The organism is Roseibacillus ishigakijimensis (assembly GCF_016595415.1).
Classification (GTDB): Bacteria; Verrucomicrobiota; Verrucomicrobiia; order Verrucomicrobiales; family Akkermansiaceae; genus Roseibacillus; species Roseibacillus ishigakijimensis.
The window spans coordinates 1-86,924 of record NZ_JAENIO010000014.1 but is presented as its reverse complement, the minus strand read 5'-3'; the positions used below and the strand labels follow the sequence as shown (position 1 = coordinate 86,924).

At 60.0% G+C, this 86,924-nt stretch carries 70 protein-coding genes; 42 read left to right on the top strand and 28 right to left on the bottom strand.

The genetic code is table 11. The features are described from left to right. Nucleotides 1-287 precede the first annotated feature (287 nt). Nucleotides 288-1,070, bottom strand: coding sequence for a class I SAM-dependent methyltransferase (locus JIN78_RS07455; protein WP_200391321.1), 783 nt, complete (start codon nt 1,068-1,070; stop codon nt 288-290). Nucleotides 1,071-1,115: 45 nt separating this feature from the next. Continuing rightward, nucleotides 1,116-2,861, bottom strand: coding sequence for an ABC transporter ATP-binding protein (locus JIN78_RS07450; protein ID WP_200391320.1), 1,746 nt, complete (start codon nt 2,859-2,861; stop codon nt 1,116-1,118). Nucleotides 2,862-3,012: 151 nt separating this feature from the next. Between JIN78_RS07450 and JIN78_RS07445 the strand changes: the two genes are divergently transcribed. Together JIN78_RS07445 and JIN78_RS07440 are read left to right on the top strand one after the other, a co-directional pair. Beyond that, nucleotides 3,013-3,780 (top strand): hypothetical protein, encoded by a 768-nt coding sequence (locus tag JIN78_RS07445; RefSeq protein WP_200391319.1) that lies wholly within the window; start codon nt 3,013-3,015, stop codon nt 3,778-3,780. A gap of 37 nt (nt 3,781-3,817) precedes the next feature. Then, entirely contained in the window at nt 3,818-4,645 is an 828-nt protein-coding gene (locus JIN78_RS07440; protein ID WP_200391318.1) for a hypothetical protein, read from the top strand. Nucleotides 4,646-4,703: 58 nt separating this feature from the next. On the opposite strand, the gene JIN78_RS07435 is transcribed toward JIN78_RS07440, so the two are convergent. Beyond that, nucleotides 4,704-5,372 (bottom strand): HAD-IA family hydrolase, encoded by a 669-nt coding sequence (locus JIN78_RS07435; protein WP_200391317.1) that lies wholly within the window; start codon nt 5,370-5,372, stop codon nt 4,704-4,706. Between the two features lie 166 nt (nt 5,373-5,538). Here JIN78_RS07435 and nusA point away from each other — a divergent pair, with 166 nt between their 5' ends. The 7 genes from nusA to JIN78_RS07400 all read left to right on the top strand — a co-directional run bounded on the left by nusA (nt 5,539) and on the right by JIN78_RS07400 (nt 14,080). After that, nucleotides 5,539-6,897: a transcription termination factor NusA gene (gene nusA / locus JIN78_RS07430; RefSeq protein WP_200391316.1), complete on the top strand. Its 1,359-nt coding sequence runs from the start codon at nt 5,539-5,541 to the stop codon at nt 6,895-6,897. A gap of 39 nt (nt 6,898-6,936) precedes the next feature. Then, nucleotides 6,937-9,084 (top strand): translation initiation factor IF-2, encoded by a 2,148-nt coding sequence (infB, locus tag JIN78_RS07425; RefSeq protein WP_200391315.1) that lies wholly within the window; start codon nt 6,937-6,939, stop codon nt 9,082-9,084. 49 nt (nt 9,085-9,133) lie between these two features. Next, nucleotides 9,134-9,496, top strand: coding sequence for a 30S ribosome-binding factor RbfA (gene rbfA, locus JIN78_RS07420; protein WP_200391314.1), 363 nt, complete (start codon nt 9,134-9,136; stop codon nt 9,494-9,496). A 6-nt stretch (nt 9,497-9,502) separates the two neighbouring features. After that, nucleotides 9,503-10,018, top strand: a complete 516-nt coding sequence (locus tag JIN78_RS07415; protein ID WP_200391313.1) for a GYF domain-containing protein — start codon at nt 9,503-9,505, stop codon at nt 10,016-10,018. A gap of 84 nt (nt 10,019-10,102) precedes the next feature. Continuing rightward, a complete protein-coding gene (locus JIN78_RS07410) occupies nt 10,103-11,260 on the top strand; it encodes a 3-dehydroquinate synthase (protein WP_200391312.1) in 1,158 nt (385 codons plus the stop codon). Continuing rightward, on the top strand, nt 11,260-12,615 hold the full coding sequence (locus tag JIN78_RS07405) for an alkaline phosphatase family protein (protein WP_200391311.1): 1,356 nt from the start codon (nt 11,260-11,262) through the stop codon (nt 12,613-12,615). The genes JIN78_RS07410 and JIN78_RS07405 overlap by 1 nt, the downstream gene beginning before the upstream one ends. Before the next feature lie 175 nt (nt 12,616-12,790). Continuing rightward, nucleotides 12,791-14,080, top strand: a complete 1,290-nt coding sequence (locus JIN78_RS07400; RefSeq protein WP_200391310.1) for a PEP-CTERM sorting domain-containing protein — start codon at nt 12,791-12,793, stop codon at nt 14,078-14,080. Here the strand turns inward: JIN78_RS07400 and JIN78_RS07395 are convergent. From JIN78_RS07395 to JIN78_RS07370, 6 genes are all read right to left on the bottom strand, one after another. After that, nucleotides 14,077-15,399, bottom strand: coding sequence for a CCA tRNA nucleotidyltransferase (locus tag JIN78_RS07395; protein ID WP_200391309.1), 1,323 nt, complete (start codon nt 15,397-15,399; stop codon nt 14,077-14,079). The genes JIN78_RS07400 and JIN78_RS07395 overlap by 4 nt on opposite strands. A gap of 22 nt (nt 15,400-15,421) precedes the next feature. After that, entirely contained in the window at nt 15,422-16,147 is a 726-nt protein-coding gene (locus JIN78_RS07390) for a type III pantothenate kinase (protein ID WP_307832986.1), read from the bottom strand. Between the two features lie 110 nt (nt 16,148-16,257). Continuing rightward, nucleotides 16,258-17,559: an ammonium transporter gene (locus JIN78_RS07385; protein ID WP_234037859.1), complete on the bottom strand. Its 1,302-nt coding sequence runs from the start codon at nt 17,557-17,559 to the stop codon at nt 16,258-16,260. A gap of 265 nt (nt 17,560-17,824) precedes the next feature. Continuing rightward, entirely contained in the window at nt 17,825-18,283 is a 459-nt protein-coding gene (locus JIN78_RS07380) for a superoxide dismutase [Ni] (protein ID WP_200391308.1), read from the bottom strand. A 79-nt stretch (nt 18,284-18,362) separates the two neighbouring features. Then, nucleotides 18,363-19,202 carry a DNRLRE domain-containing protein gene (locus JIN78_RS07375; protein ID WP_200391307.1) on the bottom strand — a complete coding sequence of 280 codons (840 nt, stop codon included), beginning with the start codon at nt 19,200-19,202 and terminating at the stop codon, nt 18,363-18,365. Nucleotides 19,203-19,207: 5 nt separating this feature from the next. Further along, nucleotides 19,208-21,523: a TonB-dependent hemoglobin/transferrin/lactoferrin family receptor gene (locus JIN78_RS07370; protein ID WP_200391306.1), complete on the bottom strand. Its 2,316-nt coding sequence runs from the start codon at nt 21,521-21,523 to the stop codon at nt 19,208-19,210. Between the two features lie 263 nt (nt 21,524-21,786). On the opposite strand from JIN78_RS07370, the gene JIN78_RS07365 reads away from it, so the two are divergent. Further along, entirely contained in the window at nt 21,787-23,121 is a 1,335-nt protein-coding gene (locus tag JIN78_RS07365) for an NAD(P)/FAD-dependent oxidoreductase (protein WP_200391305.1), read from the top strand. Between the two features lie 168 nt (nt 23,122-23,289). On the opposite strand, the gene JIN78_RS07360 is transcribed toward JIN78_RS07365, so the two are convergent. Then, nucleotides 23,290-23,661 (bottom strand): hypothetical protein, encoded by a 372-nt coding sequence (locus JIN78_RS07360; RefSeq protein ID WP_200391304.1) that lies wholly within the window; start codon nt 23,659-23,661, stop codon nt 23,290-23,292. Between the two features lie 186 nt (nt 23,662-23,847). Here JIN78_RS07360 and JIN78_RS07355 point away from each other — a divergent pair, with 186 nt between their 5' ends. Together JIN78_RS07355 and JIN78_RS07350 are read left to right on the top strand one after the other, a co-directional pair. Then, a complete protein-coding gene (locus JIN78_RS07355) occupies nt 23,848-27,375 on the top strand; it encodes a DEAD/DEAH box helicase (RefSeq protein WP_200391303.1) in 3,528 nt (1,175 codons plus the stop codon). After that, a complete protein-coding gene (locus JIN78_RS07350; RefSeq protein WP_200391302.1) occupies nt 27,375-27,728 on the top strand; it encodes an arsenate reductase family protein in 354 nt (117 codons plus the stop codon). The genes JIN78_RS07355 and JIN78_RS07350 overlap by 1 nt, the downstream gene beginning before the upstream one ends. A 39-nt stretch (nt 27,729-27,767) precedes the next feature. On the opposite strand, the gene JIN78_RS07345 is transcribed toward JIN78_RS07350, so the two are convergent. Beyond that, complete coding sequence (locus JIN78_RS07345; RefSeq protein WP_200391301.1) at nt 27,768-28,373, bottom strand: hypothetical protein; 606 nt, start codon at nt 28,371-28,373, stop codon at nt 27,768-27,770. A gap of 130 nt (nt 28,374-28,503) precedes the next feature. On the opposite strand from JIN78_RS07345, the gene JIN78_RS07340 reads away from it, so the two are divergent. Then, nucleotides 28,504-29,136, top strand: a complete 633-nt coding sequence (locus JIN78_RS07340) for a L,D-transpeptidase (RefSeq protein WP_200391300.1) — start codon at nt 28,504-28,506, stop codon at nt 29,134-29,136. Nucleotides 29,137-29,198: 62 nt separating this feature from the next. Here the strand turns inward: JIN78_RS07340 and yihA are convergent, their stop codons facing one another. Together yihA and JIN78_RS07330 are read right to left on the bottom strand one after the other, a co-directional pair. Beyond that, on the bottom strand, nt 29,199-29,801 hold the full coding sequence (gene yihA / locus JIN78_RS07335; RefSeq protein WP_200391299.1) for a ribosome biogenesis GTP-binding protein YihA/YsxC: 603 nt from the start codon (nt 29,799-29,801) through the stop codon (nt 29,199-29,201). A gap of 43 nt (nt 29,802-29,844) precedes the next feature. Continuing rightward, nucleotides 29,845-32,148, bottom strand: coding sequence for an FdhF/YdeP family oxidoreductase (locus JIN78_RS07330; RefSeq protein WP_200391298.1), 2,304 nt, complete (start codon nt 32,146-32,148; stop codon nt 29,845-29,847). Between the two features lie 148 nt (nt 32,149-32,296). On the opposite strand from JIN78_RS07330, the gene cmk reads away from it, so the two are divergent. The 4 genes from cmk (at nt 32,297) to JIN78_RS07310 (ending at nt 37,979) form a co-directional block, all read left to right on the top strand. Then, the gene (cmk, locus tag JIN78_RS07325) at nt 32,297-32,947 is read left to right on the top strand and encodes a (d)CMP kinase (protein ID WP_200391297.1); all 651 of its coding nucleotides are present in this window, start codon (nt 32,297-32,299) and stop codon (nt 32,945-32,947) included. Beyond that, a complete protein-coding gene (locus JIN78_RS07320) occupies nt 32,944-33,582 on the top strand; it encodes a lysophospholipid acyltransferase family protein (protein ID WP_234037858.1) in 639 nt (212 codons plus the stop codon). The genes cmk and JIN78_RS07320 overlap by 4 nt, the downstream gene beginning before the upstream one ends. Before the next feature lie 257 nt (nt 33,583-33,839). After that, nucleotides 33,840-36,890, top strand: a complete 3,051-nt coding sequence (locus JIN78_RS07315) for a choice-of-anchor D domain-containing protein (RefSeq protein ID WP_200391296.1) — start codon at nt 33,840-33,842, stop codon at nt 36,888-36,890. Nucleotides 36,891-37,100: 210 nt separating this feature from the next. Further along, nucleotides 37,101-37,979 carry a PEP-CTERM sorting domain-containing protein gene (locus JIN78_RS07310; RefSeq protein WP_200391295.1) on the top strand — a complete coding sequence of 293 codons (879 nt, stop codon included), beginning with the start codon at nt 37,101-37,103 and terminating at the stop codon, nt 37,977-37,979. 111 nt (nt 37,980-38,090) lie between these two features. Here JIN78_RS07310 and JIN78_RS07305 read toward each other — a convergent pair whose 3' ends face one another. Continuing rightward, the gene (locus JIN78_RS07305) at nt 38,091-41,477 is read right to left on the bottom strand and encodes a sulfatase-like hydrolase/transferase (RefSeq protein WP_200391294.1); all 3,387 of its coding nucleotides are present in this window, start codon (nt 41,475-41,477) and stop codon (nt 38,091-38,093) included. Nucleotides 41,478-41,664: 187 nt separating this feature from the next. Between JIN78_RS07305 and JIN78_RS07300 the strand changes: the two genes are divergently transcribed. Next, nucleotides 41,665-42,522 (top strand): 50S ribosomal protein L11 methyltransferase, encoded by an 858-nt coding sequence (locus tag JIN78_RS07300; RefSeq protein ID WP_234037857.1) that lies wholly within the window; start codon nt 41,665-41,667, stop codon nt 42,520-42,522. Between the two features lie 30 nt (nt 42,523-42,552). On the opposite strand, the gene JIN78_RS07295 is transcribed toward JIN78_RS07300, so the two are convergent. The 3 genes from JIN78_RS07295 to JIN78_RS07285 all read right to left on the bottom strand — a co-directional run bounded on the left by JIN78_RS07295 (nt 42,553) and on the right by JIN78_RS07285 (nt 44,840). Continuing rightward, complete coding sequence (locus tag JIN78_RS07295) at nt 42,553-43,551, bottom strand: AAA family ATPase (protein WP_200391293.1); 999 nt, start codon at nt 43,549-43,551, stop codon at nt 42,553-42,555. Nucleotides 43,552-43,635: 84 nt separating this feature from the next. Beyond that, entirely contained in the window at nt 43,636-44,349 is a 714-nt protein-coding gene (locus JIN78_RS07290; RefSeq protein WP_200391292.1) for a L,D-transpeptidase, read from the bottom strand. A 41-nt stretch (nt 44,350-44,390) separates the two neighbouring features. Beyond that, nucleotides 44,391-44,840: a hypothetical protein gene (locus JIN78_RS07285; RefSeq protein ID WP_200391291.1), complete on the bottom strand. Its 450-nt coding sequence runs from the start codon at nt 44,838-44,840 to the stop codon at nt 44,391-44,393. A gap of 127 nt (nt 44,841-44,967) precedes the next feature. On the opposite strand from JIN78_RS07285, the gene JIN78_RS07280 reads away from it, so the two are divergent. After that, nucleotides 44,968-45,258 (top strand): 4a-hydroxytetrahydrobiopterin dehydratase, encoded by a 291-nt coding sequence (locus tag JIN78_RS07280; protein WP_200391290.1) that lies wholly within the window; start codon nt 44,968-44,970, stop codon nt 45,256-45,258. Between the two features lie 233 nt (nt 45,259-45,491). Next, on the top strand, nt 45,492-46,907 hold the full coding sequence (locus tag JIN78_RS07275) for an alkaline phosphatase (RefSeq protein ID WP_200391289.1): 1,416 nt from the start codon (nt 45,492-45,494) through the stop codon (nt 46,905-46,907). A 90-nt stretch (nt 46,908-46,997) separates the two neighbouring features. Here the strand turns inward: JIN78_RS07275 and JIN78_RS07270 are convergent, their stop codons facing one another. Both JIN78_RS07270 and JIN78_RS07265 read right to left on the bottom strand, forming a co-directional pair. Next, nucleotides 46,998-47,855: a metallophosphoesterase family protein gene (locus JIN78_RS07270; protein ID WP_200391288.1), complete on the bottom strand. Its 858-nt coding sequence runs from the start codon at nt 47,853-47,855 to the stop codon at nt 46,998-47,000. Beyond that, nucleotides 47,852-48,742 (bottom strand): diacylglycerol/lipid kinase family protein, encoded by an 891-nt coding sequence (locus JIN78_RS07265; RefSeq protein WP_200391287.1) that lies wholly within the window; start codon nt 48,740-48,742, stop codon nt 47,852-47,854. The genes JIN78_RS07270 and JIN78_RS07265 overlap by 4 nt, the downstream gene beginning before the upstream one ends. Before the next feature lie 248 nt (nt 48,743-48,990). On the opposite strand from JIN78_RS07265, the gene JIN78_RS07260 reads away from it, so the two are divergent. The 11 genes from JIN78_RS07260 (at nt 48,991) to rnr (ending at nt 59,970) form a co-directional block, all read left to right on the top strand. After that, a complete protein-coding gene (locus tag JIN78_RS07260) occupies nt 48,991-50,028 on the top strand; it encodes a sodium:calcium antiporter (protein ID WP_200391286.1) in 1,038 nt (345 codons plus the stop codon). Then, nucleotides 50,029-51,189 (top strand): hypothetical protein, encoded by a 1,161-nt coding sequence (locus JIN78_RS07255; protein WP_200391285.1) that lies wholly within the window; start codon nt 50,029-50,031, stop codon nt 51,187-51,189. It abuts the gene before it with no gap. A 59-nt stretch (nt 51,190-51,248) separates the two neighbouring features. Next, nucleotides 51,249-53,021: an urease subunit alpha gene (ureC, locus tag JIN78_RS07250; protein WP_200391284.1), complete on the top strand. Its 1,773-nt coding sequence runs from the start codon at nt 51,249-51,251 to the stop codon at nt 53,019-53,021. Nucleotides 53,022-53,023: 2 nt separating this feature from the next. Continuing rightward, the gene (locus JIN78_RS07245; protein WP_200391283.1) at nt 53,024-53,461 is read left to right on the top strand and encodes an urease accessory protein UreE; all 438 of its coding nucleotides are present in this window, start codon (nt 53,024-53,026) and stop codon (nt 53,459-53,461) included. Further along, on the top strand, nt 53,462-54,166 hold the full coding sequence (locus JIN78_RS07240; protein ID WP_200391282.1) for an urease accessory protein UreF: 705 nt from the start codon (nt 53,462-53,464) through the stop codon (nt 54,164-54,166). Then, nucleotides 54,163-54,780: an urease accessory protein UreG gene (gene ureG / locus JIN78_RS07235; protein WP_200391281.1), complete on the top strand. Its 618-nt coding sequence runs from the start codon at nt 54,163-54,165 to the stop codon at nt 54,778-54,780. Before JIN78_RS07240 ends, ureG begins: the two co-directional genes overlap by 4 nt. Then, the gene (locus tag JIN78_RS07230; RefSeq protein WP_200391280.1) at nt 54,770-55,588 is read left to right on the top strand and encodes an urease accessory protein UreD; all 819 of its coding nucleotides are present in this window, start codon (nt 54,770-54,772) and stop codon (nt 55,586-55,588) included. Before ureG ends, JIN78_RS07230 begins: the two co-directional genes overlap by 11 nt. Before the next feature lie 13 nt (nt 55,589-55,601). Then, nucleotides 55,602-55,835 carry a hypothetical protein gene (locus tag JIN78_RS07225; RefSeq protein ID WP_200391279.1) on the top strand — a complete coding sequence of 78 codons (234 nt, stop codon included), beginning with the start codon at nt 55,602-55,604 and terminating at the stop codon, nt 55,833-55,835. Nucleotides 55,836-55,904: 69 nt separating this feature from the next. Then, the gene (locus JIN78_RS07220) at nt 55,905-56,393 is read left to right on the top strand and encodes a hypothetical protein (protein ID WP_200391278.1); all 489 of its coding nucleotides are present in this window, start codon (nt 55,905-55,907) and stop codon (nt 56,391-56,393) included. Next, nucleotides 56,393-57,424: a M23 family metallopeptidase gene (locus tag JIN78_RS07215; protein WP_200391277.1), complete on the top strand. Its 1,032-nt coding sequence runs from the start codon at nt 56,393-56,395 to the stop codon at nt 57,422-57,424. Before JIN78_RS07220 ends, JIN78_RS07215 begins: the two co-directional genes overlap by 1 nt. A gap of 134 nt (nt 57,425-57,558) precedes the next feature. Further along, nucleotides 57,559-59,970, top strand: a complete 2,412-nt coding sequence (gene rnr / locus JIN78_RS07210; protein ID WP_200391276.1) for a ribonuclease R — start codon at nt 57,559-57,561, stop codon at nt 59,968-59,970. Nucleotides 59,971-60,003: 33 nt separating this feature from the next. Here rnr and JIN78_RS07205 read toward each other — a convergent pair whose 3' ends face one another. Continuing rightward, on the bottom strand, nt 60,004-61,107 hold the full coding sequence (locus JIN78_RS07205) for an NHL repeat-containing protein (RefSeq protein WP_200391275.1): 1,104 nt from the start codon (nt 61,105-61,107) through the stop codon (nt 60,004-60,006). Between the two features lie 156 nt (nt 61,108-61,263). Here JIN78_RS07205 and JIN78_RS07200 point away from each other — a divergent pair, with 156 nt between their 5' ends. Next, entirely contained in the window at nt 61,264-63,063 is a 1,800-nt protein-coding gene (locus tag JIN78_RS07200) for a POT family MFS transporter (RefSeq protein ID WP_200391274.1), read from the top strand. An 80-nt stretch (nt 63,064-63,143) separates the two neighbouring features. Here JIN78_RS07200 and JIN78_RS07195 read toward each other — a convergent pair whose 3' ends face one another. After that, entirely contained in the window at nt 63,144-64,013 is an 870-nt protein-coding gene (locus tag JIN78_RS07195) for a LysR family transcriptional regulator (protein ID WP_200391273.1), read from the bottom strand. A gap of 88 nt (nt 64,014-64,101) precedes the next feature. Between JIN78_RS07195 and JIN78_RS07190 the strand changes: the two genes are divergently transcribed. Continuing rightward, the gene (locus JIN78_RS07190) at nt 64,102-65,088 is read left to right on the top strand and encodes a zinc-dependent alcohol dehydrogenase family protein (protein ID WP_200391272.1); all 987 of its coding nucleotides are present in this window, start codon (nt 64,102-64,104) and stop codon (nt 65,086-65,088) included. 54 nt (nt 65,089-65,142) lie between these two features. Continuing rightward, nucleotides 65,143-66,030, top strand: coding sequence for a DUF4437 domain-containing protein (locus JIN78_RS07185; protein ID WP_200391271.1), 888 nt, complete (start codon nt 65,143-65,145; stop codon nt 66,028-66,030). A gap of 39 nt (nt 66,031-66,069) precedes the next feature. Here the strand turns inward: JIN78_RS07185 and ppnP are convergent, their stop codons facing one another. After that, the gene (gene ppnP, locus JIN78_RS07180) at nt 66,070-66,477 is read right to left on the bottom strand and encodes a pyrimidine/purine nucleoside phosphorylase (protein ID WP_234037856.1); all 408 of its coding nucleotides are present in this window, start codon (nt 66,475-66,477) and stop codon (nt 66,070-66,072) included. 38 nt (nt 66,478-66,515) lie between these two features. Beyond that, nucleotides 66,516-67,532, bottom strand: coding sequence for a choice-of-anchor A family protein (locus JIN78_RS07175; protein ID WP_200391270.1), 1,017 nt, complete (start codon nt 67,530-67,532; stop codon nt 66,516-66,518). Nucleotides 67,533-67,883: 351 nt separating this feature from the next. Here JIN78_RS07175 and JIN78_RS07170 point away from each other — a divergent pair, with 351 nt between their 5' ends. Continuing rightward, nucleotides 67,884-69,689, top strand: coding sequence for a sulfatase-like hydrolase/transferase (locus tag JIN78_RS07170; protein ID WP_200391269.1), 1,806 nt, complete (start codon nt 67,884-67,886; stop codon nt 69,687-69,689). Nucleotides 69,690-69,699: 10 nt separating this feature from the next. Here JIN78_RS07170 and JIN78_RS07165 read toward each other — a convergent pair whose 3' ends face one another. The 5 genes from JIN78_RS07165 to JIN78_RS07145 form a co-directional block, all read right to left on the bottom strand. Next, a complete protein-coding gene (locus JIN78_RS07165; RefSeq protein WP_200391268.1) occupies nt 69,700-70,383 on the bottom strand; it encodes a hypothetical protein in 684 nt (227 codons plus the stop codon). A gap of 46 nt (nt 70,384-70,429) precedes the next feature. Beyond that, nucleotides 70,430-71,767 (bottom strand): LptF/LptG family permease, encoded by a 1,338-nt coding sequence (locus JIN78_RS07160; RefSeq protein ID WP_200391267.1) that lies wholly within the window; start codon nt 71,765-71,767, stop codon nt 70,430-70,432. 141 nt (nt 71,768-71,908) lie between these two features. Continuing rightward, nucleotides 71,909-72,931 (bottom strand): chorismate-binding protein, encoded by a 1,023-nt coding sequence (locus JIN78_RS07155; RefSeq protein ID WP_200391266.1) that lies wholly within the window; start codon nt 72,929-72,931, stop codon nt 71,909-71,911. A gap of 28 nt (nt 72,932-72,959) precedes the next feature. Beyond that, nucleotides 72,960-73,733, bottom strand: coding sequence for a triose-phosphate isomerase (tpiA, locus tag JIN78_RS07150; RefSeq protein WP_200391265.1), 774 nt, complete (start codon nt 73,731-73,733; stop codon nt 72,960-72,962). 142 nt (nt 73,734-73,875) lie between these two features. After that, on the bottom strand, nt 73,876-76,878 hold the full coding sequence (locus JIN78_RS07145; RefSeq protein WP_200391264.1) for a S8 family serine peptidase: 3,003 nt from the start codon (nt 76,876-76,878) through the stop codon (nt 73,876-73,878). A gap of 210 nt (nt 76,879-77,088) precedes the next feature. Here JIN78_RS07145 and JIN78_RS07140 point away from each other — a divergent pair, with 210 nt between their 5' ends. From JIN78_RS07140 to JIN78_RS07110, 7 genes are all read left to right on the top strand, one after another. Continuing rightward, nucleotides 77,089-78,819: a ShlB/FhaC/HecB family hemolysin secretion/activation protein gene (locus tag JIN78_RS07140; RefSeq protein WP_200391263.1), complete on the top strand. Its 1,731-nt coding sequence runs from the start codon at nt 77,089-77,091 to the stop codon at nt 78,817-78,819. A 195-nt stretch (nt 78,820-79,014) separates the two neighbouring features. After that, nucleotides 79,015-80,121, top strand: a complete 1,107-nt coding sequence (locus JIN78_RS07135; protein ID WP_200391262.1) for an acyl-CoA desaturase — start codon at nt 79,015-79,017, stop codon at nt 80,119-80,121. Between the two features lie 276 nt (nt 80,122-80,397). After that, entirely contained in the window at nt 80,398-80,712 is a 315-nt protein-coding gene (locus JIN78_RS07130) for an RNA recognition motif domain-containing protein (protein WP_200391261.1), read from the top strand. 228 nt (nt 80,713-80,940) lie between these two features. Further along, nucleotides 80,941-81,480, top strand: a complete 540-nt coding sequence (locus JIN78_RS07125; RefSeq protein WP_200391260.1) for a sigma-70 family RNA polymerase sigma factor — start codon at nt 80,941-80,943, stop codon at nt 81,478-81,480. Next, nucleotides 81,477-82,865 (top strand): FecR domain-containing protein, encoded by a 1,389-nt coding sequence (locus JIN78_RS07120; RefSeq protein ID WP_200391259.1) that lies wholly within the window; start codon nt 81,477-81,479, stop codon nt 82,863-82,865. The genes JIN78_RS07125 and JIN78_RS07120 overlap by 4 nt, the downstream gene beginning before the upstream one ends. A 19-nt stretch (nt 82,866-82,884) precedes the next feature. Continuing rightward, nucleotides 82,885-85,149, top strand: coding sequence for a PSD1 and planctomycete cytochrome C domain-containing protein (locus JIN78_RS07115; protein WP_200391258.1), 2,265 nt, complete (start codon nt 82,885-82,887; stop codon nt 85,147-85,149). Between the two features lie 13 nt (nt 85,150-85,162). Then, nucleotides 85,163-86,593 carry a DUF1501 domain-containing protein gene (locus JIN78_RS07110; protein WP_200391257.1) on the top strand — a complete coding sequence of 477 codons (1,431 nt, stop codon included), beginning with the start codon at nt 85,163-85,165 and terminating at the stop codon, nt 86,591-86,593. The last annotated feature ends 331 nt before the right edge of the window (nt 86,594-86,924 follow it).

Below are 86,924 nucleotides of genomic sequence, written 5' to 3'. Positions count from 1 at the left end.
AGGAGAATGAATGTGAGGCGTCGGTGGGTAAAGTCTTTAGCACACCGAGCTTGCCGGCGACCTCGCCTAGTCAAGGAAAAAGCGAGTTGTTTTCTATTTATTTTGCTCGTTTTCAATGAATTGCAGCTTAAGTTGACGCGAATGGCCTGTTAGGGTCAAGATTGGAGTCACGGATTGGACGGGGGCGGTCTCAGATAGTTTTGCGGAAGAGGATCGCTTGCGTGAGGAGACCCATTTTCAGTCCCGATGGTGATTTTCTCGGAGTGCCGGGAGGTCGCTCCAGGAGTTCATGGGGCTTTTTTCTCGAAAATCATCAAGTGTTGCCAGGGGAGATGGCGGAGGGTCTTTTGGTGGTGAAAGCCGGCTGCGGAGAGTTCGCGGATGGCTTGCTCTTCTGACATTTTGTGGAGGGGCTTGATGGGCACGTTCTCATCCTCGGCCCGGTATTCGAGCAGGAAGATGCGGCCCCCGGGGCGCAGGGTGCGGTAGATGGAGGCCAGCATTTCCACCGGGTGGGAGAACTCATGGTAGACATCGACCATGAGGGCGACATCCACCGAGGCAGGGGGAAGCTCCAATGAGTCGATGGTGCTGAGGTGAGGCTGCACGTTGCGCACCCCCGAGCCTTGGGCCCGGTGGGTGAGGAAGTCGATCATCTCGGGTTGGATGTCGACGGCGATGACGCGCCCCTCGGGCACGAGAGGGGCGAGGCGGAAGGTGTAGTAGCCCGAGCCCGCCCCGATATCGGCAATGACGTGGTCAGGCTCGATGCCCAGGGAATCGATGGCTTCTGAGGGAGCCTCCTCCTCTTCGCGATTGTCGCGCTCCAGCCAGCCGATGCCCTCGTGCCCCATCACGCGGGCGATCTCGCGCCCAAGATAGAATTTTCCGATGCCATCGGGGGAGGCCGGGGCAAAGGTGTAGGCCTCCGGGCGGAGGGGCGCGCTTTGGGAGGATTTGTCCTCAGTCGATGAAGACGAGCTGGGCTCCAGCTGGAAAAACAAGGTGCCTGCCAGAGCGAGCACGAGGACGAGTCCGGCGATGAGGACTCCGGTGAAAGCGGGTTTCATGCCTCTCACCCTGCCAAGTTCCCAAGCGGGGGACCACCCTTATCTTCAGGCGGGCTCTTCATCGAGAAAGGACTTTTTAGAAAGCTCGCTGTAAAGACCTCCTAGGGCGAGAAGTTCTTCGTGGGTGCCCTTTTCGACGACACGACCTTGATCGAGGACGTAGATGCGGTCGGCGTTCTTGATGGTGGAGAGGCGGTGGGCGATCACGAACACGGTGCGGTTCTCCATCAGCCGGTCGAGAGCCTTCTGGATGAGGTGCTCGGTCTCGGTGTCCACACTGGCGGTGGCTTCGTCGAGGAGAAGGATGGGTGGGTCTTTGAGGAGGGCGCGCGCGATGGAGAGCCGTTGTTTCTCGCCGCCCGAGAGCTTGACCCCGCGCTCACCCACATTGGTATCCAGGCCTTGGGGGAGGGCTTCCACAAAGGACTTGCAACAAGCGTGATCGAGGGCGGTCCAGAGTTGTTCATCGCTGGCCTCGCGGCGAGCGAGGAGGAGGTTTTGCCGCACCGTGCCGTTGAAGAGAAAGGCTTCTTGGGTCACGTAGCCGATTTTCTCGCGCAGGGAGGACTTGTCGAGGTCCTTCAGTTCATGGCCGTCAATGAGGATGCTTCCCTTCTGGTAATGGTAGAAGCGCGGCAGAAGATTCACGATGGTCGACTTGCCCGCTCCCGTGGGGCCCACCAGCGCTACGGTTTCGCCGGGAAGAGCTTGCAAATTGAGGTCCGTTAGAGTGGGGCTGTCGGCGTCGCCCGCTTCGTAAGCGAAGGAAAGATCGCGGAATTCCACCCGCGCGGCAAAGTCGTCCGGCAAACGGGGGGCACCCTTCTTATTGGGCTCATCTTCGGAATCGAGAATATCGAAGACCCGGTCCGCCGCTGCCCGCGAGGAGAGGAAGAGCTGGTTGAGTTGGCGCAGATTGCTGATGGGATCGTAGAAAAGAGAAAGGAGGAGGAAGTAAGTGACCAGGTCGCCGACGTCCATTGTGCCGGCCAGCACCGCCCGGCCCCCGAAGTAGAGGACCAGGGAGTAGCCGAGCATTTGCACGAAGGACATGGAGGGGTTGTAGACCGCCCACCAGCGCATCAGGCGCAGGGTGGCTTGGCGCACTTTTTCTGACAAAGAGTTGAAGTTCTCGTGCTCGTCGGCCTCTGCGGCGTAGGACTTGATTTGCCGGATGCCGGAAATGTTGTCGTGCAGGAGGGAGTTGAGGTCCGAGGTGGCATCGCGCTGGGCCCGGTGGCGGTGGCGGGCGTCCTTGGAATAGATCCAGGCTCCTAGAATGAGGAAGGGAATGGGCAGGCTGGCCCAGAGTCCCACTTGCCAATTGATCACATACATCACCGTGCCCACGGCCAGAAGCTGGATGGTGGAGACCAGGCCCAACTCAATGCCGTCGATGAGCACCCGCTCCATGGAGGTCACGTCCTCCGCCACCCGGGTCATGATGTCCCCGGTGCGACGGGAATCGAACCAGCGCAAGGGCAGATTCTGAATCTTGCGATAGAGATCGGAGCGAATGTCGTAGATCACATTTTGTTCGAAGTGATTGTTGACCAAAATGCGGCCGCAATTGAGGAGGTCCTTGAGAAAGAAGCCTCCCAACCCTAGGAGGACCCAGAAGAGGAGCTCATCGTGGCGAGCGGGGTCGGGGAGAATGGTATCGGTGACGAAGCCCGCGATGGAGGGGAAAACGATGACTGAGAGGGCCATCACCGACGCGCAAAACAGTTGCGCCGCCGCAAGGCCCGGATAGCGTTTGAGGTAAGAAAAGACGCGGAGGACGGAGTTCATGAACGGCGGGACCTAGGCGCAGGATCTGGCTTTTGTAAAGACGCGTGATCTTTCAGGACATTTTTCTATTGTCGAGTGGGGGGGATTCTCCCTAGAGTGGCTAAATCACGGGCGATTGATAATCGATCATCCGAAAACGCACACACACGTTATGGCAAACGCTTTTGGAATTATTGCAGCATTGGTCTTGGCAGTAGCCGCTTTTTTCGGCTTCAAGAACAAGAGTGCTCTTGAGAATCAGCGCGACATGCTGAGTAATGAAGAGCTGACATTGGAACGAAACAAAAACACCTTCGAAGAACGGAAGACGGAGCTTGCAGGCCTGCAGGACGACACCACTGCCGCCAACGAGGAAAATGCGTCTCTTTCCACCGAGTTGGAAACTCAGCTGGCGACCAACAAGAAGCTGGAGTCTGACATCGAAGACAAGCAGAGCGTGGTCGAGACCAAGAAGGCTGAAGTGGAAGAAGGGGAAGAAAAACTGCAGCGTTTCGGTAATCTCGATGACCTCAAGGACAAGCTCGAAAAACTGGGCACCGACTTGGCGACCTTGAAGGGAGAAGTTCTTCTCAAAGACACCGAGATTGAAACCCGCACGGCTCTCAATGGCTCCTTGAGCACTCAGAATGCCGCTCTTTCCGAAGTGCTCAAGCGTTATTCGGAAAAGCAATCCGACCCGAACTTGAGTGCACGGGTGACCCGCGTGGTGACCGACCTTGGTTTCGTGATTCTCTCCGGGGGTGACAATGCAGGTATCGTGCGCGATTCCGAACTCTCCGTGGTGCGGGATGGCTCCGTCATTGGCAAGCTGCGGGTGACTGGCACCGAGCCTTCCACCGCTGCCGCGAGCATCATTCCCGATTCTTTCGAGGGAACTACCGTCCGCGTGGGCGACCAAGTGAAAGCCGCTTCCAACTAAATCGAATTTTTCCAAGCTTTAACCTGCACACACAACCATGATTAAGAACGTTTTTTACGCGCTCACCATTCTCCTTGCTGGAGCGGCCGCTTTCTTTGGTTTCTCGACCAAAGGCAAGCTGGAGACTGCCAAGAATGAGACCATCGAGCTCTTCTCTCAGAACAACACTCTTTCGGATAATATTGACGAAAAGGGTGAGGAAATCGAAGTCGCCAAAGACGAGAAGAAAGTCGCCGTCGACGCTCGCAACGAAACCTCGGCCAGCTTGGAGAACGAAGCTTCCAAAGAAAACGGCCTCAAATCTTCCCTTGGCAAGCTGGAAGCCGAAATCGAAGGCTATGATGCTGACTTGGCCAAAATCCGGGGTGCCATCAACGAAGCCGAAGTGTTGATCCGTGAAATGGTGCCCGGAGCGGGTTCCAATCTTAACGTCGACGCCGTGGTCGGTTACATCGAGGATTTGGAAAACCAGCGCAAGCAATTGGAAGAAGAACTGGATGAGAAGACCCGTTTGGCCGCGCAAGCTGGCGAGGCTGTCAACCAAGCTTCCAGCCGCAAGGAGAACTTGCAGGAGCGCCTGGGTAAGGTGAAGGAGCGTATCGCCAACAATGGAGTGTCCGCTTCCGTCTCTGCTGTTTCCAATGAGTATGGTTTTGTCATCGTCAATCGGGGCGCCAACAATTCCAACATCGAGGAAACCAGCCAGCTCCTCGTGAGCCGTGGCAATACTTTGGTGGCTCGCCTCAAGGTTCACGCCATTGAGCCCACCCAAACTATCTGCAACATCGTGCAAGACAGTCTCAAGCCGGGTCAGCGGGTTCGCACCGGGGACCGGGTGACTTTGGAGACTCCTGCTTCCAACTGAGTTTTCCCGATAGCAATTTTAAGAAGACGGCAGGTGACCCCTGCCGTCTTTTTTGTGCTTAGTCTTCTGCGATGAGACGCGCCCAATGGGTATTGAGGGATTCTCCCTCCTGCCGGGAAAGAAGGCCACTGGCGAGACCTGCCAACCGGGCTCCCTGGAAGTCGGCTTGATGAGAATCCCCGAGGTGGAAGACTTGATTGGCCTTGAGATTCATCGCGCTCAGCGCGTGTTGGAAGATTTTTTGATTGGGCTTGCGCGCCCGTGCCTCGGCGGAGGTGATCACGCACTCGAAGTAAGGGGTGAGTGCCAACTCTTGCAGAATGGTGTGCAGTCTGCGGTCGAAATTGGAAACCACTGCTAGCCGGAAGCGCCCGCGGGCTCGGCTGAGAAAGTCAACCGTTTCGGGAAAGAGGCGCCAGGCCTCGGCCCGCTCGTAGTTTGCGAAGAGAGTGTTAAAATAATTTTCAAAGGTCTGGTTATCAGGGAGCCCGGTGACGGTGAGGACGAGGTCCCGCCACCAGGCGGTTTCGCTGGCGTGGCCATCCCATTGGTCGTGGTAACGGGGCTCGGGCAAGGAGCGGAAGGCCTGGGCGAAGTTATCCCGCAGCTGGGTTTGGCAGAGGGTGAGGCCCCATTGGCGGCCCACTCGGGCGTAGGTTTCCTCCACAGGTTCGGCAAGGTCGAAAAGGGTGCCGGCGGCATCGAGAAAGAGGGCTTCCAGAGGCATGAATTCAGCTTGTCCATTTTTTCCGGGAAGGGCCAGAGGGGATTTCGCACTTGCTTTGCGGGGTTGGCACCCGTAAGACTTCGCCCGAAGACATCTCTTGAAGTGGCCAAGGGTGGGTTCTACGGACCCGCTCTTTTCTGTCTCAAGAGGTCAACCTCGAGACCTTATGACCAACGACATCGTTGCCCTCATCGATTTTTACGAACGGGAAAAAGCCATCACTCGCGAGCGAGTGGTCGAGGCTTTGGAATATGCTTTCACCTCGGCCTACCGTCGCATGGTGCCGGGCGCGGATGCTATTGAAACCCTTCGTGCCGAGATCGATACCAAGAAAGGGGAGACGAAAATTTTCGCCGATCTGCTGGTCGTGGAAGACGAAGAGCATGAGGATAAATTCAACGAGGTGCCCCTCAGCTTGGCTCGTAAACGTAAGCCGGATGCAGAGCCCGGAGACCGGATGGAGTTCAATGTCACGCCCAAGAACTTCGGGCGCATTGCGGTGCAAACCGCCAAACAGACCATGATGCAGCGTCTCCGCTTGGCCGAGAAGGAGATGATGTATGACGAGTTCAAGGACCGGGCCGGTGATATCGTGAGTGGTTCGGTGCGTCGTTTTGAGAAAAACGATGTGATGATTGATTTGGGCAAGTTCGAGGCCCGCATGCCTTCCCGGGAACGGGTTTCCACCGAGGATTACAACGTGGGTGACCGCATCCGCTGCTATGTGGTGGCGGTCGACAACGACTCGCGTGGTCCTGAAATCATTCTCTCCCGCAGCCATCCAGCCTTTGTGCGGCGATTGTTCGAGGCCGAGGTGGCGGAGATTTCCGACCGCACGGTCGAGCTCAAGGCCATCGCCCGCGAGGCTGGCTACCGCACCAAGGTGGCGGTGGGAACCAACGACGAGAACGTGGACCCAGTGGGTGCCTGCGTGGGTCTGCGGGGTGCGCGGGTGAAGAATATCGTGCGGGAATTGAACAACGAGAAGGTCGACATCATTCGCTGGAGTGACAATCTGCAGGAATTCGTTGCCGATGCTCTCAAGCCCGCCGTCATTCGCAGCTTTCAGGTGGATGAGGAGAACAAAGTCATCCATCTGACCGTGGACGAGGAAGATTTGAGCAAAGCCATCGGGCGGCGGGGACAGAATGCCCGCCTGACCTCCAAATTGGTGGGGTGGGATGTGCAGGTGCGCAAGGATGAGTCCCAGCACGAGAAATTCGAGGCTCGGGTCGCTGGTGCGGCTTTGACTTTGGCTGAGGATTTGGGGGTCGATCCGGTGGCTGCTGACAAGCTCTTCCGCGCCGGGGGAGCGACCGTGGAACTGGTCACCCAGATGCCCGTGGAGTATCTCGAAGCCGCTTTGGATGGCGACCGTGCTTTGGCCGAGGAAATCCTTGGCAAAGCTCAGAACAAGCTCGGACAAGGCCAGGATTCTACTCCGGACTCTGTGGCCACCGAGGAAAATAGTGGCGAAACCGCTTCTTCGGAGGAGGAAAAAGACGCGTCAAGCGACGCGGAGTGAACCCCCGGGAACGAGCGGTGAAAACGAAAGAATTATTGCATGGCAGACGACGGAAAATCGAAAGAAACGAAAAAGAAGAAAGTGCTGAGCCTCTTGGAAGAGGATCAGGCTCCCAAGAAATCACGCCGCGAACGGCAGCGTGAGAAGCAAGCTGCAGCCGAGGCCGCCGAGCCGACCGTGGAGCAGCAGAAGAAAGGTGCTCTCGACCTGGGCATTGGCGATGACGATGCTCCCAAGTCTGCGATCAAGAAAACCCGCAAGTCGGGGAAGGATATCCTCGCTCCCATTTCAAAGATTAAAGCGGATGCCGAGCTGACTCCCACTGAGAAGGCGGCCCGCGAGGAAGTCAAAGAGGAGGAAGCGGCGGTGCCAGTGGAGGCCGCAGGGGAAGAGTCCCCCGCTGCTGATGACAAGCGCATCACCCTCAAACCTCCCATCATTGTGGAGGAGCTGGCCGAGCGCATGGGCTTGAAGGGCTTTGAGATCATGAAGGATCTCATCGCCCTGGAAGTTTTTGTCAGCCCCAAGCAAGCCATCGAGCCCGAGATCGCGGAGAAGGTTTGTGAGGCGCACGGCTTTGTCTTCGAGCGGGAGAAGCGGGAAAAAGGAGGCGGTGTCCACAAGGTGGAAGAAGTCATCGAAGAGCCCGAGCCCGAAGAAGAGGAGCCCGAGGACAAGATGGTCCTGCGCGCTCCCATCATCACCTTCATGGGACACGTCGACCACGGCAAAACGTCTCTCCTCGATTACCTGCGTCAATCGCGGGTGACTTCCGGTGAGGCGGGTGGCATCACCCAGCACGTGGGAGCTTATCAGGTCGACCACGGGGATCGTTCCGTCACTTTCATCGATACTCCCGGCCACGCTGTTTTCTCGTCCATGCGGGCGCGGGGCGCGGATGTGACCGACATTATCGTGCTCGTTATCGCGGCTGACGATGGCATCATGCCTCAGACCCGCGAGGCGATCAGTCACGCCAAGGCGGCCGACAAAACCATCATTGTCGCGATCAACAAGTGTGATCTGCCGGCGGCGGACCCGACCCGGGTCAAGACCCAGCTCATGGAGCACGAATTGACTCCGGTGGACTTCGGGGGTGATATCGATTGCCTAGAAGTTTCGGCTTCTACGGGGCAAGGAATGGATGAACTGCTTGAGCTGATGGCTCTGCAGGCGGAAGTGCTCGAGCTCAAGGCCAATCCCCGCGCCAACGCCCGTGCCATCGTGATCGAATCTCAGATCCAAGCGGGTAAAGGGGCCACCGCCACCGTGATTGTCGAGAATGGCACTCTCAAGGTGGGCCAGCCCTTCATCTGTGGTCCCTATTCGGGCAAGGTGAAATCCCTCATCAACGACCGCGGCGAGCAGGTGCAGGAAGTCTTGCCCGGTTGTCCGGTCGAGGTTCTCGGCTTCTCGGAAGCACCCCACGTGGGAGATGAGCTGGTCGAGATGGAGTCCGAGCGCGCGGCTAAGAAGCTCAGCGACGAGCGCCTCCATGAACGCCGCCAGGAGCGTTTGGTTCGTCCCAAGAAGAGCCGCATGGAGGACATGTTGTCCTTCGTGCAGACCGGGGAAAAGACCACTCTCAATCTCATTCTTCGGGCCGACGTGCAGGGCTCGGTGCAGGCCATCCAGCAAGCGGTGGAGGAAATCGAGTCCGATAAAGTGAACGTGAAGTTCCTGCATGCCGCCACTGGCGCCATCAGCGAGTCCGACATCCTTCTGGCCAGCTCCTCCGATGCGGTGGTGCTCGGCTTCAATACCAAGGTGGAGAGCAAGGCGGTCAAAGTGGCGAAGGCCGAGGATGTGCAGATCAAGCTCTACTCCGTTATTTACGAGCTGCTCGATCAGGTCCGGGAGGCCATGCTGGGCTTGCTGGTCCCCGAGACCCGCGAAAAGATTCTTGGTCACGCCGAGGTCAAGCAGGTCTTCAAGGTCAAGCGTGGCCGCGCAGCCGGCTGTCTGGTGACCAATGGCAAAGTGACCCGCACCGCCCACGCCCGGGTGATGCGCGATCGCACCCCGGTCTACGATGGCAAGATGTCGACCTTGCGTCGCTTCACCGACGAAGTGGAGGAAGTCAAGCAGGGCATCGAGTGCGGTATTCGCCTCGGCTCCTTCAACGAATACGAAGAAGGAGATATCATCGAGTGCTACAACATCGAGACTCTTCCGGTCGAACTCTAGGAAATGACTTCCGCATTGCGCCCGTCGCGAGACGGGCTATTCTCAGATCATGTCCCAACGTCTGCAACGTGTCGATGAACTCCTCAAGCGGGAGATTTCAGCCGTCGTCCAAAAGGATTTCGAGTGGAAAGGTCAGTTGGTCTCCATCAATGCGGTGGAAGTGACCAAAGACCTCCGCGAGGCGAAAGTTTGGGTCGGCATTTTGGGCGGGGATCCGGAACCCGTCTTGGAAAAGTTGGCTCGCAAACACGGTCTTATTCAAAGCAAAGTCATGAAACGGGTGAAGCTGCGCAACACCCCCGTGCTTTCCTTCCGTCACGATGCTTCGGCCGAGCGGGGAGTGGACATCGTCAATCTCCTGGAGGAAGTCGATCGCTTGCCCACCGCCGGGGAATCACCCGAGCAAAAGTAGAAGCCAATGTGGTATTACGAGAAGAATGGCACCCAGCAGGGTCCCATCGAGGCCGCCCGGCTGGCTGAGCTTCGGGAAGTCGGCGAGGTCTCGGCCACGACCTTGGTTTGGCGGCAGGGGATGGCGGATTGGACGCCTTTGGGCCAAGTAGCGGAATTTGCGAGTGGCCCCGGACAGGGCGGGCCTGGCAATCCCTATCAGGTCTCTTCTCCTTCCATCGCTCCCTCGCCGGGCGCTCCCGGAGTGGGGGTGGCGCCGCAAAATGGCATGGCCCTGGCCAGTCTCATTCTGGGAATTTCCGGAATCCTGGCTTTGCTGATGTGTTTTGGCTTTGTGCTGGCGGTGCCCGCCGTGATATGCGGCCATTTGGCTCGAACGCAGATTCGCGATTCGTCTTATCCGCAGAGTGGCGATGGTCTCGCCCTGGCTGGGCTTATCCTCGGCTACACCACCCTCGTTCTGAATTTCGCCCCCATCCTCTTCGGGCTTATCGCAGTGGGGGTGGGTGCTTGGAACGCCTAGGACAGTCACTCGCAAAAGAGGTGCCTTTTCCCACAAGAACCAGTGGTCAGAGCGCGTAAGAGGCGTTAAATTGTCCGACACGAAATGAGGTATGACTTTGATATTCCCCTGACTTTCCGCCATCGAATTCTTTTCGAGCGGGATGTTTTCGGGCTTGGAAGCACGGTATTGGCGGAACTGCTGCGGGAGCCCGGAGGGCGCGTGAGCCGGGTTTTTGTTTTTGTGGAAGAAGACCTGGCACCGGTTTTTCCGGATTTGGCACAGCGGGTGGCGGATAAGATTGCTTCCATCCCGTGTCTGGACTTCCGGGGCTTGCGGCAATTGCCCGGAGGCGAGGTCTGCAAAGTGGATGATCGGGTCTACCAAACGGCCTGTGATGCCATTGCGGAGGCGGGGATCGACCGCCATTCCTACGTTTTTGCGATCGGAGGAGGGGCCTTTCTTGATGCCATTGGCTTTGCTGCCGCCACCGTCCACCGGGGCGTTCGCTTGGTCCGTTTTCCCACCACCACTCTTTCCCAGGATGACAGCGGGGTGGGGGTGAAGTCCGGGATCAACAAATACGGCAAAAAGAATTTCATGGGCGCCTTCGCCGTGCCCTACGCGGTGGTCAACGATTTCGACTTTCTCCACACCCAGCCTGCCGAGGTGCGGAGCGATGGCTTGGTCGAGGCGGTGAAGGTGGCCTTGGTCAAAGATGGCGAGTTCTTTTGCTGGCTCAAGGATCATGCCGAGGCCCTGGCTTCCCTGGACCCGGCCACTCTTGAGCGGGCGGTGGAGCGGTCGGCCGTGCTGCACGCCAGCCACATTGCGCAGGGGGGAGACCCTTTCGAGTCGGGCAGTAGTCGTCCGCTGGATTTCGGTCACTGGGCCGCCCATAAACTGGAGCAGATAAGTGATTTTGAACTGAGCCATGCCCGCGCGGTGGCGATCGGGCTGGCCTTGGATTGCCTCTATTCGGTGAAAAAGGGCTACCTGGCGGCCGAGGAGGGTGAGAGCATTCTCACTCTTCTGGAGACTCTCAATCTCCCTTTGTGGAGTGACTTCTACGAGGCTCGCAATGCGGCGGGAGAGCGGGAGGTCTTTGCCGGACTGGAGGAGTTTCGCGAGCATCTGGGCGGACAGCTGACTATTTTGCTCCTGCGGGCCCCGGGGGAGGGAATCGAGGTCCACGAGATGGATGAGGATATCCTCGAGCGCTGTCTCCAGGAGTTGCAAGAGCGAGCCTGTGCCTGTGTGTGATGAGTCAGCGATTAGCCGTTCTCAATGTCGTCGGCCTCTGTGAGCGCGAGCTGCAGGGGATGCCTTTTTTGAAGAGCTGGGCCGGGAAGCGTGACCGCGTTTCCTTCCCCCCAGCTTTTCCTGCCGTCACTTGCACCGCGCAGTCCTCTTACCTGACGGGAAAGCCGGTCGCCGAGCATGGCATCGTGGGCAACGGCTGGTATGACCGCGAAGCGGCGGAGGTGAAGTTCTGGAAACAGAGCAATCACCTCGTGAAGGGCGAAAAGCTCTGGGAAGCCTTGCGTCGCGAGCGCCCCGGCTTCCGCTGCGCGAAATGGTTCTGGTGGTATAACATGTATTCCAGCGCGGAGTTCTCCATGACGCCGCGGCCGATGTATCCCGCCGATGGGCGCAAGGTCTTCGACGTTTACGCTCATCCGCTCGCCTTGCGTGATGAAGTGAAAAAAAAGCTGGGGGATTTCCCCTTTCCTTCCTTCTGGGGACCCCGGGCGGGAATTCCTTCTTCTCGCTGGATCGCCGATTCGGCCAAGTGGATTGAGGAGCGCGAAGAGCCTGAACTCAATCTCGTTTACTTGCCCCATCTCGACTACAGTTTGCAGAAATACGGTCCCGGAGCCCCAGAGACCGAGCCAGAGATCGAGGCCATCGATGAGGTTTTGGCGGATTTGATTCCTTTCCTAGAAGGACGCGGCATCGAGGTGGTCGTACTCTCTGAATACGGGATCTCGGCAGTGGACCAACCCATTCACCTCAATCGGCTTTTTCGGGAAAAAGGCTGGCTCACCATCAAGGATGAGCTCGGCCTGGAGCAGCTTGATTGTGGGGCGAGCCGGGTCTTTGCGGTCGCGGATCACCAGGTAGCCCATATTTATCTCAATGATCCCGCTCTCAAGGAAGAGGTGCGCGAGCTGGTGGCCTCCACGGCGGGAGTGGAAGAAGTGCGTGAAAATTGGAGCGGAGTGGGCGGCGAGCGCGGGGGTGATTTGGTGGCGGTGGCGACGGAGAAGGCTTGGTTCACTTACTACTATTGGCTGGATGATGCGGTGGCGCCGGACTTCGCGCGCACCATCGATATTCATCGCAAGCCGGGCTATGATCCGGCGGAGCTCTTCATTGATCCAGAGCTCAAGTTTCCCCAGCTGAAAGTGGCCGCCTTTTTGGCCAAGAAGAAACTTGGTCTGCGGGGCCTCCTCGATGTCATCCCGCTCGATGCCACCCTGGTGAGAGGTTCCCACGGCCGCGATCGGGTGGGGGCGGCGGAGCAGCCCGTGCTCATTGGGACGGGGTGTGGAGACGTGAAGCAGGCCGAGGACGTTTTTTCCTATCTGCAGGGGCGCTGTCTGGCGGCGGAGTAGGCGGGTGCCCGGCTGGCAAGATTTGTTAGAGGATTGAAACGTTGACAGACGATGAAATCTGTTAGCAGATGACATAGTGAATACTATCCGTGTCGCTGTTTTTTTCTCTAGCTCGCTTCTTTTCACAGTCCCGGCTGTCGCGCAATTGGGGGTGGCGGCTAAGAATGACATTGGCTTGAGTTCCCTCGAGTCCCTCTTGGGCGGGGCTTTGCCAACGGGTTCGGGGATTTCCGTGACGCAAGTGGAAGCACCCACTGGCTCTGGAGATTATAGCCCGAATACGGGTGCCTTTACGGGAAAGGATTTTGTCTTTCCCAATGGCAGTCCGGCCGTGAGCTCACATGCCACCACGGTGGGTCGTTACGCCTACGGGCCGGATTCTCTGGCGCCGCAAGCGGGGACCTCCGCCAGTGGGAGCGAGATTGTGGCCTACGAGGTCAATCATTGGCTGGGAGGGGGAGGGCTCAATTTTGGTGTGATCGGGAATCCTGTTCCCGAGGTGGAAACTAGTGCGGTGCAGAACCACAGCTGGGTCGGGCAATCGGAAACCAGCAGTAGCAATGTGGAGATTCTCCGGAGGGCCGATTACGCCATTTCGCGGGACGACTATGTCATGGTGGTGGGGGTGAATAATGGAGCGGACCGCCATTTGATGAGTTCCGCCTACAACGGAATTTCGGTGGGGGTTTCCGATGGCAGCCATGCCACGGGAGCGACGAGCATTGATGGGGCCGGTCGGGCGCGGCCTCATCTAGTCACACCGGCCTCGCAGACCAGTTGGGCGACCGGGACCGTCTCTGGAGCGGCCGCGCTGTTGCTGGAAGCAGCCGATGGGGCAGGCCATGGCAACGCGCTCAATCATGAAGTGATCAAGGCCCTGCTGCTCAATGGAGCAACCAAGGACGAAGCGGATTTTTCTGCGACATGGAGTCGCACTCCCACCCAGCCATTGGATCCGGTCTATGGCGCGGGGGAGCTCAATATCGAGCGATCCTACCTCAATCTCATGGCGGGGGAAGAAGCGGCGAGCGCTTCCTCCCTGGTTGCTGCCGATGGCTGGGACTTTGCGGAGGCCTCGGCCAGCGAATCCCGGGTTTATCACTTTGAAGTTCCGGCCGATGTGGTCTCGACCTTGACCGCGACCTTGACCTGGGACCGTGAGGTGGAGGAATTTTTGGGAACCTACTCCTCAACGCTGGCGAATTTGGATGTGCAGCTTTTCACCACTACTGGATTCGCCCTTGGCTCGCTGCTTGATGAGAGTGTGAGCACTGTTGACAACGTGGAACATCTTTTCTCCGAAGGTTTGAGTGAAGGGACTTATGCCCTCGTCATCAGCTCCGATACGGGGGGGCAGGATTACGGTTTTGCTTGGAGCAACGACTTCGTTTCCATCATTCCCGAACCTTCGGTTGCCTTGTTGACTCTGTTGGGTGGCGTGTTCCTGGGCCGTCGTCGCCGTTAGGCGGAGGGAAGGAGTTGTTGCAGCAGGCGCAGGCCTTCCTCGCGGGTTTTGAGCTCGCCCTCCAGTTGCCGGGTCTGGATTTCTTCCAAAATGGTGCCGAATTCGGGGCCTGGCTGCAGTCCCCGGGCGATGAGGTCGCGGCCGGTGACGAGGGGCTTGGGGATGATGGGCTCGTTGGCGAATTCTTCCTGCTTTTTCCGCAAAAACTCGTAGTTGTCGCTGAAGCCGTTGGAGGATTCGCAGTCAACCTTGTGGAGCTGGAGCTCGAGCGGAAAGGTGGGGCGGGCCATGAAGCGCTTGAGCTTGGCGGTGCGCATTTCCTGCACGTGCATGAAGTGCATGTGGCGGGCGACCATCTCGCGCACCCGGGCGATGGTCTCGTTGGAGTAGCGGAGACGGCGCAGGATTTCCTCGCTCATCTCCGCGCCCACGGCGTCGTGGCCGGAGAAGCGGATGCGCTGGTCTTTCTCATCCCAACTGTAAGTGGGCGGCTTGCCGATATCGTGAAGGAGGACGCCCAGACAAAGTTCCAGCGGGGCGTCGTCGGGGAGGAGGTCGAGAGCGATTTTGGTGTGATTGTAGACGTCGCCCTCGGGATGCCATTGCGGCGGTTGCTCGCAACCGACGAGGGGAAGCGCTTCGGGGAGGAAGTGCCCGAGGAGACCGGAGTCGAGCAGGAGCTGGAGCCCGTGGGCGCGATGGCAGTCAGTGAGGATGCGGGAAAATTCGTCCCGGATGCGCTCGGGAGAGATACGCGCCAGGAGGGGGGCGTGCTCCTGCATCGCTTGCCAGGTGACTTCCTCGATGGTGAAGCCGGTGCGCACGGCGAAGCGCACCGCGCGCAGAAGGCGGAGAGCGTCTTCTTGAAAGCGTTGCGCGGGATCCCCAATGGCGCGGAGGACCTTTTTTTCCAAATCTTCTTGCCCGCCCACGTAGTCTTCGATGGCCCCGGTGAGGGGGTGCTGGAAGAGTCCGTTGATGGTGAAATCTCGCCGCCGGGCATCCTCGCGGGCATTGGTGAAGGTGACGGAATCCGGGCGGCGGCCGTCGCGGTAGGAGCCGTCGTGGCGGAAGGTAGCGACCTCGAGGTGATGGCCCTTTTCCTTGACCAGGATGACGCCGAAGTGAGCGCCAATGGCATTGGTGTTTTTGAAAAGGGCCTGCACCTCGTCGGGGGTGGCGCTGGTGGCGAGGTCGTAATCCTTGGGTTCTTGCCCGAGGAGCTGGTCGCGCACGCAACCACCGGCGAAGTAGGTTTCGTGTCCGGCCTCGAGGAGGCGGTGGGCCACTCGCCGGGCGGTCTGTTTGAGGTCGGCCATGGACGGCTATTACGCCGGGGGCTTAGGAGTTGAGCAAGCCGATTTTGAGGATGCCTTCGAGAGTGAGCTGCTCGTTGACCTGGCTGATTTCCGGCATCTTGGCGGCGATGAGGGCGGCGTCTCCTCCCGTGGCATGGATTTCAGCCTCCTCGGCGAGCTCGGCCTTGAGGGCTTGCAGAATTTCGCGGATCAGGCCCCGGTAGCCGATGACGGCACCTACTTGCATGGCGTGCTCGGTGGACTTGCCGATGGCGCTGGGAGGCTCGCTGAGGTCGACGCGGGGGAGGAGGGCGGTGCGTTGGTGGAGGTCGTTGCGCAGGGCGCCTAGGCCGGGGGCGATGACGCCGCCGAGGTAGGTGCCTTCGTCTTGTTGGGAAATGACGTCAAAGGTCACGGCGGTGCCGAAGTCGATGACGATGGCGGGGCGGGTGAGCGGGGCAACGGCCGCGGCATTGGCCAGCCGATCGGCACCAATCTGGCGGGGATGGGGATAGTCGATGGCGATGGGCAGCTGGCTCTGGGAGCTGACCTGATGACAGGGAAGACCCTGTTGGCGGAGGGTTTCCGCCAACAGGCGGCCTTTGGCGGGCACCACCGAGCAGATGGTGACCTGGTGGAGGGTCTCTGTGGGAAGGGCGGCGAGGATGCTGGCGGGACTGAGATCCGCCGTGGGCACCATGGCTCGCCAGGGAAGGAGGGTGGAGCCGTCCGCGAGGGCGAACTTGGTGCGGGTGTTGGAATTGTCGATGAGGAGGTGGATGACGGAGGGATAGGGGGAAAGAGCCTGGGGAGCAAAAAGAAAAAAGCGGCCGGTTGCCCGGCCGCTTTTACAAGCAACAAGTAGGAAAAGGTCGGTGCTTACTCGGTGTAAGCGGGAGCTCCGTGCTCGGCGACATCGAGGCCAGCCACTTCTTCCTCTTCGTCTACCCGCACACCCATGATGAGCTTGATGATGAAGAAGAGAGCGAAGGAGAAGACGAAGGCGAAAGCGTAGACGCCCACCACTCCAATCAGCTGGGAGACGATGCTGAACTCGGTGTTGAAGAAGGCCAGCGAGATGGTTCCCCAGATACCGCAGACACCGTGAACCGAGATGGCTCCCACCGGGTCGTCGATTTTGATTTTGTCGAAGAAGATGATGGAGAAGACCACCAGGATACCACCAACGGCACCCATGATGACTGCCTGCCAGGGGCCGACCACGTCAGCACCAGCGGTGATGCTCACCAAACCGGCGAGGATACCGTTGAGAGCCATGGAGAGGTCAGGCTTCTTGAGGACAATCATGGCGGTGAAGATGGAGGTCAAGGCGCCGGCAGCAGCCGCAAGAGCCGTGGTCACGAAGACGAGACCAAGAGGACCGGGAGCTGCGGAGAGAACGGAACCGCCGTTGAAGCCGAACCAACCGAAGAAGAGGAGGAAGACTCCGATTGCCGCGAGGGGCAGGTTGTGGGGAAGGATGGGCTTCACGCCCGCAGCAGTGAACTTGCCGCGACGTGGTCCGAGGATGAGAACGGCAGCGAGAGCAGCCGCACCACCGAAGCCGTGCACCACGGTGGAACCGGCGAAGTCTTTGAAGGGAGTGGAAAGGGAGGAGAGCCAGCCGCCACCCCAGTGCCAGGAACCGGCCACGGTGTATCCGACAGCCACCAGAATGGTGGAGTAGATCATGAAGGAAGTCAGTTTGACCCGCTCGGCAACGGCGCCGGAGACGATGGTTGCCGCCGTAGCCGCAAACATGGCTTGGAAGATGAAGTCACCGTAAGCAGTCATGGCCAAGGCGGTGCCGCCGTAGGCGAAGGTGTCGTTCTCGCCACCACCTAAGGCTCCGCTGATGGGGCCATTGATACCCAGAATGCCAGGAATCTGCCAGCTGTCGACCGGGTAATGGGTGTTGAATCCCATCAGGGCATAGGTGAGGAGGCCGATGCTGATGATCCAGACGTTTTTGAACAGGATGTTGACGGTGTTCTTCCGCTGCGTCAGGCCAGCCTCCAAAGTGGCGAAGCCCAAGTGCATGATGAAGACCATTGCCGCAGCAATACAGGTCCAAAGCATGGAGGTGGTGAAGAAGTCAAAGGCGTAGGCGGCATCACCTTGCGCTTCGACCATCGACACGTAGTCGGCATCTTGTTCCTGCCCAAAGGCTGTGCCCATCATTGCCAAAGGAGCAACGAGCCACGGGAGTTTTGTTTTTAGGGATATCATGGTGTTAGTTCGACTGGTTTTTTGAGTCGATTCCGAGAAAAGCAGCAGGCGTGCCAGAATCCTATTTCTGTTTTATGACGTTTTTCATGAGTGATTTAGGGTTTCTTCGCGGTCGTTTTTCGGGTGGAAGGAAGAGGAGGGGAGCGCTCGTGGGCCAAAAAAAGACCCCTCCCGGAACCGGGAAGGGTTTAGGCGAAAGTGTTTAATAAGTGAGAAGTTATTCGCTTTTTTCTGCGAAGAGTTGCTCGAATTTGTGAAGCTCTTTGTGGAGGGATTCCACCGCTTCGGCGTCGGTGCTTTGCTTGCACTTCATGGCGGCGACGATCACTGCGTGGCAAGTTTGCAGCTTTTCGTTGTATTCCTTCATGCCGGCTTCATCGGTGGCGGGCTTGAGGCGTTGGGCGAGGAAGTAGTTGAGCACTTTTTCCTGAATGGACTGGGCATGGGACTCCTTGTTCATGATCCAGCGGGTTAGCTGGTGGGCGTTCTCGGAAGGATCGGCCTGCAACTCCAGAATGGTCTTGCTCGCTTTCTCAATGGTGACGAAGTCGGTGTGCATGGACTGGAGCACGTTGTTGTCGTCGTAAATGCCACAGGGGATCTGGCAGTGGGCCCCGGCGGGGTTGGCGGCGAGGAAGGAGAGGGCAGCGAGGGAGCTAAAGAGTACGTTTTTCATAGCGTGGGTATCCTAGTGCGGACCTCTTTCCTTGCAAGGGAGGAGAGTGAAAAACACTCCTTCCCCTTTCCTGCGGGAGCTAGCTTTGGGGATCGTCCGGGGTGGCGGGAGCTTGCAAGCGGTAGAAGCGGGTGCCGTCCGGGCGGGGAAGGGTGAGTTCGTGTCGATCCCCATTGGTCGTGGGGGTGGCCTCCACCGTTTGCCAGGAGAGGGGAGAGAGGTCGGGGCTTGTCTGCAGGGTCCAGGGAGAGTCTGCAGGCCAGAACAGGGTGAGGGTGTCTCCAGTGGGCTGCAGGGTCAGCTGCGGGGGCTCGGGGGCGGCTGCCTCGATCACGAGCTGGGGGGCGTAGCCGGGGACTTCGCGGGAAAGGAAGGTCAGATTGAGGGAGGCCTCGGTCGCGGAGGGGCCTTCGAGGTCTTTGGCCCGCAATTGCAGGCCGTGATTCGCGCTTTCCCCACTGACCCAGACTTTGACCAAGGAGGTGAGATCGAACTCGACCCAGCTGTCGGCCTGTTCCGCGGCCACGTAGAAGCTGCCATGGGACTCGACTGCATCGAGGTGGGGCCAGGTGAGGCCGCTTTCGGTCCAGGCGGTATTTTGGCGGAGGATTTCCACTACGCCGGGGAGGAGGGTCCCGCGTTCCGGGTCGGGCTCGGTGAGGTAGAGGCGCAGGGTTGCGCGGCCGACTTCTGCTCCTCTCAGGAAGAGGTCTGTGAAGTCGAATTGGAGGAGGCTCCGTTGGGAGTGGGGCTCGCCGGGGCCGCTGTTGCTGACCCCCAGGGTGGTGAGGCTGCTGGTCGGTCGGCCGGTGAAGCCATAGACATCGCTGTCCTGACTGGCGATGAGGACGAGAGGCTCGGCGGCGAGGGGGAGGGTGAGGAAGCTGCCGAGGATGAAAGAAGGGTGGGATGCTTTCATTTTTCTTAAAACGTCAAAGTGGCGGAGAGGCTGAAGTTTCGCCCCGGAGCGGTGGTCCGATCGGTGATGTGGTTGCCGCCGAGGTGACCTCCGCCGCGTCGCACCGAGCCCCAGGCCCAGTATTTTTCGTCAAAGAGATTGTGCACCCCGGCATGGAGGGTGAGGTTCTCGCTGGCTTGCCACCAGAGGCCTAGGTCGACGGTGGTCCAGGAGGGAGGGCGAAAGAACTCTCCCTGGCCGGTGGTGTCATCCACCCGGCGGACTTGATCCGTCCAGGTGCCGGTCAGGCGCAGGCCAAAGCGCTCGGCGGGGTCTTCGTAGCCGAGGTAGCCGATCACTTGCAGGGGGTCGACGGAGTTGAGGGGTTCGTCCTTGCGCTCATTGCGCCCCCGCACCAGACCGGCCGCGCCTCCCAAGGTCCAGCCCTCGGCTGCGGGGGAAAGGGCTCCCAGCTCGAGGACTCCGTTGAGTTCCAGCCCGTAGATGGTGGCTTCACCCACATTCTCGGCGGTGTAGATGTTTTTCCCCTCGCTGTTTTGGCCCACGAAGAAATTGCGGTCCACGAAGTCGTCGTAGGCGGTGTAGAAGGTGGCGAGATGGACCCGGCCGAGCTCACCCTCGCCCTTGAGGCCCCACTCGAAGGAGTGGCTTTTTTCCTCCTCCAGGTCCGGATTGGGCACGGTTTGGCTGCCAGTGGAGTCGCCCGAGACGTCGGGATGGTCGAAGATCATGGAGAGCTCTTCCGCCGAGGGATTGCGCACGCCATGGGAGTAGCTGAGGTAGCTTTGCCAATAATCGTTGGGGCGCCAGGAGAGGGTGAGGCGGGGCGCGAGGGAAAAATTGTCGTAGTCGGCGGGGCCCTCATACTCGGTATTGATGAGATCGGCGAGCCGATCGTTGTAAGCGCGGTCGGCCTGATAGGAGATGGAGTGCCAGTCGAGACGGAGCCCCGGGGTGAGGGAAAAGGCTCCCAGCTCGATCTCATCTTGGAAAAAGAGACCCACGCGGGTGGTGTCGGCAGGGGCCATGGAGATGCGGTCGGAGGCAAGAGGGGTGCCAGTGCCTACCTGGTCGCGGCGTTGAAAGACATTCTCGCCTGTTTCCAAGGAATAGCTTAGACCTGTGGTGAAAGAGTGTTCACTGTTCCAGGGGCCGCTCCAGTGCTGTCGGGCGGTGGTGGAGGCTCCCAGGATGCGGGTGTCGAAGATGATGGTCTGGTCGCGGCGCAGTTCCGTGCCCGGGAGCGGATTTCCGCCGACCATCACGGGGCGAGAGCGCATTTGGCTATCGCTTTGCGAGCCCGCCTCTTGCCAGTAGAGGTGACTCTCCAGTGAGTCCAGGAGAGGCAGCTGGGGATCGTAATTCCACCGCACGCCCACCCGCTGTCGATCGAGGAGCTGGGTGTTGTGGACATAGTCATTGTAGATCGGGGAGAAAGAGGATTCCGCTGCGCTGCGGGCATTGATAAAGGTCTCGCGCTGGTAGGATTCCCAGGTAAAGCGCAGGGAGTGGTCGGCGAAGTCGTGCTCCAGTTTGACCAAGCCGGCATGGGATTCCAGGTCGCCGGGATTGGGCGCGAGCCTGCCGTTGTTCTCCGTTTCCTCTCCCCAGCGGCCGCCATAAAGGACCAGCGCTGTCGAGTTCCGGTGGCGCAGAGCTCCCCCAATCTGGGTGGCGCGGCCTTCATTGCGGGAGAAATATTGGCTGCGGACAAGGCTGCCCCAGTCTTTTCCCTGCAAGAAATGCTCGGCATCGGGGGTGCGCAGGGAGACCACCCCGCCCAGGGCATCGCTGCCGTAGAGCGCACTGCCACCGCCCTTGAGAACTTCGATCATTTCGAACATGGCCGGATCGAAGTAATCGCGGCCCACCCCACCGGCTCCTTCGTCGGAGTTGGGATCGAAGGACGTGGAAAGGTATTGCGGAGGCTGGCGCACGCCGTCCAGTTCGATGGTGATGCGGTTGCCTTCCATCCCGCGGATGTTGATGGAGCCGTAACCCGACTGCCCATAGGCATAGGCGCCATCACCGCTGGCAAAGTCGAAGGGCAGGTTCACGGTGGGATCGTAGGTCGCCAGGCCTGCCAGATCGCTGGCTCCCATCCGCACCAGGTCCCGGGCCGAGGTCTGACCCACCGAGCCGGGGGCGGCGAGCCAGGCCGTCTCGCGGAGGTTGCTGGCGGTGACCACGGAATCCGCCAGTTCCCGCACTTCCTCCTTCTCTGGAGCGGCTTCTGCCTGGGCGTGTAGGGGCGCAATGGCGAAGCCTGGGAGACAGTAGGCCACGGGGGCGAGGAGGAGGAAAGGAGCGGAGAAGCGCATGGAGTGGGTTTGGATTGAGGGGACGGGCTCCCCGGACCGGCGAACGGTGGCCGCGGGGGGCCGTCTCCAGAAGGAGCAGGTGGTGGCTAGTCTGTCTGCGGAGGCAGGGAGGGGGCTAGCGATCGATTGCCAAGGATCGGCGTGGATTTGTCATCGGGCAGGGAAATGCCTCTGCTGCGGGAGACCGCTTGGGGCAGGCGGTGATCTTTCCGACTTGAGGCTTTACCCGCTCTCGAATCGGGGGCAGAAGCGGCTTTCTGCTCATGAGCTCGGATCCCGTTAAACACGTTGTTGTCATTGGAGGTGGTTTTGGAGGACTCGCTTGTGCCCGCCGTTTGGCCAAGCGAGACAAGTTCCGGGTGACCTTGCTTGACCGACGCAATCATCATCTCTTCCAACCCCTGCTCTACCAGGTGGCGACCACCACCCTGACGGGACCGGATATCGCCCGCTCCTTGCGGGGGATGTTCACCGGGAGCGACTGGATCGATGTGCGCTACGACGAGGCTACTGGAGTGGATCTGGAGAAGAAGCAGGTCTTCCTCGGCTCGGGAGTGACCCTCGACTACGATGCCGTCGTGATGGCTCCCGGAGCCCGCACTTCTTTTTTCGGCAACGATCACTGGGCCGAGCACGTCCATCAGCTCAAGAGCCTTTCCGATGCCATTGGCATTCGCAAAGCGGTCCTGCGCAATCTGGAATTCGCCGACCAGACCGAAGGGGAACAGCAGGAAATTCTATCTACGGTCATCATCGTAGGTGGTGGTCCCACCGGAGTCGAGCTGGCGGGCGCCTTCTGCGATCTGGTGCGACGGAACCTCAAGCGGCATTACCGGCGTTTCGACACCAGTCAGCAGCGTATCATTCTCATCGAGGGACAAGATCGCCTCTTGGCGCCATTCAGTCCCGAGCAGAGCCGCTACACCGCCGAGCACTTGGAAAAGCTGGGGGTTGAGGTTCGCACCCAGGCCTTTGTCTCCGACATTCGTTCCCAGACCGTGGTGCTCAAAGGGGGCGAGGAACTCAAGGCGGCTACCATCATCTGGGCTGCCGGGGTGCAGGCTGCCGACCTGACCCGCCAGATCGAGCCGCAGCCCGAGCTGACTCGTGGCGGCCTTGTGAAGGTCGCCCCTGATCTTTCTATTCCCGGTTATCCCTCCGCCTTCGTGGTGGGTGATTGTGCCTATCTGGAGCAGGAAAATGGCAAGCCCATCCCCGGGCAAGCCCCTGCCGCGATGCAAGAAGGCGAGCATGTGGCCTCCCTCATCACCACCACGCCGCTCGACAAACCGCGCCCCACTTATCCCTTCCGCTACACCGACAAGGGGCAAATGGCGATCGTGAGTAAAGGTTCCGCCGTCGTGGAGGTGAAAGATTGGAAGCCGCGCGGCTGGTTGGGCTGGCTCATCTGGCTCTTCGTCCACGTTCTCTTCCTCGTCGACTTCCGCAACAAGGTGGGGGTCCTCATGAGCTGGTTCTGGGCTTACGTCAAGAATGTGCCCGGAGCCCGGGTCTTCACCGATGCCAGCTCGGAGAACAATCTACTGACCAAGGGCCTCATCGAGCCTCACCCGGAAGATCGGGCCGGAAAGCAGTAAGGGCACCTCCGGGTTTGCGAGAGGCGAGGGAGCGCGGACATTCTTGTCCGCAGTAAAACTCTGTCGGTCGGAGCGATGGTCGGAGCGATCAATCGGCCCAAGCGAAAAGCTTGGGCCCACGAAAGCCCGCACTGGAAGTTCAGGCCGCCCTCGTCGGCCGGGCTGGTCTTAGCCTTGCTTGGCTCGTCGCGCAGCCTTGAAGGACTGGATGCAGAGGAAGAGAAAGAAGCCGCAAATCACGAGCATGGCCAGCATGATGGCCGTGGCGAGATTGAAGACGAATTCGCCCTTGATAGCGGTGGGGATGAGGCGGCCCAGGGGGGCGAGGAAACCCAACAGGGCAAACACCGCCGCGCCATGCATGCCATGCTTTAAGAGGTGATCCTTGCGGGCGACCAGCGAGCAGAGAAGGATGGGAAGACCGGCTATGGCCGGGATAAGGGCGGTCCAGCTGGCCATTCCACTGGCAAAGTAACCGATGAGGGCCACGGCGATGAGAATGGATCCGGTGAGGATTCCTTTTTGGGGCATGTCGTTCATGTCCGGTTACGGGACTTGGGAACTCGTCCCTTGGCAAGGAGAATTGGCCCCGGGAGGCGGGAAAAATGAGGGCTTTTTCACCTTTGCGGGTGGGATCTCGTTCTATCGCTTGCCTTTTTTCGGAGGAAGGTGCTAGTCTTCGCGGCCCTCAGCCGTTCCTCCGGCTGGGAAACGCTGTTCTCTATTATGTCCGAATCCCTGATGTCCTCGCTCAACCCCGATCGGGCCACGTTGAATTTCCTCAACAGCTTTCCAGAAGCTGTCCAGAAACGTGGTGAAAAGCTTCAACAGGAGGGAGGGGTCTCCCAGATCTTCGGTAACCACCTCTTCATCCAAGGCCGGGTTGACGAAAAAGGGAATACCCATCGCACGACCCTTCGCCTGCAGGGGAATCGCTGGTTCGGAAGCTGCACCGCGGAGGACGAGAAAGCCTCGGGTGCCGCGCAATATGCCACCATGTTGGAGCGTCTGCAGCGGGGAGAGGATCTGCCGGAATCGCCCAACGAATTCGACGATGCCCCCATCCTGGACCTGATTGAGGAAAAATTGGACCGGGAGCTGGATGACAAGGAGGCCGACTTCGTCTCCAAAGTAGAGAAACGTTACCGGCGCTATGCCATCGAGGGGGAAATCCACGACCACGATATGGTCCGGCTGAGCCCCCGGTGGGAAATCCAGACCTATGAGCCCCTGGAGCTCTGGCCCGTGCCTCCGGGCGATATCCTCGAGTTCTGGAACTACATCGCCTACGCCTTTTACAAGAAGAAGCTCCCTTACCCGGAGTTTATGAACTGCATCACCGATCTGGCGGAAGTGCAGAAGAAGATGAGCGAATGGGAGCAGGAGCGCGAGATTGCGGCTTGGTATGAACGCATCGAGAGCGTGAATGAGCGGCCGCCGCAGGAGCAGCCGGTCAATCTCTCGCTGCGCATTGTGGCCACCATGAACGAAGCCCGCCTGCAGGCGCGCGAGGAAGAAGGCGAATGGTATCCCGTCTCCGAGAAGCCTGAAATCGAGCGTCTCAGGAGTCTTTACGCGGATTCCGCCCTCCGCATGGATGCTTCCAGCCAGATTTTGTGGGAAGAGTTCATCTCCTACCTCGAGCGCACCAACGATGCCAAACTGGATTTGGATGATGAAGAGGCGTGTTCCATCATGAACCGCCTTTTCCGCCAGAAGGCGCTCAAGGGTTATATGGTGAACCTCGATGAGCGGCACTTCAAAGTGGTGAAGGATGCCTTGCGCTGGCAGTGCGAGGATGTTCCCGGCAATAAGGAGGTTTTTGCGCTCCAGCTGGTGACCAAAGCGGGCAATCCGGTCTCGCACTCGGTGCGTCTTCTCCCCGGTCGGGAGGAACTCTACCAGTCTGACGAAACCGTCTTCCCCGGGCCGCCCCGTTGGTTGGACGATACCGAGGTCATGCCCCGCTACGACATTCCCTTCGGGGTGATTGACTCCTTGGAAGGAGTGGAGTTCCTGCGCAAGATTGGGGCCACTCTGCCCAAGTCCATGAAGCGCCGGGTGGTCGATCTGGACCTCTACCCGCGCTTCAAGATGCGCATCGAGCAAGGTTTGACGGCGGCGGAAACCGAGCACTTGGTGATGGACGTCACCGCCTTGGAGAAGCGTGGTCGCCGCACCGAGAAGCTCATTCGCGGGGGATGGGATGTCGTGGAGCAAAAGCCCGTCCGGGGCAACCAGTTGCTCCGCTTTGCCCGTGAGAAACTTTACCCCGTGCCCGATTTGTTGAGCGAAATGGGGCTCACCTACGATGAGAAACTGGGTGAATTCAAGTCCCGGGTGACCAAGCAGTTCCCGGAAAAATTCGCTGAATGGGTGGAGGCCATGCCTCCCTTCGTGGAAGTCGAGATGGATGGCAAACTGAAGACCATTCTGGCCGACCCGGTTTCGGCCGCCATCCGCTTCGAAGTGGTCAACCAAGAGATCGACTGGTTCGATCTCCGCGTGGTCATCGATGTGGAAGGGGTCAATCTTTCCAAAACCCAGATTCGCCAGCTTGTCGCGGCGCGGGGTGGCTACGTCCGCATGGACGATGGCACCTGGATGCGTCTGGAAATCAAGCTGGATGATGATCAGCGGGATGCGGTGACCCGTCTCGGGCTCGATCCCTTCGATCTTTCCGGCGAGACCCACCGCATGCACGCCATGCAATTGGCCGACCCCAAGGCGGCCGAGGTTTTCGATCCCAAGGCTTGGAAGCGCATCAAGGACCGGGCGAAGGATATCCAGCTGGAGTCCAATGCCGAGGTGCCCAAGAGCCTCAATGCCGAGTTGCGGCCCTACCAGGCCGAAGGCTTCCGATTCCTGGCCTACTTGGCAACCAATGGCTTCGGTGGTATCCTGGCCGACGATATGGGCTTGGGCAAGACGGTGCAGAGTATCTCCTACATCCTCTGGTTGCGCGAGCAAGCGGAGGCCGAGGGACGTCGCATCCCCGCGCTGGTGGTCTGTCCCAAGTCCGTCCTCGACGTCTGGGCCATGGAGACCGCCAAGTTCGCTCCCAAGCTCAATGTGCAGGTGCTGCGCAGTCGCGATGAGTTCGACAAAGACCAAATTCTCAACTCCATCGACGTGCTCGTGCTCAACTATGCCCAATTGCGGGTCTGCGAGGAAGAGCTCAAGTCGGTCCGTTGGCTGGTGGTGGTCCTCGATGAAGGGCAGCAGATTAAGAACCCCGACTCGAAGGCGGCCAAGGGGGCCCGCGATCTGGAGGCAGAGAATCGTCTCGTGTTGACCGGAACTCCCATTGAGAACCGCCTGATGGACATGTGGTCCCTGATGGCCTTCGCCATGCCCGGGGTTCTGGGTAGCCGGGCTTACTTCAAAAAGCGCTTCGACAAGCGCAAGGATCCGCTTTCTCAAAACCGCCTCGCCGCCCGGCTGCGCCCCTTCCTGCTGCGCCGCACCAAGCTGCAGGTGGCCAAGGACCTTCCCCCCCGGACGGAGGAAGAGGTTTACTCCAAGATGGAGGGCATCCAGCTGGAAATGTATAAGGCCGAGCTCAAGCGCATCCAAAAGGCGCTCCTCGGTCTCGACTCCGATGAGGCGGTGAAAAAGAATTCCTTCGCGATTCTGCAGGGCCTCATGCGCCTTCGTCAGATTTGCTGTCACCCGGGGCTGATCGATCCCAAGTATCTCAAGGAAGAAAGCTCCAAGCTGACCTCCCTCTTCTACCTTCTCGACCAGTTGCGTGAAGAAGGACACAAGGTGCTCGTCTTCTCCCAGTTCGTTTCCATGCTGGAAATCATCAAAGCCCAGCTCGAAGTGGATAGCCGGCCCTTCAATTACCTGACGGGGCAGACCAAGGATCGCCGCGGCGAGATTGAGAAATTCCAGACGACCAAGGATCCATCGGTCTTCCTCTTGTCGCTCAAAGCGGGTGGAGCGGGCCTCAACCTCACCTCCGCCTCCTACGTCATCCTCTACGATCCCTGGTGGAACCCGGCGGTGGAAAACCAGGCCATCGACCGGACTCACCGCATCGGTCAGAAGAACAAGGTGATCGCCTATCGCCTTCTGACCCGGGACTCGGTGGAGGAGAAGATTCGCGTGCTCCAGCACCAGAAGACAGCGTTGGTGACCAACGTCCTCGGGGACGAAGGTTTTGCCAGCAATCTGGGCATCGATGACCTGCAGTTCATCCTGAGCCATGGCGGCGAGATGGATGATGAAGACGATTTGGGAGACGACTGATGATCCGGGTCTACGCCTACGACAAGTGCTCCACCTGCCGCAAAGCCCTGCAATGGTTGCAGGCGCGCGGCATTGAGCATGAGGTCCGGGCCATTAAAGAGACGCCGCCCGGGGATGAAGACCTGGCGGCGATGTTGGCGGGCAAGGGAGGAGAATTGCGCAAGCTTTTCAACACCTCTGGAATGGATTATCGCAAGCTGAACCTGAAGGAACGCGTGCCGACCTTGACGGAGCAGGAGGCCTTCGCGCTTTTGCAAAGCAATGGCATGTTGGTGAAGCGTCCCTTCTTCATCGGGGAGGGAAAGGCTCTCACGGGTTTTCGCGAAAAGGAGTGGGAAGACGCATTCGCCTGATTGCGGCGGTGGTCCTGCCCGCAGTCGGGTTTGAGTCCGTTAGGGCAGCAGTTCGCTGGGAATCCGGGCGGGATCGAAGCTTCGGGTCCGGTTCTTGCGGAACCATTTCCAAGCAAGGGGCACGAACACGGCCAGGGCCACGAGCTTGCAGAGGGCGATTGGCAAGTAGGCGAAGCCGATGGTGAGGAGGAGCGCGATGAGCCCGCCAAAGACCACGAGATTGAGAGCGAGGTAGAACCACCAGAGAAGAGGGTGGCAGCCCGTGATCAGCTGGCAATGGGGAGCGTGGTAGGCGGTCTCGCGAATGAGAAGGCGCACCCAGTGGCGGTAATCCTCCGACTGGTCCTCGAAATCGCCGAATCCCCGGTAGCGCTCGTTGCTCAGGGTGTAGCGGAGACCGTGGCGGAAAGTGATTTCGCAAAGATAGCGATTGGGTTGCACCCGGGTGGGCTCAAAGCGGAGCCGGAGCCGGCTGGCTTCGCTGAGAGGGGTGACCTTAGGAGCTTGGTCGGGAAGAAGGAGAGCCAATTGCCCGGCGCGCAGGCGGTAGCTGCGCTCGTTCTCGGTCGCGCTCCGGCGGGCGGGGTAGCAATCCCCGGTGGGGAGTTCCGGCGGGCCGGAAGAGAGGGGCATCTCGAAGTTCATCAGGAAAACAAAGGGGCCAGCTTGCGCCGGGAAGGGGCTTTCTGCCGAGGAGAAAGCCAGCCATCACGTCCTAACGGGTTGCTTGCAGGCTCATTTTATGAAAGTTTCCATCGTTCCCACGAACCAAACTATGAAATTGATCCCGCAATTCCTCGCCGTAGCCGCACTGGCGGCTGGCTCCTTCCTGATGACCTCCTGCGGAGGGGGGGCTCCGACCGCGAATACGACTCCCGCCAATTCCTTCAAGTTCGACCCGCCGGTGACCCAGCCGAGCAACCCGAATAACGTCAAAATCGCGATCAGCACCACTGCCCAGCGCCTTTACGTGGTGGAGGGAGACAAGGTGCTCATGGCCACTCCGGCTGCCGTGGGCAAGGCTTCTTCGCCGACTCCCAAAGGCACTCACCGCATTCTTTCCAAGACCAAGTTCCGCCGTCGCCAGAGCCAACCGGGTCGGGGTTATCCCATGACTTACTGGATGTCCTTTTATGGTCCGGCCTATGGCATGCACTGGGGTTTTGTGAAGCCCTATCCCTGCACTGCCGGTTGTGTGCGCATGCCGCTCAACTCCGCTCGCAAGGCCTTCAATCTCGCTCGCGTGGGCACTCCGGTGCACGTCGCCAGCAGCCAGCCTTGGGATGCCACCATCGGGGCCAAGTTGCCCAATCTGGACGACTCGCCCCTTCCGGATCCACCGAATTCCTACATGCAGAGCCAGCAGGTCTTCACTGATGCCGAGCAGGGCAAGATGTGGAATTTCTAAGCCGTTTCGACTTTCTTTCTGGAGAAACCGGTCGCGTGAGAGCGCGACCGGTTTTTTTCGGTCTACTTGCCAGTGGCAAAGGCTTCGCGAATGACGGCGAGGATTTCGCTTTTGCCGGTTCCTTTTTTGGAGGAGGTCACGATCATTTCCGGCAGGGGATTGTAGTGCTCGCCCAATGCCGCAGCGAAGCGCTCGGTATTTTTCTGCAAGGGAGTCTTCTTCAAGCGATCGGTCTTGGTGAAGAGAATGGTGTGGGGGCGGCCCAGATCGGCCAGCCAGAGGATGAAGTCCAGATCGAGAGCCTGGGGCGGAATCATGGCGTCGACGAGCACGAAGACGTGCTGCAATTGCGGTCGATCGGCGATGTAGTCGGCGATCAGAGTGGCAAAAAGCTCGCGCCGTTCCTTGGATTTACGCGCGTAGCCGTAGCCGGGAAGGTCGACGAGATGGCCGGCCTTGGGTGGAATGGCGAAGTAGTTGATGAGCTCGGTTTTGCCGGGTCGGGAGGAGGTCTTGGCCAACTCCTTGCGGTTGGTGAGCATGTTCAGGAGCGAGGATTTGCCCACATTGGAGCGCCCGATGAAGGCGACCTCGGGCAGAGGGGTTTCGGGGCATTCCGCCAGCTCGGGCGCGGAGGTCAGGAAGGTGGCTTGGCCGATATTCATGGCCCTGTTCTAACCTTCTTTCCCTCCGCTGACAAACGCGGGCTTAGTCGCGTTTGTGCAAAGTGATGATGACCGATTTGGAGGTCGGAGTCTGGCTCGTGGCGGCGGTGGAATTGATGGGCACCAAGACGTTGGCCTCGGGGTAGTAGGCCGCCGCCGTGCCCCGGGGGGTCTCGTAGGGAATGGCTAGAAAGAGCTTCGCAGTGCGGCTCTCGCCCTCGAAGTGACTGGTGATGTCCACCGCTTCCTCGGCTTCGAGTCCGCGCTCTTTCATGTCTTCGGGATTTAGGAAGATCACGCGGCGCTCGTTTTTGATACCCCGGTAGCGGTCGTCCAGGCCGTAGACCGTGGTGTTGAACTGGTCATGGCTGCGGAAGGTTTGCAGGAGGAGCTGGCCGTCTTCCAGAGCAAGGGGGCGGAGGGGATTAACGGTGAAGTTGGCCTTGCCGGTGGCAGTGTTGAAAACGCGCTTTTTGACCGCATTGGGCAGATAGAAGCCGCCCGGTTGGCGCAGCTTGTTGTTGAAATCCTCGAAACCGGGGATGACGCGGGCGATGCGCTCGCGGATCTGGTCGTAGTCCTTCTCGAAGGCTTGCCAAGGAACTTGCGAGCGCTCGCCCAAGGTGGCGGCAGCCAGGCGGCAAATGATGGCGGGCTCGCTGAGGAGGTGGGGCGAGGCCGGCTCGAGGGCACCACGCGAGCTGGAAACCACGCCCATGGAATTCTCCACCGAGACCATTTGCGGGCCCGTGGCCTGGTGGTCGATCTCGCTGCGTCCGAGGCAGGGAAGGATGAGGGCCCGCTTGCCGGTGACGAGGTGGCTGCGATTGAGCTTGGTCGAGACGTGGGCGGTGAGCTGGCAACGGCGCAGGGCGCACGCGGTGTAGTGGGTATCGGGTGCGGCAGAAAGGAAGTTTCCGCCCAGGGCAAAAAAGACCCGGCCTTCCCCGGCGTGCATGGCGCGGATGGCCTCCACGGTGTCGTAGCCATGCTTGCGCGGAGAGGTGAAGGCGAACTCCTGATCGAGACGAGCTAGAAAGCTCTCCGGCGATTTTTCCCAAATGCCCATCGTGCGGTCGCCCTGCACGTTACTGTGCCCACGCACGGGGCAGAGCCCGCTTTTGGGGCGGCCAATCTTTCCGGTGAGGAGGTGCAGATTGACCACTTCGCGAATGATTTCCACCGAGTTGTGGTGCTGGGTGAGCCCCATCGCCCAGCAGGTGATGGCGTTTTCGGCCTGGAGAAAAATGGCGGCCGCCTGGCGAATCTGCTCTTCGCTGAGACCGGATTGGTCGACGAGTTCCGCCCATTCCACTTTCTCGGCGGCGGCCTGGAATTCTTCGAATCCTGCGCTGTGAGTGCGCACGAAGTTTTCGTCGACCACGGTGCCGGGATTTTTGGCCTCGGCCTCAAAGGCGCACTTGATGAGGCCCTTGAAAAGAGCGAGATCGCCGTTGAGTTTGACCGGGAGGTGGAGGGAGGAAAGAGGGGTTGCTTTGCCCAGCATGCCGGAGACTTTTTGGGGATGGGCAAAGGCGCGCAGCCCCGTTTCCCGCAGGGGGTTGACGGAGATGATCTGGCCCCCGTTTTTGACCGTTTGCTCGAGGGAGGTCAGCATGCGGGGATGATTGGTGCCGGGGTTTTGTCCCACTACCAGCACGCAATCGGTGGTTTCGAGGTCTTCCAGGGTGACGGTGCCTTTTCCAATGCCAATGGTCTCGCTCAGGGCCGAACCACTGGACTCGTGGCACATGTTCGAACAATCGGGAAGGTTGTTGGTCCCGAATTGGCGCACAAAGAGTTGGTAGACAAAGGCGGCTTCGTTGCTGGCTCGCCCGGAGGTGTAGAAGATGGCTTCGTCGGGGTGCTCGCAGGCATTGAGCTCCTCGGCGAGGACGGCGAAGGCCTCTTCCCAGCTCACCGGGCGATAGTGGCTGGCTCCCTCGTCGAGGAGAAAGGGCTCGGTGATGCGGCCGGCGTCATTGAGCCAGTAGTCGCTTTTTTTGCCCAAATCGAGTAAGGAGTGAGTGGCGAAAAACTCCCGATCCACGCGGCGATTAGTGATCTCAGTGGCCACGGCCTTGGCGCCGTTTTCACAGAATTCGGCCATGGAGCGCTTGCCGTCCGGGTCTGCCCAGGCGCAGCTGGGGCAGTCGAACCCGTCCTTTTGGTTGAGCTTGGTGAGGGCCTTGGTGCCGCGCACAGGATCGGTATGGGCATGGATCTGGGCCAGACTGGAAATCACGGCTGCCGAGCCGACGGCATGGGCCTTGGGCTCGCTGCGATGAAGATCAGAGAGCTCGCGGGGCGGTTCGGCATCGGGAAGGGTCTCGGGCGCGGATTTCATCTCGTTAGAATAAAGGGGAGAGGCTGGGGACTGCAAGCGAATGCTGCAGAAGTGGGGTCACCCTGGTGTGAAACGCAAAATCGGGTGGCGACAGGGAGGGGGGTTGCTTTTCTGGGCCTGATGGGGGCAGGATTTCGCCAACACGACCATGACCACTTTTCGCGCAATCGCCATTGATGGCCCGGCCGCTTCGGGAAAAAGCACCGTCGCCCGACGGTTGGCAGAAGATTGGGGGCTGACCATGGTCAACTCCGGGGCGATGTATCGCGCGGTGACTTGGGAGGTTCTGCGCCGCGACATCGCCCCCGAGGCTAGTGCGGAAATCGTCGCGCTCTTGCCCCAGGTGCAATGGGGCTGTGTGATTCGCGACGGGCAGACGGTGATGAAAGTCGATGAGGTCGAGCCCACTCTCGAGCAGTTGAAAAGTGATGAGGTCAACGCCGCCGTCTCCCACATTGCCGCCATTCCGGAAGTGCGCGAACTCCTGGTCGCCAAGCAGCGGGAGTTCCTCGCCTTGGGCGATCTCGTCATGGAAGGACGCGACATTGGCACCGTGGTCTTTCCCGATACCCCCTACAAAGTGTTCGTCACCGCCAGCGAGGAAGTGCGGAGCCAGAGGCGCGCGGCCGAGGGGGCTGACGATGCGGTCAGCGAACGGGATAAACGCGATTCCGAGCGCAAGACTTCTCCCTTGCGAGTGGCCGATGGAGCCATTCTTGTCGACAGCTCGGACCTCGCCATCGAGGAAGTGGTGGCAAAAGTGAAGGAAGAATTAACTCATCTGGGATGGAACGCATGAAGCTGATACAGAATATGAACTGGACTTATTGGGCGGGCTGGAGCTGGTTCCGCGGGGTGGCCAAGGCTTCTTTCAACTACGAAGTGGTTGGCCGCGAGCGCCTCATCGAAGAAGGTGGGGCCCTCGTCGTTTCCAATCACGTGAGCTTTCTCGACCCCCCCTTGGTGGGCATCGCCCATCGCAAGGGTGTCTTCTACCTGGCCCGCAAGACTCTCTTCAAGGGCTTTACGGCCTGGCTTTATCCGCGCTGGAATTCCATCCCCATCGACCAGGAAAATCCCGACATGAGCAGTCTGAAGAATATCATCAAATTGCTCAAATCAGGCGAGCGGGTGGTCATGTTTCCGGAGGGGGAACGCTCTTGGGATGGGCAGCTTTTGCCCGCTAAAGCCGGGGTTGGTCTCATCGTTTCCAAGGCCCGGGTGCCGGTCTTGCCAGTGCGGCTTTTCGGGGCTCACGAGGCCCTGCCCCGGGGCGCTTCTTTTTGGAAAAACCGCCAGGTGACCCTAGTGGTGGGGGAGCCCATTGAGTTTACGGAAGAGGAGCTCAAGGGCAAAGGACGGGAGGCCTACCAGGCGATCGCGGACAAGGTGATAGCGGCCATTGCTGCCATCGAGCTCCCGGAGCGTCGCTAGCTCACCTTCGGGCCGTTTTCGGCCTTCGCTCCTATCACAAGAGCGCTGCCAATATCGGCAGCAATTTGACATCCAATGGGACAGCCCCTGTCCAATGGGCGGAGCAAATTTGCGTGACAGTTCACGCTGTTGACAATTTTGTGTCTAACTAGTGGACAATTTGGAATGGAATGTGCAGGTATAGTGTCCACGACAGTGTGATATCTATGAAAAAAACTGCTCTAATTTCAGCCCTTCTGCTAGCGGCAGTGGGCCAAATGTCGGCGCGTTCCTACTTTTTCGGCTTCGTTGACGATGAATTCAACAACGCCGCAAACTGGTCTCGAGGCCTTCTCTTTACCGGGAACAACGGATTCTTGATGCGAGACGCCGAGATGTCAGGCAACTACAACACCGCAACGGGAATTGGTTATCACCTTTATCTTAATGCTGAGCTGCGAACCGGCAGTTTCGAGTTGCAGCATCGTTCTGGAAACAACGGCACGGACCTTCACATCGCGAATGGATTTGGTACGGTCGGGCGCTTGATTGTGGAAGAAGGAGGGCGACTTGATGTGGCTGGAACCGGGGCGGACGTTTTTGTCGGAACCAACTACGGGGAAGGTCATCTCGTCTTCGAATCCGGTTCGACTTTTCAGATCAGCAAAACTTTGGAGGTCCATCATGGCTCCGTCACCATGGGGTCGGGAGCGATTGCGGATGGCAATTTTCAGGATGAGCTGGTCATCGATAAGGCGACCTTGGCCTTCGAAATCAGCAAGAACGACGAAGGGGGTTTCGACAACTTCACCTTCACCGGACAGTCTTTGCAGGTGGAATTGGGATTGGGTTCCACTCTGGAGCTGACTTTCGATAGTCCTCCCGAGTTGGGGACCACCTTTGACCTCATTACGGGAGTGAGCGGATTTGTCGGCGTCACCGGTCGTTCGGGCGACGGCACTTTTGGCCAGGTCGTGGCCAATGGTTTGGCGGAAGGAACCGCTGTTGAGGTCGTTTACGGCGCGAATGCTTTGCAGGCGACCATTGTCGCCGAGACTGCTCCGGCCAATGATTTGATTGCCCCGCTATTTGTGCGTGAACTTTTGCAGGCTGAAACCCAGTCCTACACCGTGACGGTGGCTAATGGGGGCACGAGCTCAGCCATTGCCATTTCTGATCTCCAGATCACGGGCGGCGATGCCGCCGACGTGAGCAATCTTTCTTACCCGGATAGCATTCCGGTGGGGGGAAGCGCGGATATCACCTTCGATTTCACGCCTTCCGTGGCCTCTGCCCGGCATCATTTTGCCCTCGAGATTTATGGCGAAGGTGAGGTGCTGCTTGATGCGGTGCCGGTGGAACTCCAGTTGCTTGGGGCTGTCGGGACGACCAATACCGACCTGATTAATTTCGGTGAGGTGGTGCCTGGTTCGGGGATTCAAACCTACACTCTGACGGTTACTAACAATGGAGAAAATGATGCGTTGGAATTTCCCGCCGATGAGGAGGGGGTTTCTGATTCGGTGATTCTCCAAAACCGCAGCGGCTTTTCCTTTGGTGAGATGCCGGAGGCCATTGCACCGGGAGAAAGCGCTGAAATCGAGGTCTACTTCGACGCCGGGACGGAAACGGGAGATTTCATTGGAGCCTTGGAATTGAACACGACGGCCTATCCCAGTGCGGTGGTTCGGGTGGGCTTGCAGGCCACGGTTGCCAATTACAGCCCGCAGTTGGAAGCGACGGAGGCCGTGACCCTGGCCCAGAACTCCGCGAGTCAGACGTTCTCGATCATCGTTGAAAACGCTGCTGGCGATGAGACCACCCCATTGGCTCTTTCCGGGGTGACGGTGAGCGGTGCTGATGCCGGCCTTGTTTCCAATCTGGTCTTTCCGACCACGATCGCAGCAGGCGTGCGGGAGGTGGTGAACTTCGACTTCACCCCCACTCGCAGCGGGGCTCACACCTTCGAGATGGAGATTGCCTCCAACGACCTCTCCCAACCGTCGCCCCGGGTGGTTTCCATCACTATCAATGTGGCCGGTCCCCAGCTTTCGTCGGTGGGCTCCTTCGATTTTGGAGCGATTGCCTATTCCGATGACGCGCGCGTGATTGGCTCGGTCCCGGTGACCAACAATGGAGCGGTGGGCAATCTCGTATTTGATGAGACGAATTCTTACGCTTTTGATGAAAACGATTTTGAAATTGTTTCCTTCCCCGAGCCCTTGGCTCCCGGGGCTTCTGGAGTGGTGGAGGTCGCCTTTTTCCCCTTCTATAGCGGATTCTACGAGGATGACCTCATTTTGACCCTCGATGGGGAGGAAGGCTCTCTGACCATTCCCATGACCGGTTTTATGATGGCGTCGGGGAATAGCGTGGGCTTTGACTTCGGAACGGCGGATTCCCCCGTGGCGGAAGGCTACCGTCCTTTCGTGGTCTCCGAAGGCGCGACCACGAATGGGAGTGGCATCAGCTTGGCTATCCAGTCCCGCGATGGTGACCTTGTTGCTGGCACCGATGCGGAAGGCGGGGATGATTTGTCAATTGATGGGGCGGAAACCACTTATAATGGAAGTGCGGGCAATTACATCAGTGTTCTCATCAGTGGTCAGCAGACTGGTGAACTTGCCTTCTACAGTCACTTCAATATGAGCGGAACCTCTTTTGGGGTGCCCTTGGAAGTCACCTTCGGCGAGGTTGGCAGCGAGGAGGCTCCGATTTACGTCGGGCCAGTTCTGCGCACCGGGAAGCTTGGCGATGTCTTTGACGTGGAGAGCGGAAAAACCTACGAGCTGCGTATCACTGAGAATGCCAATTTGAATTCAGCTTATATCAGTAGCCTTCTCCTCTCCGGTTCGGCGGTGCCTGATGACGTTCCCTCTGCTTACCTTGCTTTTGCAAGTGCGGCGGGGCTGGATCCTGCGACCACGGGAGCCATTGAGGAGGATGCCGATGGCGATTCCCTGCCGAATGGGCTGGAATGGGTTGTCGGTGGTGCTGTTGCGGATACGGAAAGCTCGGACCTTGATAAATTGCCCACCGCGCTGATGACCTCAGCGGATCCCGATGGCGATGAGGAGATGGGTGATTATTTCGTCTATCGCTTCCCCCGCTCGTCTGCTGCTGGTGGCGATGCCCGCACCTCCATAGCGGTGCAGTATGGTTCCGATCTTTCAGGCTGGGACACCGCGGTTGACGGGAACGCCGGAGTGGTCGTGGTCGAAACCGTCGATGGCGTGGAAAGCGGTGTCGATTTGGTGGAATACTACCTGCCTGCTTCCTTGGCCGTCGAAGGCTCACTCTTCGTCCGCCTTTCGGTTCAGGTTTTCTAAGACCATTCATAATTAGAAAGTTTTAATCCTTTTGGACCAAGGCCGCCCTCGCCGGGCGGCCTTTTTATTTTGAGAGAGATGGAACGTTTTCTGCTATTTTCTCGCTCATTATCCCCTATCGTTTCGGGTTTCAATTGGGTGGTTTTGTGAATTATGCTTTCCAGAGTCACCCGGGCGATGAGGGGATGAGCAACCAAATCCAATAATTAGATGAAACAAACACACACACTCATCGGACTGGCTTTGTTCACTGCGGGATCGCTTTCGCTACCTGCGGCGACGACCTTTGTCAGCACAACCAGTTCGGACTTCAACGACGCGGGCAATTGGGACAATGGTCTCCCTGATACCGTGGCTGCTGCCGGGGATGATGACGAAGGGATCATTCCGGCTGGAGCCAATGTGATCATGTCCGCCGACTATCAGACCGAGACCGGGCGGCGTTTCTACATGACCATCAATGGCAGCCTCACCGTGGGTTCGCACGAGCTCCAGCTGCGGGCCGGAAGCAGTGGTTCAAGCTCAAGAGGCTATGGCGATGTCATCGTGGATGGCGGCTCTCTTCTCATCGGCAGCGGGGGCACGCTGGACTTGGCTGGGGTGGGGGCGGATTTGTTCGTGGAAGGAGGGGGCTCGGTGAGTTTCGCTTCGGGAGCGAATTTCCAAGCCTCCAAGGCCATTTCCGTTAATGGGGGCACGCTCTCTTTTGGGGCGACCACCGTTCATGTGGGCAACACCCAGGATGAATTGATGGTGCAGAATGGCACCGTGTCCTTTGACTTCGACGCTTCTTTCCAGCACTTCAGCTTGACCGGGCAATCTCTCGTTCTCTTGCTGGGCGGGGGATCTGGGATCGATTTGAATTTCGCCACTGCTCCCAGCCTGGGCAGCAGTTTTGAGCTGATCAATGGCATCACGACTTATGTGGGCGAGTTTTCCACGGTCACCGCCAGCGGGTTGGATGCCGGGCAGAGCATCGAAATGCTCTATGAGGGAGGAACTTTGACCGCAACGGTTGTTCCCGAGCCTTCCAGTGTTCTTCTGCTCATGGGGGCCCTGCCTTTCGCGCTGGCCCGCCGCAAGAAGTGAGCTTCTTTGGGTTCCTGACGAGAGTTGAGGCTGCTTCTCTTGTCAGCCAATAAAAAAAGCCGTCCCTTAGGCAGGGACGGCTTTTTCCATGGATCCCAATACGCGGAAAGCTCAAGGAGTGACCTGCAGGCGGAGAAAGAGGGGTTCGTCTTCGATCAGAGTTTCGGGAAAGAAGAAGCGGATTTCGTCAATGTCCGGGCCGTAGTGGTCGGGCGAAACTTCCCGGCTCACTCCATTTTCACCGGCCACGGCTTCATGCCAGCTGAGGAGGTCGGAGCTGTGTTGCACGATTTCCGGCAGTGGCTGGGCCTTACGATAGCGGTAAATGAGGCGCCCTCCCTCGTTTTCCCGGTCGACCAGGGGGAGAAAGTCGGTCAGAGGAGTGAAGGGGTGGGGGGCACCGAGGAAGAATGCGATGCCATTGGGCACTCCGTCACCGCTGGCATCGGCGGAGAAGTCGGCGAGGGCCTCGCTGACCCCCGCTTCCTGGATCCAAGTTTCGTAGGGTGAATTGCTCACCGCGACCAGAGCGACGACCGGAGCGTCGTTCGCGGTTTGGTAGGCGTAGTTCAGCTCATAACCTGCTGGCAGGCCTTCCACGGATTGGAATTCTCCAGAAAGGGAGCCGTAGGCGATCAGGGGGTAGGCGGCTTCGGTGAATCCTTGGCCCAAGTCGCTCAGGACGAGTTTGCTTTGAGCGAGGTCGAGGGTGCCTGTGACTTGCAGGAGGTCGCTATCCGCCCCGTCAACTTCCAGCAACAAGCGCCCCGGAGCGAGATCGTTGGCCACGGTCAGAGTCCCGATGGATGCGCCTGGCGAAAGGGTCCCGTTGCCAGAAAGGGCACTGCTGATGGTCCCGCCGCCGCCGAGAGTGGCTCCTTCTTCCACGTGAATCTTGGAATGCTCCCAGTTCACTCCGTCGGCCACGAGGAGGGTGCCGCCCGCCAGGGTGGTGGTGCCGGTCAATTGTGGGGCCGTCTCCACAGTGAGGGTGGCCGAGCCTTCCTTGCGCAGACCCCTCAGAGGTTCGAACTCGGTGACGGCTCCCGCCAAAGTGAATTGCGCGTCGCCATCACCGGTGATCAAGAGGTCGCCATAGACTTCGAGGGGCAGTTCCAGGCGGGCCTCGAAGTCGGCCCCGGTGGTCGTCAGCCCGATGGTGGGGGGCTGATTGGTGAGGTCGTTGACGAGAAAGAGGGGGGCTCCGTTCACACGCAAGGATTGCGGCGTGTCGCCCGCAAACTCACCCGACAAATCGATGCGGTTGACCATGGCAGGAAGCCCGGTGAGACGGGTGAGATTGTTCTGGGCTGCATAGGAGAAGGATTCCCGGGCGGGAAAGTCGAGAACGCAGTTGGCAAAGAAGTCGCTGGTCAGGAGCGTGTCGGGAGCATTGGTGTCCGGATCCATCCAGGCACCTGGTTTGTTCCAGAGAGTGGTCGCTTCGGTAAGGTCGGCCTCCACCGAGCCGCGCTCGAGCACGAAATTATCCAGTCGGGCAAAGCCGGAACCCAGTTGCGCGGAGTCGATGAGCACGAAGAGGCGCTTCCCGGCTGCGGAAGCAGGAATGGGGGAAAAAAGGGCGCTCTCTTCCTGATAATCGCTGTTGCTGCGGGAGAGCTGGGAATCCAGGCCTTGAATCAGGGTTCGTTCGCCCGTCGCGGTGTCGTCGGAGGTGGTGAAGAGGGAGACCCGGATGCGGTCCAGGTTGTCACTCCAGTTGGAGGCATCCGCCCACACATATTGGACCCGGAAGTTCTCTCCTCCCTCCAGGGTGTGGCCGGTGTCGAGGCCAAAGCCCCGGCCCGGGCTCTCCGCGATGACCGCATTGCGGGAGCCGTCGAAGGTGAGATCCGTTCGCGTGGCGACGGTGGTCTGACTGGTGCTCTCGGCATTGAACCACTCCGGCGTGTCTTCGAAGCTTTTCGTACTGAGACCGCTGCTGGCATTGAAGTCGCCATTGCGCAGGCTGCCTCCCACTAAGGTCTCTTCGGAGGTGAAGATGAGGTCGTTGCTGGGTTGGGGGGCAAACACGAAACGATCATTGAGGTTGATGGAATCGGGTTCGTCGCTCAAGCCGGCATGGCGCGGTTTGTCGTTCTTTGCCTCGAAGGCGGTGAGGTGTCTGATCAAGGAGGAGGCGATTTCGGGCTCCTCATTGATGAGGTTGTTGGCCTCTCTGATGTCATGGGCAAGGTTGTAGAGGGCGAAGTTGGAGCTCGCACTGGCCTTGACGAGTTTCCAATCGCCGTGCCGGAGACTGGCCTTTTCCCCGGAGCGAATGGTGATCGTCTCATGAGGAGCGGAGGTGCGCTCGCCCCGGAAGTAGGGCAGCAGATTCACTCCGTCCATGCCTCCGGGCAAAGGAGCCTCGGCCGCCCCCAGGCAGGTGGGCAGAATGTCGATGGAATGGATGGGATGGTGAAAGGTCGACTGGGCGGGAATTCCCGGACCGGCCATCAGGAAGGGCACCCGGGTGCCGCCCTCGTAGACCGAGCCCTTCCAGCCATTCAAGGGAGTATTGACCGTGCCGATTCCCGAGGCTCCCCCGTTGTCGTTGATGAAGATGAAGTAGGTTTCCTCGCTCAAGTCCACGGAGCCATCCCCGGCCGGATCCGCGATTTTATCCATGAGAAGGCCGATTTCCTTATCCATGGTGAGCACCATGGAAGCGTAGTTCTTGCGGGTGCCGCTGAGCCCGGCCAAGCGCGGATCGTCGATATCCGGCGAGGCCCCAATGGGCGAGTGGGGCGCGGTGAAGGCTACGTAGAGAAAGAAGGGGTCCTCATCCTCGTAGTGGCGGTCGATGAACTGGAGTGCTCCTTCCCCAAAGCCATTGGTGATGTAGGCGTTGAGGTCCGGACGGGCGGAGGAAGAGGGATTCGCATCCACATTCCACGGGGCGGAGGTTTCCAAGACCGTGTCCGAGAAGGGCTCGCGAATGGTGGAACGCAGGGCCCGGGTCACCGTCTCGGCTCCGACTTCGTAGTTCCGGGAGCCGCGCCAGATTCCATGGAATTCATCCACTCCCTTGTATTCGGGTCGGTTGCCGAGTCCGGCGGAATCGTCGCGGGCACCCAGGTGCCATTTGCCAATCGCTCCCGTGGTGTAGCCCGCCTCCTTCATCCGGTCAAAGATGGTGACCGCCTCCGGAACCAGTCCGTCTTGCGCGGTGGGGCTGGTCAAATTGTTGATGTTGAACTCGTAGCCGATGCGATTCTGGTAGGAGCCAGTCACGATGGCCGCGCGCGAGGGGGAGCACACTGGAGCGGTGTAGGCATTGGTGCAGAGCACTCCCCGGGCCCGCAAGGCGTCCAGATTGGGCGTGGGGACGGGCGACGGTGCCTGTCCGGGATTGAGGGTCTGCAGGTAGTCATCCATAAATCCCCAGTCCGCATATCCGGCATCGTCGGAGATGAGGACGATGACGTTGGGCTTCTCTGCAACGGCGCTCACCAGGCTTGTTAGGTAGCTAGCGGCAATTAGGAATACTCTCATTTCTTTTGTCTGTAACGATTATCGTTTGGTTTGGAAAGCCCGAAGCTTCGTAAAAAGAGTTCTTTCTAGCTCAAAGCGTGCACAATTCTGGAGAAATTTCGTCTGGGGGAGGGCGGCGCGGCGGGATTCCCGGGGCTGGCTCCATTTTGCAGTCGTTCTCGCGGTGGTCTTTCCCTAGAGTCAGGCAATGATTTGGGTCTGGTCAAAGTTGTCAGCGGTCAAGTGGATGGATGCCTGGGAAGAGCGCTTCTACGGCAATCAAAATGCGGTCATTACCTTGCTGAAGGGCGGAGCAAACTTGCGAATTGAGGTTTACAACGAAAGCGAGGAAGAAGCGGAGACCCTCCGTGACTACTGGGGTGGCTCGGTGCGCAAGATCGTTAAAGAGGACTGGGTGGCCAAGTCGGCGGTGGTGAAGCCGCCCTTGAAGATTCGGAACGAGCTCGTGGTCACGATGGAAGGGGATGGTCCGGCCTTGGAGAAGCTGCGCGAGGAGTATGGGGACCGCCATGTCATCTCAGTGCCGCCCGAGATGGCCTTCGGGACCGGGGATCACCCGACGACGGCGACTTGTCTGCGTCTACTGGTGGACGAGGCCCGCCAGCGCCGGGGCACTTCCTGGGATTTTCTCGACTTGGGCAGTGGCTCGGGCTTGCTGGCCATTGCGGCCCGGCACCTGGGGGCGGAGCGGATTGCGGCCATGGACTATGATGAGACTGCGGTGGGGGTGGCCCGGCGGAACTGTGAACGGAATGGCCTGTCGCTAGAGGATGGGCGCGCGGTCATGGAGGTGGGCGACATCTTCGAGTGGGAGCCGGCGGGACGCTTTGAGGTGGCCGTGGCCAATGTCTTTTCCGATGTGCTCATTGCCGCCATGCCCCGGATGGTGCCGTGGGTGAAGCCCCAGGGAGTCTTGATCGTCTCGGGGATTCTCAATGAGCAGTGGCCTGCGGTGCGGGAGGCGGGAGAGCGGGAAGGGCTTGTCTTTGCCGAGCCCTTGCCGCGGGGGAAGTGGACCACCGCGCGCGGGGTGCGCGTGGGGTAGCGGCCTCTTCCACTCAGCCGCCAAGCCTCTTCAGGGCACCGGCACTTTGGAGAGAAGGCGGCTGATGAGGGTATCGGTGGAGATGTTTTCGGCCTCTGCTTCGTAGGAAAGGAGGATGCGGTGGCGCAGGACCTCGGGGGCGAGGGACTTGACGTCCTGCGGGGTGACGTAGGCCCGGGAGTTCATGAAGGCGTGGGCCCGGGCGGTGAGGGCGAGGTTGATGGTGGCCCGGGGGGAGGCCCCGGCGCGGATGAGCGGGACCAAACCCTGGTCATACTTCAAGGGAGAACGGGTGGCGTGAACCAGATCCACGATGTATTCGCGCACCGCCGGGTCGATGTAGATGCGGTTGAGGAGCTGGCGGCTGGCAGCCAGTTGCGCGGGCTCGGCCACCGGGTTCACGGCCGGGGGCTTGCTGGTGTTGGCCATCAGATCGAGGACTTTCATTTCCTCTTCCTTGCTGGGATAGTCCACGAGCACTTTGAGCAAGAAGCGGTCGAGCTGGGCTTCGGGCAGGGTGTAAGTGCCCTCTTGATCGATGGGGTTCTGGGTCGCCAGGACGAGGAAAGGCTCGGGCAAAGGGTAAGTGGTGTCGCCCAGGGTGACCTGGCGCTCTTGCATCGCTTCCAGGAGCGCGGCCTGCACCTTGGCGGGGGAGCGGTTGACCTCGTCGGCAAGCACGAGATTGGCAAAGATGGGCCCCAACTTGGGGTCGAATTTTTGCTGCTGGGGATTATAGATTAGGGTGCCCAGTAAATCGGCCGGAAGTAGGTCGGGAGTGAACTGAATGCGGGAGAATTGGAGCTGGAAGCAGGAAGAAAGGGTGTTGACGGCGAGCGTCTTGGCCAAGCCGGGGAGGCCTTCCAGTAGGATGTGGCCGTTGCACAAAAGACCGAGTAAAAGGCGGTCTACAAGCTGGTTCTGGCCGATGAGGACGCGGGACATTTCCTGTCGCACGTCGCTGATCCAGCGGGAGGACCCGGCAATTTCGTCCGAGAGTTTCTGGGTGTCGGTAGTTGTGTCAGCCATTTCGGAGGGAATCTCTACAGGGAATCAACGATGGGGTGAACCGGTAATGTTTGAAAAATTTGCGGGGACCAGCAGGCGGAGGGCTCAGCGCAGCCAACCGGAGTGGAAAGTGGGGGCTTGGTGGCGGGTGAAGTAATCATCGCTGATGTAGAGAGCCGGGGAGTAGTCATCGAGGTGCTCGCCATAAGGGGGGCGGCGCACCTTGCGGCCGAGGCGGGCGTCCTCGGGTTGGCTCTCCGCGATGCTCACCGGGGTGCCGTTGGAGACGAGGCGGTAGAATTTGGGAGCGATATTCTCGTGCAGGCGCAGACAGCCCCGGGTGCAAGGCTCCGCCTTCAACCAGCCGGTGTGGAAGCCCAGGCCGGGGGCGAACTCACACCAGTAGGGCAGGGGATGACCGGTGAATTTCCAACCACCCGGTTGGGCGCCGGCTTCGCTTTCCTGCACATATCCCGCCGCGCTGTAGGCCCACCCGTGGCGGGGAGAGCGGTGCCGGGTCAGCTTGCGCAAAATGGTGAAGTTCCCCTGGGGAGTGGGGGTGCTCCGGGCTCCAATGGAGACGGGCATGATGAGTAGGGGCTTGCCGTCTTCCAAGACGTAGGCCGCTTGCTTGCGAAGGGAGACTTTCACCTCCACTGCCGACCGGTTCTCGGGCAGTTTGGCTTCGGCGTCAAAGTTCTGGTAGGCTGCGAGGCGGGGATTGCGCGCGTTGCTCGTCGAGGTCGTCGCGCCACAGCCGGAAAGGAGAAAGCAGCTCGCGAGGATGACGGCGGAGCTGCTGAAGGTCAGGAATCGCATGTTTGGGTCCGGGAAAAGAGAGGGGTGAAGGTGTGAGGAGATTAACGGCGGACCCGCTCCCAAGATTTCACCACATTGTTCTCGAACCAGACCGTGCCGGAGCGGGCCGGCACATATTCAATGGTCGGGGCATAGCCGAAGCCGTGATAACCCCGGTGGCCATAGCGGCCATAGCGTCCGTAGCCGGAGCCCCAGTAGCCGTAGACATGGTTGTGATAGACCGGGTAGAGGCTGGTGTAGTCCCATCGCATGGTGTGGACCCCATCGGCCTCGCCCTCCAACTGGCGGTCGGGCGAGCCCAGGGCAAGGTAGACGGCGTGGGGAGACATTCCTTTTTCAATCCGCCCTTGGGAGACGAGCTCCTGCTCAGCCAGGGAGAGTTGATTGTAAAGGTGGGGGTTCTTCTCGATGCGGCTGGTGGGGTTGGAGGTTCCGCAACTGGAGAAGAGGAGGGCCGTGGCGAGGGCCAGGATGGGGAGGAGGATTTTCATGGCGGTAACTTAGACCCGATCGCCACCCTGAAAAGTCAGAAAAATCGGGGGATGGGGGCGGAAAGAAACTTGCCAAAGGGGGAGGGAAGGGCGCACTTTGCGGAGCGAACCCCAAATCAGATCAACAATGTCAGACGTGCTTAGAGACGAAGAGCTGGCCCAGGCTCTCAAAAAACATCCGGAATGGGAAATCAGTGACAGCGGCAAGGAAATCTACCGCGTCGTGGAATTTGAAGAGTTCACTGAAGCGATTGATTGCGTGAATGATATTGCGGAGATAGCCGAGGAGGCCCAGCATCATCCGGATATTGATATCCGTTATTCCAAGGTGACCTTCCGCCTGACCACCCACGATGAAGGCGGAGTGACTCCGGCCGATATCGAGATGGCCCAGCGCATCGACAATCTCATCGATTGAGTGCTCCCTCCTTCCCTAGCCTTGCCCGAGGAGATTTGCCCTCCTTGCGGTCAGGATTGCGGGGCCATTCTTCTTCGGTGACAGCTCTGTCACGCAATCGGAATTGCGCCCTCCTGAAACGAGACGAAATGGTGTCTCTTCTCTGCCCGTAAGGAAGGTGCCAGCGTGCCAAGTCCTTTCCCAAGAGCACCCGGTCTTGGGCGGACAATGGCCCCGGGCCCACACACACCACTATGAAATCGTCGAACTTTTCACTCAATCGTCGCCATCTTCTGCAAGCCAGCCTCTCTGCCGGAGTCGGGAGTTTCCTCTTTTCTGGTTCCGCGCGCGCTGAGGAAAAAATGAAGAAGGGCCAGCGGCCCACCGGGATTGTCTTCATGGTGTCCGATGGCATGAGTCAAGGGGTGCTTCCCATGGCGGAGGCGTTTTCCCAGCAGATTCGCCAAAAGGGAACCGCTTGGTGGCAGCTGCTGAGTCACCCCACTGCGGCCCACGGCTTGATGGATACCCCTTCCTTCAATTCTCTGGTCACGGACTCGGCGGCGGCATCGAGCGCCTGGAGCTCGGGCCAGCGCGTGCCCAATGGACAAATTTGTGTCGATGCCAAGGGAGCCAACCTTGAGCCCATTGGGCTGACCTTGAGCAAGGAGAAGGCGCGTCTCGGCCTAGTCACCACTTCGCGGGTGACCCATGCCACCCCGGCTGGCTTTGCCACCAATTCGCCCAGTCGCGATGATGAGGATTTCATTGCCCCCCAGTTCCTTGATCGGGCTGAGATTCTGCTCGGAGGAGGCACGCGCCACTTCAAGGCTGGCGACCGCAAGGACGGCAGAGACCTTTTCGCGGACTACGAGAAAGCCGGTTATCAGGTTGTGGGGAGCCGGGATGAACTCTTCCGGGCGGGTCGCGGCAAGTTGCTGGGCACTTTTTGGGACAGTCACCTGCCCTATTCCTTGGACCGTAATCAGAGTGCAGCTTTGCAAAAGCAGGTGCCCACCCTGGCGGAAATGACTTCGGTGGCGCTGCGGCGTTTTCTCTCCGGGCGAGCGCCCTTTCTCCTCCAGGTGGAGGGTGCCCGGGTGGACCACGCCGCGCACGGCAACGATATCGGCGGTCTGCTCCACGATCAGCTGGCCTTCGACGATGCGGTGGCCAAGGTGCTGGAAATGGTCTCGGACCGCGACGACATCCTGGTGGTGGTGACCAGCGATCACGGCAATGCCAATCCCGCTCTCAACGGCACCGGAGCCCGCTACACCCAGACCAACCAGCACTTCGAGCATGTTGCCAAGCTGAAGGCTTCCCACGAGGAACTCTTGGCCCGGTGGAAGAAGAAAGAAGGGGGCGTGAAGGATTGGCAAAAGCTGGTGGAGAATACTTGCGGCTTCCAGCCCACCCAAGCCGAGTCGGAGGCGGTGCTCGATTCAATCAGCGGTCGGGAAGTGATCGAATGGAGTCACCAGCTGAACAATCCGGCGGGACTGCTGGGGCAGATGGTGGGGAATCACACTGGCACCGGTTGGACCGGGGTGAGTCACACCGCCGATCCCACCCAGCTGAGCGCTCTCGGAGCAGGCTCGGAGCAATTTTCCGGGCTGATCCGCAATGACAGTGTGCGTGACCGCATTCTGGGCCTATTGCTTGGTTAAGATCGGTTGTTTCACGGTCAGGATTCCCGGTCCGGAGCGCGCTTTCTTCCGCCTCGGACGGGAAATCTTGGAGCGCGCTTCTCTGCTTTGCTAGCACCTCTCATCGGGGGAAGAGCCGCTTGGCCGGGCGGGGAGGTCTTCCTGCCAGCCTTCGGCGGTGCGGGAAAAACGGTGCGCGCTTTGGCGGAGGAATTTTTTGCCCTCCCATTGGAAGAGCTCGCCACAGATTTTCCCGGGGCTGAGGTGGAGGAGGTGGAAGCCATTGGGCTCTCCCTTGCGCCGGGTGGAGCAAATGGATGGCGCTTGCGAGACTACTATTTTTCGCTCGGAATTCTTGGCGGGAAAGAGGGCGAGAGAGGATTGGTGGAAGTGCCCGGTCAGGGCCAGGTCGATAGCGTTGTCCGTCAGCATTTTGCTGACGAGCGGGAGGGGGGCGACCAAGGCCCGTTCCTTGTCTTTGGCGGCCAGCAGGGGGTGGTGAAGAGTGAGGAGACGCAAGCGCTCGGCAGGCACCCCGAGGAGCTCGCGATGGATGCGCTGGGCTTGCATGGGATTGAGAAATCCGTGGGACCAGTCCCGGTGCCAGCCAAAGGGGAGGTTGGAGTTGGCGGAGACCAGTTTTCCCACTCCGGGGAGGTCGCGCGAGGGCTCCAGGGAGGGATGGATAAAGTGTTTGTAGCGCTTGAAGGGGGCGAAAAAGCGTTGCCAGAGATTGTTGAGGGCGGGGACATCATGATTGCCCGGGATGACGAGGCGGGGGGCGGGCAAGCGGCTCAACCACTCGCGGGCGGCTTGAAATTCCCGGCGGCGGCCTTTCATGGCAAAGTCCCCGGAAATCACCAGCAGGTCGGGCTCGAGTTCGTGGGCAATCTGAACCGCGGCTTTGGAGATTTCGGCCACGGAAGCCCCGAAGTGGGGGTCGGAGTAGTGCAGGAGAGTGAAACTCATGGTCGCAGAACGGAGAGAGCTTGAGGACGGAGTTGAATGTCGAGAGGAGTGCGCAGGGTGAGGATCTCGCCATCGATCATGAGAGGAAGTTCGTCGCTCCCGGGGGTGGCGATGGTCATCTCGGTCGCGGTGACCATTTCCAGATTTTCGGTGGTGCTCAATTGCCCGGAGATGAAGTGGAGGGAGGCAGCGAGCAACTCCTTACGGGAAAGATGGGAAGAGACGTAGGCATGGATGAGGCCTGAAGAAAGCTGGTCCCGCTTGGGAATGAGGCCGAACTCTTCCGCGTAGGGCCCGGGGGAGATGGCGGTCATGCGGCTCTCGCGCTCGATCAGGCCTTGTGGGGTTTGCAGCTGGAGGTGGAGCGCGGGGGTCTCGGTGGCCAGGACGGAGGTTTCGTAAAAGGTGCGCAGCGACTTCTGCCACCAGGCCTTGCCGTGATACTCTTCGCGCATTTCCGCCAGAGCGGGGTAAAAGCCCAGAATGAGGGCGCAGAGGCAGATGTGGTCATTGACCATGAGGTAGTCGATGCGTTCCCGGCCTGCGGTGGCCAGCTGGGCGGCTGCTTCCATCGGGTCGAGGGAAACTCCGAGATCGCGCGCTTCCAGATTGAAGGTGCCCAGGGGAATGACACCCAGGGTTTTGTCTGCTTCCGCCACCAATTGGGCGGTGGAGGTGAGGGAGCCATCGCCACCGCCAACGATGATGGTGTCGTAAGGACCGGCGAGGGCTTCCTGGATGGTCTGCTGAAAACTCTCCGGCCCCACCGCCCGCAGCTCGGCCCCGGAATGATGGTGACGAAAAAGGGCGAGGATTTCTTCTTGCTTGCTCCTCTCGGCAAATTCCCCCGAGCCGGAAGAGGTGTTGATGACGATGATCGGGTGCATGGACGTTCTAGCGCCTCCGTTGAGAGAGGCTGCCAATTGCTGAGAAGAGAGCGTGCCATTCCGGAAAGGCTGGCCTCAGCAAGGGAACAGGGGCGGGGGAGCCCTGCCCGGCGTGCAAATTGTCGTTGGAGATCGTGCGAAATGCGCGAATTCTTCCTCCATGAGGCCCGTGAGTCCCGGTCCTCCGTTGGTATGGGGTTTGCGATCGTTACCCGGCCTCGAGCCATAGATCCTCGAGCCATAGATCGATGCAAGACCTTCTCAGTTCCCTCCCTTTCATTTATCACATCCTGATCTTTGTGGTCAGCGTGGTGATCATTTTCTTCGCGGGCCAGCGCCTGGCCAAGGTGGCCGAGACCATTGCCGACCGCTCGGGCTTGGGCCAGGCCATCACGGGCGGGCTGTTCCTCGGGGCGGCCACGTCTTTGCCCGGGCTGGTGGCTTCGGTGACGGCGGCCTGGCAGGGCTATGTGGAGATGGCGGTTTCCAACGCCATCGGAGGCATCGCGGCCCAGACCGCCTTTTTGGGTATTGCCGATATCAGCCTCCGGCGGGGCAATCTTGAGCACGCGGCGGCTTCTCTCGCCAACCTCATGCAGGCGGGGCTGCTCATCGCGCTGCTCACTCTCCCGCTGCTGGCCTTCACGCTGCCGGAGTGGACTTTTTGGGAGATTCATCCCGTCACCGTGTTGATGGTTGCGGCCTACTGCTACGGCATGCGCCTCAGCTCCCGCACCAAGGCCGACCCGATGTGGCATCCCCACCGGACGGAGGTGACCCAAGAGGATGAGGGGGAGGCGGAGAAAACCCGCCAAAGCTGGACGGCGGCCCTCACGAGCTTCGTCTTGCTGGCCCTGCTCACTGCGGTGGCGGGCTGGCTGACGGCGGAGACCGGCATCGGGGCCATCAAGCGCATGGGCTTGAGCGAGTCCCTCGTGGGCGGACTCTTCACCGCCGTTTCCTCTTCCTTGCCCGAGCTGGTTACTTCCATCGCGGCGGTGCGCAATGGGGCCTATACTCTCGCGGTCGGTGGCATCATCGGGGGGAATGCCTTTGACAGTCTCTTCATGGCTGCCTCCGACGTCGCTTACCGGGATGGCTCCATCTACCACGCTATCACCAATCAGCAGCTCTTTCTCATCGCTCTCGCCATTCTTATGACGGCGGTGCTGACCATGGGCCTCGTCGGTCGCGAGCGCCGGGGAATCGCCAACATCGGCTTCGAGAGTTTCACGATTTTATCCCTCTACGGCGTTGCTTTGCTCACCCTTTTCCTAGCCCAATAGATGACCCCTCACCTCCTCGACAACGAAACCCGCGAAATCGTCATCGGTTGGGTCATCCAGCCGGTGGGTGGTGGCGAAGACGATGAGCTGGTGGCCCTCACTCGCAAGGCGGCCGTCATTCTCAACGAGCAATTGGCCCGGCAATTTCCCCAGTTCGAGTGGCGGGCGGAGTTTCGGGAGAGAAACACCCGTCCCAGCGATGGTTCGCGGCTCGATCCGCTGGAGCTGCTGGCCTTGGGTTGCCACGAAAAGCTGGTGCGCCATTGGGACTTTGCTTTCGTGGTGACGCAAGCGGATTTGCGGGCCCGCACGCGTCCTTTCACCCTCGGCACGCCTTCTTCCGCGCTGGAGACGGCGGTGCTCTCCACCCATCGCTACCCGCCGGAGGAGAAGGACTGTTCGCTGCGTCTGATGGTGGTGGCGCAATATCTCTTCGGGCATCTCCTCGGGCTCGAACCCCATGAACCCGGGGCCATGAAGCGCCCGCTGGAAAGCGAGGAGGCTCTGGTGGCAGCCTTCTCGTCCGGCGATCAGGAACTCATGGGAAAGCGCCTGGCCGAGGTCGCCGATCTTCGCTTGGAGGAGGCCGGGCAACGACCGGGCCTGCTTTTTCGTCTGCGCGCCCTCATCGCCGACCCCAGGGGAATTTTGTCCGATGTCATCGGCTATGAGCCTTGGAAGCAGCCCTTCCGCTTGGGTCGGCTCACCGCTGCCGCCTTTGTCAGTATGCTTTTTCTTTATCTGGGAGCCGAGCCCTGGGAATTGGGAATGGCCATTCGGGGGGAAGTGCTTTCCGGTGCCGCAATCCTAGCCGTGCTTGTGGGCACGGGGGCGCTTTACCATGGGCAAAACATCCCTGAGCTGACCCGCCAACCCAGGGCCAGTGAGCAGCTCGAGCGCACCCGCGTGGTGCTGCAGCTCACGCTTTTCGCGGGCATGTTCTCGCTCGGGCTTTACCTTTTTCTTCTCTCCCTGCTGATCACCTTCGCTTTCCCCCGCGAACTCATCGTGGGCTGGGTGGGCGAGCCCGTCACGGGCGCGGATCTGCTCCGGTTCGCGGTCTTTTCCTCCACCCTGGGCACTCTCGCCGGGGCTCTGGGCGGCAACCTGGAGGACGAAGGTGCTTTCCAGTCCAAACTCCTCATTGATGAAGAAACTTGAGCCTGCGGGCGAGAAGGGAGTTCTCATCTGGCGTTGAATCTGCTTGGCTCCCTGTGAGTATGGCATTGGAGATTCCGCGGCAGGTTTACGCCGAGCACTACGGGCCCACGGTGGGCGATCGCATCCGCTTGGGTGACACCGAGTTGTTTATCGAGGTGGAGCGGGATTTGATTGCGGAAAATGGCGGCTACGGGAATGAGGTGAAGTTCGGGGGCGGCAAGGTCATTCGCGATGGTATGGGCCAATCCTCGACCGCTCTGGATGGCGAAGCCCTCGATCTGGTCATCACCAATGCCACCATTCTCGATGCCGAGGTGGGGATCATCAAAGCCGACATCGGCATCCGCGACGGGCGCATCGTGGGCATCGGCCATGCCGGAAACCCGGGGATTCAGGACGGCATCGGTTCCTGCTTCGCCGATCCGGCCACGGGTGAGTTTGACAAGATGATCATCGGGGCCAGCACCGAGGCCATTGCGGGCGAGGGCTCGATCGTCACGGCGGGAGGCATTGATGCCCACATTCACTTCATTTGTCCCCAGCAGATTGAGGAAGCGCTTTCCAGCGGGGTCACCACCATGCTGGGCGGGGGCACGGGGCCCGCTACCGGCACCAATGCCACCACCTGCACTCCGGGCAAGTGGAACCTCCACCGCATGATCGAGGCGGCCGACGAGTTCGCCATGAATCTTGGTTTTCTGGGAAAAGGCAACTGCGCGACCCCCGAGCCGCTCCGCGAGCAAATCCGCGCCGGGGCCATCGGCCTGAAGCTGCACGAGGACTGGGGCACCACCCCCGCCGCCATTGATGTCTGTCTCTCGGTGGCTGACGAGATGGACGTGCAGGTAGCCATCCACACCGACACTCTCAATGAGGCCGGCTTTGTAGAAGACACCATCGCGGCCATCGCCGGACGCACCATCCACACCTATCACTCCGAAGGCGCGGGTGGCGGCCATGCCCCGGACATCATGAAGATTTGCTCCTTCTCCCATGTCCTGCCCTCTTCTACCAATCCCACCCGGCCCTTCACCGTCAATACCCTCGACGAACACCTCGACATGCTGATGGTCTGCCATCACCTGGATTCGAAGATTCCCGAGGACGTCGCCTTTGCCGAGTCCCGCATTCGTCCCCAGACCATTGCGGCCGAGGACCTCCTGCACGACCGAGGGGCCATTTCCATGATTGCTTCCGACAGCCAGGCCATGGGGCGGGTGGGGGAAGTGATCTCCCGCACTTGGCAGACCGCGCACAAGATGAAGGTGCAACGCGGCCCTCTCCCCGACAGCTCGGGGGCTCATCCGGCGGCGGACAACTTCCGCGCCCTGCGCTATGTGGCCAAATACACCATCAATCCCGCCCTCACCCACGGCATGGCCCACGAGGTGGGTTCGCTGATGGTGGGCAAGCTGGCCGATTTGGTCCTCTGGAAGCCTGCTTTCTTCGGGGTGAAGCCCGAGCTCATTCTGAAGGGAGGCTTCATCGCGATGGCCAATATGGGCGATCCCAACGCCTCCATTCCCACCCCGCAGCCGACTTTTTACCGTCCCATGTTCGCCGCTCTGGGCAAGGCCAAGCGCCGCACTTCGGTGACCTTTGTCAGTCAAGATTCCCTCGAGGCCGGGCTGGCGGAAGAAGTGCAAGTGGAGAAGCGCCTCGTCGCGGTCAAGGGCACTCGCTCGGTGAGAAAGGAGGATCTTCTTTTCAACGAGAGCTGTCCCGAGATTGAGATCGATCCCGAGAGCTACACCGTGACGGCGGATGGTGAAGAGCTGACCTGCGAGCCCCTTTCCGAGGTTCCTTTGGCGCAACGCTACTTTCTCTTCTGAGCATGGCGGGGGAAAAAAGAGCCCTGTTGCTCAACGAAGTCCTCTCCGAACCGGTGGCCAAAGCCGTGGAGCTACCGGTCGCGCGCATCGATCTCTGGTCGCGGCGCTGGCGGGGGGAAGCTGCCGATGGCACCCCGGTGGCGGTGAGTTTGGAGAAAGCGGCCCGCAATGGCGATTGCCTGCGCGGGGGAGAGCGGGTTTTCCGGATTTGTCAGCGGCCGGAGGATGTTCTGGTCATTCCCATGCCCGCCGAGTCCTCCCTGGCGGCCAAGATTGGCTGGTATCTGGGCAATCGCCATCTGCCCATCGAGGTGCGGGAGGAGGAAATTTTACTGGAGCTCTTTCCCACTCTCACCGACTCCCTCGACCGTATCGGCATCGCTTACCAGATTCGCCATGAGGTGCTCAATTGCCGTCCTCATTCCGAGCATACCCACTAGATGATGAGCGAACCCGAGGCAGTCCCTTCCGCTTCCAGCTGGCTCAGCTGGGTCCTGGCCTTTGCGGACAGTTCCGCGCCGGTGGGGAGCTATGCCCACTCCTATGGCCTGGAGGGTATGGTGCATGAGGGTCACCTCACCGGGCGGGCGGAGTTGGCCCGCTTCCTCCAGCGCGACGTGATGGAATCGTTACTCCGGGTGGATCTCCCCCTCTTGCTGGCGGCGCGGGAAGCGGCCGAAGCCGGTGATGCCGCCGCGCTGGTCACGCTGGATGAGCAAGCCTGGGCCCTGCGCCCCACCGCGAAGTTGCGCGAGGCCGCCAGTCAAGTCGGGCGTCAGCAGTGGCGGCTTTTTCGCAAGACCTGGGGGCGGGAGGCTGCGCTCGCGGAGTTTTCCTTTCCCCATCACCAGGCTCCCGTGGTGGCCGGGGTGATGACTTTTCTGCAAAACGTGCCTCCTGCGGCCGCTGCCCGCGTGCTGGGCTACCAGACCTTTTCCGCCCTCTTGCAGGCCTCTCTCAAGCTCCTTCCCGTCGGTCCCCAGGCTGTGCAAGAGCTGCTCCACGAGGTGCTCCAGGCGTGGGAGAGCCATTGCCGGGAGGGGGCTGGGCAGCTCCCGGAGGAGGAGTGGGGCACCTTCAACCCCCTCTGGGACATCGCGGCCAGTCGCCACGAGCGCGCGTCGGCGAGACTATTTCTATCATGAGCAAAGCAGCAATCAAAGTCGGCATCGGCGGGCCCGTGGGCTCGGGAAAGTCCACCCTCTGCATCGAGATCTGCCGTCACTACGCCCGGTCGCGCGATATGGCCGTGATCACCAACGACATTTACACCAGTGAGGATGCCAAGATGCTTGTGCGCGAGGGGGCCCTGCCGCCCGACCGCATCATCGGGGTGGAGACCGGGGGCTGTCCGCATACCGCCATTCGCGATGATATTTCCATGAATCTCGATGCCGTGGAGACGCTCGCAGAGCGCTTTCCCGAACTGGAGCTGGTTCTCATCGAGAGCGGAGGGGACAATCTCACTGCCACCTTCTCGCCCGAGTTGGTCGATGTTTTCATCTACGTCATCGACGTCACCGAGGGCGACGACATTCCGCGCAAGGGTGGACCCGCCATTGCCGGTGCGGACCTTTTGCTGGTGAATAAAGTGTCTCTCGCGCCCTACGTCGGCTCGGACGTGGAGCGCATGAAGGCCGATTGCGCGGCCCAGCGGGGAGGAAGACCGTTTATTTTCACGGATTGGAAGAAGGACCTCGGCCGCGAGGAGTTCTTTGCTTGGTTTGACCGGGAGGTGCTTTTTACCGATGTCGGGTAGTCTCCACAGTGAGTCGCGCTTGCGCTTCGGCTTTGATTCGCAGCGGGGAGAGACCGTGTTGCGGGAGCGCCGGGCGGGCGGGCTTTGTCACTTTGGCAAACCCTATCGCGAGGGCGGGCTGCTGGCCCTGCAGATCGTCAATCCCACCGCCGGGATCTTCGCCGGGGACCACTGGCGGCTAGCGGTGGAGCTGGAGAAAAAGGCCCGCGTGCGTCTGAGCAATCCCAGCGCCAATCGCTTCCACACCATGAAGGGCGGTTCCGCGACCCTCGACCAGGACATCGCGGTGGGCGCGGGAGGCTGGCTCGATTTCCAGCCCCAGTGGATCATTCCCCAGCGGGGCAGCGCGGTCACCCAGACCACCCGGCTGCAAGTCGCGGAGGGAGCGAGCCTGGTCTATGGCGAGTGGCTGGCCCCCGGTCGCGTGGCCCATGGCGAGGAGCACCGCTTCCGCCGTCTCACCACCCGGCTCCAGCTTACCGTCGGTGAGCGCCTGGTGGCTCGCGAGCAGATGATTCTCGAACCCGCCCAGGGCCCCTGGCCTCTGACCGTGCCCGATTGGGAGCACTGCTTCTATGGGGCCTTCTGGGTGGTGGGGGCGCACGACGGCGAGCACCTCGCCCGGGCCGTCCATGGCTTGCCAAGCGAGGGCCTGCGGGCGGGCTATAGCGAGCTGCAGCCCGGGGTGGGCGTGGTGCGTCTCCTTGCGGCACGGAGTTTGCTTCTCAAAGGGGCCTCACGCGCAGTGCGGGAGAGCTTGGAGCCTTTTTTTCCATTGCTAGCAGGGGGAAATCGGCTGATAGTCTAAGCCAGTAATGACAATGATTTCGCAAAAAGCAGTAAAAGCCGGACTTCTTGTGCAAGCGGGACTGATCACCGTTGCCTCCGCCCACCCGGGCCCTCCCGGTCACACCCATGGTGATGACTGGCCCTTCGCTCCCATCGCGGTGGGCTTTCTCCTCGCCCTTTCCTGCACCGGGCTGGCAGCGCGGTGGGTGAGCAATCGTCCTGCCCGCCAGCTCCAGGCTCAGCCAGTGCGCGTGAAACGACGCTAAGGCCTTCCGAACGAATTAGGGCGGGTTGGGACTTTGACCTCGCCCCTTTTTTCCGCTAAGAGGAAGGGGATGAGAGTTTCTATTCTAGCCGTTTGGCTTTTCTGCTGCCTGAGCCTGATGGCGGGAAGCAAGAAGGATGAAAAGTTGGTCGTGCAGTTCAATCTGCAGGGATCCGAGGTCGACGGCCCCAAGTTATCCGTTCCCCAGGAAGTGGTCGGCACGCGGGTCTTCTTCCGAATCTCTCCCGAGATTTCCACTCGCGACATCGAGTCCTTCCGTCCCTTTCCCGCTTCCGACGGCTATTCCTACGGTGTCATGCTCAAGCTCAATCGCGCGGGAGCCCAGCGGCTGGCGGCGGTGACCAATGCCAATCGTGGCAAGCTCCTGATGGCCCGGGTGAATGGCCGTCCGCTGGACGTGGTCGAAATTGACCAGACGGTTCAGGATGGCGTGCTGGTGATTTGGCAGGGGGTTACGACCCGCGAGATTGCTTTGGCAGACAAGATGATGCCCCGTATCGGGCAATCCGTGCAGGAGTGGAAGAAGCAGAAAAAGTGATGATTCGCAGTCTCCTTCTTGCCCTTTTCTGCGGGGGAGGGGCGCTGTTTGCGCAGCTGCCCCAGTTCCGCCTGCCCACGGCCAATGACGCCCTTTTCCGGGGGGAAATTGCCGACTTTTACATGCCGACCAACCTGACCCTGCGGCCGCCGGAGTCGGGCGCGTGGGGTTTTGTGCGCAATTATCGCGAATTTTCGGAAGGAAAAGTCTACACCCGCTTCCACGAGGGTCTGGACATCCGGCCGGTGGCCCGCAATGCCCGCGGCATTCCCACCGATCCGGTTCATCCCATCGCCGATGGGGTGGTGGTTTACGTCAATCCGGTTTCTTCTCGGTCCAATTACGGGCAGTATGTGGTGGTTCAGCACGATTGGGGCATGGGGCCGTTTTATTCCCTCTATGCTCATTTGGCCTCGACCTCAGTGGAGGAAGGGCAGTCGGTTTCTCCCGGCAGCGAACTCGGCATTCTGGGCTCCACCGGGGCGGGGCTCAACAATGAACGGGCCCACGTCCATCTGGAGCTCAACATCATGTATTCCGAGCGTTTCGACGACTGGATCAAGCACTGCCTGCGCTCGACCAATGTTCATGGCAATCACAATGGGATCAATCTTTCCGGCATCGACATGGCCGAGATCTATCTCAAGCAGCGCAAGGATCCGTCCTTCAATCTGGCCAAGCATCTCTACGGCCTGCCCCAGCACTACCGCATCACCGTGCCTCGCAAGGGGACGGAGATTCTCCCCATCGTGCGGCGCTATCGTTGGATGGGCTACGGTAATCATAGTGAGCCTAGCAAGTCCTGGGAGATGGCTTTCACCCGCTCCGGATTTCTCGTTGGAGTCGCTCCCAGCGATCGGGAGGTCTCGCGACCGACGGTGACGTATGTGCGCTCCACGCGCATCGATCATCGCCACTATACCATCGGGAGGTTGACAGGGACGGGTTCCAGCGCCACTCTCACCGCATCGGGAGAGCGCTTCATCGCTCTCGTCACTGGTGATTTTCCTAGCGGGGATTCCGGCTCCTGAGTGTGGATGGCCCCCATTTGTCATTCCCTCCGCCCCCTTCTCTTTTGCGGAAAATGCGCCTTTCCCCCCAACTCTCTCCTAGTCTTGGCGCGGTCGCGTCTCTGGAGATTGTGAAATTATATAACTAACTTTCTGTGAACGAAGAACAATTGAAAAAAGGCATCCTTGAGTTGCTTGCCAAGCCCGGGGCCCGGCCCTTGACGAAGAGTGAAATGGCCCGGGCCCTCGGTCTGGCCCCCAAGGAAAGGGCTCACTTCCGGCGCGTGCTCGATGCCATGGTCGCCGATGGGGTGCTCAATCCCGGCAAAAAAGCCCGCATCGAGGTGGCCAATAGCGAAGGCCGGGGCGGCAAAGGGCGTCTCATTGGCCGTATCCGGGTCTTTCCCAAAGGCCACGCCACCGTTTATCCCGACTTGAACGATCTTGCCAACGATCTCAGTGGCTTCGACCTCGAGTCCATTCGCCGCATCTACGTGCCCAACAACCGCACGGGCACGGCCATGGATGGCGATACCGTGGAAGTCAGCGTGGAATTGAAGCGTGGGCGCGACGGCGAAGTCGATCCCCAGGGTGCGGTGACCCAGATTGTCGAACGCACCGATCGGCTGGTGGTGGGAGTCTATTTCAATCGCAATGGCTTCACCTACATCCAGCCCGACGCCGAGGCCTTGCCGGCCACCCTGGAGGTGGAACCCTGCGCGGAAGCTGAGACTGGGCAAAAGGTCGCGGTCAAGCTCATCGAATGGCGCAAGGGCGAGGATCCCCGTGGTCGGGTGGAGGAGGTCATCGGCTGGCCCGACAGCCCCGGGGTGGACATCATGAGTGTGGTGCACAAGTATGGCTTGCAGACGGATTTCCCGCCCGAGGTTCTCGCTGAAGCGGAGGCCGTGGCCGTTCCGGTGCCGGGCAAGGAAAAGGAGCGGCGCGAGGATTGGACGGACCGTCTCGTCATCACCATCGACCCCTTCGATGCCAAAGACCACGACGACGCCATCTGGGTGAGTCCGCGTCCAGGAGGAGGCTGGACCCTGGCCGTTCATATTGCCGATGTGTCCCACTACGTGAAGCCCGGCACGCGGCTGGACAAGGAAGCGCTCAAGCGGGGCAACTCCACTTATCTTGTCGACCGGGTGCTGCCCATGCTCCCCGAGGTGCTCAGCAATGGCATTTGTTCCCTGCGTCCCGATGAGGAGCGGTTGACCAAGTGCGCCATCCTCGAGATCGAAGCCAATGGCCTTGTGCGCAAGAGCACCTTTGTCGATGCCTTCATCAATAGCCAGGCCAAGCTTTCCTACGAGCAAGCGCAAGCCGTGCTTGATGGGGGCAGTGTGCCGGGGCGCTTCAAGGGCCAGCTCAAGAAGGACTTGGAAGCGATGATTCGCGAGGCTTGGAAGATGGCCAGCGTTCTCCGGCAGCGGCGCTTTAAGCGCGGCGCTCTCGATATGGAGATGGACGAGATCAAAGTCCTCGTCGACGAGAGCTCCAAGGACGCCACGGGCTATGCAAAGGTCGAACACTGCGAGAGCCACCAGCTCATTGAGGAATGTATGCTGGCCGCGAACGAAGCGGTGGCTAAAGTGCTGCGCGACCGCAATAAGCCTGCCATCTATCGGGTCCACGACGATCCGGACCCGGAGAAATTAATGGAATACGGAGAGTTGGCCCGGGTGCATGGCTACCAGGTGGGCGACCTCACCAACCGGGCCCACGTGCAGAAGCTGCTCGATCAAGCCAAGGGCACTCCCGAGGAGCACAATATCAAGCTGGGTCTCCTCCGTAGTCTCAAGCGGGCGGAATATTCCGAGGAGCCCCTCGGCCACTACGGTCTCGCCAAGGCCGACTACGCGCACTTCACCAGTCCCATTCGTCGCTACGCCGACCTCGTGGTTCATCGGGCCCTGCAGCATTTGCTGAAAAACCGGCCGGCCAAGCCCGATCGCAGTCTCACCCAGCAGCAATGCAAGGAGGCCGCCATCCACATCTCGGAGACCGAGCGGAATTCCAGTTTTGCCGAGCAGGAGACCAAGACCCTCAAATTGTTGGAGTGGCTGGAACGCACCCGGCAGAGCGAGAGTCCGCCCCTTTTCGAGGGGGTGGTCACCGAGGTCCGCTCCATGGGCACCTTCGTGGAGGCCACCGACATCATGCAGAAGGGCTTGGTCAAAGTGGCCGACCTTCCCGGCCGAGGGTGGCGCTTCAACGGGGGAGGGCCCTCCTTTGTCAAAGCCGACAAGCACGTCCAGTCCGGGGTGCAGGTCAAGTTGAAGGTGGCCAAGGTCGACTTCATCGAGCAGCGGGTCGACTTCGCCATCGTGGAAATCGTGCCCGGGCAGGATCTTTCTCCCCTGGGAGAGGAAACGCCGCGCAAGAGCAAGAAGAAGTCCCGCCGGGGCTCCCAGCAGACCGGAGGAGGGAAGACCAAGAGCCAGCGCACCGCGCGCAAGGCTTCCCGGCGTAAGGTGGCGGAGAAGGCACCGCCCAAGGGGAAGGCGAAGAGCAAGCCCAAGGCCAAGGGCGGAAAGAGCACCCGCAAGCGCAAACGCTAGGGATGCTTGCCCAAGGACGGGATTGCCGCGTTGCTACAGCTTCTCGAGTTTGAAGGGGTAGCGGCAGGCGGCATTCCATTCCATCACAAAGATATTTCCCGCCGGGTCGACCATGAGATCGTGGACGTGGAGGAAGACGGGGTGTTGCTGGGAGATGGAGGTCAGCTTGCCCTCCTCGTAAAGAGGTTCGCTCCCACCCGGCACCGAGAGCAAGCGGTGGGTCTTGCGGTCCAGGACGGCGACAAATCCGCTCTTGTTCAGCTTTTCTCCCGTTTTCGGGTGCTTGGACCAGCAAACGCCGGTGTAGATGTGGTCGCCGTGGAAGACGGCTTGGCCGGCGTAGGCCCCAGGCAAGTCGATGGTGCTCAGGTGTTCGCCTTCGAGGGTGAAGCGTTTCAGCTGGTTTTGCTCCCGGGAGCTGATCCAGAGCACTGGTCCGGCGGGATCTTCGGAGTCCAGGGAAATGCCATGACCATTGGAGATGTCGGATTCTTCTCCCGGCCGACGGCCCCCCCAGTGGCGGACCAATTCTCCTTCCAAAGTGAAGTGGAGCACCCGCTGGCTTCCGTAACCGTCGATCACAATGATGTCGTTATCGGGGGTGATGGCGACATCGCAGGGGCCGTAGTAGGTGCCTTCCTTCTCCAGCCCGAGGTCCACGGGGGAGGGCAGGGTGCGCACCAGCTCGCCTTCTTTGGTGAGGAGGTTCACCGAGCCCGTTTGCTTGCTGGCTTTTCCTTCCGCACTGAAGGCCCAGCCGCAATCGACATGGACGATGAGCTCCCGCTCGCCCTCTCGCACGAGGTCGATGCCGTGGCCTCCCTTCAGATTTTCGCCAAAGCTGCGCACATAGCTTCCGTCTGGTTTGAGCACGATGATGGCATTCTTGGGATGATCGGTGACGAGATAATAAAGGCCGTCTTCACTTGCGACCATGGCATGGGCGTTGATGACCGGGGCCACCTCGCGATCAACTTTCGCCCAGTCCCGATGCACCCGGTAGCGCAAGCCATTGTGGCCGAGCACTTGCTCGTCTTCTGAAAGCGCTTGCAACACTTCGGTGGGCTGGAATTGGGCCGCCAGGGGGGCTGCCAAGAGCGCGGTGGCGAGGGTGAGAAAAGGACGGAGAGTCAACATGGCGTCAAACTGGAAAACTTGTTTTCCCGGCGCAAGCGAGGACAAGTTTTTGCGGGGAAATGCCAAGTCCCGGCCCGCCGATTGCTGCCATCCTGACTTCGCGACAAAAATCATCGCAATTCTGCTCTTTTTGAGCTTCACTTTTCGAAATCGACTATGTCCCGTTACGCAACCAAACCCGGCAATCACACCGGTATGCCTCCTGGTGTGCCGCACATCATCGGCAACGAAGCGGCCGAGCGCTTTTCCTTCTATGGCATGAAGGGCATTCTGGCCGTTTTCATGGTGCAGTATTTGCACCTCATGAATGACACTCCGGGCGAGGCGATGAGTGAGACCATCGCTTCCTCCAATTACCATCTCTTCAACTTTTGGGTCTACTTCACTCCGGTGGCCGGGGCCCTTCTGGCGGATTTGTTTTGGGGGAAATACCGCACCATCATTTATCTTTCGGTGGTCTACGTGCTGGGTCACGGTGCTCTCGCCTTGATGGGGGTGGCTGGTGATGCCCGGTGGTGGCTCTTCGGCGGGCTGGCTCTCATTGCCATTGGTTCCGGCGGCATCAAACCCTGTGTCTCGGCCCACGTGGGGGACCAGTTTGGGGCGACCAATGCCCATCTTTTGCCGAAGATTTTCAACTGGTTCTATTTCTCCATCAACCTCGGGGCCATGGTCTCGATGTTGCTGACGCCCTGGTTGTTGCAGTGGTATGGTCCCCATTGGGCCTTCGGGGTGCCGGGAGTGCTGATGGCTCTGGCGACCTTTGTCTTCTGGCTAGGCCGCACCCGCTTCGTGCACATTCCGGTTAAGAAAGAGCAAACCCTTGCGGAGCTGAAGAGCCCGGAAGGGCTGCGCAGTGTCCTGGCCCTAGCCCCGCTCTATCTCTTTGTGGCCATGTTTTGGGCGCTCTTCGATCAAACGGGTTCCAGCTGGGTCTTTCAGGCCCAGGATATGGACCGCCACTTTCTGGGGCACCACTGGCTGCCGTCCCAGCTGCAGTCTCTCAATTCCCTCTTCGTGCTGAGCTTCATTCCGCTCTTTGCCTACGGGCTGTATCCCGCCCTCGACAAGGTCTGGGCCCTGACGCCCTTGCGGAAAATCGGGATTGGCTTGTTCGTGATGTCCTCTTCCTTTGTCTTGGTGGCCCTCACCCAGATGCGCATTGATGCTGGGGCGAGTCCCAACGTCGGTTGGCAGGTGCTGGCCTACGCTCTCCTGACGGCCTCCGAGGTGATGGTCTCCATTGTCGCGCTGGAGTTCGCCTACACGCAGGCGCCCAAGACCATGAAGTCGATGGTGATGTGCTTTTTCCTCTTCGCGGTGGCGCTGGGTAATGTGTTCACCGCTGGGATCAATCGTCTCATCGCCATCCCCGTGCCGGAAAAGACGGAACTGTATGCGGACGACGCCACCGGCTACGCGGGGGCGGATGGTGAAATCGGCACTGGGGACGATCTCATGTTCGCTGAGGAGGGCGTGTTTGCGCAGGCGCTAGCGGCTCTGGAGCTGCGGGAGGGCTCTTTCCCCGCCACCTTTAATGAAGACGGCCAGTGGAAGGACCTCTGGGGACAGCCCTTGGACTACCGCGTATTGAATTCACGCACGGTGCGGCTCTCCTCGCCGGGGCCGGACGGTAAGAGCAAGACCAAGTGGGACCAGGGAGTGACGCTGACCCTGCCCGAGGTGGTGGCCGAGAAAAAGAAATCCTGGTCCGATGTCTTTGTCCCGGCCGAGCCCTGGCTGGAAAAGCGCAAACGCGAGCTGGGGCTGGGCCAGGAAGGAGAAAGCGCGGAAGAGCGACGCTATCCCTTTGAGGTGGCCAACTACAGTGGGGGAGGCAGCCGTCTCGAGGGCGCGTCCTATTTCTGGTTTTTTGCCGGGGTCATGCTGCTGACCGCCTTTGGTTTTATTCCTTATGCTCGAAAGTATCGGGGGCAGATTATTCTGCAGGATTGAGGGCGGAGGAGTCTTCTCTCTGCCTGGCACGTGAAATTCTGAAGTTTCATCCCTGGCTCAGCGGAAGGCTTGTCTGGGTATCAGGCCGCCGCATCCATCCCTTCCACCAGAAAGTCGATGAAGCGCTGCAGATAGGGATTGTGCTCTTGGTTGGGGTTGCGGTGAGCCCGCACCGAGGTCTTGGGGAGCTCGGGGAGGCCTTCTCGGATGATGGGCAGGCTGTCGGGCACGGCCGAGCGGGGAAGAACGCTCAGCCCCAGCCCGGCTTGCAGGGTCGATTCCACGGCTTGCACGGAATTGGCCTCGATGGAGAGCTTCCAGGTGCGGTTGATTTTTGCCAGGGTATCGAAGGCGATGGCGCGGTAGCTACAGGGCGAGGGCATGAGGACCAGGTCCAGGGGGGTGGAGCTTCCCTCCGCAGGGAGATGGCCCGTCCAGACCAGTTGTTCCTCCCAAAGCAATTGCCCGGCCGGAGACTCGGGACCGGCAAAGACGAGGTCGAGTTCATCCTTTTGCAAGGAGGTCAGCAAAGGGCCGCCCAGACCGAGATTGAGGGTGAGGTCGCAATTGGGGTGTGCGCGGCGAAAGCGGGCGAGGAGGGCAGGCAAGTGCAGGGGGGCGAGGTAGTCCGCAAAGCCCACCCGCAGGCGGGTGGGTTCGTCCGGCGCGCTCACTGCCAGGCTGGCTTCGTCCGCAAGAGCCAGAATGCGCCGGGCATAGCTCAGGAAGGTTTCTCCAGCGGGGGTCATGGTCACCGAGCGGCTGGTGCGCTCCAGCAGTTTGTTGTGGAGCCGGTCCTCCAGCTTGGCGATTTGCAGGCTAATGGCGGACTGGGAGCGGTGGACGCGCTTGGCCGCCGCTGAGAAGCCTCCTTCTTCCACCACCGCGACGAAAGAACGCAGGGCGAGGAGATCGGTCTCGAGTTTGAAAGAAGGATTGGAATGGCTCATCGAATCAATTTTAATAACCAATTTCCCAAATAGAAAGGGGGGAGGTAGTCTGCAGTCTAGCGAAAACAACAATCGCGGAAAAATGACGATGAAAGCAATGCTCCTGAATTCCTATGGTGAGAAAGCCCCCTTCGAGGTGGCCGAGGTGCCCCGGCCGGAGGCCAAAGCCGGCGAAGTTTTGGTCAAAATCGCGGCCTCCAGTGTGAATACGGTCGATACCATGATTCGCAATATGGGCAGCGAACTCCCGCTGTCGCCCGAGATTCCGGCCCTTCTGGGGATGGATTTCGCCGGCACGGTGGAGGCGGTCGGAGCGGGGGTGGAGGGCTTCGCGATTGGTGACGAGGTCTACGGATGCGCGGGGGGCTTGGCCGACTTGCCGGGAACCTTGGCGGAATACATTGCGGCGGACAGTCGCCTGATTGCGAGGAAGCCGGCCAACCTGAGCATGCGGGAGGCGGCGGCTCTGCCTCTGGTTGCCATCACCGCATACGAGGGTTTGCAGCGGGCGGGCATTGCCCCCGGGCAGAAAGTGCTCGTGCACGGAGGTTCGGGCGGGGTGGGCCACCTTGCCTTGCAACTGGCGCGCTACTGGGGAGCGGAGGTTTTTGCCACCGGGGGAGGGGACCAGCAGCTGGCTCTCATCGAGAAGCTGGGGGCGACCGCCATTCATTACAAAAACGAAGCCGTGGCCGATTACGTGGAAAAGCACACCGCTGGGGCGGGCTTCGACTTGATTTTCGACTCAGTGGGGGGAGCCAATCTGCCGAATTCCTTCGAGGCCGCCGCCCTCAATGGTCAGATTGCAACCACGGTCTCGATGTGCGAGCTGGACCTCACCCCTGTTCACTTCAAGGGTCTTTCTCTGCATGTGGTTTTCATGCTCATTCCCATGCTGCATGACTTTCGGCGGGAAACGCATCAGGCCATTCTCACCGATCTAGCGGCCATTGTGGAAGAGGGGGCGGTGCAGGTGGTTCTCGACGAGAACCCTTATGTGCTGGAGCAGGTGGAAGAAGCTCACGCCCGGCTGCAGAGCGGTCGGGGCATGGGGAAGGTGGTTCTCGAACATTGAGAAAAGTGGATCGCGAGGTGTTTTTCGTAAGTTCTTATGTTTATTGTTATGAGGATGAAATTATCACGACTGTTTGCCTTGGGGGCTCCCCTCGGGTTGTTGAGCGGAGTAGTGGTCCTGCAGGCCCATCTCCAGGCCGAGGAGGCGGGGGCGGAAGCTCCGGCCGCGAAGGGAGAAAAGATGCTGGCCCATGATGAGGTGACTTGGACGCCCCTGAATCCGGCCCGCGGGGATCAGAGCCCGCAGGCGGCCAATCTGTGGGGCGATCGGGCGCGGGAGGGGGCGACGGGTTTTCTGGTCACTTTTCGAGAGGGCTTTGCCTCCCCGCCACACATCCATAATGTGACTTACCGGGGGGTGGTTTTGGCGGGGGAAATCCATAATGACGATCCAGCGGCGGCCAAGATGTGGATGCCGGCTGGCTCCTACTGGACGCAACCGGCGGGAGAGGACCACATCACGGCAGCGCGGGGTGAGAGGAACGTGGCCTATATCGAAATTGATAGCGGGCCCTATCTGGTCCTCCCGTCCGCACAAGCCACCGACAATGGCGAGCGCCCTGTCAACGTCCACGCCGACAACATTGTGTGGCTGGATTCTTCGGAAAGCACCCGCATTGTGGGTTCCGGGGAAGGCCCCTCTCCCGAGGTGGCCTTGCTCTGGGTGAAAGATGATGAGGGAAGGAGCAACGGCTCTTTGCTCAAGCTGCCCCCCGGCTTTGTGGGGAGCCTCGGCCTCGCGGCTGGTGGCGGGGAACTCCGCCTAGTCGTGGTGGAGGGAGCGATTGTGGCGGCCGGAGAGGGGGCGGACGACCCCCGCGAACTCCGGGCTGGAAGCTACTGGGGAAGTGGACGGCCGCTGTCCCTCAGGGTGCCCGGGGAGGGGGAGGGAGCCATCCTCTATCTCCGCAGCAGTGGGCGCTACCTCGTGCGGAGCGAGTAGGGCGGGTTCTTCTCCCTATGAGAGAACGCGTGGTGGCTCTTACAGGTAGGAGCAGACGTAGTGGCAGGGCTCGCCGGTCACGGTGATGGTGAAGCCGGAATGGGCCGCCACTTCGAAAAAGGAGCCTTCCCCGACTTCTTGTTCGCTGGTGCTTCCGTCGAGCTGATAGTGGCAGGACCCGCCGACGATGTCCATGCGCTCGGCGGCTTCGGTCCCGAAGTGATACTCCCCGGGCAGGATGGCACCGAGGGTCTTTTTGCTGCCATCGGGAAGGAGGATGGTGTGGGAAATGACTTTTCCTTCGAAGTAGACATTGCCTTTGGCCAGGGCGGTGACGTTGGTGAATTCCATCTTCTCCATGTGGCGGGGAGGGCTGTTCTTGGCAAGAGAAAATCCCCACCCCGCTTTCCCCCCGGAAGCGGAGCAGGGACCCACGGGGGTGGACATGCTGTCAACTTTGAAAACCCGTGGAAAAGCCACGAAACTCAGGAACGGCGCCGGTTCAGGAGCGCGAGTGAGCCGAAGAGAGCGCTCAAGAGGGCGGTGGAGGGCTCGGGAACCGCGCTCTCACCCTCGCCCGGGAAAGGCAGGGAGCGCCCGCTGATGGGTGGCAAGACGGGGGTCTCCTCTGGCAAGGTGCCTTCGAAGAGGTAGTCGTGGGCCTCCCCGGTTCCGGTCACGGTGTTTGCGATGAGGTTGCCTTCCAGATTGCCGTTATTGAAGGCAACATCGGCATGGGGGGCCAGCAGACTGCCTTGCACACTGATGGACTCGATGCGCAGGGTGGAGCTTTCGAAGAAATTGTAGAGCACGTGTTCCCGGTTGGTCGTGCCGGTGTTGTCGCCATTGATGTCGGAGAAGCTGATGCCGAGATTCTTGAACTGATTGTCGGCGCCATTAACATTGACCAGAACGGTGGAACCGGCGGGCGCATCGATGGTCACTCCCCACGCGGAGGAGAGCATTTGGCCGGAGACCTCGAAAATGTTGAGGTCCGGATCGGTGCCGATGAGATTGATGCCGCCATAGTTGTCGTTGGTGGCCCCATTGGCGGTGAGCCCTGACCAGTAGGTGGAGGACCGGGTGAGGTGGGATTGCGCGCTGGCAAAGTCCAGAGGGTTGCCTTGATTGAGAGTGCCATTGGGGATGGCTGGAGCGCTGATGAGGTTGCCGCCGTAGTAGGCATTTCCATAGTGGACCTCACCACCTCGATAGTTGAGATTGCCGGCCACGATGAGGGAGTCTCCCGCGCTGGCCGCACGGCCCTGGAAGGTGCTTCCGATGCCGAAATTGGTGAGATTGGCCTGGCCTCCCACCGCGACCCGGCCTTCGGAATCTACGTTGGTGAGGGTGAGGTCTCCAAAGGTGAACACGTTGTAGGGGGCGGCTTGAGACAGGCTGGCCCCTTCGACTGCGGTAGCGAGGGCGCAACCGATGGCCGAAAGACAAATGGCGGTCTTGCGCAGGGGGGTCATGGTTTTGCTTGGGGTTGTGGTTTTCATGGTCGGTAGAAAGAATGGAGCTATCCCTGTGCCTAGTTGTTTTCTCTATGTTTTAATTTGCTCTTTATGAGAGAGTTGCGAGATTCCTGTTAAATTGTGCCAGATTTCATGAGTTGGTTTTTGTGGGTAAAATTTACAAAGTGAGGGTGAAATGCCCGGTAACTTTTACTTGCTCGTGGCAGCGGTTTTGGGGGAACGGAAGAGGGATTTCTGCACGGGACGTGGGTGGCCAAACATCTCTCTCCAACCGGACCGGAGTTTCGTCCCCTGGCTTGCGAAGGGGAACGCTGTGGTCGGATAAAACAGGAGACTATGAAAAAGAATCGATTGGTGGTGAGAGGGTTGAGAATAATGTTGGGTGTCTTTTCGCTGGGAGGAGGGGTGAGCGGGCTCTTCGCCGGAGAGAGTCAGCCCAATGTGTTGTGGATTGTGACCGATGATCAGCGCTACGATTCCATCCGGGCCTTCAACCGTATCATTGACGGGCGTGAGCATAGTGCCTTGGGCTATGTGGAGTCCCCCGAGGTGGACAAACTGGCGGCGCAGGGCACGACCTTTATCAATACCTACTGCCATTCGCCGGGCTGCGCTCCCTCGCGGGCGGCGATGCACTTCGGCCGCTATCCGTGGCATTCGGGGATTTACGAGTTCGAGTATCACAATGCCAGCGCGCCGCATTGGCAGCCGCCATTTCCGGAGAAGCTGGCCGCGATGGGCTACCAGACCTTTCATGTTGGCAAGCGGGGGGTGCGGCTGAAAGAGATTCAGGCTGATGGACAGTCGTCCCGGATGCGCCCCATTTACCAACAGAGCGCGGGCTTCAAAGAGTTGCATCTGGAAGGCTTGACCGCGTGGGGGAAGGGCTGGTTTTCCAAAATCAATGGTCAGACCCTGGAGGAGCCTTTTCAAAGTCTAGAATACTTCTACACCCCTGAGGATGGCTTCACTTACTTGTCCGAGCGCTACGAAGAGACGTTCCCGGCGGAGAAGGGGAAGATGGCGGCGGCCATGGAGCGGTATGATATTCTCCGCCATTACAATGAAAAAAAGGGGAAGCACATCGATAGCGGGATGATTCTGGCGGGAGTGAGCGCCCGTCCAGCCGGGGAGACCCGGGATGGTTTTTACGTCAAGGTGCTGGCGGATTACCTGCGGAACGAAGGCCAGCCCTTTCGGGAGGGGAAGCTCACCTATCAGGGCGTGGATCCCGACAAGCCTCTTTTCTGCCACCTCGGATTTGACTTCCCGCACACCCCGGTGCTGCCGCCCCAGAGCTTTCGGGAGCGTTTTCAGCAGAAAACCTATCAGATCCCGTCGATTGTGGGAGATGAGCTGGAAACCATGCCCAAGCAGATGCGCAAAATGGTGACTCATGGCTTCACCGACCATTTTTCAGCAGAGGAGAAGCAGAAGATGGTGCAGGACTATTTCGCCTTCTGTGCCTATGGCGATTCTCTGGTGGGGCAAGCGGTTGATGAATTTGTAAAATTCAGTGAGGGCAAAGGACAGGAGTGGATGGTCGTCTACGTTTGCGGGGACCACGGTTGGAAGCTCAATGAACACGGATCGGTTTCCAAGTTCACTCCCTGGCGCCTGGATACCCTCAATCCCATCATTGTGGTGAGTTCCGACAAGAAGGCTTTTCCAGCGGGTAAAGTGGTGCGCGACTTCACGGAGTTTGTAGATATTGCTCCCACGGTCTTGGCGGCCGGGGGGGCGGATCTGGCGAGTGAGGAGTTCGCCTACCTCGATGGACGGGATTTGGCCAGAGTGGCGGCGGGTGAGTTGCCCCCCCGGGACTATGTGGTGGGAGAGAGCCATGCGGTGACCGGGCCACGGGCCTTTATCCGGACCGCAGAGTATCTCTTTACCCTGCAATCGCGGCGGGGCAAAAACATGGACTGGGCTCGCACTGCGGCTTACGAGGAGCTCGATCCCGGTCTTTACCATCTGCCCTCCGATCCGCAGGAGGTCAAGAATTTGGCCTTTTCCCCCGAACATCAGGAGGTGGCGCGCAAGATGAAGGAAAAGCTGATCGCCATTGTCCTTGGCGATGGCCGGGTGGAGGTCGATTGGGGTGGCCCCAAGGCCCTGGGCACCGGGATTTTCCGCAGCAACTTTGCTCCCGGGGCCAACGATGGAAAGCTGAAGCTTTGAGGAGAATCATTCACGCGGAAGGCGGACCGTCCTCTTCTTCGGGAGAGGGTGGCTCGTCCTCTCCCGCCGCCTCCTCCGGGGCAGGAGGGGCCTCCCCGTCGGCTGTCTCTGCGGGCGGGCGTTCTCCCTCAGCTTCCTCTCCCTCTTCTTCCGCCGGGGGAGCGGGTGGCTCTTTGGGGTCGAGGAGGGCTTGCACCTCTTCCTGAATGCTGGCCACGTCGGCCAGGGCGATCTGGGGATCGCGGATGAGGTAGACGTCGCCAGTCTTGCGATGTTCATACAGTCGCATAAGGCCGCTCTCCAACTCCTGGGTATCGGTTTCGCGGATGATTTTTTTCCGCTCCAGCATGGCTGCGAGGATGAAACGGGCATTCTCGGTGTGTTCCTCATCCTCTTCCACCAGTTTGACAAAGAGAGTCTCGGGGTCGTGGGGGGTGACCTCGGCCTTGCTTTCTTTTTCCGGAGGCCGGTAGTGGGAGCGCCAGAAGGAGAAAGGCACGGGGTCCTCGGCACCGCGCTGCTCCCAAGCGGGCAGGGAGTAGTCCATGCGCAGATAGCCGGGGCCTTCGGGGTCAGGGAAAATGGCCGCAATGAAGGGCTGATCCTCCACAAAAGCTTCCCCGGTAACGTGGCAGCGGTGGGAGCGGGACTTGATGGAATAGGTCTCCAGCATGGGATTGGGATTGCCGATCATCGCCGGGGAGTGGCGGGCAAGCAATCCCGGAGTGGGGCAGGCTGCGTCAGTTGCCGCAGAGGCGCCGGATGGTTTGGAAAATGGGTCGTCCCTTGAGGCGGCGCTGGATGAGCAGGAGGGCCACCGCGAGGAAGATGCTGTTGGTGGCCCAAGCGGCGGGAATGGGGGGGATGCGGCCGGAGTCTCCGAAGGCGAGAAAGACTTCCGCGCAGAAGAGCATGAGGGCAGACAAAATGATGGCCACGGCCACGGTGCCGCCCCGGCCCCTGCGGGAGAAGCTGATGCCGAGTGGGGCCGCCAGCAAGACCGTGACCAGGCAGAGCCAAGGCTGAGCCCAGCGGTAGTGCAGCTGGCTCTCAAAGGAGCGGGCCAGGAAGGTGCTGCGATCGGGGTTGGTTCTCAGCCAGTCGTGGAGGCCCGGGATGCCCAGGTAGCGGGCGTCGAGCCCTTCTTGGATGAGCTGGGAGGGGGTCTCTTCCCAGTCTCTGAAGACGAGGGGATCCGGCAGGTTTTCCTCATATTCCGGGGTGGGCTCGCTCTGGACCGCGAGGCGCGTGGGCTCGGCGAAACTCCAGTGTCCGTTCTCCCGGTTCCAGCTCACGCGCGGGGATTTCAGGCGCGCTTGCAGGGAACCGTCCTCATTCCGGATGCTGATTTGCACATCGGTGAGGGGGCTTTTTCCGCTGAGGTCGTAGGGGAATCCGCCGATGAACCAGAGGCGCCTTTCCTCCCGGGTGTGGTGAATGACATTGGCGGCCTGGGAGGCTTCTTTCTGATTGGCGGAGCTTAGAAGGGCTTCGCGATACCCGCGGGCCCAAGGTGCGAGGTGGAAATTGAGGCAAAAGGACAGGAGCGAGAGGAGACCCCCGAGGACCACCAAGGGGCGCAGGAGGCGGAAAATGCCCCGTCCGGTTTGGGTGAAGGCCACGATTTCCCGGGAGGCGGATAGTTGCCCCAGGGAGTAGAGGAGGGCCAGGAGGATGGTGAAGGGGAGGAGCAGCACCGTCGTTTGCGACAGGAGAACGGCATAGTAGGTGGGAAAGAATTGTGCGGGATTCCGAGCGGCCAATAGATCCGACATGGAATCCTGAAAATCCATTAGGATGAAGAGGAGGAGAAAGCCTGCCGTGGTGATGAGAAAGGCGACGAGGGTTTTCCGGAACAGGTAGCGGTCGAGAATGGAAGCAAAGGTATACCAGAGGGCCCCGAGGGCGGGAAGGAGGCAAAGGAGGACTACGGCCCAGGGCCGGAGCTGATGGAGCCTGGCATCGGCATTGGGGAAGCCGACCAAGTGGTTGCGCACCGAGGCTTCTTCGAACGGGGCGAGGAAGAAGCCGAGGCCCAGTCCGGCGCCCAAGAGGATGATGAAAGTGAGAAAACGCACGGGAATCGTCGCGCAGTTCACTCCAGATGCCCGCCCTTGCAAAGGGGAAAAGAAGCCACCGCGCTTGCTGCGGGATCGGCTCTTCTCCGGCCGGAGAAGCGGGGTCCTCGCGCGGGGGGGCTTCTCTCAAGGAGGGGCGGGCTATCCCAAAGGCTGGGGGAGAAAGCCGAAGACTCGCTTCACGGCTTCCCGCTTGAGCCGGAGCTCGCGCCACTCGTTGACCAGGCGGCTGGCTTCGATCACTCCGCAACCGGCGGGGATCTGCACCAGATTTCCTTCCCAAACGGTCATGCGGATACCGACGAGGGCCTCGAAGCTTCCGTCCATGGCCAAGCCAAAGGGGGCTCCGAACCAGCGGGGGCAGTGTAGGCGCTCGCGCCAGTCGTAGAGCGCTTCCAAGGTCTCGGACGTGCGGGGGAGGGGGCCCAGGGCCGGGGTGGGGTGCAGGCGCCGCACCAGCACTTCGGGATCCTCCGGGCGATAGAGCTCGACCTCGATGGGGGTGTGGAAATGGATGAGTTCGCCCAAATCCAGAATTTCCCGGTCCTTGCGGCGCACCATGCCGGTATCTGCCAGCTTGGCCATCAGAGTCTGTGCGACGAACTCGTGCTCGCGGATCTCCTTTTCATCGACGCTGAAGAGCTCCCTCTCCTCGCTGCGGGCGGTTCCCGCCAGGGCCATGGTGGTGAGGAGGCCGTCCTTGAGGTGGAAGAGCTGCTCGGGAGTGGCGGAGAGCAGCCCGTGGTTCCCTGCCTGCCAGCCAAAGAGCCGCATCCCCGGGGCGAGCCGCTGGGGTAGGCTCCGCCAAGCGGCTGGAGGCGCTTGCCAATGACCGGTCTCGGTGACCACCGGGACGGATTTTTCCAAGCTGCCACTACGGATCCGATCCATCACTTCGCGAAAGACTTCCGCAAAGCGTCCGGCTTCGGGATCCTGCCAGGTGACTGGCTCGCCCTCTCCCCCGGGGGCGGCGAATGAGGCGGGCAGGGTGGCGGAAATTTCGACCCGGGACGGACGCAACCAAGGCGCCTTTTCCTGCAGGGCGAAGTCGTTGCGATAAAAAGCGACCCCTTCCGGAGGGCACTCGGGGAGTGCCTCGAAGGGGCCGTGTCCCTGGACCAGACGACCGTCGGCGGTCGCAAAACAGGCCCAGTCCATCTTCATTCCGGTGCGAAAAGAAAGGCGCGTGCGCTCAGGCGTTGGCGGCCGCTGTGCCGTTCTCGATGATTTGCAAGAAGCTGGCGACTTCCATGCTGGCTCCTCCCACGAGGGCGCCATCAATGTCGGGCTGGCCGAGGAGCTCGGCCGCATTGCCAGGCTTCACGCTGCCGCCATATTGGATGCGCACTTTGTCGGCGACCTCTCCACCGAAGGTTTCCGCGAGGATGACCCGCACCTTGGCGTGGGCGTCCTGGGCTTGCTCCGGGCTGGCGGTGACTCCGGTGCCAATGGCCCAGACGGGCTCGTAGGCCAGCACGGTTTCGAGAATGTCCTTTTCGGAAAGACCCTTCAGGCCTTCGGTGAGCTGGCGGCGCAGCACGGCGTCGAGCTGTCCTCCTTCGCGCTCTTCCAAGGTTTCTCCGATGCAGAAAATGGGCTTGAGATTGGTCTCCCGCACCTTGTGCATCTTGGCATTGAGAATCTCATCCGTCTCGCCGAAGAGAGAGCGGCGCTCGCTATGCCCGATGATGACGTAGGGGATGTAGAGCTCCTTGAGCATGAGGGCGTTGATTTCGCCGGTGTAGGCCCCGGGATCGTATTGGGACACATTCTGGGCCGCCACCGAGATGTCGTGGCTGAAGAGAAGCTGGCTGGCAACCGGAAGGCTGACAAAGGGAGGAGAGACGATGACATCACACTTGTCGGTGGCTTTTCCAATTTTCGAGATAAGTCCTTTGATAAAGTCGTCGGTCTCGGCGGGGCCTTTGTTCATCTTCCAGTTGGCGGCAATAATCGGCTTTCTCATAATCAGGCAGGGCAGTGTGGTTCCAAAGCTCCCTTTACATTGGCCCCAGCAGGCAAGCAAGGCTAGATCCGGAACTTGACCGAAATGGCCCCACCCGGTCCGCTGTTTCTGTTGGTGAGGGGGTTAGCTCTCTCCCTAGCCCCTAGGGCCGGGCTTTCTCTTTTTTGTCCGCTTGATACCAGAGACGGAAGAAGGCCCGGTCGTGGTCGGTGGTGGGAATGGAGAATTGCAATAGGGATTGACCGTTCTTGCAGGAGATTTCAGTCAGGGCCGGATCGTAGAACTCCCATTTGACCAAGTCGTTGGAGGCAAGAACGGTGAGGCAGGTCTGGCCGTCGCGCAGGAGATACTCGGGTCCGGTGGCCGCCGGGTCCCACAGCCACCCGGCGAGGGGAAAGGTCAGGTGGACCTCGGGAGTCTCCGGGGCGGGGCTGATGCAGAAGGGATAGGGGAGGGGGTCGGCCAGGTGGGGATGGAGCCCGTGGACATATTCTCGCAGGTTGTCGTAGGCATCGTTATCTTCATTCTCCTCTGGGTTGGGGTTGTTCAGATCGAACCACTGGACCCAGTCGGCATATCCCGTGAGACAAGGCGGAAGACCGGGCAGAGCGCGTGCCTGCGGGTAGTCCGTGCCTTCGTAGGAAATGGTCGTTGCTTGCCGGGAATGCTGGAGGAAGCTGGCGACCAGCGCGTGACTGCGCAACCAGGGATTGGCCGCCTGAAATTGCAAAAAGGCACCGGTGGCCAGCGCGGCTGAAGCGGAAGTGCCGCTGAATTGCTTGCTGATGAGGTTGCCACCGTTTTCGCTGGCCGCCCAAGTCTGGTGGCCCGGAGCGAGCAGATCCACCTCCGGCCCGTAGTTGGAGACCGTGTAGAAGCTTCCGTTTTCGCGGCTGGCCCCCACACAGAGCACGCCGGGGTAGGTGGCAAACTGGCTGGGAGCGTAGTCGCTGGCCAGTCCTCCATTGTTTCCTGCGGCGAAAATCAAGGGAAGTTGGGCATCGGAGCAGGCATGGATGGCGATATTCAACCCGGGCAAATCTCCCGCCGAGACCTGCTGCACCGAATTCACGGCGGCGAGGATGGTGGCGGGCTGGTAGTAGGAATTGCTCAAATAGTCGTCGCGCGCAAGGAGCAGGGCTTCGATGAGAGCCGAGACTCGGGCGGTGTTGGCATCGGGAAAAATATCGAAGATCTTGGTCGTGATGGGCGTTGCGGGTGCCACCCCGTGACCTGGCCCGGCAATGAGGGAGAGGACATTGGTGCCGTGCTCGGAAGTCACGATGTCGTGGGTGTCGTTCGGGGCCCGCAAGAGTTCGCCGTAACCCGCTGGCAAGGGGTCGAGGAGAGTGAGTTTGTCGTTGCTGGCAAAGTAGTTGTTGCCCGGGTCGTAGACTGCGGTGTCGATGAGGTAGAGCTTCACGGGTTGGCAAAGCTCCGGATAATCGAAGCTATAAGGCGCGGAGGCATCGCTGCTGTTGAGCTTGGCCAGGTTGTAAGACGCGGGTTGCAGCGTGCCCGAGGGGGTGATGATGAGGTCTTCCTCGACCACGTATTCCCCGCTACTGGCCAGGAAATCGACATCCTGCAGGGAGAGAAAAGCGGCAAAGCCCACAATCTTTGTGAGAAAGCCGGTGGTGGGCGAAGAGACGAGATCGGGGAAGTTCAGCTCGCGATAGATGATGGCCGGCGAGGAGAGAGTTCCCGGTGCCCCGGGATGTTGTTCGAGGACACTGCGCAGCTTGTCCAGAAAGGCGTCGGGGGGAGTGGGGTCGTCGATGGGCTGCCGGATGATGAAACAGGATTGTCCTGCTTTCTTATGTGTCGCGGCAAACAAGACTTGGGAATCCGACCCGGAGACGGAGAGCGGGGGGAAGGTGAGCTCACCGCCATCCGTGGGAATGCCGAAGTCTCCCACCAGCACTTGCCGCTCCCGATCGAGGGCGGCAATTCCCCGGCCATGCCCCGGAGTATTGCCTTCACTGCGCAGAAATTGATAGGGCACACCGCCATCGCCCACGGTGAGAACGCCGGTGTCCTCTTTCCCCGGGTAGTCGCGCTGTCGCCAAAGGAAAAGACCCTGGAAGTTGACCGCGAGATGGGCATTGCCTCTCGGGTCATGCCGCAGGTCGGTGGCGGTCATGCTCGCTTTGTCCTCCTGGGCGGAGACCGTTGGGGTGCTCCAGAGGACCTTCCCGTTCGCATTCAGCCGCACCACAAAGGTTTCCACCCCTTTGTGCGAATAGTCCGGAGCCAGGCTCTGCTCCCCAAAGCGGGTCTTGGTGGAAGCGGAGGAGTAGGCGAAAGTCACCAATCCGGGGCGGGGAACGGCAATGCCTCCCGGTTGATTTCCCCCCTCCGAGTTAACCACCTCGGACCATTTCAGTTCGCCTTCATTGGAAAATTGGCTGATGCGCGTTACCCGGGTGTTGGCCCCGTTCAGGACGGCGTCCTGCACATAGAGGTGGTAGAGCTTCTCTGGCGAGAGTTCCAGGGCGAGGCGACGGGGCGCGAGGCTTCGATCCGTTGCTTCCACCGACCACACTTCGTCTCCGTTGGGGGTAAGCTTGAGGAGAAGGTAGTCGGGACCGGTGAGGTAGATGTGATCCTCTCGATCGACCTCAATGGAGGAGGGGAGAAACTGTTGCGTGGAAAAGACCTGCAGCCACTTCCCGTCGTGTTCACTAAGAATGCCGACAAAGCCATTGGGTCGTCCGGGATCGGGAAGTATGAAGTCTTGCGAGGTTCCGAAGACGGTCTCGCCGTCGTAAGTGCCGGTGACGAAAATCCAGTCATCATTTTTTCCCATCACCACATCCACGATGGCGGCTCCTGCTTCGGAAAAGGTCTGGCTGGCCCAGCGGGGCGTCCAGATACCATCGCCTTTTTCCTCGTAGTGGACGACCACCGCCTGTGGCGCTTTCTCGGCTGAGGGGGTGCTGTTTGTCAGTCCCGCGAGGGTAAAGTCGCCTAGAAAAGCTCCTCCCACCGCAGCGGTCGCTTCCTTCTTTTCGGGACGGCGCACGTCCACGCTGTGGAAGACCGAGGTTTTGCCTTTCAAGGTCGTGTCTGCCTGGGACCACTCCAGAATGTCACCGACACAGGCGAGGGTGCCGAGGAGGAAGGATAAGAGAAAGAGCTTCATAACAGGCAAGGAAAAGGCGGAGCGCTCCGGGGGCGTGTCCGGCTTTCCAACCGCAAACGAGTTTGAGAGATTTTCAGACTTCATGGGAAATGGCCTCGACGACCTCCGGTTTTAGGCAAAATGGGCAGGGAATGCGAGCCGGGGGGAAGAGAAAGTGACCGAAGCGGCTGCCGCTGCCTCGGCGAGAAGGGCGGGAGCGGGCTGTCGGCGATGGGATTTGCTTGGGATTCGGCAGCCATTCGGCTTTGCTCTTGCTTCGTGCAAAAGGTGGGGCTGATTTTAGGAGTTTTCTGGGCCATGGGGGAGACCCGGGCTCAGGAAGAATTTTTTCCCGAGGTGGACAACCTCACTCCGGCCCGCGCCTTACCCTTTGGCTCAGATTCTCCCGTGGCCGCGGGGGATGACCAGCTGGCTCTTGTGTCTCCCGTGACCTTTCTTCAGGTGGTGGCGGGGGTGGAAGAGGTGGAGAGCCCGGGCGCCCCCGGCGTGGAACTGGTGGGGCTCACGGTGGACCAGCAGGAAACCCTGCGGAGTCGCTTGGAGACTTTCCGGGGGCGCCCTCTGACCGAGAGGGATTTGCTCACCCTCAGCGAAATTATCATTCGTCATTACGAAGACCACGACCGCCCCGTGGTGGAGGTCTGGATTCCGCCCCAGGCTCCGGAGAGCTTGGAATCTCTTGTGGTGCGGGTGGAGGAAGGGCGGGTGGGCTCGGTCCAGATGCGGGCGAGCTCTGCATTCAACGAAGAGCGACTCAGTCGCGCCCTCTTTCTCTCGCGGGGAGACTTGCTGAAAACCAGCGACCTCACCGCCGTGACCACTTGGTTGAGCCGGAATCCCTTTCGGCAAGCGGAGATTTTTGCGGCAGCAGGGGAGAGCCACGGCGAGGCGGATTTGATCATCGCCTTCGAGGAAAAGCGCCCCTGGCAACTCTATGCCGGTTACGAGAATAGTGGCACCGAGACCACGGGAGAAGAGCGCTTTCTCCTTGGCGGAGTGTGGGGCAATGCCTTTGATCGGGATCACATCCTGGCCTACCAAGCCACGCTGGGAGCCAATCCCGGTGAATTTCAAGCCCATGGCCTTTCCTGGGAAGTGCCACTCCATGGGCGTCACGAGTTCTTTCGCCTCGCTGCCAGCTGGGCCCGCGTGGTGAGTGAGTCGAACACCTTGCTCGGACCCACTGAGGTAGAGGGAGGCATTTGGCAAGTCGGTGTCTCTTATGGCCGCCCCGTGGCCGGGCCTTCCTGGCAGGGCGAACTCAGTGCCGGACTGGAATTCAAGCGTTCGGATACCTTTTTGACTTTTGGAGACCTCGCCGGGCTCGATTCGGATACACCGGTGGAGGTGGTGCAAGCCCGGTTGGAATTCCAGGCCCGACGCGAGCGCGGTCCCGAGGAGCAGTGGGAGCGGGAGGGCAGAATGGCTCTGGTGGTGAGTCCGGGGGGCCTGAGTAGACGCAATGGCGGGGAGGATTTCGCAGCTTATCGGGAGGGAGCCGACCAGACTTATTTCTACCTGCGGGGGCAAGGCCAGGCCAGTCGCGCCTGGGGGGATTGGACTCTGGCCCTGCGTGGGGAAGCCCAGTTGGCCAGCGGAGCGCTCCTTCCCGGCGAACAACTGGGTATCGGGGGGCTGCGCACCGTGCGGGGCTATCGCGAGCGCGAGTATCTGGCCGACCACGGCTGGTGGGGGAGTGTGGAATTGCGCAGTCCGGCCTGGCGGAGCCATTGGCGAGAGCATGAGCTGGCCGCGCAAGGACTCCTCTTTCTCGATCAAAGCTGGGCCTGGCGCGAGGGAGAAGATCGCGAGTCGTTTCTCAGCCTGGGACTGGGAGCCCGGGCGCAATGGCACGGGGCGAACCTGCGGGCTGACCTCGGTTTTCCTCTATTGGAGGGGGATGGCCCCCGGGCTCATCTGGGGCTGGTCTGGCGGTGGTAGCGATGAATTGCCATTCCAGAAAGGGCAAAGGAGCGCCTCTTTGTCTTTTTGCCAAGGGGTTACAAAGTCTCTCAACTTGAGGCTGGTAATTGTCGAATCCGCTCGTAAGGTCCCCGCGTAACGGCCCGTAATTCCGGGCAGTTCGAGCCGCTGGCCTTGCTGTCGATCGGTTCCTCAACAATAAATACCATCAACATGGCACTGAATATTCCGTTTCACCGCGTGAACTGGGTGAATACACTCTTTCTTCTGATTATTAGTCTTTTGGCGGTGGTTGGAGCCCCGCTTTACCTGCTCGCTCACGGAATCGACTGGGTCACCGCAGCCCTCTTCTTCTTTTATGTGGTGGCAACGGGAATGAGCATCACCCTCGGCTATCACCGTCTCTTTTCCCACCTGTCCTTCAAAGCCAAGTGGCCGGTGCGACTCTTCACTCTCATTTTCGGCTCCTGCGCTTTTGAGAACTCCGCACTCAACTGGGCGTCCGACCACCGTCGCCACCACAAGCACGTGGACGGGCATGATGATCCCTACAACATCAATAATGGCTTTCTCTGGGCCCACATTGGCTGGATCTTGTTCAAAGTGAACCCCGAGCGCCCCCTCGACAACGTGGCCGATCTTCGTAAGGACAAGCTTGTGATGTGGCAATACAAATACGACAAAGTCATTGCTGGCGTGGTGGGTCTTCTCCTTCCGGCCGTGATTGGTTTTTTCCTCAACGGATTGACCGGCGCTCTTGGCGGATTCCTCATTGTGGGTGCCCTCCGCGTCTTCGTCGTGCAGCAGAGCACCTTCTTCATCAATAGCCTCTGCCATTGTGTGGGCAAGCGTCCCTACTCCACGCGTTGCAGCGCTCGCGATAGCTTCCTGATGTCTCTCTTCACCTTTGGCGAAGGCTATCACAACTACCACCACGAGTTTCAGCACGACTACCGCAACGGGGTGAAACCCTGGAACTTCGATCCGACCAAATGGGCCATCTGGACCCTGCAAAAAGTCGGTCTGGCCTCCAACTTGCGCCGTGTTTCCCAGACTCGGATTCTCTTGGCCGAAATGGCGGAAGCCCGCCGCCACACCGAGAAGCGTCTCGCCAGCCTGGAGGCCTCGGGAGCTCAAATCTGCCAAAACACCCTTTCCGCCGTGAAGGAAATGCAGGAAAAGCTTACTCATGCTTACCACGAGCTGGAAGCACAGGCGGCCCAACGCGCCGAGGCTTCCCGCGATACCATCGAGCGCTGGCGCGAAGAGACCCGCTTGCTCATGGACCGGCTTTCCCAGTTGCGTCCCTTACCTGCCTGACCCCGATTTTTATTTTGAGAAATGAAATAAGGAACCCGGAGAAAATCTTCTCCGGGTTTTTTTGTGGATTGATGGAGGGCCATTTGCTGCCGCCGTTGAATTGGCTTGTGTTTTCAACGGAATCTGTCACTGCTGTGCCGTCGCCCCCGACTTGGCTCAGGCCCGGAAGGGCGCTTGCGCCGATGAGGCGGATGCTGGCGGGTCAGTCTTTTTTTCGCCAGCGGGAAGGGGAAGGATCTGTCCAAAACTCGAGTTCGGGGCGAGCTACCTGTTATTATGAAAATGTATGTGGGGAATATCCCCTTCTCGACCTCGGCCGATGAATTGAAAGATCTCTTCGGCGAATTTGGCGCAGTGACTGACGTCCACATTCCCGAAGACCGCGAGTCCGGTCGTCCTCGTGGCTTCGCCTTCGTGACCGTGGATTCCAAGGAAGCTATGGAAGCTGCCATCAAGGACCTCGATGGCGCTGAATTCGGTGGCCGCAACCTCCGGGTGAACGAAGCCAAGCCTCGCGAAGATCGCGGTGGCGGTGGCGGTGGCGGCCGCGGCAATCGCGACAGCCGTGGTGGCGGACGCGACCGCTGGTAATTGAGGCCCCTCCCCTCGGAAACAATTTAATTTTGGCAGGCTGACTTCACTTCGAAGTCGGCCTTTTTGTTGCCCTGTGGAGTCGTTCTCTTTCTTGAGAGTGAGCACCTTGCCCCCCGTTGGAAGGGCTCTCTCTGTCTTCGGAGGAGGCCGAAGAGCTGGAGAACTCAGCGGGAAGGGGCGAACTTTTTTTGTCACATCGGCCTGCTTCCGCCTATTAGTGGGTAAGTGGACAGGACTTTGACAGCGGCGGAGGAAGAGGAAATGATGGCTCTGATTGCCCAGCAGCAATCGATACTCAGGGCTCTGATCCGGAGTATGATTCCGGGTAGCTCGGAGTGTGAGGATGTCTTGCAGGAGACCAATCTCGTTCTCTGGCGCAAACGGGCGACCTTTACCCCGGGGACGAATTTCAATGCTTGGGCCGGCACGATTGCCCGCTTTCAGGTGATGGCGTGGCGGCAGCGCAGTTTGAAAAATCAGAGTCTCGCCTTTGATGAGGAAGTGCTCGAGCGTTTGTCCCAGGCGGCGAGCACGCAGTGGGAAAATTTCCAAGGGCGCCAAGAGGCCTTGCAACATTGCCTCGCCCAGCTCGCTGCCGACCAGCGCGAGTTGGTGGAGCATCGTTACTTCGAAAGAGCGTCTCTCGCGGAGTTTGCCCGTCGCAAGGGGCGAACCCATGCCGCGGTTCGCAAAATTCTCGAACGGGTGCGGGCCAGCCTGCGGGACTGCATCAATCGCCAATTGCAGGGGGAGGTGTCGGCATGAAAAGAGCGCAACTGGAAAGCTGGATCGGCCAGGCTCTGGCGGGGACTCTCTCGGATGAAGACCATGCCCGGCTGCAGGAAATGCTTCGGGAGGATGACGAGGCTCTCGCTCTCTATCTCGATACGGTGGCGGTGGAGGCCCTTCTAGAGGATGAGGGTGGAAAGGTGCTCTCCTTCCCGCGAGTCAAGCGGTCCCGTAAGCCCTGGATGTGGTCGGCTAGCGCGGCTCTCTTGCTTCTTTCATTGATCGCTATTCCGCTTTTGCGCAGCGGAATGGAGGGCCGGACTTCTTCCTCCCAAGCCGACGTCGACGGCGGCGCGGTCCAGCAGTGGGAGGTGGTGGCGGATGAGCAGCAACGATCTTTCGCTCTGGTTAGCGGGGTGACGGTCGAGCTACGTGGCCCCGCCAGGTATCGCATCAGCGGTGACAATGAGCTGGTGCTTCATCGCGGGATTTTGTCCGCCGATGTGCCTCCCGAGGCGACCGGTTTTCGGGTCCTGACCCCCAATGGGGATGTCATTGACCATGGAACTCAGATTGGGGTGGCCGTGGACGATGAACAGACCGAGCTGCATGTCTTTGAGGGAAAAGCGGAAGTCCTCTTGCCGGTGGGAGAGGTTTCCACCATGGTTGGGGTCGGGGAAGCGGTGCGGGTGCACCATCCCGATAATGCCGGTTACGAGCCCATAGCCCTCCGGGCTGAGGATTTTGCGCGGGATTCTTTGCCTTCGCACGAGCGTATCACTTTTGACTTCGAGCCCGGCAGTCCTCGCTGGGAGGCGTCCCAACAAGGGCAATATAGTGACCGGGGAGATCGGCCCTCCAGTCCGCTCACCGCTGGCATTGCCCGTTTCTCGCTCTTGGAAGGCTTTGTGTCCCTTCCCTCGGCCCCCGACCAAATAGGCGCTTTTCATAGTGGGCCCCACCAATTTGCTCCTCATCAGGGCCAGGGGCGGATCTTGCCGCTGCCTTTTCATGATCGGGATACCATGGCAGCCCTGCGTTTGACCTCGCCTCCCTTTCATCTGGACCGCCAGGGGGGCTCTCTCAGCGCTTTTTTAACTGGGGGCCGGGGCCGGGCCGAGGCTCCCCCAGCTCGCTTGGAGGACTTGCCCACCGACTCCAGTGACCAGGGCTTTCTGGGCTTGGCTTTGCGGCGGGTGAGTGATGGTCGCTATCTCTGCAGCGTGCGACGGGCACCGGGCAACTTTTATGAATGGGCCCGGGTGGAGATTTCCGCCGCCGAACTCGCCGCCGCCACCGCTCAGGATGGGGAAGAGGAAGTCTACGTGCTCGACCTCATCGATACCTACCGCAACCCCCATTGGAGCTGGATCGGTCTTGATTCCGTCTCCGTGCCCGGCCGCCTCCTCTCGTCCCCCTAAGCAATCGATTCTCCTGACTATGATGGATACTTTCAGAACCTTTGTCGCCGCCGCGCTAGCGAGTTCCTCGCTTTTCGCGGACGAGCCTGTCGACTTCTCTTATCAGATTTTGCCGCTGCTTTCCGATGCCTGTTTCCACTGCCATGGGCCGGATGAAAATACGCGGGAAGCCGATTTGCGCCTCGATACCGAAGAGGGCCTCTATGGCCTGCTCAAGGGAGATGCCGTGGTGAAGAAAGGGGATCCAGCGGGCAGTCTGCTCTACCAGCGAATCACTGCTACCGATCCTGACGATCAGATGCCTCCTCCCAAGAACCACCGCCAGCTCAAGGGGGAAGAAAAAGAACTGATTCGCCGCTGGATAGCGGAAGGGGCAGAATGGGGGCGGCATTGGTCTTTCGAGCCCATTAAGAAACCAGCTGTCCCTGGTGGGGAAGACCACTCGGTGCGCAACGAGATCGATGCCTTTGTCCGTGCCCGACTCAGAGGCAAGGGCCTGACCCCCTCGCCCGAAGCGGAACCCGAAACTCTTCTGCGGCGGGTGGCTCTGGATCTCACGGGCCTGCCTCCAGCCCCGGATCTCGCCGAAGCCTTTCTCCGGGATTATCCCCAGCAGGGAGAGAAGGCTTACGAAGGCCTCGTGGACGCGCTGCTGGCCTCTCCTTCCTTCGGTGAGCGGATGGCGATGTATTGGATGAAGGTGGCTCGCTTTTCGGAAAGTGATGGCTACCAGTTGGATCAGGTTCGGTCGCAATACCCGTGGCGTGACTGGGTGATCCAAGCCTTCAACCGGAATCTACCCTACGACCAGTTCATCCTGGAGCAAACGGCGGGCGATTTACTCCCCAACCCGACCCAAGACCAGATCATCGCTACCGGATTCAATCGCAACCACATGATCAATGGCGAAGGGGGAGTCGACCCGGAGGAAACACGCATCGAAGTCGTCGCCGATCGGACGGAAACGACCTCGACGGCCTTTCTCGGACTGACCATGGCTTGTGCCCGTTGCCACGACCACAAGTTCGATCCCATCACCCAGGAGGACTACTTTCGCTTTTTTGCCTACTTCAATAATGTCGATGAAAACGGCAAATCCGGTCACCAGGCCAAGCCCTTTCTCGAGTTGGAGGTTCCTGCCGCTCATCGCCAGCAAGTGGAAGCCTATCAGGCCAATACCAAGCACCACCACATCAGCTTCCCCGAAGGAAATCGCATTCGGGTGGCCGTGATGAAGGATCGGGAAGGGGAGCCTCGCCCCACCCACATTCTCGATCGCGGGACCTGGGACCAGCCTACCCGTGAGGTCACCCCGGCTCCGCCAGCCTTCCTCGCTGGCGCTCAAGACTACCCCGCCAATCGGCTGGGCTTGGCTCAGTGGATGGTCGATGACGAGAATCCTCTGACCGCGCGGGTGACCGTGAACCGTTTTTGGGAGCTCTTTTTCGGCCGGGGAATCGTCAAGACCCAAGAAGACTTTGGCATTCAGAGTGAGCGTCCAAGTCATCCTTTGCTCCTGGACTGGCTGGCGGCGGACTTCCGCGAGCAGGGCTGGGATGTGAAGCGGCTTTGTCGACAGATCGTGCTTTCGGCCACTTACCGCCAGACTTCGGTGCGCGATGAGGAGAGTCAGCGCTCGGATCCCGACAACGTCTTTCTCGCTCGGGGGGCGCGTTTTCGTTATCCCTCCTGGATGCTGCGTGACCAGGCCTTGGCGGTGTCCGGGCTCCTGAACGAGGAGCTTTTCGGCCCCTCGGTGCGGCCTTATCAACCCAAGAATATCTGGTTCACCCCCACGGCGGGTAAGATTCGTTACGAGCAAGCCAAAGGTGAGCAGCTGTATCGCAAAAGTCTCTACACGTTTTGGAGGCGGACGATTGCGCCGGCCAACCTCTTCGACGCCAGCCCACGCCGGATCTGTGAGGTCAATGTGCGGAGAACCAATACTCCTCTGCATGCTCTGGTGACGCTGAATGATGTCACCTATGTGGAAGCAGCCCGCGTTCTGGCTCAGGAGGTTCTCAGGAGTCATGCGCCGCAGGAGGCGATGGTGGCCGCTTTTCGACGGGTTCTTCTCCGCGAGCCGCAGGAGGCCGAGCTGGGTGAACTGCAGAGCTTCTTCGAGGAGGCCCGGCAATATTATCAAGCGAATCCCGGGGAGGCACAAGCCCTCCTCAGCGTGGGGGAAGCCCAGAGCGAGACTGAGCAACCCGCTCTTCTGGCAGCTTTTAGCAACGTTGCTCTTCTCCTCCTGAATACCGACGAAACCCTGACCCATCAGTAGACCCAATTTTGCCATGTCTTTCCTACAACAACCCTCCCTTCATTTGTCCCGCCGGCATTTCCTCGGAAGCGCCGGATATGGCATCGGTGCTGCCGCCTTGGCTCAACTCTGCCAAGCTTCAGGCGGTCAAAATCCACTCGAAAATTCTCTGCCGCACTATGCGCCGAAAGCCAAGCGGGTCATCCACCTCATGATGTCCGGAGCTCCGTCCCAGATTGAGACCTTTGATTACAAACCGGAGCTGAACAAATACAACAACACCGAGCTGCCTGATTCCGTCCGCATGGGACAGCGGGTGACCGGGATGACGGCTGCGCAAAAGCAACTCGTCCACGGGAGTCTTCACAAGTTTCAGCGCTACGGAAAGTCGGGGGTCATGCTCAGTGAGCACCTGCCCCACACGGGTGCCATTATCGATGATCTCTGCCTCATCAAATCCGTCTCTACCGACCAGATCAATCACGCTCCCGCCATGACCTTCATGCTCACCGGGCATCAGATTGCGGGGCGGCCCAGCCTGGGCTCCTGGTTGACCTACGGCTTGGGTAGTCCCAACGAGGACTTGCCGGGCTTTGTCGTTCTCGCATCCAAGGTGAGCAATCCCGGAGGCCAACCTCTCTACGATTACTACTGGGGACCGGGCTTCTTGCCAGGTAAGAACCAGGGAGTGCTTCTGCGATCAGAGGAAGACGCGGTGCTCTATCTCCGCAATGCCCCCGGCATTCCTCGCGAATTGCGCCGGTCCATGCTCGATAAGTTGAGCAGTTTTAACCAGCGGCAATACGACCGTTACCAAGACCCGGAGATTCGCACCCGCATTGCCCAATACGAACTCGCCTATCGCATGCAGCATTCTGTGCCCGAGCTGACGGATCTCTCTGGCGAGAGCGAGCAGACCTACCAAATGTATGGGGAGGAGGCCCGCCAACCTGGCACCTTCGCGGCCAATTGCCTCCTCGCCCGTCGCCTGGCCGAACGGGGGGTGCGTTACATCCAGCTCTTCCACCCGGGGTGGGATCATCATAACGATATTGATAGCCAATTGAAAAAGTACTGTCGCGATACCGACCAAGCCAGTGCTGCTCTCGTCAGGGACCTCAAGCTACGAGGCTTGCTTGATGATACCCTCGTCATCTGGGGCGGGGAATTTGGCCGTAGCCCCGTTATTCAAGGCAAAGTCGGCTCTCCCTCTGCGGGACGGGATCACCATCCCCGCTGCTTCAGCATGTGGATGGCCGGGGGAGGGGTGAAACCCGGCGTGTATGGCGAGACCGACGACTTTTCCTTCAATGTCACCCAAGGCAAAGTGCATGTCCACGACCTCCAAGCGACCATTCTGCACCTGATGGGCCTCGATCATGAGGCCCTCACCTTCCGCCATCAGGGCCGCGCCTTTCGTCTGACCGATGTGCATGGCCATGTGGTGAAAGAGATTTTGGCCTAATCCGGGCCAAGTGGAACGAATGAAATGCGCAAGCGGCTTCTGACTGCTTGCGCTTTCTTTTTGTTGACTAGGAATAAGTTAGGGAGTCTGGTCGATCTGATTCGTCCTTCGGGTCCCGTTCCTGCCCTCCGGAAAGCTTGTTTGACTGCAAAAAGTGCTCCTATTTCCTCGAGTTGTAATTGGCTCATTATCTGTCTGGGGTGGCCTTTTCCTATTTTGTTCCTCAGGGAAAGGGGCGAAAGGGTGATTTTTGAGCGGAATGATGTTGACGTCTGCCGGGTTCGTGACTAGCTTCGCGCCCCGCCGCGAGATGCGGCTCACGAGAAACCAA

Coding starts and splice junctions, on each gene's coding strand:
- JIN78_RS07300 (WP_234037857.1), top strand. CDS start 41,665: ATGATTTGGGTCTGGTCAAAGTTGTCAGCGGTCAAGTGGATGGATGCC.
- JIN78_RS07380 (WP_200391308.1), bottom strand. CDS start 18,283: ATGAAAAACGTACTCTTTAGCTCCCTCGCTGCCCTCTCCTTCCTCGCC.
- JIN78_RS07185 (WP_200391271.1), top strand. CDS start 65,143: ATGAAATTATCACGACTGTTTGCCTTGGGGGCTCCCCTCGGGTTGTTG.
- JIN78_RS07205 (WP_200391275.1), bottom strand. CDS start 61,107: ATGTTGACTCTCCGTCCTTTTCTCACCCTCGCCACCGCGCTCTTGGCA.
- JIN78_RS07305 (WP_200391294.1), bottom strand. CDS start 41,477: ATGAGAGTATTCCTAATTGCCGCTAGCTACCTAACAAGCCTGGTGAGC.
- JIN78_RS07310 (WP_200391295.1), top strand. CDS start 37,101: ATGAAACAAACACACACACTCATCGGACTGGCTTTGTTCACTGCGGGA.
- JIN78_RS07370 (WP_200391306.1), bottom strand. CDS start 21,523: ATGCGCTTCTCCGCTCCTTTCCTCCTCCTCGCCCCCGTGGCCTACTGT.
- JIN78_RS07360 (WP_200391304.1), bottom strand. CDS start 23,661: ATGAACGACATGCCCCAAAAAGGAATCCTCACCGGATCCATTCTCATC.
- infB (WP_200391315.1), top strand. CDS start 6,937: ATGGCAGACGACGGAAAATCGAAAGAAACGAAAAAGAAGAAAGTGCTG.
- JIN78_RS07270 (WP_200391288.1), bottom strand. CDS start 47,855: ATGAGTTTCACTCTCCTGCACTACTCCGACCCCCACTTCGGGGCTTCC.
- JIN78_RS07450 (WP_200391320.1), bottom strand. CDS start 2,861: ATGAACTCCGTCCTCCGCGTCTTTTCTTACCTCAAACGCTATCCGGGC.
- JIN78_RS07145 (WP_200391264.1), bottom strand. CDS start 76,878: ATGAAGCTCTTTCTCTTATCCTTCCTCCTCGGCACCCTCGCCTGTGTC.
- JIN78_RS07240 (WP_200391282.1), top strand. CDS start 53,462: ATGATGAGCGAACCCGAGGCAGTCCCTTCCGCTTCCAGCTGGCTCAGC.
- JIN78_RS07140 (WP_200391263.1), top strand. CDS start 77,089: ATGGGATTTGCTTGGGATTCGGCAGCCATTCGGCTTTGCTCTTGCTTC.
- JIN78_RS07225 (WP_200391279.1), top strand. CDS start 55,602: ATGATTTCGCAAAAAGCAGTAAAAGCCGGACTTCTTGTGCAAGCGGGA.
- JIN78_RS07410 (WP_200391312.1), top strand. CDS start 10,103: ATGAGGTATGACTTTGATATTCCCCTGACTTTCCGCCATCGAATTCTT.
- ureC (WP_200391284.1), top strand. CDS start 51,249: ATGGCATTGGAGATTCCGCGGCAGGTTTACGCCGAGCACTACGGGCCC.
- JIN78_RS07365 (WP_200391305.1), top strand. CDS start 21,787: ATGAGCTCGGATCCCGTTAAACACGTTGTTGTCATTGGAGGTGGTTTT.
- JIN78_RS07190 (WP_200391272.1), top strand. CDS start 64,102: ATGAAAGCAATGCTCCTGAATTCCTATGGTGAGAAAGCCCCCTTCGAG.
- JIN78_RS07245 (WP_200391283.1), top strand. CDS start 53,024: ATGGCGGGGGAAAAAAGAGCCCTGTTGCTCAACGAAGTCCTCTCCGAA.
- JIN78_RS07165 (WP_200391268.1), bottom strand. CDS start 70,383: ATGATCGGCAATCCCAATCCCATGCTGGAGACCTATTCCATCAAGTCC.
- JIN78_RS07405 (WP_200391311.1), top strand. CDS start 11,260: ATGAGTCAGCGATTAGCCGTTCTCAATGTCGTCGGCCTCTGTGAGCGC.
- ppnP (WP_234037856.1), bottom strand. CDS start 66,477: ATGTCCACCCCCGTGGGTCCCTGCTCCGCTTCCGGGGGGAAAGCGGGG.
- JIN78_RS07285 (WP_200391291.1), bottom strand. CDS start 44,840: ATGAAAATCCTCCTCCCCATCCTGGCCCTCGCCACGGCCCTCCTCTTC.
- JIN78_RS07315 (WP_200391296.1), top strand. CDS start 33,840: ATGTCGGCGCGTTCCTACTTTTTCGGCTTCGTTGACGATGAATTCAAC.
- JIN78_RS07220 (WP_200391278.1), top strand. CDS start 55,905: ATGAGAGTTTCTATTCTAGCCGTTTGGCTTTTCTGCTGCCTGAGCCTG.
- nusA (WP_200391316.1), top strand. CDS start 5,539: ATGACCAACGACATCGTTGCCCTCATCGATTTTTACGAACGGGAAAAA.
- JIN78_RS07375 (WP_200391307.1), bottom strand. CDS start 19,202: ATGAAAGCATCCCACCCTTCTTTCATCCTCGGCAGCTTCCTCACCCTC.
- JIN78_RS07290 (WP_200391292.1), bottom strand. CDS start 44,349: ATGCGATTCCTGACCTTCAGCAGCTCCGCCGTCATCCTCGCGAGCTGC.
- JIN78_RS07110 (WP_200391257.1), top strand. CDS start 85,163: ATGTCTTTCCTACAACAACCCTCCCTTCATTTGTCCCGCCGGCATTTC.
- yihA (WP_200391299.1), bottom strand. CDS start 29,801: ATGAATATCGGCCAAGCCACCTTCCTGACCTCCGCGCCCGAGCTGGCG.
- JIN78_RS07435 (WP_200391317.1), bottom strand. CDS start 5,372: ATGCCTCTGGAAGCCCTCTTTCTCGATGCCGCCGGCACCCTTTTCGAC.
- JIN78_RS07350 (WP_200391302.1), top strand. CDS start 27,375: ATGATCCGGGTCTACGCCTACGACAAGTGCTCCACCTGCCGCAAAGCC.
- JIN78_RS07440 (WP_200391318.1), top strand. CDS start 3,818: ATGATTAAGAACGTTTTTTACGCGCTCACCATTCTCCTTGCTGGAGCG.
- JIN78_RS07195 (WP_200391273.1), bottom strand. CDS start 64,013: ATGAGCCATTCCAATCCTTCTTTCAAACTCGAGACCGATCTCCTCGCC.
- JIN78_RS07275 (WP_200391289.1), top strand. CDS start 45,492: ATGAAATCGTCGAACTTTTCACTCAATCGTCGCCATCTTCTGCAAGCC.
- JIN78_RS07135 (WP_200391262.1), top strand. CDS start 79,015: ATGGCACTGAATATTCCGTTTCACCGCGTGAACTGGGTGAATACACTC.
- JIN78_RS07330 (WP_200391298.1), bottom strand. CDS start 32,148: ATGAAATCCGCGCCCGAGACCCTTCCCGATGCCGAACCGCCCCGCGAG.
- JIN78_RS07320 (WP_234037858.1), top strand. CDS start 32,944: ATGAAGCTGATACAGAATATGAACTGGACTTATTGGGCGGGCTGGAGC.
- JIN78_RS07265 (WP_200391287.1), bottom strand. CDS start 48,742: ATGCACCCGATCATCGTCATCAACACCTCTTCCGGCTCGGGGGAATTT.
- JIN78_RS07175 (WP_200391270.1), bottom strand. CDS start 67,532: ATGAAAACCACAACCCCAAGCAAAACCATGACCCCCCTGCGCAAGACC.
- JIN78_RS07395 (WP_200391309.1), bottom strand. CDS start 15,399: ATGGCCGACCTCAAACAGACCGCCCGGCGAGTGGCCCACCGCCTCCTC.
- JIN78_RS07215 (WP_200391277.1), top strand. CDS start 56,393: ATGATTCGCAGTCTCCTTCTTGCCCTTTTCTGCGGGGGAGGGGCGCTG.
- JIN78_RS07355 (WP_200391303.1), top strand. CDS start 23,848: ATGTCCGAATCCCTGATGTCCTCGCTCAACCCCGATCGGGCCACGTTG.
- ureG (WP_200391281.1), top strand. CDS start 54,163: ATGAGCAAAGCAGCAATCAAAGTCGGCATCGGCGGGCCCGTGGGCTCG.
- JIN78_RS07260 (WP_200391286.1), top strand. CDS start 48,991: ATGCAAGACCTTCTCAGTTCCCTCCCTTTCATTTATCACATCCTGATC.
- JIN78_RS07230 (WP_200391280.1), top strand. CDS start 54,770: ATGTCGGGTAGTCTCCACAGTGAGTCGCGCTTGCGCTTCGGCTTTGAT.
- JIN78_RS07130 (WP_200391261.1), top strand. CDS start 80,398: ATGAAAATGTATGTGGGGAATATCCCCTTCTCGACCTCGGCCGATGAA.
- JIN78_RS07345 (WP_200391301.1), bottom strand. CDS start 28,373: ATGAACTTCGAGATGCCCCTCTCTTCCGGCCCGCCGGAACTCCCCACC.
- JIN78_RS07455 (WP_200391321.1), bottom strand. CDS start 1,070: ATGAAACCCGCTTTCACCGGAGTCCTCATCGCCGGACTCGTCCTCGTG.
- cmk (WP_200391297.1), top strand. CDS start 32,297: ATGACCACTTTTCGCGCAATCGCCATTGATGGCCCGGCCGCTTCGGGA.
- JIN78_RS07415 (WP_200391313.1), top strand. CDS start 9,503: ATGTGGTATTACGAGAAGAATGGCACCCAGCAGGGTCCCATCGAGGCC.
- JIN78_RS07170 (WP_200391269.1), top strand. CDS start 67,884: ATGTTGGGTGTCTTTTCGCTGGGAGGAGGGGTGAGCGGGCTCTTCGCC.
- JIN78_RS07385 (WP_234037859.1), bottom strand. CDS start 17,559: ATGATGGGCACAGCCTTTGGGCAGGAACAAGATGCCGACTACGTGTCG.
- tpiA (WP_200391265.1), bottom strand. CDS start 73,733: ATGAGAAAGCCGATTATTGCCGCCAACTGGAAGATGAACAAAGGCCCC.
- JIN78_RS07255 (WP_200391285.1), top strand. CDS start 50,029: ATGACCCCTCACCTCCTCGACAACGAAACCCGCGAAATCGTCATCGGT.
- JIN78_RS07115 (WP_200391258.1), top strand. CDS start 82,885: ATGATGGATACTTTCAGAACCTTTGTCGCCGCCGCGCTAGCGAGTTCC.
- JIN78_RS07340 (WP_200391300.1), top strand. CDS start 28,504: ATGAAATTGATCCCGCAATTCCTCGCCGTAGCCGCACTGGCGGCTGGC.
- JIN78_RS07295 (WP_200391293.1), bottom strand. CDS start 43,551: ATGGCTGACACAACTACCGACACCCAGAAACTCTCGGACGAAATTGCC.
- JIN78_RS07155 (WP_200391266.1), bottom strand. CDS start 72,931: ATGAAGATGGACTGGGCCTGTTTTGCGACCGCCGACGGTCGTCTGGTC.
- rbfA (WP_200391314.1), top strand. CDS start 9,134: ATGTCCCAACGTCTGCAACGTGTCGATGAACTCCTCAAGCGGGAGATT.
- JIN78_RS07280 (WP_200391290.1), top strand. CDS start 44,968: ATGTCAGACGTGCTTAGAGACGAAGAGCTGGCCCAGGCTCTCAAAAAA.
- JIN78_RS07200 (WP_200391274.1), top strand. CDS start 61,264: ATGTCCCGTTACGCAACCAAACCCGGCAATCACACCGGTATGCCTCCT.
- JIN78_RS07120 (WP_200391259.1), top strand. CDS start 81,477: ATGAAAAGAGCGCAACTGGAAAGCTGGATCGGCCAGGCTCTGGCGGGG.
- JIN78_RS07445 (WP_200391319.1), top strand. CDS start 3,013: ATGGCAAACGCTTTTGGAATTATTGCAGCATTGGTCTTGGCAGTAGCC.